The 115,343-nt window shown below is 44.9% G+C and carries 103 protein-coding genes, 1 pseudogene, 1 riboswitch and 2 other annotated features (2 of these 107 running past the window's edge); of the genes and pseudogenes, 24 read left to right on the top strand and 80 right to left on the bottom strand.

All coding sequences use genetic code 11. The annotated features are described in order from the left end of the window. Both NSQ50_RS04960 and NSQ50_RS04955 read right to left on the bottom strand, forming a co-directional pair. Nucleotides 1–538: the start of an MFS transporter gene (locus NSQ50_RS04960; protein WP_036676501.1), read on the bottom strand. 671 nt of this gene lie to the left of the window's left edge; 538 of the gene's 1,209 nt are visible here — the first part of the coding sequence; it begins with the start codon at nt 536–538; its stop codon lies off the left edge, out of view. A 141-nt stretch (nt 539–679) separates the two neighbouring features. Beyond that, on the bottom strand, nt 680–2,908 hold the full coding sequence (locus NSQ50_RS04955) for an S-layer homology domain-containing protein (RefSeq protein ID WP_051490922.1): 2,229 nt from the start codon (nt 2,906–2,908) through the stop codon (nt 680–682). A gap of 265 nt (nt 2,909–3,173) precedes the next feature. On the opposite strand from NSQ50_RS04955, the gene NSQ50_RS04950 reads away from it, so the two are divergent. Continuing rightward, complete coding sequence (locus tag NSQ50_RS04950; protein WP_036676503.1) at nt 3,174–4,151, top strand: tRNA dihydrouridine synthase; 978 nt, start codon at nt 3,174–3,176, stop codon at nt 4,149–4,151. Nucleotides 4,152–4,288: 137 nt separating this feature from the next. Here NSQ50_RS04950 and groL read toward each other — a convergent pair whose 3' ends face one another. The 7 genes from groL to NSQ50_RS04915 all read right to left on the bottom strand — a co-directional run bounded on the left by groL (nt 4,289) and on the right by NSQ50_RS04915 (nt 9,767). Continuing rightward, a complete protein-coding gene (groL, locus tag NSQ50_RS04945) occupies nt 4,289–5,920 on the bottom strand; it encodes a chaperonin GroEL (RefSeq protein ID WP_036676504.1) in 1,632 nt (543 codons plus the stop codon). A gap of 78 nt (nt 5,921–5,998) precedes the next feature. Beyond that, nucleotides 5,999–6,280 carry a co-chaperone GroES gene (groES, locus tag NSQ50_RS04940; RefSeq protein WP_036676506.1) on the bottom strand — a complete coding sequence of 94 codons (282 nt, stop codon included), beginning with the start codon at nt 6,278–6,280 and terminating at the stop codon, nt 5,999–6,001. Between the two features lie 513 nt (nt 6,281–6,793). Further along, the gene (gene tatC / locus NSQ50_RS04935) at nt 6,794–7,561 is read right to left on the bottom strand and encodes a twin-arginine translocase subunit TatC (RefSeq protein WP_076224391.1); all 768 of its coding nucleotides are present in this window, start codon (nt 7,559–7,561) and stop codon (nt 6,794–6,796) included. 143 nt (nt 7,562–7,704) lie between these two features. Then, nucleotides 7,705–7,947 (bottom strand): twin-arginine translocase TatA/TatE family subunit, encoded by a 243-nt coding sequence (locus tag NSQ50_RS04930; protein WP_036676510.1) that lies wholly within the window; start codon nt 7,945–7,947, stop codon nt 7,705–7,707. Between the two features lie 139 nt (nt 7,948–8,086). Then, entirely contained in the window at nt 8,087–8,572 is a 486-nt protein-coding gene (locus tag NSQ50_RS04925; RefSeq protein WP_036676512.1) for a MogA/MoaB family molybdenum cofactor biosynthesis protein, read from the bottom strand. Between the two features lie 85 nt (nt 8,573–8,657). After that, complete coding sequence (moaC, locus tag NSQ50_RS04920; protein WP_036676513.1) at nt 8,658–9,128, bottom strand: cyclic pyranopterin monophosphate synthase MoaC; 471 nt, start codon at nt 9,126–9,128, stop codon at nt 8,658–8,660. A gap of 3 nt (nt 9,129–9,131) precedes the next feature. Continuing rightward, nucleotides 9,132–9,767, bottom strand: coding sequence for a 5-formyltetrahydrofolate cyclo-ligase (locus NSQ50_RS04915; protein ID WP_076224389.1), 636 nt, complete (start codon nt 9,765–9,767; stop codon nt 9,132–9,134). Nucleotides 9,768–10,011: 244 nt separating this feature from the next. Here NSQ50_RS04915 and NSQ50_RS04910 point away from each other — a divergent pair, with 244 nt between their 5' ends. Then, complete coding sequence (locus tag NSQ50_RS04910) at nt 10,012–11,952, top strand: ABC-F family ATP-binding cassette domain-containing protein (RefSeq protein WP_036676516.1); 1,941 nt, start codon at nt 10,012–10,014, stop codon at nt 11,950–11,952. Between the two features lie 406 nt (nt 11,953–12,358). Here NSQ50_RS04910 and NSQ50_RS04905 read toward each other — a convergent pair whose 3' ends face one another. Then, complete coding sequence (locus NSQ50_RS04905) at nt 12,359–13,894, bottom strand: 2-isopropylmalate synthase (RefSeq protein WP_036676518.1); 1,536 nt, start codon at nt 13,892–13,894, stop codon at nt 12,359–12,361. 53 nt (nt 13,895–13,947) lie between these two features. Here NSQ50_RS04905 and NSQ50_RS04900 point away from each other — a divergent pair, with 53 nt between their 5' ends. Beyond that, nucleotides 13,948–14,073 (top strand): hypothetical protein, encoded by a 126-nt coding sequence (locus NSQ50_RS04900; RefSeq protein WP_256716582.1) that lies wholly within the window; start codon nt 13,948–13,950, stop codon nt 14,071–14,073. A 57-nt stretch (nt 14,074–14,130) separates the two neighbouring features. Continuing rightward, nucleotides 14,131–14,411: a binding site (T-box leader), on the bottom strand. Between the two features lie 52 nt (nt 14,412–14,463). After that, nucleotides 14,464–14,758 (bottom strand) — a binding site (T-box leader). Nucleotides 14,759–14,800: 42 nt separating this feature from the next. On the opposite strand, the gene tsaD is transcribed toward NSQ50_RS04900, so the two are convergent. The 7 genes and pseudogenes from tsaD to NSQ50_RS04865 all read right to left on the bottom strand — a co-directional run bounded on the left by tsaD (nt 14,801) and on the right by NSQ50_RS04865 (nt 18,522). Continuing rightward, entirely contained in the window at nt 14,801–15,850 is a 1,050-nt protein-coding gene (gene tsaD / locus NSQ50_RS04895; protein WP_036676520.1) for a tRNA (adenosine(37)-N6)-threonylcarbamoyltransferase complex transferase subunit TsaD, read from the bottom strand. Continuing rightward, a complete protein-coding gene (gene rimI / locus NSQ50_RS04890; RefSeq protein WP_036676521.1) occupies nt 15,847–16,371 on the bottom strand; it encodes a ribosomal protein S18-alanine N-acetyltransferase in 525 nt (174 codons plus the stop codon). The genes tsaD and rimI overlap by 4 nt, the downstream gene beginning before the upstream one ends. Continuing rightward, a complete protein-coding gene (tsaB, locus tag NSQ50_RS04885; RefSeq protein WP_036676654.1) occupies nt 16,368–17,198 on the bottom strand; it encodes a tRNA (adenosine(37)-N6)-threonylcarbamoyltransferase complex dimerization subunit type 1 TsaB in 831 nt (276 codons plus the stop codon). Before tsaB ends, rimI begins: the two co-directional genes overlap by 4 nt. 5 nt (nt 17,199–17,203) lie before the next feature. Beyond that, complete coding sequence (gene tsaE / locus NSQ50_RS04880) at nt 17,204–17,686, bottom strand: tRNA (adenosine(37)-N6)-threonylcarbamoyltransferase complex ATPase subunit type 1 TsaE (protein ID WP_036676523.1); 483 nt, start codon at nt 17,684–17,686, stop codon at nt 17,204–17,206. Between the two features lie 160 nt (nt 17,687–17,846). Next, a pseudogene (locus NSQ50_RS04875) lies at nt 17,847–17,987 on the bottom strand (multidrug resistance efflux transporter family protein); the annotation flags it as partial. A 147-nt stretch (nt 17,988–18,134) separates the two neighbouring features. Further along, nucleotides 18,135–18,320, bottom strand: a complete 186-nt coding sequence (locus NSQ50_RS04870) for an H-type small acid-soluble spore protein (RefSeq protein ID WP_036676525.1) — start codon at nt 18,318–18,320, stop codon at nt 18,135–18,137. A 31-nt stretch (nt 18,321–18,351) separates the two neighbouring features. Continuing rightward, nucleotides 18,352–18,522: a hypothetical protein gene (locus tag NSQ50_RS04865; RefSeq protein WP_155288087.1), complete on the bottom strand. Its 171-nt coding sequence runs from the start codon at nt 18,520–18,522 to the stop codon at nt 18,352–18,354. Nucleotides 18,523–18,661: 139 nt separating this feature from the next. On the opposite strand from NSQ50_RS04865, the gene ku reads away from it, so the two are divergent. Further along, on the top strand, nt 18,662–19,633 hold the full coding sequence (ku, locus tag NSQ50_RS04860) for a non-homologous end joining protein Ku (RefSeq protein ID WP_076185058.1): 972 nt from the start codon (nt 18,662–18,664) through the stop codon (nt 19,631–19,633). 12 nt (nt 19,634–19,645) lie between these two features. Then, complete coding sequence (locus NSQ50_RS04855; RefSeq protein ID WP_076129231.1) at nt 19,646–20,593, top strand: ATP-dependent DNA ligase; 948 nt, start codon at nt 19,646–19,648, stop codon at nt 20,591–20,593. Nucleotides 20,594–20,630: 37 nt separating this feature from the next. Here NSQ50_RS04855 and NSQ50_RS04850 read toward each other — a convergent pair whose 3' ends face one another. From NSQ50_RS04850 to NSQ50_RS04835, 4 genes are all read right to left on the bottom strand, one after another. Next, nucleotides 20,631–21,437: a hypothetical protein gene (locus NSQ50_RS04850; protein ID WP_076185056.1), complete on the bottom strand. Its 807-nt coding sequence runs from the start codon at nt 21,435–21,437 to the stop codon at nt 20,631–20,633. Nucleotides 21,438–21,463: 26 nt separating this feature from the next. Further along, nucleotides 21,464–22,279, bottom strand: a complete 816-nt coding sequence (locus NSQ50_RS04845; RefSeq protein ID WP_076224387.1) for a hypothetical protein — start codon at nt 22,277–22,279, stop codon at nt 21,464–21,466. Nucleotides 22,280–22,984: 705 nt separating this feature from the next. Then, a complete protein-coding gene (locus NSQ50_RS04840) occupies nt 22,985–24,169 on the bottom strand; it encodes a hypothetical protein (protein ID WP_076224386.1) in 1,185 nt (394 codons plus the stop codon). Then, nucleotides 24,133–24,735, bottom strand: a complete 603-nt coding sequence (locus NSQ50_RS04835) for an RNA polymerase sigma factor (protein ID WP_254847714.1) — start codon at nt 24,733–24,735, stop codon at nt 24,133–24,135. The genes NSQ50_RS04840 and NSQ50_RS04835 overlap by 37 nt, the downstream gene beginning before the upstream one ends. A gap of 123 nt (nt 24,736–24,858) precedes the next feature. Here NSQ50_RS04835 and ligD point away from each other — a divergent pair, with 123 nt between their 5' ends. Next, nucleotides 24,859–25,743: a non-homologous end-joining DNA ligase gene (gene ligD, locus NSQ50_RS04830; protein WP_036676536.1), complete on the top strand. Its 885-nt coding sequence runs from the start codon at nt 24,859–24,861 to the stop codon at nt 25,741–25,743. Nucleotides 25,744–25,947: 204 nt separating this feature from the next. Here ligD and NSQ50_RS04825 read toward each other — a convergent pair whose 3' ends face one another. After that, nucleotides 25,948–26,787 (bottom strand): YitT family protein, encoded by an 840-nt coding sequence (locus NSQ50_RS04825; protein WP_248547977.1) that lies wholly within the window; start codon nt 26,785–26,787, stop codon nt 25,948–25,950. Nucleotides 26,788–27,027: 240 nt separating this feature from the next. Next, the gene (cls, locus tag NSQ50_RS04820) at nt 27,028–28,458 is read right to left on the bottom strand and encodes a cardiolipin synthase (protein ID WP_076129238.1); all 1,431 of its coding nucleotides are present in this window, start codon (nt 28,456–28,458) and stop codon (nt 27,028–27,030) included. A 161-nt stretch (nt 28,459–28,619) separates the two neighbouring features. Here cls and NSQ50_RS04815 point away from each other — a divergent pair, with 161 nt between their 5' ends. Both NSQ50_RS04815 and NSQ50_RS04810 read left to right on the top strand, forming a co-directional pair. Then, nucleotides 28,620–29,900, top strand: coding sequence for a M23 family metallopeptidase (locus NSQ50_RS04815; RefSeq protein WP_076185051.1), 1,281 nt, complete (start codon nt 28,620–28,622; stop codon nt 29,898–29,900). A gap of 38 nt (nt 29,901–29,938) precedes the next feature. Then, the gene (locus NSQ50_RS04810; RefSeq protein ID WP_036676543.1) at nt 29,939–30,388 is read left to right on the top strand and encodes a bactofilin family protein; all 450 of its coding nucleotides are present in this window, start codon (nt 29,939–29,941) and stop codon (nt 30,386–30,388) included. Nucleotides 30,389–30,396: 8 nt separating this feature from the next. Here the strand turns inward: NSQ50_RS04810 and NSQ50_RS04805 are convergent, their stop codons facing one another. From NSQ50_RS04805 to NSQ50_RS04785, 5 genes are all read right to left on the bottom strand, one after another. After that, nucleotides 30,397–31,185 (bottom strand): ABC transporter permease, encoded by a 789-nt coding sequence (locus NSQ50_RS04805; protein ID WP_036676545.1) that lies wholly within the window; start codon nt 31,183–31,185, stop codon nt 30,397–30,399. Continuing rightward, nucleotides 31,178–32,104, bottom strand: a complete 927-nt coding sequence (locus tag NSQ50_RS04800) for an ABC transporter ATP-binding protein (RefSeq protein WP_235219382.1) — start codon at nt 32,102–32,104, stop codon at nt 31,178–31,180. Before NSQ50_RS04800 ends, NSQ50_RS04805 begins: the two co-directional genes overlap by 8 nt. Before the next feature lie 171 nt (nt 32,105–32,275). Continuing rightward, a complete protein-coding gene (gltB, locus tag NSQ50_RS04795) occupies nt 32,276–36,871 on the bottom strand; it encodes a glutamate synthase large subunit (RefSeq protein WP_038568924.1) in 4,596 nt (1,531 codons plus the stop codon). A gap of 376 nt (nt 36,872–37,247) precedes the next feature. Then, nucleotides 37,248–39,602: a YhgE/Pip domain-containing protein gene (locus tag NSQ50_RS04790; protein ID WP_038568922.1), complete on the bottom strand. Its 2,355-nt coding sequence runs from the start codon at nt 39,600–39,602 to the stop codon at nt 37,248–37,250. Nucleotides 39,603–39,815: 213 nt separating this feature from the next. Next, nucleotides 39,816–40,391 carry a TetR/AcrR family transcriptional regulator gene (locus NSQ50_RS04785; protein ID WP_036676550.1) on the bottom strand — a complete coding sequence of 192 codons (576 nt, stop codon included), beginning with the start codon at nt 40,389–40,391 and terminating at the stop codon, nt 39,816–39,818. 266 nt (nt 40,392–40,657) lie between these two features. On the opposite strand from NSQ50_RS04785, the gene NSQ50_RS04780 reads away from it, so the two are divergent. Then, nucleotides 40,658–41,845, top strand: coding sequence for a UDP-N-acetylglucosamine--LPS N-acetylglucosamine transferase (locus tag NSQ50_RS04780; protein WP_038568920.1), 1,188 nt, complete (start codon nt 40,658–40,660; stop codon nt 41,843–41,845). 67 nt (nt 41,846–41,912) lie between these two features. Here NSQ50_RS04780 and NSQ50_RS04775 read toward each other — a convergent pair whose 3' ends face one another. The 3 genes from NSQ50_RS04775 to thpR all read right to left on the bottom strand — a co-directional run bounded on the left by NSQ50_RS04775 (nt 41,913) and on the right by thpR (nt 44,276). Further along, nucleotides 41,913–42,596, bottom strand: coding sequence for a metal-dependent hydrolase (locus tag NSQ50_RS04775; RefSeq protein WP_036676555.1), 684 nt, complete (start codon nt 42,594–42,596; stop codon nt 41,913–41,915). Between the two features lie 73 nt (nt 42,597–42,669). Then, nucleotides 42,670–43,596, bottom strand: a complete 927-nt coding sequence (locus tag NSQ50_RS04770; RefSeq protein ID WP_076141781.1) for a cell wall hydrolase — start codon at nt 43,594–43,596, stop codon at nt 42,670–42,672. A 77-nt stretch (nt 43,597–43,673) separates the two neighbouring features. Beyond that, nucleotides 43,674–44,276 carry an RNA 2',3'-cyclic phosphodiesterase gene (gene thpR / locus NSQ50_RS04765; RefSeq protein ID WP_076224383.1) on the bottom strand — a complete coding sequence of 201 codons (603 nt, stop codon included), beginning with the start codon at nt 44,274–44,276 and terminating at the stop codon, nt 43,674–43,676. An 89-nt stretch (nt 44,277–44,365) separates the two neighbouring features. On the opposite strand from thpR, the gene NSQ50_RS04760 reads away from it, so the two are divergent. Both NSQ50_RS04760 and NSQ50_RS04755 read left to right on the top strand, forming a co-directional pair. Further along, nucleotides 44,366–45,322, top strand: a complete 957-nt coding sequence (locus tag NSQ50_RS04760) for a D-2-hydroxyacid dehydrogenase (protein ID WP_036676562.1) — start codon at nt 44,366–44,368, stop codon at nt 45,320–45,322. 78 nt (nt 45,323–45,400) lie between these two features. Further along, complete coding sequence (locus tag NSQ50_RS04755; RefSeq protein WP_036676563.1) at nt 45,401–45,916, top strand: GrpB family protein; 516 nt, start codon at nt 45,401–45,403, stop codon at nt 45,914–45,916. Between the two features lie 75 nt (nt 45,917–45,991). Here the strand turns inward: NSQ50_RS04755 and NSQ50_RS04750 are convergent, their stop codons facing one another. Further along, the gene (locus NSQ50_RS04750; protein WP_036676565.1) at nt 45,992–47,401 is read right to left on the bottom strand and encodes a deoxyguanosinetriphosphate triphosphohydrolase family protein; all 1,410 of its coding nucleotides are present in this window, start codon (nt 47,399–47,401) and stop codon (nt 45,992–45,994) included. Between the two features lie 394 nt (nt 47,402–47,795). Here NSQ50_RS04750 and NSQ50_RS04745 point away from each other — a divergent pair, with 394 nt between their 5' ends. Together NSQ50_RS04745 and NSQ50_RS04740 are read left to right on the top strand one after the other, a co-directional pair. Next, complete coding sequence (locus NSQ50_RS04745; protein ID WP_305953520.1) at nt 47,796–48,431, top strand: polysaccharide deacetylase family protein; 636 nt, start codon at nt 47,796–47,798, stop codon at nt 48,429–48,431. A 66-nt stretch (nt 48,432–48,497) separates the two neighbouring features. Then, on the top strand, nt 48,498–49,493 hold the full coding sequence (locus NSQ50_RS04740) for a substrate-binding domain-containing protein (protein ID WP_076224381.1): 996 nt from the start codon (nt 48,498–48,500) through the stop codon (nt 49,491–49,493). 378 nt (nt 49,494–49,871) lie between these two features. Here NSQ50_RS04740 and modB read toward each other — a convergent pair whose 3' ends face one another. The 6 genes from modB to NSQ50_RS04710 all read right to left on the bottom strand — a co-directional run bounded on the left by modB (nt 49,872) and on the right by NSQ50_RS04710 (nt 54,650). Further along, a complete protein-coding gene (gene modB, locus NSQ50_RS04735; RefSeq protein ID WP_172628881.1) occupies nt 49,872–50,528 on the bottom strand; it encodes a molybdate ABC transporter permease subunit in 657 nt (218 codons plus the stop codon). A gap of 40 nt (nt 50,529–50,568) precedes the next feature. After that, nucleotides 50,569–51,363, bottom strand: coding sequence for a molybdate ABC transporter substrate-binding protein (gene modA, locus NSQ50_RS04730; RefSeq protein WP_169744738.1), 795 nt, complete (start codon nt 51,361–51,363; stop codon nt 50,569–50,571). Between the two features lie 218 nt (nt 51,364–51,581). After that, on the bottom strand, nt 51,582–51,704 hold the full coding sequence (locus NSQ50_RS04725; RefSeq protein WP_340939361.1) for a hypothetical protein: 123 nt from the start codon (nt 51,702–51,704) through the stop codon (nt 51,582–51,584). Nucleotides 51,705–51,920: 216 nt separating this feature from the next. Further along, a complete protein-coding gene (locus tag NSQ50_RS04720) occupies nt 51,921–52,886 on the bottom strand; it encodes a helix-turn-helix transcriptional regulator (protein ID WP_036676573.1) in 966 nt (321 codons plus the stop codon). Between the two features lie 199 nt (nt 52,887–53,085). Beyond that, on the bottom strand, nt 53,086–53,772 hold the full coding sequence (locus NSQ50_RS04715; protein WP_038568908.1) for a hypothetical protein: 687 nt from the start codon (nt 53,770–53,772) through the stop codon (nt 53,086–53,088). A gap of 191 nt (nt 53,773–53,963) precedes the next feature. Continuing rightward, complete coding sequence (locus NSQ50_RS04710) at nt 53,964–54,650, bottom strand: M50 family metallopeptidase (RefSeq protein ID WP_036676576.1); 687 nt, start codon at nt 54,648–54,650, stop codon at nt 53,964–53,966. 225 nt (nt 54,651–54,875) lie between these two features. Here NSQ50_RS04710 and NSQ50_RS04705 point away from each other — a divergent pair, with 225 nt between their 5' ends. Beyond that, nucleotides 54,876–55,343 (top strand): hypothetical protein, encoded by a 468-nt coding sequence (locus NSQ50_RS04705; RefSeq protein WP_036676577.1) that lies wholly within the window; start codon nt 54,876–54,878, stop codon nt 55,341–55,343. 49 nt (nt 55,344–55,392) lie between these two features. Continuing rightward, nucleotides 55,393–56,097, top strand: a complete 705-nt coding sequence (locus NSQ50_RS04700) for an AIM24 family protein (RefSeq protein ID WP_036676578.1) — start codon at nt 55,393–55,395, stop codon at nt 56,095–56,097. A gap of 94 nt (nt 56,098–56,191) precedes the next feature. On the opposite strand, the gene NSQ50_RS04695 is transcribed toward NSQ50_RS04700, so the two are convergent. Next, on the bottom strand, nt 56,192–56,647 hold the full coding sequence (locus tag NSQ50_RS04695; protein ID WP_036676579.1) for a Dps family protein: 456 nt from the start codon (nt 56,645–56,647) through the stop codon (nt 56,192–56,194). 187 nt (nt 56,648–56,834) lie between these two features. Beyond that, nucleotides 56,835–58,313 (bottom strand): potassium/proton antiporter, encoded by a 1,479-nt coding sequence (locus tag NSQ50_RS04690; RefSeq protein ID WP_036676580.1) that lies wholly within the window; start codon nt 58,311–58,313, stop codon nt 56,835–56,837. A 194-nt stretch (nt 58,314–58,507) separates the two neighbouring features. Here NSQ50_RS04690 and NSQ50_RS04685 point away from each other — a divergent pair, with 194 nt between their 5' ends. Continuing rightward, nucleotides 58,508–59,572, top strand: a complete 1,065-nt coding sequence (locus tag NSQ50_RS04685; RefSeq protein WP_076224379.1) for a GNAT family N-acetyltransferase — start codon at nt 58,508–58,510, stop codon at nt 59,570–59,572. 87 nt (nt 59,573–59,659) lie between these two features. Here the strand turns inward: NSQ50_RS04685 and NSQ50_RS04680 are convergent, their stop codons facing one another. The 22 genes from NSQ50_RS04680 to NSQ50_RS04575 all read right to left on the bottom strand — a co-directional run bounded on the left by NSQ50_RS04680 (nt 59,660) and on the right by NSQ50_RS04575 (nt 86,336). Next, nucleotides 59,660–62,365, bottom strand: coding sequence for a discoidin domain-containing protein (locus tag NSQ50_RS04680; RefSeq protein WP_081386946.1), 2,706 nt, complete (start codon nt 62,363–62,365; stop codon nt 59,660–59,662). Between the two features lie 51 nt (nt 62,366–62,416). Then, the gene (locus NSQ50_RS04675) at nt 62,417–63,937 is read right to left on the bottom strand and encodes a glycosyl hydrolase (RefSeq protein WP_256717069.1); all 1,521 of its coding nucleotides are present in this window, start codon (nt 63,935–63,937) and stop codon (nt 62,417–62,419) included. 153 nt (nt 63,938–64,090) lie between these two features. Continuing rightward, nucleotides 64,091–65,641: a glycosyl hydrolase gene (locus tag NSQ50_RS04670; protein WP_081386945.1), complete on the bottom strand. Its 1,551-nt coding sequence runs from the start codon at nt 65,639–65,641 to the stop codon at nt 64,091–64,093. Between the two features lie 12 nt (nt 65,642–65,653). Continuing rightward, nucleotides 65,654–65,733, bottom strand: a riboswitch (cyclic di-GMP riboswitch). Between the two features lie 136 nt (nt 65,734–65,869). Continuing rightward, entirely contained in the window at nt 65,870–67,243 is a 1,374-nt protein-coding gene (locus NSQ50_RS04665; protein WP_076104223.1) for a sugar phosphate nucleotidyltransferase, read from the bottom strand. Nucleotides 67,244–67,718: 475 nt separating this feature from the next. Further along, a complete protein-coding gene (locus NSQ50_RS04660) occupies nt 67,719–67,892 on the bottom strand; it encodes a hypothetical protein (RefSeq protein ID WP_340949297.1) in 174 nt (57 codons plus the stop codon). Nucleotides 67,893–67,915: 23 nt separating this feature from the next. After that, on the bottom strand, nt 67,916–69,256 hold the full coding sequence (locus NSQ50_RS04655) for a UDP-glucose dehydrogenase family protein (RefSeq protein ID WP_076099412.1): 1,341 nt from the start codon (nt 69,254–69,256) through the stop codon (nt 67,916–67,918). Nucleotides 69,257–69,260: 4 nt separating this feature from the next. Then, nucleotides 69,261–70,361, bottom strand: coding sequence for a glycosyltransferase (locus tag NSQ50_RS04650; RefSeq protein WP_036676592.1), 1,101 nt, complete (start codon nt 70,359–70,361; stop codon nt 69,261–69,263). Between the two features lie 61 nt (nt 70,362–70,422). Then, nucleotides 70,423–71,562, bottom strand: a complete 1,140-nt coding sequence (locus NSQ50_RS04645) for a glycosyltransferase family 4 protein (protein WP_036676593.1) — start codon at nt 71,560–71,562, stop codon at nt 70,423–70,425. Further along, on the bottom strand, nt 71,562–72,749 hold the full coding sequence (locus NSQ50_RS04640; protein ID WP_036676596.1) for a glycosyltransferase family 4 protein: 1,188 nt from the start codon (nt 72,747–72,749) through the stop codon (nt 71,562–71,564). The genes NSQ50_RS04645 and NSQ50_RS04640 overlap by 1 nt, the downstream gene beginning before the upstream one ends. After that, complete coding sequence (locus NSQ50_RS04635) at nt 72,736–73,593, bottom strand: glycosyltransferase family 2 protein (RefSeq protein ID WP_038568901.1); 858 nt, start codon at nt 73,591–73,593, stop codon at nt 72,736–72,738. Before NSQ50_RS04635 ends, NSQ50_RS04640 begins: the two co-directional genes overlap by 14 nt. A 26-nt stretch (nt 73,594–73,619) precedes the next feature. Beyond that, on the bottom strand, nt 73,620–75,005 hold the full coding sequence (locus NSQ50_RS04630; RefSeq protein ID WP_036676601.1) for an oligosaccharide flippase family protein: 1,386 nt from the start codon (nt 75,003–75,005) through the stop codon (nt 73,620–73,622). Beyond that, complete coding sequence (locus tag NSQ50_RS04625; RefSeq protein ID WP_076129265.1) at nt 74,971–76,449, bottom strand: O-antigen ligase family protein; 1,479 nt, start codon at nt 76,447–76,449, stop codon at nt 74,971–74,973. Before NSQ50_RS04625 ends, NSQ50_RS04630 begins: the two co-directional genes overlap by 35 nt. After that, nucleotides 76,446–77,219, bottom strand: coding sequence for a WecB/TagA/CpsF family glycosyltransferase (locus tag NSQ50_RS04620; protein ID WP_036676606.1), 774 nt, complete (start codon nt 77,217–77,219; stop codon nt 76,446–76,448). Before NSQ50_RS04620 ends, NSQ50_RS04625 begins: the two co-directional genes overlap by 4 nt. Continuing rightward, complete coding sequence (locus tag NSQ50_RS04615; protein ID WP_036676609.1) at nt 77,216–78,562, bottom strand: O-antigen ligase family protein; 1,347 nt, start codon at nt 78,560–78,562, stop codon at nt 77,216–77,218. Before NSQ50_RS04615 ends, NSQ50_RS04620 begins: the two co-directional genes overlap by 4 nt. Before the next feature lie 9 nt (nt 78,563–78,571). Beyond that, nucleotides 78,572–79,507, bottom strand: a complete 936-nt coding sequence (locus NSQ50_RS04610) for a glycosyltransferase (protein ID WP_036676610.1) — start codon at nt 79,505–79,507, stop codon at nt 78,572–78,574. A 25-nt stretch (nt 79,508–79,532) separates the two neighbouring features. Then, a complete protein-coding gene (locus NSQ50_RS04605; RefSeq protein ID WP_076129267.1) occupies nt 79,533–80,225 on the bottom strand; it encodes a sugar transferase in 693 nt (230 codons plus the stop codon). 30 nt (nt 80,226–80,255) lie between these two features. Beyond that, complete coding sequence (galU, locus tag NSQ50_RS04600) at nt 80,256–81,146, bottom strand: UTP--glucose-1-phosphate uridylyltransferase GalU (protein ID WP_042185171.1); 891 nt, start codon at nt 81,144–81,146, stop codon at nt 80,256–80,258. 83 nt (nt 81,147–81,229) lie between these two features. Further along, nucleotides 81,230–81,871, bottom strand: coding sequence for a CpsD/CapB family tyrosine-protein kinase (locus NSQ50_RS04595; RefSeq protein ID WP_076218270.1), 642 nt, complete (start codon nt 81,869–81,871; stop codon nt 81,230–81,232). Beyond that, nucleotides 81,855–82,592, bottom strand: coding sequence for a YveK family protein (locus NSQ50_RS04590; protein WP_076185032.1), 738 nt, complete (start codon nt 82,590–82,592; stop codon nt 81,855–81,857). Before NSQ50_RS04590 ends, NSQ50_RS04595 begins: the two co-directional genes overlap by 17 nt. Before the next feature lie 265 nt (nt 82,593–82,857). After that, nucleotides 82,858–83,493: a response regulator gene (locus tag NSQ50_RS04585; RefSeq protein ID WP_036676623.1), complete on the bottom strand. Its 636-nt coding sequence runs from the start codon at nt 83,491–83,493 to the stop codon at nt 82,858–82,860. A 23-nt stretch (nt 83,494–83,516) separates the two neighbouring features. Beyond that, nucleotides 83,517–85,163 carry a sensor histidine kinase gene (locus NSQ50_RS04580; protein ID WP_036676625.1) on the bottom strand — a complete coding sequence of 549 codons (1,647 nt, stop codon included), beginning with the start codon at nt 85,161–85,163 and terminating at the stop codon, nt 83,517–83,519. Nucleotides 85,164–85,481: 318 nt separating this feature from the next. After that, nucleotides 85,482–86,336, bottom strand: coding sequence for a helix-turn-helix transcriptional regulator (locus tag NSQ50_RS04575; protein ID WP_038568894.1), 855 nt, complete (start codon nt 86,334–86,336; stop codon nt 85,482–85,484). An 84-nt stretch (nt 86,337–86,420) separates the two neighbouring features. Here NSQ50_RS04575 and NSQ50_RS04570 point away from each other — a divergent pair, with 84 nt between their 5' ends. Continuing rightward, nucleotides 86,421–88,352 (top strand): glycoside hydrolase family 20 zincin-like fold domain-containing protein, encoded by a 1,932-nt coding sequence (locus tag NSQ50_RS04570; protein WP_076147135.1) that lies wholly within the window; start codon nt 86,421–86,423, stop codon nt 88,350–88,352. Nucleotides 88,353–88,405: 53 nt separating this feature from the next. Here NSQ50_RS04570 and NSQ50_RS04565 read toward each other — a convergent pair whose 3' ends face one another. Beyond that, on the bottom strand, nt 88,406–88,699 hold the full coding sequence (locus tag NSQ50_RS04565; RefSeq protein ID WP_076129272.1) for a hypothetical protein: 294 nt from the start codon (nt 88,697–88,699) through the stop codon (nt 88,406–88,408). 101 nt (nt 88,700–88,800) lie between these two features. Between NSQ50_RS04565 and NSQ50_RS04560 the strand changes: the two genes are divergently transcribed. Together NSQ50_RS04560 and NSQ50_RS04555 are read left to right on the top strand one after the other, a co-directional pair. Then, a complete protein-coding gene (locus tag NSQ50_RS04560; RefSeq protein WP_076147137.1) occupies nt 88,801–89,736 on the top strand; it encodes a hypothetical protein in 936 nt (311 codons plus the stop codon). Nucleotides 89,737–89,830: 94 nt separating this feature from the next. After that, nucleotides 89,831–90,070, top strand: a complete 240-nt coding sequence (locus NSQ50_RS04555) for an NHLP leader peptide family RiPP precursor (protein WP_170914256.1) — start codon at nt 89,831–89,833, stop codon at nt 90,068–90,070. A gap of 10 nt (nt 90,071–90,080) precedes the next feature. Here the strand turns inward: NSQ50_RS04555 and NSQ50_RS04550 are convergent, their stop codons facing one another. Then, on the bottom strand, nt 90,081–91,997 hold the full coding sequence (locus tag NSQ50_RS04550) for a sensor histidine kinase (RefSeq protein WP_256717070.1): 1,917 nt from the start codon (nt 91,995–91,997) through the stop codon (nt 90,081–90,083). A 113-nt stretch (nt 91,998–92,110) separates the two neighbouring features. Beyond that, the gene (locus tag NSQ50_RS04545; protein WP_076147144.1) at nt 92,111–94,009 is read right to left on the bottom strand and encodes a sensor histidine kinase; all 1,899 of its coding nucleotides are present in this window, start codon (nt 94,007–94,009) and stop codon (nt 92,111–92,113) included. A gap of 257 nt (nt 94,010–94,266) precedes the next feature. Between NSQ50_RS04545 and NSQ50_RS04540 the strand changes: the two genes are divergently transcribed. Next, complete coding sequence (locus tag NSQ50_RS04540) at nt 94,267–94,671, top strand: hypothetical protein (RefSeq protein WP_051490926.1); 405 nt, start codon at nt 94,267–94,269, stop codon at nt 94,669–94,671. A gap of 86 nt (nt 94,672–94,757) precedes the next feature. Here NSQ50_RS04540 and NSQ50_RS04535 read toward each other — a convergent pair whose 3' ends face one another. Continuing rightward, nucleotides 94,758–95,984 (bottom strand): MFS transporter, encoded by a 1,227-nt coding sequence (locus tag NSQ50_RS04535; protein WP_076137142.1) that lies wholly within the window; start codon nt 95,982–95,984, stop codon nt 94,758–94,760. A 210-nt stretch (nt 95,985–96,194) separates the two neighbouring features. Here NSQ50_RS04535 and NSQ50_RS04530 point away from each other — a divergent pair, with 210 nt between their 5' ends. Continuing rightward, nucleotides 96,195–96,854 (top strand): peptidylprolyl isomerase, encoded by a 660-nt coding sequence (locus NSQ50_RS04530; protein WP_051491160.1) that lies wholly within the window; start codon nt 96,195–96,197, stop codon nt 96,852–96,854. Nucleotides 96,855–96,987: 133 nt separating this feature from the next. On the opposite strand, the gene NSQ50_RS04525 is transcribed toward NSQ50_RS04530, so the two are convergent. The 3 genes from NSQ50_RS04525 to NSQ50_RS04515 all read right to left on the bottom strand — a co-directional run bounded on the left by NSQ50_RS04525 (nt 96,988) and on the right by NSQ50_RS04515 (nt 100,164). Then, nucleotides 96,988–98,094: a Glu/Leu/Phe/Val family dehydrogenase gene (locus NSQ50_RS04525; RefSeq protein ID WP_076147147.1), complete on the bottom strand. Its 1,107-nt coding sequence runs from the start codon at nt 98,092–98,094 to the stop codon at nt 96,988–96,990. Nucleotides 98,095–98,325: 231 nt separating this feature from the next. After that, entirely contained in the window at nt 98,326–99,258 is a 933-nt protein-coding gene (locus NSQ50_RS04520) for a manganese-dependent inorganic pyrophosphatase (protein ID WP_076129278.1), read from the bottom strand. 99 nt (nt 99,259–99,357) lie between these two features. After that, on the bottom strand, nt 99,358–100,164 hold the full coding sequence (locus NSQ50_RS04515; protein ID WP_076147149.1) for an AAC(3) family N-acetyltransferase: 807 nt from the start codon (nt 100,162–100,164) through the stop codon (nt 99,358–99,360). A 179-nt stretch (nt 100,165–100,343) separates the two neighbouring features. Between NSQ50_RS04515 and NSQ50_RS04510 the strand changes: the two genes are divergently transcribed. Then, nucleotides 100,344–101,321, top strand: a complete 978-nt coding sequence (locus NSQ50_RS04510; protein WP_076147152.1) for a ring-cleaving dioxygenase — start codon at nt 100,344–100,346, stop codon at nt 101,319–101,321. Nucleotides 101,322–101,380: 59 nt separating this feature from the next. Here NSQ50_RS04510 and NSQ50_RS04505 read toward each other — a convergent pair whose 3' ends face one another. Then, complete coding sequence (locus tag NSQ50_RS04505) at nt 101,381–102,082, bottom strand: YjjG family noncanonical pyrimidine nucleotidase (RefSeq protein ID WP_076147154.1); 702 nt, start codon at nt 102,080–102,082, stop codon at nt 101,381–101,383. A 168-nt stretch (nt 102,083–102,250) separates the two neighbouring features. Here NSQ50_RS04505 and NSQ50_RS04500 point away from each other — a divergent pair, with 168 nt between their 5' ends. Continuing rightward, a complete protein-coding gene (locus NSQ50_RS04500) occupies nt 102,251–103,186 on the top strand; it encodes an MraY family glycosyltransferase (RefSeq protein ID WP_076129282.1) in 936 nt (311 codons plus the stop codon). 515 nt (nt 103,187–103,701) lie between these two features. Here NSQ50_RS04500 and NSQ50_RS04495 read toward each other — a convergent pair. From NSQ50_RS04495 to qoxA, 10 genes are all read right to left on the bottom strand, one after another. Continuing rightward, entirely contained in the window at nt 103,702–103,848 is a 147-nt protein-coding gene (locus NSQ50_RS04495) for a hypothetical protein (protein ID WP_340949294.1), read from the bottom strand. A gap of 531 nt (nt 103,849–104,379) precedes the next feature. Next, the gene (locus NSQ50_RS04490; RefSeq protein ID WP_076129577.1) at nt 104,380–104,901 is read right to left on the bottom strand and encodes a mismatch-specific DNA-glycosylase; all 522 of its coding nucleotides are present in this window, start codon (nt 104,899–104,901) and stop codon (nt 104,380–104,382) included. Between the two features lie 34 nt (nt 104,902–104,935). Beyond that, nucleotides 104,936–105,493, bottom strand: coding sequence for an RNA 2'-phosphotransferase (locus tag NSQ50_RS04485; protein WP_076147319.1), 558 nt, complete (start codon nt 105,491–105,493; stop codon nt 104,936–104,938). A 355-nt stretch (nt 105,494–105,848) separates the two neighbouring features. Then, nucleotides 105,849–107,879: a hypothetical protein gene (locus NSQ50_RS04480; RefSeq protein ID WP_143760551.1), complete on the bottom strand. Its 2,031-nt coding sequence runs from the start codon at nt 107,877–107,879 to the stop codon at nt 105,849–105,851. Further along, on the bottom strand, nt 107,845–108,747 hold the full coding sequence (locus NSQ50_RS04475) for an ABC transporter ATP-binding protein (RefSeq protein WP_036680830.1): 903 nt from the start codon (nt 108,745–108,747) through the stop codon (nt 107,845–107,847). Before NSQ50_RS04475 ends, NSQ50_RS04480 begins: the two co-directional genes overlap by 35 nt. Then, nucleotides 108,740–109,129, bottom strand: a complete 390-nt coding sequence (locus tag NSQ50_RS04470) for a GntR family transcriptional regulator (protein WP_036680827.1) — start codon at nt 109,127–109,129, stop codon at nt 108,740–108,742. The genes NSQ50_RS04475 and NSQ50_RS04470 overlap by 8 nt, the downstream gene beginning before the upstream one ends. 1,389 nt (nt 109,130–110,518) lie before the next feature. Next, complete coding sequence (gene qoxD, locus NSQ50_RS04465) at nt 110,519–110,809, bottom strand: cytochrome aa3 quinol oxidase subunit IV (RefSeq protein ID WP_036680878.1); 291 nt, start codon at nt 110,807–110,809, stop codon at nt 110,519–110,521. Nucleotides 110,810–110,813: 4 nt separating this feature from the next. Further along, the gene (qoxC, locus tag NSQ50_RS04460) at nt 110,814–111,410 is read right to left on the bottom strand and encodes a cytochrome aa3 quinol oxidase subunit III (protein ID WP_042124373.1); all 597 of its coding nucleotides are present in this window, start codon (nt 111,408–111,410) and stop codon (nt 110,814–110,816) included. Beyond that, nucleotides 111,407–113,350, bottom strand: a complete 1,944-nt coding sequence (gene qoxB / locus NSQ50_RS04455; RefSeq protein WP_076129582.1) for a cytochrome aa3 quinol oxidase subunit I — start codon at nt 113,348–113,350, stop codon at nt 111,407–111,409. Before qoxB ends, qoxC begins: the two co-directional genes overlap by 4 nt. 38 nt (nt 113,351–113,388) lie before the next feature. After that, nucleotides 113,389–114,408, bottom strand: a complete 1,020-nt coding sequence (gene qoxA / locus NSQ50_RS04450) for a cytochrome aa3 quinol oxidase subunit II (protein ID WP_076224973.1) — start codon at nt 114,406–114,408, stop codon at nt 113,389–113,391. A 487-nt stretch (nt 114,409–114,895) separates the two neighbouring features. On the opposite strand from qoxA, the gene NSQ50_RS04445 reads away from it, so the two are divergent. Next, on the top strand, nt 114,896–115,343 hold the 5' end (the start) of the coding sequence (locus tag NSQ50_RS04445) for a polysaccharide deacetylase (RefSeq protein ID WP_076224972.1). 689 nt of this gene lie beyond the right edge of the window; only the first 448 of its 1,137 coding nucleotides appear in the window; it begins with the start codon at nt 114,896–114,898; its stop codon lies beyond the right edge, outside the window.

The following is a 115,343-nucleotide window of genomic DNA, read 5'->3' as shown; positions in this document are numbered from 1 at the left end:
AATTTAGGACTATGGCAACTCCAGCTAATATCCCATTCAGAACAAACGCTGCTGGCCAATTAAAAAACTGCCCGACGAAAGTACCGATCGGCACACCAAAAACATTCGCAATAGCAAAACCACTCAAAATTGTAGCAATCGCTTTGCCTCTCTTCTCCTGATCAACCGCTTCATTCGCTACCGTAATGGCTACAGAAAGAACAAAGCCACATAGTATGGCAGTAACTATTCTAGTCACCAGCAGCATACTGTAAGTTCCAGTTACAGCACTCCACAAATTTAGCAGTAAAATCAATACAAGTGATACAAGAATCGTAATCCGTTTCGGAACACGGCTGCACAAGGACATCATAATTGGTGTGCCAATGGCATAAGAAATCGCGAAGCCAGATACCAATCCCCCGGCTGTCGCAAGCGTAACTCCGAGGCTTGAGGATATTTCAGAGAGTAAACCAACAATAATATACTCCGTCGTACCCAGAATAAAAGCCATAAAAGTAAACGAGAAAATCAATGCGTTCTGACGTGTTGTTTTCATGGTGCTCTCCATCCTGTTTATCTCTATTTTTATATGAACATACCTTACTCATAATACTCATTTAGACTATATTGAGCAATCCTATTTTTCATAAAAAAGAAGCTTCCCACAAGTTCAAAGAACTCATGAGAAGCTTCTAGTTTAAGCCGGTGGCAAAATAATTAAGGTAATGACTTGTTCCTCGGAATAAGATCTGGCTGTTCCAGGTCCATCCGCATCGGCTTTGAACTTAATGAGATAGGTCCCGGGTGCCGGCATCACTTTATTATGAAGTTCAAAAGCGATATCCGAAACACCTATGTTACTTCCTGTGAAAGTTAACGTATGCCCATTATTGCTAATTTGATCACTCGTCGGATGTGTCCATCCACTAATGGTATAATAGTCGTTTGTGGTAAAGATCATGCCTTCCAACGTTACCTGAATTTCAGCATTCGTAAAGCTTTCTCCCGAGAAAAAGTCGAAGCGAATGCGCGATTGTGTAGAACCCGTTATCAGTTGTTTTGTTTTTGAACCGCCGCCTCCGTCAAAGCCATATATAGAGCTAGTAACCGTAGGTGTGGTCAGAACACCATTAACAAGCTCAATCGTAACCGCATGGGCAGCGTTCTTCGCTGATTCATTATTGGATGAATCCTTAGCGGTAATCACGAAACGATACGTTCCTGCGTTCAGATCCCCAATATCGGCCGCACTCACAGCTCCGTCTGCTGCACTGGTGCCTAATGCGATGGCGGTTCCTAATTCGTCGGCATCTACTTCACCGTTCTCATTCGCATCCGTCCACAGGTAGGCTTGTACCGCTGCTCCTTGCTCGCCAATAGCTCCCGCTAACCCGCCAAGCTGATCTTGTGTCCCGTTGTAGTTGTCGATCGCTTCGAACTTAGTTGCGTCCACTACCGGTGCAGTCGTATCCGGAACATCGTTTTTGCTTAAGGTCACCGTAACCGCATGTGCAGCTTTCTTCGCTAATTCATTATTGGATGAATCCTTAGCGGTAATCACGAAAGTATACGTTCCTGCGTTCAGATCTCCAATATTGGCCGCACTCACAGATCCGTCTGCTTCACTGGTGCCTAAAGCGATGGCTGTTCCTAATTCGTCGGCATCTACTTCACCATTCTCATTCGCATCCGTCCACAGGTAGGCTTGTACCTCTGCTCCTTGCTCCCCGATGGCTCCCGCTAACCCGCGAAGCTGATCTTGTGTCCCGTTGTAGTTGTCGATCGCCTCGAACTTGGCTGCGTCCACTACTGGTGCAGTCGTATCCGGAACTTCGTTTTTGCTTAAGGTCACCGTAACCGCATGTACAGCTTTCTTCGCTGATTCATTATTGGATGAATCCTTAGCGGTAATCACGAAACGATACGTTCCTGCGTTCAGATCACCAATATTGGCCGCACTTACAGATCCGTCTGATGCACTAGTGCCTAATGCGATGGCTGTTCCTAACTCATCGGCATCTACTTCACCATTCTCATTCGCATCCGTCCACAGGTAGGCTTGTACTGCTGCTCCTTGCTCGCCAATAGCTCCCGCTAACCCGCGAAGCTGATCTTGTGTCCCGTTGTAGTTGTCGATCGCCTCGAACTTGGTACTTTCAACCACAGGTGCATTTGTATCTGAATTACTGCTATGCTCACTTTGCGAAGACGAAGACCCTCCAACAACAGGAGTAGGCACTGTTACCGGTTCTTTGCTCGGTTGAGCAGTTGGGGTGGAAGCGGGCTGCTCAGTGTTTCCGTTCTCCTTAAACTTCAGAAACTTAGAAGCTACTAGAGCTACGGCCTGACGATCTACTTTGGTATCAGGATTAAAAAAATTATTATATCCTGTAATCAATCCATATTCCACAGCGGCAGCTATAAAATCCTTAGAATAATCAGCAATTTGGCTACTATCAGCAAATTGCAAAGTTCCAGCTTTACCCGTAGGATTGACTCCCAATGCTCTCACGAACATGACGACCATATCCTGACGTGATAAATTTTGCCCCGTACCGAAAAGATTACTGCCTGTACCCTTAATCAATCCGGCTTTGACAGCTGCCTCCACATAGCTGTATGCGTAGTTGCTTGTGGGAACGTCCAGAAAGGTTGGCAGTGCAGGAGGGTTCGAAACATCCAGCTTTAATGTCTTTGCTAAAATAATTGCAAAATCCTGCCTTGTAATATTCGACGTAGGATAGAACTTACTCTCTCCAACACCGGTCACTATCCCCTGATCGAATAGCTCAACAATCGCTTTCTTTGCATATGAGCCATCAATATCAATAAAGGAAGCAGCTGCCGATCCTTTGGTCGGCATAATGATAGGGCTTGATAATACAGCAGCAGCCAATATAGAGCTTATCCATTGCTTTTTGTTCACTTGCTTATCCCCCTGTTCTTTGGTTGCGTTATGTCGTTTGTCTATAATCGATTCGTTAACACGATTCGACTTTATATTACAAACTTTTCATCTACAGGATTATAACAAGTATCAATAAACAGATTATAAACAAATAGCCATGGACGAACATTCTCACATTATTGATTCTGTGCATCAAACGAAAAAAAATGATACTATGTATGATGGGTAAAAGACTTTGCTATAGCCTATATCGTTTTTATATATTACAACAAGAGGAGATATTATGAGTAACGAACAAAACTTTTGGCTGGATTTACCGAAGCCGTTTTTTATATTAGCACCCATGGAAGATGTCACAGATGTTGTATTTCGTCACGTCGTTAGTGAAGCTGCAAAACCCGACGTATTTTTCACAGAATTCACAAATACAGAAAGCTATTGTCACCCTGTAGGAAAAGACAGCGTACGTGGTCGATTAACGTTCACAGAAGATGAGCAACCGATTGTCGCTCATATTTGGGGTGATAAACCCGTATTTTTTGAACAGATGAGCATTGATATGAAAAAACTTGGTTTTCGTGGTATCGATTTAAACATGGGATGCCCAGCACAAAACGTAGCATCGAATGGAAAAGGTGCTGGATTAATAAAACATCCTGAAGTAGCAGCAGAAATTATTCAAGCAGCAAAAGCAGGCGGATTGCCGGTTAGTGTTAAAACAAGATTGGGTTACTCTGATGTTGACGAGTGGCGCGATTGGCTGGGACATATATTGAAACAAGATATTGCCAATCTTTCCATCCACCTTCGTACAAAAAAAGAGATGAGTAAAGTAGAGGCACACTGGGAACTAATCCCTGAAATAAAAAAATTACGCGATGAAATTGCTCCAAATACGTTGTTAACTATTAATGGAGATATTCCTGACCGCGCAACAGGATTAAAATTAGTAGAACAATACGGCGTTGATGGAGTCATGATTGGCCGCGGTATTTTCACCAATCCATTTGCCTTTGAAAAAGAACCTAAAGAACACAGCGCGAAGGATTTTCTCAATTTACTTCTTTTACAGTTGGATCTTCACGATAAATATTCAAATGAACTTGAGCCACGTTTATTTAAACCACTTCTTCGCTTTTTCAAAATCTATGTTCGTGGATTTAGAGGCGCAGGTGAACTAAGAAACCAATTAATGGATACAAGATCAACTGATGAAGTACGTCGGTTAGTAAAAACTGTTTTAGAGCAAGAATTAGATTAAATTATACCCACAAAAAAATGAGAGACCTCTCAAAAGTTCAATGAACTTATGAAAGGTCTCTCATTTTTGTACTATGTGGTCAAATGGTGTTTCCTCTCAAGGAAACTCATCATCGAATTGCTTCGATAATGATTTCCTTACATCATGCCACCCATTCCACCCATGCCGCCCATATCTGGCATGCCGCCGCCTTTTTCAGGCTCAGGCTTGTCAGCGATAACAGCTTCAGTAGTCAAGAACATAGCAGCTACGGATGCAGCATTTTGCAGCGCGGAACGAGTTACTTTAGCAGGGTCAACGATACCCGCTTCGAACATGTTCACCCATTCACCAGTAGCAGCGTTGTAGCCGATACCTACTGCTTCTTTTTTCAAGCGGTCCACGATTACGGAACCTTCTTGACCAGCGTTAGCTGCGATGGTGCGAATTGGCTCTTCCAACGCGCGAAGCACGATGTTAACGCCTGTTTTCTCGTCGCCAGTTACGTCTACAGCAGCAACAGCGTTATATACGTTCACAAGAGCTGTACCCCCACCGGATACGATACCTTCTTCAACCGCTGCGCGAGTTGCGTTCAGGGCATCTTCGATGCGAAGTTTGCGCTCTTTAAGTTCAGTTTCAGTTGCAGCGCCAACTTTGACAACGGCTACGCCGCCAGCCAATTTAGCCAGACGCTCTTGCAATTTCTCTTTGTCGAACTCGGAAGTTGTTTCTTCCAGTTGAGCACGGATTTGGCTTACGCGTGCATTGATGTCCGCTTTGTCGCCGCTTCCGTCTACGATTGTTGTGTTTTCTTTAGTTACGCGTACTTGACGTGCGTTACCCAGTTGTTCAATGGAAGTGCTCTTCAGATCAAGACCGAGCTTCTCAGTGATCACTTGGCCACCAGTCAGGGCAGCGATATCTTGCAGCATAGCTTCACGACGGTCGCCAAAGCCAGGAGCTTTAACAGCAACAGCGTTGAATGTTCCACGCAGTTTGTTCACGATCAGCATAGCTTGTGCTTCGCCTTCGATATCTTCAGCGATAATAACAAGCGGTCTAGCTTGTTGAACGATTTTTTCAAGCAATGGAAGGATTTCTTGAGTGCTGCTGATTTTTTTATCAGTGATCAAGATGTATGGATTCTCCAAAACAGCTTCCATTTTGTCTGTATCAGTAATCATGTATGGGGAAATGTAACCACGGTCGAATTGCATACCTTCTACTACTTCAAGCTCAGTAGCGAATCCACGGGATTCTTCAACAGTGATAACACCGTCTTTACCTACTTTTTCCATAGCTTCAGCGATCAATTGACCTACTTCATCGTCAGCAGCAGAGATAGCAGCTACTTGAGCGATAGCTTGGGAATCTTCGATAGGCTTAGCGATTTTTTGCAATTCTTCAACAGCTGCACGAACCGCTTTGTCGATACCTTTGCGGATAACCATTGGGTTAGCACCAGCAGTTACGTTCTTCAGACCTTCGCGGATCATAGCTTGAGCCAGAACCGTTGCAGTTGTAGTACCGTCACCGGCTACATCATTAGTCTTAGTAGCAACTTCTTTAACCAATTGAGCACCCATGTTCTCGAATGCATCTTCAAGTTCGATTTCTTTAGCGATCGTTACACCATCGTTAGTGATGAGTGGGCTACCAAATTTCTTCTCAAGCACCACGTTGCGGCCTTTTGGTCCAAGTGTAACTTTTACCGCGTTTGCCAGAGCATCTACACCACGAAGCATAGAGCGGCGAGCTTCTTCACTGAATTTAATTTCTTTAGCCATTGTGTAATTACCTCCTAGAATTTTTTGTATATCCTATTACTTTAAGTAGTTTAGATTTAGCTTATGATCGACTCTTGCTTAGTCAAGAATCGCGTGAATGTCGCTTTCTTTCATAATCAAATATTCTTTACCTTCATATTTGATTTCTGTTCCTGCATATTTAGAGAAAAGAACACGGTCGCCTTCTTTAACTTCAAGCGCTACACGTACTCCATCTTTCAAAGCTCCGCTACCTACTGCGATAATCGTTCCTTCTTGTGGCTTTTCTTTCGAGGAGTCCGGAAGCACAATCCCGAATGAAGTTGTTTCCTCCTGCTCGCTCGGTAGCACCAATACGCGTTCACCTAATGGTTTGATCATGAAAAAATAGCCTCCTTTAAAATTATGTTATTTTGCTTCAAAACATAGTTTAGAACTTACGGGCCAAACTTAGAATTCTGTGATGTTCTTGAAAAATATCAATGGAACCCTGCTAATCTCCAGCCCATCTCCTATTTTTCAAGAGCGTTAGCACTCAACAGCGTGCAGTGCTAACAACAATTTTTATGATACTCAACTTGAGCCCGGATTTCAAGTCTTTTTACACAAATTCGTATTAGTTTTCGCAAAAAAATACGTTTCAATGCTTGTCCAAGCACACACTCTATTACATTGTATCCACGGGTTTTGAAAATATGCGTAGGATTCCAGCGCTTTCCTCTCACCCCTTATCGATATGAACGTTGCTAGAATGGTTAGACCTTTGCATCTAATGATCCTGATCGGCCGATAACAATTACTTATTAAGTGTATTCAATCCAACTAATGAAATCAACTTATAGCAAAAAAGCTGCCACATTCGTAGAAAATCTACTTAGCGGCAGCCTTTTTTCCTCACTCCTTCTTCTGAACATACCGTTCATCCCGTGCCGCGTCCGCAGCAAGTTGCTTGCGATAGACAAATGCAGATAAAAATACACTGAACTCATACAGGATGAGCAGTGGAATCGTCACCAGGAAGTCTGAGATAAAATCCGGGGGTGTGATAACCACGGCGATAAATACAAGCGTGAAATAGGCATACCGACGCATTTTACGCAAGCGTAGCGGGTTGAGAACTCTTAGTTTGGTCAGAAACATCACCAGCAATGGAAGTTCAAACAGCAATGCCAGCGGCAATACCAGGCTGAACATGAAGTTAAAATACTGTGCAATCCCGTAGGTCTCTTCCAGTCCCATACTCCGGGTAATTGAGATTGTGAACGAAAGTGCCATTGGAAAAACAATATAATAAGCAAAAGAAAGACCGATAAGGAAAAGAACAAACACATAAGGAACATAACGCAGTGTCGCACTTCGCTCCTCCGGCCGAAGGCCTGGACTGATAAATGCCCACAATTGGTAGGCAATAAACGGGACAGAAATCAATAGCGAAACGGCCATCGCGATCTTCATGTACATCCCAATGCCATCCCAGAATGAGAATGCATGCAGAACAAAACCTTGCGCCAGGTCCGTGCTAATCAAATAATCGTAAATGGGCTTTGCACAAAATAAACCGCCTATTAATCCAAGGACAAATACGATTAACACATAAATAATCCGTTTGCGCAGCTCGGTGAGATGATCTACCACCGACATTTCTTCCGATTTCAGAGACATCCAGACACCATCCCATGACAAGAGTAAAAAAGATAACACTAACTTTCTTCAAAGCAGTGTCCGTTGCTGCGGAAAGCAAAGAAAAAGGGGCGTCTCCTCAAGTCTAGTAGACTCCTGAGATTGCCCCATTGAAAGATCTTCTATTATTCCGGCAGGCGTTTGTCCTGAGGAATATCTGCAGCGACCGTTTGCGGGGCCGTCGGCACAGGAGCTTCGCTCTTCTTCACCGGTTCATTATCCCCGATGATTTCACGCGCGCCTTCCTTAAATTCACGGAAGGTTCGTCCAACTGCACGGCCTAGCTCTGGCAGTTTATTTGGGCCAAAGAGCAGAAGTGCCAGTATGACCAACAAAATAATACCAGGAGTTCCAATTCCACTAAACATTATTATTCCTCCTTGTCCACCTGTCCGTTCATGGTATCGTTTACTTTAATTTAATAATACCATAACTTATGTCACAGTTACATCCACTTTCTTCTATAAATAGATTATCGTTGTGACGTGACAAGAAGATGACAAAGGGTTATTGGCGGTATTGGCCAGTTACCATGAGCAGCGCTTCCGGCAATTGATCCATAATAGCTGCCAAATTCTCATGAACACCCTTCGGCGTTCCAGGTAAATTGACAATCAACGTGCGTCCACGAATGCCGCATATCCCACGGAAAAGCATAGCTGCACGGTTTTTTTGCATCACTGTGCTGCGCATAGCTTCTGAGAGCCCAGGCACTTCCCGTTCTACCACTCGCCGAGTAGCGTCCGGGGTCACATCACGAATTGCCAGATCTGTGCCTCCGGTGGTCAGTACCAAATCTGCCTGAAAATAGTCCGTCAGTTCAATCAATGCTGCGATAATCTCATCTTGTTCATCGGGAACGATTCGATATTCAATGATCTCGCCACCTAGTTCCTCTTCCACCAGCTCCCGAATAACCTGGGCGCTCGTGTCTTCCCGTTCGCCCCTGGCCCCTTTATCACTGGCCGTTAGGATTGCTGTCTTCCACGCCATAGGTTTGTCCTTCCTCTCTATATGTATAGTTGGCTGTACAGTTCAGCCTGCTCGCATCAGCGCTTCGAACATAAGCAACTGATACTTATTCGAGCGTATAATCTCCGTTCTTGCCCCCGCTCTTAGATACCAGTAGCGTCGGTCCGATAATCATATCCTTCTGAATAGCCTTACACATGTCGTACACCGTTAATGCTGAGGCAGAAACAGCGGTTAAAGCCTCCATCTCTACTCCGGTTTTTCCTGTAGTATGGACTGTTGCTTCTATATAAAGTTCATCTTCGCTGTTATCGGAGAAGCTGATATCAATACCGGTAAGTGGCAGCGGGTGGCACATCGGAATCCAGTCTGACGTCTTCTTAGCCGCCATAATTCCGGCAATCTGTGCAACAGCAAGGACATCACCTTTGCTGATCTTGCCACTCTTAATGGCGCTCAGCGTTCCAGCAGCCATCTTGATCATACTCCGCGCAACAGCTGTCCGCTTCGTGATCTCCTTCTCACTCACATCCACCATACGAGCTCTTCCCTGCTCGTTGAAATGGGTCAATTCCATGGCTCACTCTCCTTTTCGGCAGTGCACTATACCATTTTCAGTAATCAGCATGTCCATTAAAGCGTCATGCTCATCCATCGGCACTCTTGGAACCAACTGCATGCTGTAAGCTAACCCGATCCATATCGGAGGCTGTGCGCTAACGTACCCGGCGTTCTCCCAAGACGCACGTAGCCGGTCATAGTATCCTCGACCGTAGCCAAGCCTGCCGCCTTGAAGATCAAATGCTAGCCCTGGTACGAAAACAACAGCAGGTAGCTTAATCTCTTCAACCTCTAATAAATCTCTGCTGGAGACGATAGGTTCATGGATACCATAAGTCCCCGGCTCTAAATCGCTCCATGCATTCACCACGTGGACACTCATTTCACCGCTTGCTGGAATTACACGCGGCAACAGCACCTTACGCTGATCCTTCCACGCCTGTGTGATAAGTGGGCGGGTTTCAAGCTCTGAACGAAAAGACACATAGGCCATTAGTGAAGTTATATCCTTCGTGTCCAGCCACTCCAATGCATAGTGGCAGACTTGAAATGATAGTTTACTTCTCTGGTCCGAAGACAGCTCGTTTCGGGCGATGGTCTTCTCCGCTCGTAGTTGTTGCTTTACTTTGGAGATCTCCGACTCCTTGCTGGACATTGTCGGCTTCCCCCTCTTATTCATCCCTAGCTTATCCTTGTTTGTAAATCCAGTTTACCACTCTTCTCCCCGGTTCGCCAAGGTGGATAGAACTGTGTTATCGGACTAGGTCGTTATTCCCTCCTTACATTAGATCGAACCCTCGCTTGGGAAACGCTTTTCATGTAAACTATAGAATAAGTTGTTCATACGGCTGAGGGATAAATACCAAGGCGAAATATGCAAGGGTGGAGGTTTCATCGTTATGCTTCTTCAAGCGACAGGAATTACTAAATCATATGGTATACAGAACGTACTGGATGGCATAAGCCTACAGGTAAATGAAAAGGAACGTGTCGGGCTAGTGGGTGTGAATGGTGCCGGCAAATCAACTTTTCTACAAATTCTGGCCGGTGAGATGTCTTATGACAGCGGTCAAATTCATAAATCAAAAGAAACAACAATCGGATATTTAGCTCAGAATAGCGGACTGCAATCTGACAAAACCATTCATGAAGAAATGATGGCGGTCTTCGCTCCGCTAATCGAAGCCGAAACTGAGCTGAGAGAGTTAGAAGTAAGTATTGCTGATCCTAAGCTCGCGGAAGATCCCAAGCGGTACGAAGAACTGCTTGAACGATATGCGCGGCGTTCGGATTGGTTCAAGGACCACGGCGGCTATGAAATGAATACACGGATTCGCAGTGTCCTACACGGCATGGGCTTCAGTGATTTTCCACCGGATACACCCATTTCTACCCTTAGTGGAGGCCAAAAGACCCGGCTCGCGCTGGCCCGTATTTTGCTTCAGGCTCCGGATCTTCTGATGCTGGATGAGCCTACTAACCATCTGGATATCGAAACGTTAACGTGGCTGGAGGATTACCTCCGCAGCTATGCTGGCGGGATTCTGGTTGTATCCCATGACCGTTATTTCCTAGACCGGCTCGTGACTACTATTGTAGAGATCGAGCGGCACCAGTCCCGGCGTTATACAGGTAACTACAGTCGGTATGTAGATTTGAAGGCTGCCGAATATGAAGCACGGATGAAGCAATATGAGAAGCAACAGGATGAAATTTCGCGGATGGAGGATTTCGTTCAGAAAAATATTGTCCGGGCATCCACCACAAAACGTGCACAGAGCAGACGCAAAGCGCTTGAAAAGATGGATCGTCTAGATCGCCCAATGGGCGATCTGAAGAAAGCTAGCTTCTCCTTTGAGCCAGACTTCATGTCTGGAAAAGAGGTGCTTCAAGTGCGCAATGTTGCGGTTGCCTTTAATGAAGGTTCACCTTTATTCAAGGACGCCTCTTTTGAGCTTCGTCGCGGGGAGACTGCTGCCCTGATTGGTCCCAATGGTATCGGTAAATCCACGCTGCTGCAGTGTATGACCGGAACCCGTGAGCCTTCTGCCGGAACGGTGAATTGGGGCACTAAAGTAAAAATTGCTTATTATGATCAGGAACAAACCCGACTTAATCCACAAAATACGGTTATGGAAGAACTGTGGAGTGAATATCCAATGATCGAGGAAGCCAGAATTCGTACGATCCTTGGCAATTTTCTTTTTAGCGGAGAGGATGTTCTTAAGAAAATTTCCGCACTCAGCGGCGGCGAAAAAGCTCGGGTTTCGTTATCTAAACTAATGCTCCGCGGTGCAAATATGCTAATTCTCGATGAACCTACCAACCATTTGGATCTGGTCAGCCGTGAGGTTCTGGAATCTGCTTTAATTGATTTCGAAGGTACCCTGCTGTTCATCTCCCATGACCGTTATTTTTTGAACAAAATGGCTGAACGCGTACTGGAGCTGCATCCCGAAGGGATCGACCAATACCTCGGCAACTACGATGACTATGTCGAGAAGAAACGAGAATTAGAAGAGATTGCAAAAGATGCCGCTGAACTAGCTACTAAAAACGTCAATAAGGACACTGCTGTACCTGAAAAAAGCGCTGTAACCTCTTTTGAAGCAGACAAGCAGGCTAAGCGTGAAGAGCGTAACCGCAAACGGCGTATCGCAGAGCTTGAGGAGAACATCGCCACACTCGAAGAATCGATCGTATTTATAGAGCATGAAATGACTAAACCTGAAGTTTATCAGGATTATTTAGCACTTCAAGGTTATGAAGAGGACCTAAAGAACAAAAAATCTCAGCTGGCAGATTTCTTTAGCGAATGGGAAATCCTTGCTGACGAATAATGTAAATCCTCCTTATAAATATTTTTTCATCGTTCTAGATTTGTTCATAAATAGTTATCCACAGCTCTATACACAGGTTTCGTGTATAACTCCCTACTTTAAAAGACCCTTCGGGGTCTTTTTTATGCGTTAAATCGGTATTTTCAAGGAAAAGGAATTATTATCCACGGATCTATCCACATTATCCACAATTCTCACAGTGTTTCATTGCCAACAAAATTGTTTATTAGAGCATTTTGAAAAAAGCCGTTATTGCTGATTTTACGCACTTTTTACACAACTCAGGCAGAATATGTGGATAACGTTGTCCACAACTTGACAAAAGACGTAACCCCATTTTACAAGACCGAATTTATGCTAAAAAAGAACCCGCTATCTCCTAAACTGACAGCGGGCACGTCGTATTTTAGACAATCTGTGTAGAGAGCAGGGCAGCATTACAGGCTGCGATATAAGCGATGCCAGCCGCCATAATTATATCTTGGTGAGTGGCCGTGCCTCTGAATTTTAGGCCCTCCCACTCCACCATCACCGCTGCTTCTGCTTGCGCATTCTCTCCGCTTCCAAGCGAATGAAGCTCGAGTCCTGCAAAGTCTATCTCCTCAGCAATCCCTTGCCCAATAGCGGCGATAATCGCTTCAAGCGGGCCTTCGCCAGTGCTGGTATGTGACGTTTCCCGGCCAGTCTGCAGATGGCGTACCGTAACTGCGGCTACACGGCGCTGGGCACTGCCCGCCAATACCTGAACCTCACCCAGCTCATAGACCTGAGCTTGTTGTCCAGTTGTACTGCTTACCATTTGCAGCAGCTGGTCATCACTTACGACCTTTTGACGGTCAGCGGTCTCTTTAAAGGACTCATAAAGTGCATCCAGCTCCGCAGGCTCCAGCGTTATTCCATACTTCGCAGCCCGATCCTTCAGCGCATGTCTGCCAGAATGTTTGCCCAGAATGATCATGCTGCGGGGGATGCCCAGCCGTTCGGGATCCATAATCTCATAGGTACTACGATCCTTGAGCAGGCCATCCTGATGAATCCCGGATTCATGCTGGAAGGCATTTCTTCCGACGACCGGCTTGTTATAGGCGATTGGAAAATGCATCGCTCCACTAATCAGCCGTGAAGTATCATACAGTTTATCGAGCACGATGCCTGTTTCTGCACCGATTGCATCGCCGCGGGTTTCGAGCGCCATAACAAGCTCTTCCAGTGCGCAGTTCCCTGTGCGCTCGCCTACACCATTCACGGTGACTTCTATCTGAGTCGCCCCTCCATCAATCGCTGCCAGACTGTTAGCTACAGCCAGCCCCAAGTCATTATGACAGTGGGCACTATAGCTGACCTTGCCGCCACCTCTTGCTCCCTGCCGCACTCTCCGGAACATCTCGCCATATTCATGTGGCAATGCGTATCCTACTGTATCCGGCAGGTTAATAATGGAGGCCCCTTCCTCTATAACTGCCTCAACCATTTCAATCAGATCATCAATCCCTGTCCGTGCAGCGTCCATGGCCGTGAATTCAACTACATCACAGAATTGTCGCGCATAAGCCGTCATCTCGCGCGCTTTAGCTACGACTTCAGCTCTGCTCATACGCAGTTGATGCTGCAAATGAATATCAGAAGAAGAAATAAACAAGTGAATCCGCCGACGTTCAGCGTCTTGAGTGGCCCGGACTGCAGCATCGATGTCTCCTTTTACAGCCCGCGCGAAACCACAAATCTCCACGTTGCGCACCTTGCGCGAAATCGTCTGCACCGCTGCAAAATCTCCAGGACTCGATACCGGGAACCCCGGCTCCATTACATCAACACCCAGATCAGCAAGCTTATAGGCCAGCAATATTTTTTGTTCAGGAGTCAGACTCGCCCCAGGGGCTTGCTCACCATCGCGCAGAGTCGTATCGAAAATTTGTATACGTTTCTTAACTGGAATAATCATCTGAATTCCTCCTAGTTTTGTTTTCATGTAATTGGATGCTTTATCTCTATCCTATGCTTCAGCGCAGAACCACACGTCGACTTGCGGTTCTGCTCATTTCCCACCCACTGCTGCCGGCAGCTGAAACAAATGAATCTCTGCACAATGTGCAGAGTGTTCACTTTTGGCGTCTTATGTAGCGATGAGTCCATAACTCGGACTTCTTCTACAAGAACGCAAAAACCCGCCGTCTCTAATAAAGAGACGGCGGGTTACCCCTCCGCGGTACCACTCTTTTTGACGCATCGGCTGTCTTAATAACAAGCCTTAAAGCTGCGTCCAGCTCTTCTTCCCGATTTAAGCTGGAGTGCCAGCTTAAATCCGGAAAGGTCCGATAACGAGGACAATCGTAGGCAGCGTACTCTAGTTCCGCCGCTCCGCTCCCGGGCGAGCTTCAAGAAATCCGGTGACTGCGTCGCACCAACCCGCAGCTCTCTGTTCACCGTCAAACTCTACTACTCCCGTTCTTAGCGTGTGTAATATAAATTATTCACCACTCTAAATCCATACAAAAAAGCCTGCCATCTCATTCAAGAGACGACAGGCTGTTAACCTTCGCGGTACCACTCTTGTTGATGCTCTGTATCGGCTAAGTTACTGTCGATTCCAATTGAACATCCACTCTACGGTCCAGTATGTTAGGTACTAGACCACCCTATCACGGAGGTTACCCGTAAACGGTGTACAAACGTTCCGGCGACAATTGCCAGTAATGCTTCCACCGCTCCGCTCCCAGACGAGTTCAGGACTCCTTCGACTGCGTTGCACCCACCCGCAGTTCTCTTATCCCAGAGTATCCTTACTACTTCCGCTCATCGCGTTTGCTTGTTTAATTGAACTGATTATACTCGTTAGCTCCAAATGATGTCAATAGGCAGATACAGACCATTGTTCCAGTGAGAATCCAGGGTCAGCAACCATATCCAGCGGTATTCCACCGTCATGCTGCCACTTCACGTATGCAGCTGCTCCAATCATCGCCGCATTATCAGTGCAATATACCGGGGGCGGAATAATAAGTTCAATGCCCTCCGTTTCACAGCGCGAGATTAATGCCGAGCGGAGTCCACCATTAGCAGCGACACCCCCACAGAGCAATAACTGTTTGGAGTTAGTGGCTTTAACGGCGCGTACCGCCTTTTCCACCAGCACTTCTACTACCGATTCTTGGAACCCCCGGGCGATGCCTGCGACATTGGGTTCAAGACCTTTCATTTTGCTCTGATTCACCACATTCAGCACCGCCGATTTTAGACCGCTGAAGCTGAAATCATAAGAGTTCGGCTCCAGCCATACCCGCGGCAATGCAACAACTTCCGTCGCTTCGCGTGCCAGGCGGTCTACATGGGGGCCACCGGGATAAGGGAACCCAAGCGCCCGAGCCACTTTATCATATGCTTCACCTACAGCATCATCACGCGTGCGGCCGATAATTCGAAACTCACCCTCACGCTCCATATGAACCAGTTCAGTATGTCCACCTGACACCACTAGTGTCATGCAAGGATACTGCAACTCTGCAACCAGGCGGTTAGCATAGATGTGGCCTGCAATATGATGCGTGCCAATTAACGGCTTGCCCCATGCAAGGGCAAGGCTTTTAGCTGCTACTACACCGACCAGTAAAGCGCCCACCAACCCCGGGCCTTGAGTCACCGCTACCGCAGTCAATTGTTCGGGTGTAACGCCTGCCTTGGCGAGCGCTTCCTCGATTACGAGCGTAATTACCTCCACATGTTTACGGGAAGCCACTTCTGGCACCACGCCCCCAAAAGCGCGATGTGTCTCTATTTGACTCGAGATAATGTTGGATAACACTTCTGATCCGTTTTTGACCACGGCCACCGAGGTTTCATCACAACTAGTCTCTATAGCAAGTATTAGTACAGGTTGAGCTGCGCCTGTTTCTGTCTTCATTTCAAGTCCACGCTTCCTTCCAAATAGCCATGCTCCTTATACTCCGGTAGATCCGCCCACATAATGAGTGCATCCTCGCGATTATCGGAATAATATCCTTTGCGCGTGCCGGCAGAACGAAAGCCTTTTTTACGATATAAATTCTGAGCTACCTCGTTGGATACCCGCACCTCAAGTGTAATGGACTTCATGCCTACGTAAGAGGCAGTATTCATTAACTCTTCCAACAGGCGCTCCCCCCATTTACGTCCACGATAAGCTTCGAGTAAGGCAATATTCGTCACATGCGCCTCATCCACGATAGCCCACATTCCAGCATAGCCAATGATATGACCCGCCAGCTCCATGACCATGTATTTAGCAAAATGATTATGCGTCAGCTCATTCCGGAAAGCTTCCTCTGTCCACGGCATGGTAAAGGCTTCGCGCTCAATAATAAGAATGTCCGGAATATCCTCCAGCTTCATCAGGCGAAAAACAAGATCAGCCTCTTGTGCTCTCAATGATTCCACTTCCGTCATCGTTTTAAGCCTCCTTTACTACTTAACCGCAGATTGGCCTCCGCTTCCGAAATCTGAGTATAGTTAGGGATTAAGCTATGAATATCATCATTCTCTACTTGCAGCCGGGCTTCACCAAGGAAGCCTGTCCAACGCCCCTCCAGCTCATAAGGAACAGCTACAGAAGTGCCGAGTTCCGCCAGCGGATGTAGTGATTCTTCGCTGCCATGCACAGCGGTTTCTCCAACAAACCATAGAATAGCTGGTTTAGTTCCTTCGGCTGAAGCCTGTTGTAAACGTTCTGCCAAGTACTCCACCCAGTCGGCCATCAACCGGATGGCATCTGGTTCAAGGCGGCTGAGAGCACTATTCCCATCCGCTGCGAATAACCCTGTGTAGACCTGTCCTCGGCGCGCATCCATCAGTGGAATGATCCAGTCTGGACCGTAGCCACTGTTCGCACTGGCTTGTCCTGACTCTGCTGTCGTCTTATTCTTAAGGGCAGTTTCATACCCACCCCATGCCACAGCATGCAGGCTCGAAACACCAACTACTGGGACATTCCATGCCCAAGCCAGCGTTTTGGCAGCCGTAACCGCGATCCGTGTTCCCGTATAAGATCCCGGACCCACACCAACTGCAATCCCGCCCAGATTAGCAACGGTTGTTCCCGAAGCTTGCAGCGCCTGCTCTATAATCGGCAGCAAATGCACCGAATGATTCCGTTCACCGGAAGCATTAATTTCATGCAATAATTCTCCATTTTCGGTCACTGCAACCCCCAATACAGCAGTTGATGTATCCAGCGCTAAAAGCCGCTTGCGCGGCTCTGTATTCTCGTTCGTCATTTTTATTAACCCCACTTCTGGATCAGCTCCCGGCAAAGCTCACCATAAGGTGCCCCGATTCCGGTCACCGTAATGATTCGTTCCTCCGGTCCAACTGTTTCCATGTATATATGCATATGCCGCGGCGGCATTAACTCCGTAATAATACTGCTCCATTCTACCAAACAAACACCCTGACCATAGAAATACTCATCCAATCCAAGCTCATCTGCTTCCTGAAGTGAAATTCGATATACATCCATGTGATATAACGGCAGACGACCTTCGTACTCTTTAATAATAGTAAAAGTAGGACTGTTTACGATCCCTTTCACTCCAAGATGGCGAGCGTAACCTTGCGAGAAGGCCGTTTTTCCTGCGCCTAGATCACCGTCCAAACCGATAACCATGCCTGCCGTTGAAGCAGCAGCTATTGCACTTGCCAGTTGCTCCGTATCCTGCAGATTGTAAGAACGGTAAGTGAACACCGTTTCGACTGTTTTGTCCAACTATAACTACCACCTTTTAAAATATCCCTGTCGAAAACCATTACATTCAATTATATCGGTATGGTCCATCCACCGCAACAACTGTCCCTGCCCATTGTTTAAGCCGAAGGAGGTACAGCCCTCTTCTTCGCTTGCGTGGTTAAGCTGGATTTCGATAATGAACACTGCGAGATTGAGTGGCTTCGACTACCGCTAATCCGCTCATACTGCTCCTTACCATATCCGTAGCTTGAAAAAATAATACTGTCGCAATAACTCCTGAACTCAGCGCAACAATAATGGACTTTCCTGCCTGACCCAATATATTGGTTTAAATCTTACACCGTCAACCTTGATGTCAGTTATGCTCCAAATCAAAAAAGAGACCTTTACGCAAACTTAAGCATAAAAAGTCTCTTTTTTTAAAAACTATAATTCAGCTTTAACGTACGCTCTAAGTAGACCTTTGTTAGTGCTCTTGCTCTTCGAGTCGTTCAACACCCACAGTGTGCGTATTGGTTGGTCGAGAGCCAACTTGTACCGTAGCCATTCCGTTCTCTTCATCCACATGTTCAATCCAGACAGGCTCCCCATCCAAATGTACACTTACAGTCTCTTTAGAAGCATAAATATCCTGTGCCCGTTTGACGTCCACAACTGTTCTCCTCCTTTATCTTTCCTAAAGTTTACGATTCTAAGGGTGACGTATCTTCGAGGGTTCGTTCTGCATCCAGCTTTTCCGAATCGGATACCTGACTGGCCTCCGTGGGCGCAATAATGCTCTCCCAATCCACAACTGTGGCCGGAATATCCTGCTCGCTCAGCGCATCGCTCCATTCGTTATCTCTTGGTTCCATACCTTAGATTCTCCTCCTCAACTTCACAGGTCCGAATTTATTTTTTCCCAAGCTTCTCAAAAAATGCACCCGGCTAGAAAAGCCTTTCCTGCCTCATACTAACCCAAAGCAAATCAACTTAGATCAGGAGGTGTTTCTCATGCATACCGTTTGGAAAGGAGCCATCAGCTTCGGGCTTGTGCATGTTCCGGTTAAAATGTTCTCCGCTACGGAAGACAAGGACATTTCTCTGCGTTATATCCATAAGGAATGTGGCAGCCCACTGTCGTATGTACGCAAATGCCCGGTATGTGACAAAGAGGTAGCTTGGGAAGAGATCGGTAAAGGATATGAGTATGAAAAAGGGAAGTTTGTGCTCTTCGACAAAGAGGAATTGGATCAACTATCCGACGAGACCAGTAAAAGCATCTCCATTCTCGACTTTGTAGACCTGACGGAGATCGATCCGATTTATTTTCAAAAAACCTATTATTTATCCCCGGATCAGGCAGGATCAAATGCTTATCGACTTCTTATGGAGGCCATGAAGCAGACAGGTAAAATTGGCATCGCCAAAATTTCAATCCGCTCAAAAAGCAGTCTGGCAGCGATCCGTGTGCTTGAGGATTGCCTTGCGATTGAGACCATTTTTTATCCCGATGAGGTGCGGCCGATCTCGCAAGTGCCTGGTCTGCCCGAAGCAGGGACAGTGAACGATAAAGAGCTGGAAATGGCTAAGCTGCTGATCTCACAGCTATCCACTCCTTTTGATCCGGCAAAATATACCGATGATTATCGCCAGCGTATGCTTGATCTGATCTCACATAAAATTGCAGGCGAGGAATTTCATATCGCTCCTGCTAAACAGGAAAGCAATGTGATTGATCTAATGGCTGCCTTGCAGGCTAGTATTCAAGCTGTGCAGCATATTCCTTCAGACCCTGGTCCTTCATTAACAGGCAACACAAAAACCAAAACTAAAGCGGCTCCTGCTGCCAAAAGAAAAACAGCCAAGACCAAAACAACCGCCGCGGAACCTGCGGAGCAGCAAAACGAGGTCTCCGGGCCGACTCCAGTCATCACGCCAAAACCGAAACGCCGCAGCACGAAAAGCAAAACAACCGTATCTTAGGAGGCTCTGCGGATGAAGCTTCAGCCCATTATTCCTTTTGAACCTATACTGGCTGGGCAGCTTCCAGCAGGTGACCAGTGGATCGCACAAATTAAATGGGACGGCGTACGGATGTTGTCCTATTACGATGGAAGCACTACTCAGCTTATTAACAGACGTGGCAATTACCGTACCACGCAATATCCAGAACTTATTGATGTATCTGCTTACTGCAAGGCTGACTCCGTGATTCTTGATGGTGAGATTATCGCACTCAAGGACGGCAAACCCTCATTTCATGAGGTGATGCGGAGGGACAGTTTGAAAAACGGTTCCACAATTTCCGTCGTTAGGCATCAGGTTCCTGTCATTTATATGATTTTTGATATTCTGTTTTATAATGGCCAATCTACGATGGATCAACCATTATTCTTGCGGCAGCAGCTGTTAAGTGACATTCTGCTGCCGCATCCCCATGTTCAAGCTGTGCCAAGTTATACCGATCCTACAGAACTGTTCGCCGCCACTCAGAACCAGGGCTTGGAAGGAATCGTCTGCAAGGACATTAACAGTACTTATGCTCCGGGCGGAAAAGATAAACGTTGGCAGAAACGCAAAATCAGTTCTGATATTACAGCTGTAGCCGGGGGTGTGACGTTCCGTGACGGTATCGTCAACGCACTGCTTCTTGGTCTTTATGATGATAAAGGAAATTTGCATTATATCGGACATACCGGTCCGGGAAAATTGACTGTACAGGATAAACGCGACTTAACTGCGGAGGCACACCGCCTTAAGCTGGATCGGATGCCCTTTGCAGATGTTCCACAACGAGGTAAGGGTGCTTTTTGGATAAAGCCGGAGCTCGTCTTCAAAGTTCATTTTCTGGAATGGAACACCTCGGGCACTCTGCGTCAGCCTGTTACTCAAGCTAAAGTGGATCTTCCCCCGGAGGCATGCACAATGGAGCAAAAAGGATAAAAGAACGTCCTCCCAATCTGAAATGGGAGGACGTTTCTTATTGTGCTGTAAAACTTGTTACAAGGGCCTCAAGCTCTGCCTTTGTCTGCGCAGTATTTTTTGTACTCGTAAGTGTATAATCGACACTTCCATCAGCACTGGACCATACCAGCTGGACTTTAAGATCACCGTGATGAGGCCCAAAAACTGTGTAAATCGCCTCAACCCCGTTGATGGTCAAGCTCTCATCCTGATCCCCAGGCAGCTGGGCCAAAGTCACCCCTTCCGGTAGCGTGTATGCAGGTGCAGATCTTAAATTCAACCTCTCTCCATTTCGTAGATAGGTGATAGAGGTTTCTGTATTGCTCCACTTCAAGCTTTGCGAAATCACCTTTTTACCACCAGCTTGGGCTTTAGCTTTTAACTGATCCCTAAGGGTTTTATACTCTGAGCTAAAAAACATTGGAATCACTGGATTTAAAACGACATCCTGTAACTTATAATCCTCTGGTAGAGAAGTAGGTATCAGGAGTGACTTCCCGCTTAATGAAAGTAACTTCTGCGCCGCTTCGTTTATAGAACTGAATCTATATGGCATATAGCTTATACTCAAGGTTTCATGTGGATTAGATTTCTTATCATTTACATACAGGATCTTAAGTTCGCCTGCTTGTAAGGGAACTGTATTTTCTTTGGCAATCAAAGCTTCAATCGTTGAAGATATGGGCGTATTCTGCTCAACGGGTGCGGTAGCTTTACTTTTATTATTACTCCCCGCAGGCACTGCGCCTGCTGTTCCACTCACCGCACTTATCAATACTAATAAGCTTAAGGCTGTAATCGCCGCGCTTTTCTTAATCATCATTATAATATCCTCCTTTAGCCCCTTGGTTATTTGATCATGGTTTTAGCTACCGCCAGCATTTCATTTGTCGTCAGCGTACTGGCCCGATTGTCTGAAAGGGTATATTGTATCGTGCCTGAGTTATCCAGCCATACTAGCTTTGTGTTAAAGCTTGCGTCTTTAGCGGAATCAGTTGTAAGTACTACTTTTCTGCCGTTGACCGTTAATTCTTTCTTAGATTCCGAAGCTCTTACAAAAGGTACCGCTCCTTCCGGAAGTTTGGATGACGGCGACCCAGTTACAATGCTAAAATTGGCTTTTCCTTTCGCATACAGCTGCATAGACAAATTCGTCTGGTTCCAGCTGATGATTTTACTAAACAACTGTTTATTAGAATTACCAGCAACCGCTGCTGCCTTCAATTCCTGCTCTAGTTGCAAATACAGCTCTGAATCATTAGCTACAGCCGGTGGATAGATGATGGCTCTCTCCAGAGTGAAGCCTTTAGGAAGATTTCCGGGCTGCGGAATAGACGGACCCCTTAGCGCTTTAAACTTCGCAGCAAAGGATTTATAGTCCTTAAAAACAAACCCTTTGCCAGAGAAGCTGATCGCATCCTGTGGATTGGAGACTTTATCCCGTACGTAGTAGGCCAAAAGCGTACCTTCCTTCACTCCAGCTACGAGTGCCTGCAATTCCTTTTGGGTCTTCTGATCGGTTTGTGATGCAACCTGCGCTCCTGATGCCGCCGCAATTGTAAGAGACAAGCCGGGTACATCCACACCCCCCGCCACTCCTGTTCCCAGCAAGATTGCTGCAGAGAACGTGATAACTGTTTTTTTGAAATCAGAATGGAGCTTCAATTTCTAACATCCTCTCCTTCAATAAGGTAAATGTATTTTCACCCCTGTTTTTTAACTACACTTCTATAACAATCCAACATTAGAAAAAGGGACATTTTCTCACAAAAAAAGAGGCTGTCCCAAAAGCCATGAAATAGTTGCTTGGGACAGCCTCTTTTTTGTTCTTAACATTACAAGTGACGCATCAAGTGACGCTCCTAATGATGCAATAAGTGAAGTACTTATAGAACAATTGAGGAATTTCTCCCTAAACCTCAGATATTTCTGTTCATTGGACCTATAATTAGGGAAAACTTCCCTGAAATTCAGCCAATTCGGCAACGAATAAAGCAATTCTCCTGATTATTAGGGAGGAATTCCCTGATTTCGTTCATTTAGAGCAAATAGCGGCTATTTTCAGGGAGTTTTTCCCTAATTAGTTTAAAGCATTCTATACATTGCACAAACACAGAACGTATCGCCCATAGTCCACCGTCACATATACCACTAATTCCACAAATCATCTACTGCAAGCCGCACGAAAATCATACATAGCACATCGCACATCGCCCACCGTCCCAACCATTAGCATAGAACTCTACGCGTGGCATATCGTCACATGGCACAGTAAAATCCATTATTCCCCTATTCCATAAAAAAGCTGCCTCCCAAGTAGAATTCACTACTTTTGAGACAGCTTCTCCTAATGTACAGTTAGAACAGTAGCTAGTGAATAAAACTGGTGGCAATCTTTTGCCATTGCTCACGAGTCAGTTTACTCTCCTGCTTGTCGCTTAGAGAAAAAACCATCTGGGTGACTTCATCATACCAATACAATCGATTCTGAGAAGACCAGGCATTCTTCCCTTTTCCAGTACCCGCCGCGATAAATATTGCCTCTTTACCTGTACCTGTCACAGACCATTTTTCAGCAGTCTGGCCTTCCAAGATAGACACTTGCATGGTATAACCCTTAAAAACACTCTGCCTTAAGGATAGTGTAATTCCTTGATCTCCCTTGTGGTAGGTAACCTCAGCATTATCTATGGAATTTGCAGCTATCTTCTCCATAAACAAGTTTTGTCCAGTTTTATCGGTTGTAGCCTTTTTTTGAAATTGTTCAAGGATTTCTTCATATTCTGTGTCTAGCGACCTGTATAGGGGAGCTGCATTAAAAGTTCCTTGCTCGAATTCATAACCATCAGCTAACGAGGAAGGCAACCCTGGCCAGAAATCGCCAACAGTTTTTAATTCTTTTACGTAGTCTTGATATTTCGAATACACCGGCGAAATAAAAGCAAACTGCAATTGATTTCCATAGCCTAACCCTAACTCCAGCTTATTTAATTCAGCATCCTTCACATAATAAGCAGCCATTTCCCCAGTGTTTAAACGAGCAAGCACTTGCTCTTTATAAGTCATAGATAATCTCTGATACTTCTCTATCGCAGGCGAGGTTGTCGGATCAGGCGTATTATTATGCACCGTCTTCACAACAGCCTTCCCTCCGCTGTTCACTAGTGTAATAATACCACCTTGGGGTTTTGTGATATCAATTGTAAACTGGCTACCTTGTTCCGATAACTTTCCATGTTCAGACAGCTGCAGAGCACCCAACCCGATAATCCCCAGCAATACAGCCGCGGAGACTCCTGTGAGCACTCTTTTTCTAAACCTAGACGGGTGTTGGGGCATCTCCTTTTGCTTCTGCATAATAGGATCTTCCGGTTCTGGGAACGGCTTCAGCTCGATAACGATGCTCGTCCTTTCACCGCCAACCCTATTCTGTTGTTCATGAATTGCTCTTACCCGCTTCATAACAGCTGCTTTTACATCCAGCTCATCGCAGCTCCCTACCGCATCCATTTTCTTGATCATTTTCTCTTCAACAAAGCTTCGTTGCCGCACCATTCCGTTCCCCCTTTCTGAGCATTCAGCATTTTACCAAGCTTCGTAATCGTTCGCCTGTATTTCTTCTTCACAGCATCAGTATTCTTATCCAGAATCTCCGCAATCTCCGGGAAGCTCTGTTCCTCAAAGATTCTAAGTACTAACAGGTTTCGCTCCTCTGTCTTCAGCTTCGCGAGGGCAAAAGTCAGATGTTCGTTAAATATGTAACGGTCCATCAACTGTTCCGGGCTTTCTGCAGGCGGATCTGGTTGAAAAAGCGCCATAAACTTTATTTGGCTTTGACGTTTGCGGATCAGACTGAGGCAATGATGGTAGGCAATTTTATATAGCCATGAAGAGAAGCTCGCGATAGGGCGGTATGTGCCTATATGCTGATATGCCTTTACCAGAATTTCCTGTACTGCATCCTCCGCTTCAGTACGGCTCCCAAGCAGCCGACAGCAATAGCGGTAAATCGGCTTTTGAAAAGCCTCGACGATCAAGGCATAGGAATCTACCTCGCCTGACTGTACCCGAACAACAGTGTGCTCGATCCCGTCCAAAATCAGCAAACTCCCCTTTCTCATTAACGTATATCCTTATAAGTCTTATGATCATCCAAAAGGGACACTTTGGGAATATTTTTTTCATGAAAAGGAGCAGACTGACACATAATACCTTCATTCCTATCACAGAAAGGAGTTTCCCCGATGCCGGCAGCGATCAAAGGTACAATTACCATCGACGGAGAAGAAATCATCATCACTAACCCAGAGAAGCTGCTGTGGCCTGAATGTGGCATTACCAAACGGATTTATCTGCAAAAGCTCGCTGCACTCTCTCCCTATCTGCTGCGTTATTGCCGAGACCGGCTGCTTACCGTCATTCGTTATCCGCACGGCATCTCTGGAATGTCCTTTTATCAGAAAAATGCGCCTGATCCTCTTCCGGCCTTTGTCCAAACCGCTGTGCACGAGAATATTAACTATATCAAGCTGCAAGGTTTACCTGAGCTGATCTGGCTGGGGAATCTGGCTGCTTTGGAATTCCACCCTTCCCTGCATTATGTAGGCAGCGAGCTGCCCTGTGAGTGGATGATTGATCTTGATCCGTCACTTGAGATCGAACCTCGCATCATGGAAGCAACTGCGATCGTTGGGGCGGTCTTAACCTCTCTTGGCCTCTCCTCTGTACCCAAAACCTCCGGTGCTACCGGGGTGCAAATCATCGTCCCTATCGAGACTGGCGTTACTTTTGATGGATTGCGGAAAATCGGGCATTTTGTGGGTCGTTATGTCACCGAAAAGCATCCCAACCTGTTCACCCTGGAACGTCTAAAAAAGAATCGCGGAGATAAAATCTATTTTGACTACCTCCAGCATTATAGCGGCAAAACATTAGCTGCACCTTACACACCACGTGCAAGACCACTTGCTACAGTTTCTACACCCTTGCTATGGGAGGAGGTTCAGCAAAATGTATCTCCCTCTAATTTTCATCTGCTTAATATCGAGGAACGCCTTCAGCGTATGGGAGATCTTTTAGAGAAAGTGCCCCCACAGCCCGTTGAACAGCTCATTGCTAAGCTCCCATAAAGGAGCAATCCCATAGAAAAAAGACCCTAAAAACAGCAATAAGCCCGCAGCATCAACTACATGCTACGAGCTTATTTGGCGTCCCACTCAAGGACAGAAGGTATACTATATAAGAATACGGCAGGCCGAGCTTTGTTCACCGTATTTATTGCTTTTTTATCCGTAAAAATACCTTCTTTCAGTTAATGATACTTAAGAGCTACGCTAGTGGATGGATTTCTTCTTGAAGCGGCCACCTTTAACATCATGGATGTTACCTATTGCGATGAATGCATCAGAATCCCAATCTTCAACAATGGTTTTAAGCTTAGCTTCTTCCAGACGGGTGATAACTACAAAGATCACTTTCTTGTTCTCACCGGAAAATCCGCCTTCTCCATCTAAATAAGTAACACCACGTCCAAGACGCTCTGTCAGAGCTTCCCCGATATCGCGGAATTTATCACTGATAATCCATACTGATTTCGATTGATCCAGACCCTCAAGGGTGATGTCAATAACCTTAAATGCAATATAATAAGCAATCAGGGAGAACATCGCGTTATTCCAACCGAACACAAATCCAGCTCCGGACAAGATGAACAGGTTGAAGAACATAACTACTTCACCTACAGAGAAGGGAAGCTTCTTGGCTACCAAAATCGCAACAATTTCTGTACCGTCTAGAGATCCCCCGAAACGTACAACCAATCCAACACCTACACCTAGAATGATACCGCCAAACACGGCAGCAAGCATCGGTTCAACTGTAAAGGCCTCTACATGATGCAGCATTGAAGTGCCGATAGACATAAGTAAAATCGCATATAAGGTAGATAAGGCAAATGTCTTACCGATTTGCTTATAACCGATTAACAGGAACGGAAGGTTGAGCAGTGTCAATAATATACCCAGAGGAATGTCAAATAAATGTGATAAAATAATGGAGATACCGGTAATCCCGCCATCAATCATTTGATTAGGTACTAGGAATATCTCAAGTGCAACAGCCATCATGGCGGCCCCTACGGATAACATGATCATACGCTGCGCGAACTTAGCCATTTTATGGGCACCGGTCTTCTGCAGTTTGTTCTGCTCCTCTTTGGTAAACATTTGTGGACTCACATTCATAGAACTCCCCCTACAATTTAACAGTATAGTTTTGAAACATTCGGAAGTATAACTACAATCTATACTTTCTTACATTTCTTCTTATACAATTATTATATCACAAAATATGCTCTAATAATGAATGGAACACGTACTATCCTTCGAAAAATTCAGATTTAGTCCTCTTTCCGGTCATAACAGCGGTGATAACAACTGACATAGCCCTTCACCGAGTTTGACAATTCTCCCTCTCTCCTTAAATTTTACAGGATCAATGAATTCACTGTTCTTTTGATCCTTTTCAAACCCCGCGACTAGCTCTGCTATCGTCTCAGGATGCAGCAAAACCGCTGTCATTTCGAAATTAGAATAGAAGCTGCGCATATCCAGATTCGCACTTCCCACCGTACCCAGCAGATCATCCACAATCATGACTTTGGCATGCATAAATCCTTTGGTGTAGCGATAGAACTTCACGCCTGCATCTTGTAAATTCTCCAGATAAGACAAAGAAGCATGATAAACAAGCTTATTATCAGGCTTTGCCGGAATGATGATTCTAACATCCACTCCACGAAGGACTGCACTCTTCAAAGCACGACAAATCGCAGGGTCCGGAATAAAATACGGTGAAGTAATCCAGATCCGTTCCCTAGCAGAGCAAAAAGCGGCAAAATACATCTCCTGAGAAGCATCGATCGCAGCATCCGGTCCACTTCCTACAATCTGCACGGCCTCTTGCTCCTTGCAAGAGTGCTCAGGGAACAAACGAGGATGACTCATACCTTCACCAGAGGCCAGTCTCCAATCCTTCAGGAAGACATACTGAATATAATAAACAGAATCTCCTTCTAAACGCAGATGGGTATCGCGCCAGTAACCCATCTTGGCGTCCTTTCCTAAGTAATCATCACCGATATTCATTCCCCCCGTAAAACCAATCAATCCGTCCACCACTAGGATCTTCCGATGATTGCGGAAATTAAACCGACGATCCAGTAAAGAACTAATCGGAGGTAAAAAAAAGTGGAACTCCACCCCGGCATTTCTCAGGGTTCGAATAAACCTACGGCTTAATCGATGACTGCCCAGTCCATCACAAAGCAAACGCACCTTTACTCCCTGCCGCGCCTTTCGAATCATAACGTCCTGAAACTGTTCTCCGATCTCATCATCACGATAAATATAAAATTGCATGTGGATATGTTCTTTTGCCTCTTCCATGGCTTCCAGCATAGCGTCGTAAGCTTCTCTTGCAGTTGACAGCACTCTGCTTTTGTTATGGCCTGTAATAGGCCCTTCCGAGAGCTTTGCAAGCAAAACCAATAAACCCTCGTTATTCTCAAACTGAGCGTTTCCAGTATCCGACGCTTGTTTTACTACCTTAATCTTACCAGTGACATACGAACGGATTTCCCGGAAGAGTGAAGTACATCTTTTGTTCAATTTTCTATTCTGTCTGTAGTCACGACCTAGAAAATAATAGAATGCCAGACCGAGCGGTGGACAACAGAAGGAAATAAACAACCATGCTATAGCCCTTTGCGGGCGTCGGTACTCCAGAAATACAATCAATGCAATCTGTATGATAAAAAGAATTAGAATTATCGCGAAAATCTTCAATTCTCTACCCCCTCAATTAATAAAAACAGATGCAATAGACTCTCTGCGATGACTCTAGTACAGGTTTTGCCGTAACTCTCCTTCTTTATTCAAACAAACCGTTGTCATGTTCCTGAAAGATATGGAATACATAGAGTAGTAGGACAATTCGGATGAGCCTAATGGAAGAAAAGTCGTTAGCCTCAGGTATCGCAAGCGGCTGCCATAAGCCGCAGAAAGGAGAAGCCATGAAGAGTCAGCCAGATCATAAACGGATTACGCTGCTTGTCGTAAGGGATGCCGGACGTCCAGTCAAACAGCTCCACATCTCCAAACCGCTAGCGTTCGCCTTACCGGCAGCAGCAGCCCTGTCTATCTCCAGTCTGGTCACCTCTATGCATTTCCATGCCTCTCAGTCCATCTCACAGCTAGAAGCCGAGGCAGCCGCACTATCGCTAACCAATCTCCGCATGGAAATGAAGGTCGCCGACAAGGATAAAGATTTAACACAGCTTCGTAGCCAGGTCAGCGAACTTTCGGAAGAGGCAGATAACATTAAAGACAAGCTGAAGAGTGTAAATGCACTGGAACAGGAGCTGCAAGCATTGATTAACAAAAGCAAAGGTGCTGCTGCCGCTACAGACACGAATGAATCTCAACCGGAGAAATCCGCAACAGAAAAATCAAAAGCTGGATCGGCCACTTCAAATTCAACATTAGGTTTATCGAACCGTCTTTCTTCTCCTGTTCCTAAAGAGACTTCCTTTAAGCAGAGTACAGAAGAGAACTCATCTTCCACTTCTCTATCCGCCATAAGTTTCCGCTTTGGGGCCATCACCGCAGCCCTTCCAAAAACACTCACCCCGCAGGTTGGTGGAGAATACATCGCGGTGTATCAGAACGACGCTACGAGCTTGGTGGAAGAAACTAAGGATGACTTTGAGGAGATTCACGGGATGCTTGATGAAATGGTGGAAAGTATCACACAGACGATCACACAGGCAGAGCATGAAAATAACGTACAGGCAAATCTGCAAGCTCAAAAGGCCCGTGCAGAAAAGGCTAAACTTAACGCTGTACCGCTCTGGCCTACCGAGTCCAAAGTCATTTCTTCAAGCTTCGGCTACCGCTCAGATCCATTCAAAGGTTTGTCTGCGTTCCATTCCGGTGTCGATATTGCTGGGAACATCGGTGATCCTGTATATGCTGCCTTAGATGGCGAGGTTATTACTGCGGAACAAATGGGCGCACGCGGAAAATACATCGTGATTAAGCATTCAAATGGATTGGAAACCTGGTACATGCATTTGAACGGAATGATCGTATCTGCGGGAGACAAGGTTAGCAAAGGGCAGAAAATCGGCTTGCTTGGAAGCACTGGCCGAAGCACAGGTCCTCATCTTCATTTTCAGGTTGTGAAGCAGAATAAAACAGTCAACCCTTTGGCGTATGTCAAACCCTAAAGGGTTGCATTTAATTTCAAAATAGGAGGAATTTATAAATGTGGAACAAACGGCAGCAGCGTGTCCCCTTTAAATCTACCGATTCCCTAATTGGGCATGGAGGAACACTGGAGGGTAAGGTGCAATGTGATACAAACCTGCGGATTGAGGGTACCTTTAGCGGTGAGATTATTTGCAGTGGTGTCGTGACTGTAGGAGAAGAAGGAACAGTGCGCTCCAGTATTAAAGCGGAAGAAATCGTGATTGCCGGCAAAGTATACGGGGATGTTACCGCAGACCGCAGACTCATTATGACCGGAACCGGGGAGTTACATGGCAATATTTCAGCAGGAGCACTTAGCATTATGGAAGGCAGCCTCCTGAATGGCTCCATTGCCATGCAAGAACAGCCCACCTCTGAAAAAGCAGGTGAGCCCAAAAGTAATATAAAAAAGGACAAGGCAGCCAAGCGCTCCTCCAAAGCACAAGGAACACTCGAAGCCGGCTAGACTTATTTCTATGAGGCAACGTCCCTTTTACGGAAGACAATCCAGGAAATGGCCAGGAATAGGATATAGTACACCGTTAGTACAGCTATGGAGAAGCCAAGTGTAGAGCCCCCCGGACCCGTATCCGACAATAGGTAGCCTCTTAGATCCATATGTGTGAAGATCAAGTATTGGGCCCATTCAAACCGTTCTGGACTAAAAATAACCGTAAAAATACTCTTGGCAAACATAATAAATAAGGATAATCCAATAGCCAGTCCACTTGCGCGGAATACGCTAGATACCATGAAAGCCAGAGCAGCGGTCAGGAAAAGCTCAATGTAACGACATAGGAGATCTAGGAAGGAATATTCCGCTGGGCTCCAAGCCGTAATGGATGACATCGTATCTCCCGAAGATGAGGAGAAGATTAACGAAGCAGCAAAGCCAAAAGCAATCAATACTGCGGTGCTAAGCAAACTGAATAACACCATGGAAATATATTTCGAGAGCAGGATCTTGGAGCGACTCCACGGGCGAATCAGCAGCAGCTTGATGGTTCCCCAGGTAAATTCGCCCGCTACGGAGTCAGAAGCCACTACAACGGTAAATATTGTATTCAAGAAGAACGCAATACTCACCGTCATCTGAAAGTTGTCCCAAAGCCCCATAAGCGATGAATCGCCTTCGCTTGTGAAATAAATAAGCGCAGGAAGCAGCACGCTCATCACTGCAAGAATAAGCAGCATAATCCATGTGCGGACACGGCTGTATATTTTGATATTCTCATTATGTATGAGAGCTGTAAATTCACCCAATTCCTTCACCTCCTGTAACCTCTAAGAATTGATCCTCCAGCGTACGGGCAAGGGCTCTGATGCTATACACCTTAATCCCACCTGCCACTAGCTTGGCATTTAATTCTGCGATCTCCTCACGCTCTGCCTCAAGCACAAGTCCCCCACTCTTAAATACTCCACGTCCAATGAGGGCTAGCGCAGCTTCAGCATTATCAACCTCGAACAAGGTTTCTCCCAGAGGCATTGCAGTATTGCCTACCCCTTTCAGCTGCTTCACATCCACCAGTCGTCCATTTTGGATAATCGCCACGCTGTCACACATGAGCTCCATCTCGGAAAGTAAATGACTGGAGACGAATACAGTTGTTCCTTCTTCCTGACATAAACGTCGTAAATAGTCTCTAAGCTCGCGTATCCCTTGTGGATCCAGGCCGTTGGTTGGCTCATCTAGAATCAGCAGCTTGGGTCTGTGCAGCAGTGCCTGAGCCACTCCCAGCCTCTGACGCATTCCCAGTGAATAGGTCTTAACTTTGTCATGAATTCTTTGACCTAGTCCAACTAGCTCGACGACCTCGTCTATCCGTTGCTTCGTTACCCCTGGCACCATCCGTGCATATTGGCGCAGATTCTGATAACCGGATAGGAACTTGTACATCTCAGGATTTTCTACAATGGCCCCTATATTTGCGATAGCCTCTTCAAAATGGTTTTTAATACTACGGCCACAGATCAAGATGTCTCCACGACTAATGGAAATCAACCCCACCATCATCCGTATTGTAGTAGTCTTACCTGCTCCGTTGGGCCCCAAAAAACCGAAGATTTGTCCAGGCGGGATGTCCAGCGTTAAATCGCTCACCAGCGTTTTCGAGCCGATTTTTTTGGTGACTCCCTGCAGGCGGGCAACAGGCTCCATCAATATTTCTGTATTCGACATAGTCTCACTTCCTTTCATCTATAACCTAGTTTACCACATATACCCTTTTTCCCGAAAATCACTAGAGGATACGAGTCTGCCATCTAAAAAAAAGGAACCTGACTTCTCCGGCATTAGGAAGAGTCAGGTTCCCTTATTCATTTAATTCCTATTTCATTCAGGTACAGCAGTTTAGCCGCCAACACGGGCAAGCTCGCGCATATTCGCTTCAAATGCAGCCATCAACGCAGCTTCTCCGGTCAATCCGGTTTGTTCTACCTTGCGAATTTGCTCCATCATCCGTTTGTAATCCTTCGGAATGACACGAACGAAGTTCGGCAAGCTATCTGCCCACTGATCCAGTACCCGTGCGCCAGCCGCACTACCTGTAAGCTCGGTATGGCGGATAATCAGCTCACGCAGCTCTTCGATCTCCTCAGACTCTTCCACTCTCTCGAGCAGTACCATTTCGAGATTGCAGCGGCCGATGAAGGTTCTATCCGGGTCGTAGACATAAGCGATACCGCCTGACATCCCTGCCGCAAAGTTACGGCCAGTTTCACCAAGGACAACCACTCGGCCTCCAGTCATGTATTCACAGCCGTGGTCACCCACGCCTTCTACAACAACCTTCGCTCCGGAGTTACGGACGGCAAAACGTTCACCAGCGATACCGTTGATATAAGCTTCTCCACCTGTTGCACCGTAGAATGCAGTATTTCCGATAATGATATTGTCCTCAGCAGCAAAGGTAGCTTTCGGAGATGGCTTGATAATAATCTTACCACCTGACAATCCTTTACCTACATAGTCATTGGAATCTCCTTCCACCGTAAGTGTGATCCCCTTAGGCACGAATGCACCCAAGCTTTGACCAGCAGAACCGGTGAAATGAAACCGAATCGTATCATCTGGCAAACCTGCTGCCCCATACTTGCGGGTCAGCTCGCTGCCAAGGATAGTTCCGACGGCACGATTTACGTTCGTGATCGGCAGAGATGCCTCAACAGCCGTACCCGATTCCAATGCAGGTGCTGCCAGGTCGAGCAGCTGCGAGACATCCAGTGTCTCTTCCAGACCATGATTCTGGTATTTACTGCGGAAGCGTGTGCTTCCTTCCGGTAATTCCGGTGTATGCAGCAGGCTGCTCAAATCTATGCCTTTCTTCTTCCAATGCTTCGACGCCTGAGTTGCGTCTAGGCAATCGGTACGGCCTACCATCTCTTCAATTGTACGGAAGCCGAGACTTGCCATAATTTCACGTAGATCCTGTGCCACGAAGGTCATAAAGTTAACTACATGCTGCGGATCCCCAGTAAAGTTCTTACGAAGATCCGGATTCTGGGTAGCTACACCAACCGGACAAGTATCCATTTGGCAGACACGCATCATAATACAGCCAACAGATACTAGCGGAGCAGTAGCAAATCCATACTCTTCAGCCCCAAGCAATACAGCTACAGCCAGATCGCGGCCGCTTAACATTTTACCATCTGTTTCTAGAACAACACGGTCACGCAGATTGTTGAGCATCAATGTCTGATGGGTTTCAGCCAAGCCAAGCTCCCACGGAAGACCCGCATGACGAATAGAGTTCATCGGTGATGCCCCTGTACCTCCATCATAGCCACTAACCAAGATAATATCAGCGCGCCCTTTGGCTACACCAGCAGCAATCGTACCCACTCCAACTTCCGATACGAGCTTAACATTAATGTTTGCACGTGGATTTGCATTCTTCAGATCATAGATCAGCTCTGCCAAATCCTCGATTGAGTAAATATCATGATGCGGTGGAGGTGAGATCAGACCGACACCTGCTGTTGAGCCACGTACTTCAGCGACCCAAGGATAAACTTTACGTCCTGGAAGCTGTCCACCTTCCCCTGGTTTAGCGCCCTGAGCCATTTTAATCTGGATCTCATCAGCGTTAACTAGGTAGTTCGAGGTAACACCAAAACGTCCGGAAGCTACTTGTTTAATCGCACTGCGGCGTGAATCACCATTGCTATCCGGAATATAGCGAGCTGGATCTTCGCCGCCTTCCCCCGTATTACTCTTGCCACCGATACGATTCATCGCAATGGCCAGTGTCTCATGTGCTTCCTTACTAATGGAACCAAAGGACATTGCACCCGTCTTAAACCGTTTCATAATAGACGATGCCGGTTCTACTTCTTCCAGTGGAATCGGTTCATAGGCTGACTTGAATTGCAACAAGGAACGAAGCGTCAATTGCTTCTCGCTTTCTCCTTGAACAAGGGCAGCATATTTCTTGTACATATCATAATTCCCACTACGCACAGAGTGCTGAAGCAGATGAATGGTCTGTGGATTGAAAAGATGCTCTTCCCCATCATTACGCCATTGATAATCGCCACCGGAATCAAGCACCTTATCATTTCCGTCTTTTTCTGTAAAAGCACGGTTATGATGGATAAGTGCCTCAGTTGCCACTTCCTCCAGGCCAATACCGCCAATCCGGGAAGGTGTCCAAGTAAAGTAGCGATCCACGAACTCAGAGTTCAGACCCACAGCTTCAAAAATCTGCGCACCGCGGTAAGATTGAATCGTCGAAATTCCCATTTTGGAAAGAATCTTAACTACGCTCTTAGTCGCAGCTTTAATATAGTTCTTCACTGCTTTTTCATGCGAGATTCCCCGCAATAAGCCTTGGCCGATCATATCATCCAAGCTTTCAAAAGCCAGATAAGGATTTACTGCGCTCACCCCATAACCGAGCAGCAGCGCATAATGATGGACTTCACGTGGTTCACCGGATTCCAGCAAAATACTTACTTTCGTCCGTGTTCCTTGGCGGATCAAATGGTGATGCAGACTCGATACCGCAAGCAGCGCTGGAATCGCAGCATTCTCACTGTCCACACCGCGGTCAGTCAGAATCAGAATGTTATGCCCTTTAGCCATAACACGGTCAGCAGCCTCGTTCATGCGCTCAAGCGCGATGCGTAATCCTTCTGCCCCAAGCTCAGCTGGGAAAAGAATTGGAATAGACATCGATTTGAAGCCTGCACGGCGAACATGGCGAATCTTAGCAAAATCTTCGTTCGAAAGAATTGGCGTTTGCAGCGAGATCTGGCGGCAGCTTTCCGGTTCCGGTTTAAGCAAATTACGCTCTGGTCCAATCGTAGTCGTTGTGGATGTAACCAGCTCTTCACGAATGGCATCGATGGGTGGATTCGTTACCTGAGCAAACATTTGTTTGAAATAGTTATAGAGACGTTGCGGGCGGTCCGAAAATACAGCGAGTGGAGCATCATAACCCATGGAACCGACAGCTTCAGCACCAGTAGATGCCATTGGCTCAAGCACCTTGCGCAAGTCTTCAAAAGTATAGCCGAAAGCCTGCTGTAGCTGTTGTACATTGTCATGCTTAGGATTTGGCAGTTCAGGCGCATCCGGAAGCTCATCAAGACTGATCAAATGCTCATCCAGCCACTGGCGATAAGGCTTCTCAGAGGCGATAGCCGATTTAACTTCCTCATCCGAGATAATGCGGCCTTCCTTCGTATCCACGAGCAGCATGCGTCCAGGTTTCAGGCGGTCTTTATATAAGATGTCCTCTGCTGGAATGTCCAGTACACCGGCTTCTGAGGATAAAATAATCATATCGTCTTTCGTTACATAATAACGAGCAGGACGCAGACCGTTACGGTCCAGAATAGCGCCGATTTGTATCCCATCGGTAAAGCCCATTGCAGCAGGCCCGTCCCATGGCTCCATTAGAGTACTGTGATATTCATAAAATGCTTTTTTATCAGCATCCATACTATCATGATTGCTCCATGGTTCAGGAACCATCATCATGGCTACCTGTGGCAGGGAGCGTCCGCTCAAATAGAGAAACTCAAAGGTGTTATCGAACATTGCAGTGTCCGATCCATCCGGGTTAATAACAGGCTTGATCTTGTTCAGATCTTCACCAAACACTTCGCTCTTGAACAATGACTGGCGTGCATGCATCCAGTTCACATTACCACGCAAGGTGTTGATCTCACCGTTGTGGATCATAAAACGGTAGGGATGCGCACGTTCCCAGCTTGGGAAGGTGTTCGTGCTGAAACGGGAGTGAACTAACGCGATCGCTGATTCCAGCTCTTCGTTCTGCAAATCCAGGTAGAATTGTCCGACTTGTTCTGTAGTCAGCATGCCCTTGTATACAATCTTACGGCACGACAAGCTTGGTATATAGAAGGATTCAGCCTCTTCTACACCACCGTAACGAATGGCAAGCTCCGCACGTTTGCGGATAACATAAAGCTTACGTTCAAAAGACAATTCATTCGTGACCGAAGCCGAGCGGCCGATAAACACTTGACGCACAAAAGGCTTAGCAGCTTTCGCTGTCTTGCCAAGCATTTCATCATAGGTAGGCACATCACGATAGCCGAGTACTATTTGACCTTCTTCAGCAATAATATTGCTTAAGAGGGCTTCATGCTGCGCCCGAACTTCTTCGTTATGAGATAAAAAGATCATGCCCACGCCATAATGGCCTTGTTCCGGCAAAGTAAAGCCTAGCTTCTGAGCTTCACTTGCAAAGAAACGGTGCGGAATTTGAAGCATGATACCTGCTCCGTCACCAGAGTTGGGTTCGCTACCTTGGCCTCCCCGATGCTCCATATTAAAGAGCATTGTCAAAGCATTACTTACGATATTGTGAGACGGTGTGCCTTTAATATGAGCTACAAATCCCATGCCGCAAGCATCTTTTTCGAACTGGGGATCATACAGGCCCTGTTTTACGGGCAGTTCAGTGTGTTTCATCGAACGCAACCTTTCTATTATAAAGTATGCAATGTCTTAGGAAAATTTTTCACATGAAAATCTTAATAATTATTCAATCCAGATTAGTGCTATTATTTTATCACCGAGGTAACATCAGCGCAATTTAAACTTTTTTATGATGCTGATTAACATTTGTTTTTGCATCACAGCTTTAGCGAGTAAAAGTTTAAAAAAACTTCACAATGCATAATTATACATGAATAACGCATAAGTGCATATGCAATGAAAGCGTTACAAGATTTTTCATCCCTTCTAATATGTTTGCAAGAAAAAGGGTTTTTATGATTTTAAATCAAAAAAAGCGTCTCCCGGAGGAGACGCTTTTTTATACTTTTTTTTCAAAAAATCTATCAGTTTATACAGTCAAAACTTGTTCACTTTTCACTCCAACTTCATTCTCACGGCTACGAGTCATGAAGTAAGCGAAGGTAAGAGCAAGGAATCCAAGACCAAAGATTGCCAGGATACCTACATCTCCCCACATTGCACTGAAGTCACCTGTAGAAATTACTGCTTTAAGACCACTAACTGTGTAAGTCATTGGAAGCAGTGGATTAAAGAATTTCATCCAGTCAGGGATCAATTCAAGTGGGAATGTTCCGGCACTAGTTGTTAATTGGAAAATAAGAATAACGATAACAACGAAACGTCCCGGTTGATCCATCCAAGTAACAATCGCTTGAACTACCCATGTGTAAACTAAACTTGTTAAGAATGTAAATACGAAGAATAGCGGTTTACTTTGTACTTCCAATCCAAGTCCATACAATACAACCACAGCAGCCAGCATAGACTGGATAAAGCTCATGATTGTGAAAGTAAGCGTACGGCTAATGAAACGGTTCATACGGCTAGCACCAAGGACAGCCGAATCACGCATTGGAATAACAATTGTTGAAATCAAAGCACCTACAAACAATCCAAGGGATAGGAAGTAAGGAGCAAAACCTGTACCATAGTTCGGAACATGATTCACAACTTGATCCTCAACCACCACTGGTTGTGCGAACATTTCCATCATTGCATCTGTTTTGTTCACACTGCCTGTTTTTTCAGCAGCATCGCCAAGCTTAGTTGCCAGTTCTGTTGATCCAGATTTCAGATCATCCATACCATCTTTCAGCTCGCCTGCGCCATCAGCCAGTTTTTTCGAACCATCTGCTACAGCACTGATACCGGAACCTAGTTCGCCTACACCGCTTAACAGTTTTGTAGTACCATCGCCAAGCGCTTTACCGCCTTCAGCCAGCTTGCTGCCTCCAGCTGCAGCTTCTTTAAGCTTCGCACCAAATTGTTGCATCCCTGCATTCAGCTTATCTCCACCGGTTACAAGTGCAGATGCGCCTTGTGCCAGTTTTTGTTGTCCTGTCAAAAGCTGTGTGCTACCAGCATTTAATTGCTGTGCTCCATCATGCAACTGAGTTACACCAGCAGCTAACTGCTGTGAACCCGAGTGCAATTGAGTTGCACCTTGTGCCAGCTGCTCTTGCCCACTGTGGAGTGCAGTAGCACCCTGTGCCAGCTGCTCTTGACTTTGTTGCAGTTGCTCACTGCCTTGTGCCACAGCTGCACTGGCTGCCAGCAGCTTCTGTACCGCTGGATTTTGTGCCAGCTCAGGACTAGCCTGTGCCAATTGCTCCAATCCTTGAGCTACCGCTTTAGCACCCTCAGTTACCTTCGTGCTGCCTGCGGCGGAAGCTTGCAAACCTGCTTCCAGTTTCGCGCTGCCATCTACGGAAGAAGTTAAGCCTGCTTCCAGCTTCGCGCTGCCATCAACTAAAGATTGTGTTCCTGCTTGTAGTTTAGAAGTACCATCCACAGCAGACTGCGTTCCCGCCTGAAGCTGTGTTGCCCCTGTTACAGCTTGTTTCAAGCCGTCACTAAGTTGTTTACTGCCGGCAGCACTCTGTGCAACACCGTCTTGAAGCTGCGTATGTGCAGTAGACAGTTGTTGCAATCCGCTTGCCAACGTGGTTGATCCTGTTTTAAGCGCCGTAGCACCTGCATTCAAATCAGTCACGCCTTGTGTAAGGGGTTCTACACCATTTTGAAGTTTACCTGTACCATCTGTCAGTACAAGTAGATTATCTTTCAGCTTCAAGGCTCCGTCATCTAGCTTACCAGCGCCATCAGCGATCTTGGAGGCTCCATCTCCTGCTTCGCCCAATCCATCAGATACTTCTGTAATCTGATTGAATACAGACTCTACATAAGCTTCAGTTACTTTAGCAGATACTTTATTTTTAATTTCTGCTACAGCCGTACCACCGATTTGACCAGCCAAGAAGTTGTAACCTTCATTTGGCTCATAAATAATTTTTGCAGGCTGTGGTTCATCATCCATAAGAGTAGTAGCTTTAGCAGAAAAGTCTTCCGGAACAATGATCGACATATAATAAGTATTGTCTTTCATTCCTGCTTCCGCTTCTTCAAGGGAAACGAAGTTCCACTGGAAGCCGTCGGTTACCTTCAACTCTTCTATAAGATCATTACCGGCTTGTAGTTGCTTGCCTTCATAATTAGCGCCGACATCCTGGTTGACCACAGCAACCGGAAGCTCATTCATCTTGCCATACGGATCCCAGAATGCCTTCAGGAAGAATCCGCTGTACATCACCGGAATAAATAGGATAGCAATCATTGGAATTAGCACCTTCGGATTTCTAAGGGCTGCGCCAAGATCCTTGGTAAATACGGATAATGATTTCATTCTGGTTCTCTCCTTATGAGCTTATGCTCTCTTTAAAATGCTTTGTTTGCGAAATATTACGTAACACTAAGTGACTGTTTTCCCCATTCGGTCAATTCAGGGTATAAAAAAATGCCTCGCGGCTCTTTTTCAATGCCTAATCCATCTTGAGAATTGTTAAGGGAAAGCGAATCGAGTGAAGCTGAGAACGCCATCCCTGTCCTGAATCAACCCTTACTGTGCCAATCCTTCGGCGAGAAACAAATGAAAATACATCTTGATCTGTTCCTTGTCCAAGGGAGTATGTGTTTTATTCAGTTCAGCAGTCAATACAATATATAATCTGAACATGACTACCGAGACGATTTTGGGATCGCAAGGTTTGATTTCTCCCTGTTGGAGCGCTTGTTGCACCTCCCGTTCTAAATATTCTAAAACTACGTTCTCGATCTTCTCAAGTCCTTCTCCAGCCTGCGGCGTACCGAATTCGCGATTCTCCTGGGAAAGTTTTATGAATAGCTCCTGCTCACTTCGAAACTCAAGCAGAGCATCCAGCACACGATGCAAGTTGTCAAAGAAAGGTCTGTCTCGCCTGATCTCCCGCTCAGCAATCGTCTTCATTTCCATCATCATATCGTGCAGGATCTCGTCAAACAATTGCTCTTTGTTTGTAAAAAAGGTGTAGATGGTCCCCTTACCGACATTTGCAATCTTAGCAACCTGATCCATTGTAGTTGCCTTATAGCCAAATAATGAAAAAGATTTTGCTGCGGCCTGAAGCACCTGCTGTCTTCGATCCACCACTGCCACCTGTGCACACTTCCTTTCTCCAGAAAATATCGTCCCCGCTGACTTCTGACCATTTTACTAATCCGGTCAATTGGTCATTCACTACTTTATCATGTTGTTTTCTAGTTTGCAATACTTTGGGCGAACCTTTTATTTTTTTTATTTATTGCAGGGTTTTAACTTTCTATTTACGTCTTACTTGTATAATGTGAGTATAGTATAGATTTCCTAGTATAATTAGAAGAAGAAACGCATTTCTATAGAAAAGGAAAGTAGCAGGTGAACTTATGCGAAAGAAAAGAGTACTGCTGTTTTCGGAAGGCTTCGGTACGGGCCACACAGGAGCAGCCTATGCTCTGGCCGAAGGAATAAAGCTGCTGAATCCGGATGTCCAATGCCGAGTCATCGAGCTGGGGAAATTTCTTAACCCGACGGTCGCCCCTTGGATTCTTTCCGCTTACCGCAAAACAGTTAGCAGCCAGCCTAAGCTGGTCGGCATGATGTATAAGACACAATATCATAAATCATTGAACCCGTTGACTAAAATGGCGCTTCACCGGATTTTTTATACACATGCTTCACAGGTCATTGAGCAGCTAAAGCCTGATTTAATTATCTGCACTCATCCCATTCCGGCTGCGGTCATCTCCAGACTGAAACGTCGTGGACTACATGTGCCTCTGTATACATTAATTACTGATTATGATGCACATGGGAGTTGGGTAAATTCCGAGGTCAATCGTTATCTCGTATCTACCCCACGCGTCAAGTCCATTCTGACAGGCCGTGGGATCGCTCCAGAGCTAGTAACCGTCACTGGCATCCCAGTGCATCCAAAGTTCTGGGAACGCTCCAACAAGACGCTGCTACGCAAGGAGCTGGGATTGGCTGATATTCCAACCGTACTCATTATGGGCGGAGGATGGGGGCTGATGTTCGGCAAAGAGATTATGCATTCCCTCACCGCCAGAATGGATGATATTCAGCTCGTCTTCTGTATGGGCAGCAATGAGAAGCTAATCGCCAAAATGAAGTCCAATCCACTGCTCAATCATCCCAATGTTAAAATTCTGGGATATAGCAGTGAAATCAATAAATTGATGGATGCCTCAGACCTGCTGATTACGAAGCCTGGAGGCATGACCTGTACGGAAGGTCAGGCCAAAGGAATTCCAATGCTTTTCTATAAAGCTATTCCAGGTCAGGAAGAGAAAAACTGCCAATATTTCGTAGAGCTTGGGCTGGCAGAGGTGCTCGACTCGGAAGTAGTGAACAAATGGTTCACTATGATGCTTCGTGAATATTCAGTTCTGGAAGAGCAACGCAGACGACGTCTCGCTCCAGATAAACATCAACCGCAAAGCTGTGCGACTACTGTTCTGAAGATGTTAGGTAACCCCGTAAGCGAGGCAACTGAAATCAGAGGCACAAGAGCGCAAGCACGTAATGAAGAACCTGTGTGTATTACACCTTAAAGAATAAGCAGGCAGTCAGGGAATTTCCCCCGGCTACCTGCTTTTTTTATAATATAAATCGGATTGGTTAAATTTCTACGCTCTCACCAGCTTTAAGCGGAAAACCTTCTACACCCTCTTGATGCAGGCGATCGCAGAAATCAGCACCATCCTGAGCAATATCCGGAAATGTATTGTAATGTAGCGGGATCACTTTATCCGCCCGTAGCCAGCGTGCGGCCAGCAAGGCGTCATCCGGTCCCATGGTTAGCATATCGCCTATAGGAAGAGCTGCCAGGGCAATCGCATTCCTTTCTCCAATGAGGCGCAGATCGCTGAATAGTGCGGTATCCCCCGCATGGAAAATCGTCTTGCCCTCAATCGTCAACAAAATCCCCGCGGGTTGTCCAGCATAAATCCAAGAATCGCCCTCCTGAATGGATGAGGAATGAAACGCCTGCGTAAATTTCACAGTCATCCCTGCATAGGTATGACTACCACCTATATTCATGTGCTTAACCTGTGCACCCTTCATCCGGCAATATTCGGCAAGCTCAAACACCGCAAAGATCGGACAATCATTCTGCTTGGCAATTTCGACAGCATCTCCTAAATGATCAGAGTGGCCGTGAGTAAGCAGAACGGCATCAACGGAAATATCGGCAGGTGAAATACCGGAGTTCGGATTACCTGACAAAAAAGGGTCAATAATAACCTTCACGTTCCCCGTCTCTACCAGCAGAGCTGAATGTCCATAATAAGTGATTTTCATGGTTATCTTCCACCTCCAGATTCATATAGTTTAGTTTACCCTATATAGCGCTGAGGTTCACAGATCCACCAAATTATTTATAAAAAGTATGATTGCCAATAGTTTTAACATAAGTCTGTGAATGATGTACGGTCAGATCCTGTGCAAGTTTTAGCGACAAGAAAAAATAAGTATTATCGGGAACTTCCTTTACTCCGGAGAGTGCAGCATTCACCGCTTTAATACTATCATCGTTAGGCTTCACACGGTTAAGACGCCCGTTAGCTACAGGGCTGAACTGGCTCTTCTGATAAATAACTTTATATATCGTGTCGGGGAAATTGGCTGACCGCAGCCTATTCAGAACAACGTTGGCAACTGCCACCTTGCCCTTGTACGGTTCACCTTCCGCCTCTGCCATTACAATTTTTTGTAGCAGAAGCAGTTCTTCTTCGGATACAGCGTAGCGCCGGGTTGCTTTACTTTGCTGCTCCTGGCTTAATAGCTCTGTCCGAGAGAAGTACAATGTTGTGAGGGGATGTTTCTGAGAAGCCGAGGCTATCTTCGCTGTCGCCTGACTACTCTTTGTTGCTGTTTCCGCCAATTGCGACGCTTTTTGCGCAGCTGGCTTGGATTGTACTACATCAGCCTTCACCCGAATAATGGAAACGTTCGATGTGTTTTTTGTGTTTTTTTGTTTTATTTTTTTTACACTAAGCCATTCCACACCCTTCGCCGGTTTCCAAGCGGAACTTAAAAGACTGAATGTGTTATTAAGCTTATTGGCTTGTGTAACTTCAGTAATGCCCCTCGTAATGCTACTCGTTATACTAGACTTCGATTCATCTTGCAAAAGAGAAAGTACGGATGCACGGCTGGTGGATTGCAACTTATCCATCTGCACCCTGTCCATCTTCCCTTCCGCAACTTGTTCGGGTTGCAATAAGCTTATGGCAGAGAAACACACTAGTATAACGCCAACGAGCAACGCAATATAGCGGTTTTGTTTAAAAATTAACATGATATTCCTCCTATTTCACGGCACATTCCTATTGTATGTAACCGAAAACGGAAGCTTTGAAAACTTTATTATCGATTTTAAACTGTAAACTTTTCAATAATTTCATACATAGGAATGGCATACATTCTGGTAGCATACAACACAAAACTATCAATCGTCCAGTCTCTCTGATAGTTTTTTAGGTTCCAATCACCATCCAATTTCAGTAAGTTTTCCAGCAATTTATCATCATATGAATTTTTTCCCCGGTACTTTCGAGCCACGGTAAGATGCGGTTTATAGGCCCTGGATTCGCCTGAAAAACCTAATGGAAACGTCGCAGAATGCACTCTCGCAGCTAATTGATTTAATGCCTCTATTTCGCCAGAAGCCCCTATCCACAGGACTCTTGGGGAAGCTGGAAGACCAAATGTGTCCCATTTGTCCAAAGAGAGATTGAAGGGGCTGCCTTGACCCGCGATCTGCCTTAATGATTTTACTAAATCTGGAATTACGGTCTTGGGGGTATCTCCTAAAAATTGCAGGGTAATATGATAATCTTGCGGATTTGTCCATTTAGCAAATTCAAAATTTCCAGCTAGCTTTGAACATGCCTGCGCCACTATTTCTTGCAGCTCAGAAGGTAATTTCACAGCTAGAAAAAGCCGTTCTGATTCGTTCTCTGATACTTTAGTATTCATGGTCAATTTCACCTTCTCCAATAGATTTGGTATTCTTAACCTATAACATGATCCATATCCATTAAACCACAAAGTAGGAGGAACACATCATGACTAAGTCTATAGTATGTCTACAACCACTTACATCTCAGCAGCAGGAAAGGATCAAAGCGGCTGCCCCAGGCTATACATTCACACAAGGAGACGCCAAAAATCCAGATTTGCAGCTGCTTGCAGACGCAGAAATCGTAATCGGCTGGGCTAAAGGTATTTCGGATACACTCCTTCGCCCCGAGTCCTCCCTTCGCTGGGTTCAGTCCTGGTCTGCTGGTATTGAGAAGCTTCCTCTCGATCGTCTTAAGGAACAAGGAGTCCTGCTCACCAGTGGGAGCGGAGTTCATGCCGAGCCTATTTCTGCGGTAATCTTCGGGTTCATGCTTCTCTTCACACGTAATTTGCATACGGCTGTACGCAATCAGCAGAACCATATTTGGAAATCTGATGGCAGTGAAAGCGAGCTGTCCGGCAAAACAGCCGTTATAGCTGGAACTGGAGCGATCGGCAGTGAAACCGCCAGAATTGCTAAAGCCTTCCGGATGAAGACTATCGGTGTCAGCCGTTCCGGTAAGCCAGTCGCAGACTTTGATCAAATCTATACAACAGATCGTTTATCCGAAGCTGTAAGCCAAGGCGATTTCATCATCAATACCCTTCCTATTACCGATGAGACCAAGCATTTATTTAATGCCACCAGCTTCTCCGCGTTTAAAGAAGGCTCCTATTACATTAACATTGGCCGTGGCGCAACTACCGATACTGAGGCTCTGATCGATGCATTGAATCGCGGACAACTCCGTGGCGCTGGGTTGGATGTTTTTGAGACCGAACCCCTTCCGCAGGATCATCCGCTTTGGTCTATGGAGCAAGTAATCATCACTCCACACTCCGCTGGAATTACAGATCAATACGCTGACCGGATCGTTAATATTTTTACCGAAAATGTGAAGTCTTACTTATCATCAGGCACACCTTCTCTAAATCTTGTTGATTACGACCGGCAATATTAATAATATGCTTTACAAAACAAGAACATCTGTTCTATAATAAGAAAATCCAAAGTTATCCATAAAGAGAGGGTTAGTGAAATGAAGGTCACGGTCACAGAATTTAACGAGCAATGGAGTCTAATGTTCATTGAAGAAGCTCAGAAGATTAAAGACATCTTTGCTGATGCCCTCGTTGATATTCACCATATTGGCAGCACTTCTGTTTCCGGACTAAAAGCTAAACCAATCATAGATATAATGCCTGTAGTACGAAATATCGAAGCTGTAGATGAGTTCAACCAGCAAATGACAGCACTTGGTTATGAATGTATGGGTGAGTTCGGTATCAGTGGCAGAAGATATTTCAGAAAAGGCGGAAATAGCAGAACCCATCATGTTCATGTCTTCCAAATGGATAATAAGATAGATATCGACCGTCATCTGGCTGTAAGAGACTACCTTCGATCACATCCGGAGACGGTTAAACAGTACGGAGATTTGAAGGATACTCTTGCCAAACAATTCCCAGAGGACATTGCAGCTTATATAGACGGGAAAGAAGAATTTGTGGTTAATCTTGAAAGAACTGCATATGAGTGGTATTTAAATCAATAATCCTTATAAAAATAGCCCCTGCTGTTCATTTAGATCATCCTAAATGAACAGCAGGGACTACTTGTCTAAGAGCCTCTAATCCAAATCATAAATCGAGCCGACTTTCAGTCCGTACAGCTCATTATATATTTTCTCTGCAAAAGCATCAGTCATCCCTGCGATATAATCAATCACCATATGCTCCCAAGTCCAAATCGGTTTTGCCTGCTTCTGATCTTTCTCAAATCGCTGCAGCCAATCCGATGGAATAATGGCTTTAGAGGTCTGTGGATCCAAAAATGCTCCCCATAGACGGCGCAAAATCCACTCACTACGTTTCTGCAGCCGCTGCACACGCAAATCACGGATCATAGTAACCCACGCGAAGCTTTTCAGCACACTTACGGTCCGCAGCATATCTTCGTCTTCTTTTCCTTCCTTTATAAAGGTGACCTTCTTCCAGTCTCCATCTTGGATCACTCCCAAGCTGGCGACAAAGGTACTTACCCAATAAGCCTTAACTTCACGTCGAGTGCGGGAATAGTCATTTTCGCAGGTTGGCATTTTTTCCTTCCAAACCCGAAGAAATGAACTGAGCACTTCCTCGACCTTCGCGCGAATGCCTTCCTCTTCCCAGCCCTTCCAGAAGAAATCCTCGAGCGTGGTGATTTTCTCTACGATTAACCGCTGGATATAAGAATCATGCATAAAGTGTTCATGCACTTCAATCTTTCCGGCTTTAATCCCATCCTCCAGATCATGTGCAGAATAAGCGATATCGTCACAAAGGTCCATAAGCTGAGCCTCTAACGTTTTCTTACCTGCCGGTATTCCCCACTCTTTGCGGATCTCCGAAATATATCCCCATTCGTGAAGGTACATCCCCTTCTTCAGCGAGGTGCCGGGAAAAGGATACTTATTTATGCCTAGCAGCACAGCATCTGACAGATTTAGCCCATCAATATTCTCACGCTTCTCCAGAAACATAATCAGCCTATAATTGTGGGCATTGCCTTCGAAATGCTCATAACGTTGCTTCATCTGCTCATGGATCAGCAGGCGATCCACACCCGTTGCAACTGATTGCAGCGCAGCTTCGTTAGTTTTCTTTTCAATAAGCTGTTCCAAAATATTATCCAGCACTTCTTCCCCTTTATGTCCAAAGGGAGGATGGCCAAAATCATGAGCGATAGCTGCGCATTCCACTACCTCTGGATCTATAACAAGACCCGGATTCTCCGCCTTGGTGGTTTCCACTTCTGGATACGATCGCAGCAGACTTTTCGCCGCCTCACGAGCAATCTGTGCAACTTCAAGTGAATGAGTCAGACGCGTGCGGTAATAATCACCCGTCCCAGCCCCGAATACTTGTGATTTACCTTGCAGCCTCCGAAAAGTAGGCGAATGAATCAGGCGTGAATAATCACGCTCATAAGCAGCTCTCGACGTTTCTAGGCGGGTAATCTCCGGATACTGCCGGTGTTCTCTTTTTTCAATAAGTGTCATGTTCCCACCACCCTAACCAAATGTCTGTATATAGTACTTCATTATAAGGCATTTTCATAACAATTTTCACATCAAAATACAAAGGCTAATTTAATTATAGACGGTCACGTGGATAACTATGTAATCGTCAGAAGCCAAAATGAATCTCATAACCTGTACATGAAGATATAGTAGAAAGAAGAATGAGCACGAAAAAAGACTGGTTGCCTATACAAAACTGAAACTATGAATATACCGACCCCCAAAAAGAGCACTCTAAAATAAAAAAACAGGTGAAATGATGAAAACTTGCAGCAAAATTATGTTGATCACCCTTGCATTCTTTTTATGCTTCACGAACTCTGCTCTAGGTAGTCCAAGCAAAAACCGCGACTACTACGAAAAAAGAGGAGACATGATTTGGGAAGTACATACTAACCAAAAAGTGATTGCATTGACGTTCGACGACGGTCCTGACCCTTCTGAAACCGATCAAATCTTAAAGGTATTGAATCAATATCATGCGAAATGCACCTTTTTTGCGATAGGAAAAAGAATTGCAGCCTATCCAGAGGTAGCGAAACGAGTTATTGCTGAGGGGCATGAATTAGCTAACCATACCTACAATCACGTTTATTTTAAAAAACCTATTAATGAAGCACAATTTGAGCAGGAGCTAAGATTGACCGAAGAAGAGATTATAAAAGTCTCCGGTAAACATAGTTCACTGTTCAGACCACCAGGCGGCATGTATGACGAGACCTTAGTTGATCTGTCTAACAATATGGGCTTGAAGCCAATATTATGGTCCTGGCATCAAGATACTCGTGACTGGAATCGCCCAGGCGTGTACAGTATTTCGAACAAGGTCATTCGAAATGCACGTAATGGGGACATCGTTCTATTTCATGATCATGTGCACGGGCAGTCACAAACTAGAGAAGCTCTTAAAATTATTTTGCCGGAATTAGAAAAGAAAGGCTTTCGATTTGTCACTGTCTCTGAGTTGATCAAATTATCCAGTACACAGCAGGCGGGTAAACAACAATAGGCTAATTGCACAGGACTTCAAAATAGGGTAGTCTTGTCCTAATATGAAGTTCTGGAGGCTTTTGTCATGTCCGATAATACATCCTATACGACAGAGGAAATTGCCCGCTTATTAAAAATATCAAAATTAAAAGTATATGATCTAATTAAAAAAGGGGAGCTCCCCTCCTACCGTGTAGGAAAACAAATGCGCGTGGATCAATCCGATTTGGAAACCTACAAACAAAATACACGGAGTGGGGCGTCCACCGCTAATCCTACTACTATAATGGCCCAGACTCCACCAGCAATACCCTTGGCCTTTTCCGGTACAAATCCAGCTCAAATGCCAGCACAATCTCCCCACCTTAAAACTGTAGGACACAGCTTGGTGATTACAGGTCAGGATATGTCACTGGATATTCTAGCTACCTATTTGGAACGGGCTCTGCCTGAACGCCCTCTTCGTTCTTATGCCGGAAGTCTTGATAGCCTGATAGCCATGTATAAAGGGGAGTCGGACATTGTCAGCACACATCTGCTCGACGGGGATACTGGAGAATACAACCTACCCTATATCCGAAAAATACTCGTAGGATGCTCTTATGTTGTAGTTCGCCTACTTACCCGAAGTGCAGGATTTTATGTACAAAAAGGGAATCCCAGGGGTATTCATGAATGGTCTCACTTAGAGCAGAACGGACTCACGCTGATCAATAGAGAACGAGGTTCAGGTGCACGCGTATTATTGGATGAACAGCTTCGATTGCATGGCATTCCAGCAGCCAGCCTATCAGGCTATGAGAACGAGGAGAACAGCCATTTGGCAGTTGCCGGTAAAGTGGCCCGGGGAGAAGCAGATGTAGCCATCGGCACCGAGAAAGCCGCTAAGATTGTCGACGGTGTTGATTTCGTTCCTATGATTCAGGAGTGCTACGATCTGGTGATGATTAAAAAACCGGATCATGAGCAATGGATTGCTGCCGTGATTGATATTTTGCGTTCACCAGCCTTCCAGAGTGAGCTTGGGTCCATTCACGGATATGATCTCACGGAAACAGGGACGATAATTTATGAGACTTAATGGGTCACAGCAGAAGACGGGAGCATTATGCAGAAGCGTTTAACTGTATTTCGTACAACTATATTACTTCGAATAACTCGCAAATTAGATATAACTGTATTTGGTACACCTATTTCTCTTGATTTACTACCCCATAGGCGACTTTTCTAGTTTTAGTTGTATAGAATACAATTAAAGTTAGAACGATTCCTTATGCAGACGGAATAACTGTATAGAATGCAGTTAACTCACAGACTCCATCAAAATCCGACGGCGCTAGAAGCTGACATCAAAGTTGCCGGGTTCACTTGCCCAGCATCTGCTCAAACCACCCGCTTCAAACCAAAAACACCAGGCAGCAACTCTCCAATAACCGGAGAATCGCTGTCTGGTGTTTTTTTAAGAACGCCGATTCACAAACATCAGCATAGCGGCTGAAATAACAATAATTGAACATACCCACATCCATGCGAGGGTCATATTGCCTCCATCTACCGCAACATAGATCGCTGTGGGTAAGGTTTGCGTGCGGCCCGGAATATTGCCAGCTACCATGATGGTAGCGCCAAACTCCCCAAGACCGCGGGCAAAACCAAGAACATAACCGGCTGCCAGCGACCGGCCCGCAAGCGGCAGCGTGACATAACGCAGTACCTGCAGTTCACTTGCCCCTTGTGCCCGCGCCGCATCTTCAAGATCTGCTTCTATCCCTTCGAAACCCGCCTTCACTGTGCGATATACGAGTGGAAAAGCTACGACTACAGCGGCGATAACAGCTGCCCCCCATGTGAACAGGATCGTCTGCTCCGTCATCTGTTCATACCATCTGCCGATCCAGCTTCGTCGGCCTAAAATAACTAAAAGCACAAATCCTACGACCGTCGGCGGCAATACGAGCGGAAGCAGCATTATAGTCTCTACCAAGCTGTGACCGGGAAACTTCCGGCCCGCCATAGCCTTCGCAGCAGCTGTTGCCAAAATGAATACAATAATGCTTGTAATCACAGATATTTTTACGGAAAGCCATACCGGGGCGAAGAAATCAGTCCAATTTATTTCCAACCTTATTCCACCCGCTTCTACTCGTAATTTCTATTTAAGGAAGCAGGAAGCCATAACTTACAAAGATATCATTAGCTTCCTTGCTTTGAAGGTAACTATACAACTCCTTAGCTGCCTTTTGATTCTTCGAGCTCTTCACGATGCCTGCCGGATAATTAATAGCTTTGTGTACATGTGGACCGACCGTCAAAGCGATTTTAGTTTTCTTTGAAGTAAGCGCATCTGTCTTATAGACAAAACCGGCATCGGCATTTCCTGTTTCTACATAAGAGAGAACCTGACGCACATCCTTGGCAAATACGAGTTTGCTTTGCAGCGGATCCCAGACCTTTTTCGCTGTCAATGATTGCTGAGCATACTGACCCGCTGGTACAGATTCAGGCTGTCCCACTGCCACCTTCTTAAAAGCTTTATCCGTAAGCTGAGTAATCGTTGTTAATTTAACCTTTGAATCTGAGGGTACGACTACAACCAATTGATTCTTAAGCAGAACCTTATGATCGGAGATAAGTCCACCTTCCACCAGTGCATTCATCTGTTTATCACCTGCAGAGAAGAACAGGTCCGCCGGAGCCCCTTGCTCAATCTGCTTTTGCAGAGTACCGGATGCTGCATAATTAAAAACCAAATCAATATCGGGATGTTTCTTTTCATAAAGGAGGGCAATCTTATCCAGGCTATCCTGCAAACTAGCCGCAGCGGAAACAATAATTTCAGTCTTCTTGGTGGCTGCTTGCACCTCTCTCCCTGGACCTGCAGATAAATTCACAACCAGAACGATTGCCAATATCCCCATCACGGAGAGTGTCCATTTCTTAAACATTTCCATTCCTCCCAATTTCGTATGTATATATTTAGATGCTATTCTAGCATACACTTTTTCGTTTTTCTATAACTACAGATATGTTTAGATATGTTTAGATATGTTTAGTTATATATTGTTATAATTAGACAATATATAATGATGATTTTGGTTTTTTGCACACAAAAAAGATGCCTCTGACTCCCCTAAATAGGGCTGCAAAGACACCTATTTCACGAATGATATTAATTCTTCATCTGTGGGCCAAGCACATCATGTTGACCGTCACCCACCAGGTTAAAGCCAAGTACATTCAACATAATGGATATCCACTCCCCCAAGAAGCTCACCCGGATTAATATATTCATTTTTAAGAATCAAATGGATCTAGAGAATAGCCCTCTTCTGTATAAAATTGAACAAAGGTCAAATTCGAGGATAAAAATAAACCTCTAAATTGCAATTATGTTATTAAATGTATGTGGTATTATAAAAAGACTCACCAAACAAGAGAAATATTCTATAATTTTTGATTTGTAACAATATATGTAAACGAATATTTCATTTGAAGGTGAGAATCCATCTTATTTATATTGCGATATCCATTTCTCCAACTGCTGCCTGAGCACTTCACGATAATAAAACGGCTCTATGATTTCCGCATCCTCTTCAAATCGCTTAATCCAGCGGACAAATGCAATATCTTGTTCCAATGCGACTTTAAAATAACAACACCGAGCTTGACGGTCTACTTTATTCGGCTTATAGGGCAAATCCTCTTTCTTTAGCCCTTCCATGATTCGCTCCGAAAATTTCACTTTAAACTCTACCTGCAAACTATCGCGGTCAAGTGACCATTTTTGCTTCATAAAAGCTTGCAAATCAAATGATTCCTTTGAGAAGCAGCGGTTTAATGGCTTTACGTTTGAAAAATCGTTGATATGATATGTACGAATAACACCCTGATGATGGCAAAATCCAATGAGATGAAAACGATTTTCCAGTGGGACTAAACAATAAGGATCGATGGTTATTTCCTTCTCCTCCACCGCATTCTCGCAATAATTCGCTTGAATACTCCTCTGCTTTAATAAAGACTCCAAAATAGGTGTCAAAAAAGATTGATGCTCCATCTGTGCACCGCTTCTTTCCAACCAGCTTGTACCTGCTTCTCTTCTTGCACGTTCTATCGTTTCTTCCCGCTCTGCCTTTCGCTTGTATTCAGCTGCGACTACTTTTTCATAAGCGCCTTCAAAATCGATAGGCAGAACGGGTTTAATATCTTCCATAATATAGCGTAATTGCGAAAACGCAGCCGCCTCTTCTTCCGACCAATCCAAAGGATAAAGTGCAAAATTGCCAATAAAAGCATAGCCTTTTCCATGTCCAAGGTGGGTTATAGGAATATGCATGGCGCTAAGCGCGTCCATATCCCGGTATATCGTTCTCTCGCTGTTGCCGCAGCGTTCCGCCAATTCACGGGCTAATATCCCTGGCTTGGCTTGAACAAGTGTAATAATGCGCATCAGTCGGATTAATCGGTCTGTCATATTCAGTTCCCCTTGATTTATGGTTAAATAGACCCATTATTTTATGAAAAAAAGTAATAGTGTGATAGAACTTTTTTACTATGTTACCACATTTTATATTACAATTCTTCTGATTATTTTCCGCCGAACCCGCTGACAAAACAAATTTATGTATAGGTCTTTTTTCGTCAATATGCATCTTCTAGTTGTATGTCCTATATCAATTTCCAGTAGCAGTTTTACCCCGCTTCTGATACTCGAATCCAATCTGTTTATACAACATTTCGGCCTCTTTAAGTAGTAAAGGATCTCCAGAACGTACGGCTAGTAATAGTAATTTATCTGCGTGACGGCAGAGCATTTCATGAGCTTGACTATGTTGTCCTTCATTTTGCAAAGTGGTTGCCTCCTCAATCGTTTCAGCTGTTTTTAACAATTCCAGATGTTTCTCTACATGAAAGCAGCAGGTTTCATTCAGAACCTGAGTATGATGAGTGTATTCTAGCTCAAGAACCTTTACTGGAAGCTCTTGAACACGCTCTACGGTTGGCTTTTTATATTTCCACTGTAAGGAAAGAGCTTCATATCTACCTGCAATAGTAGTAGAGATATTGAATTCTAGTGCAATAAACTTTCGTTGCCCCGTTTTTATTTTGCCAAGCTTAAGAAGTAGCGAACTGCCTTCACCGACTTCAAACTCACACCCATACGAGCGCTTAAAAGTTACATGGGGTTCAAGCCAAACCCGCAGTTCGATTTCACGTGCAACCACTTTATAACTGCTGGGTCGGCTGTGCTCTGAAGGCATATTCCCTTTCCATTCGACAAGCAAGATAACATTACGATTGCCGCCTGCAAAAATACGATTTTGACTCCATGTGAATACGGGATGAATACTTTCTATCATTATTTCCACCTCTTTCTTTTTTTGGGTCTTCTATTAATGTACCAATAATGGCGGACAACTCCATGTCATGGAATGTATGTTCGGTTCTATATTATCGACAAAAAAAGAGTCATTCTACATGCTTAGTAGACTGACTCTTGTAAAAACAACCCCTTTTGTCTTTTTATGACGAAAATTTTATGTTTTTTTTCTCATCGACTCCCTAATTTAGTCTGCACTCGCTCTCGCTTGAAAAATAGTCCCAGTGCCCATTTGGCACACAACAGAGAAAATATAAAAAACAGTGTGGCCCAAAATATAGCCGGTACGGGAGTCATTCTTGCCAGATTGCTGGCATCTCCTGCACGGGACGGTGATACAGCAGCCGCGTATACCAGAAATAAACTTCCCATTACAGACTCCTCCAAGGTTAAAAAGGCCAATAACAAATAATAATATTTGCTGGCCTTCTTCCAAACCACCAGCATTAGAATATTTAACGCAATAAATCCGCCCAACCACATCATGCCAAAGCTTCCTCGTACGTATAGCAGGAGCATAATCAACGCCACACCCGTAGCTAAGATAAGGCCCCAATCATGGCGTCCCTTACTATATAAATAGAAGAGCAGAAGTGCAAATAAGGAGGCTAGCAAATAACCCGAGAGGGAAACTAATATTGCCTTGCCCCCTTCTTGAATGGCTGAATAGGTTACACCGCTATGATCTGCGTATAATTCAATCCTCAGCACACTACCCGACAGTAGTAAGGTCATCAGAGCATGACCAAATTCATGAATCATCGTGTCTAAATTCCGAAACAAAGATGAAAATGGGATCAATCTAGTCAAAAAAGCAGATCCGATCAGAAGCAATATTGTTTTAAGCCATTTGTTCAATCGACAGCAGCCCCTTTCGTCCAAAGTATACGATAAATAGTACCTCTTCTCAATCGAGATAATCACGGACTGATCGTGTTTAATAATGAGTAAACGAAAACCTTAAGGAGGTAAAAATTACTTTCATTATAAGCATTGCCAGTCCCATGGCGTACGCTGTCAGAAGCTGTCAAGCTGTGTTAAAATAAAAGAACTACAAGCCTAAATTGGGTGGTGATTATATAGATGAAGCAACATAAATCCCGAGCATATCTACAGCTGTTATATTCGCTCCTGTTCTTGCTGATGCTTACTGTATGCCTGCCAGCTCCTGTAGCAAAAGCTAATATATTCAGTGATATCTATAATGGAGTTAAAAATTTCTCCGAGCTGCCAAACGAAGTGAATGAATTAAAGGAAGGTTTTCAGCAAACTGCTGAAGAGCTTCAGCAGGCAAAGGATAAGCTCGCGAATACCACGCAGGAGATGGAAGCTTACCGGATACAGAACGAAAGCCTACAAGAGCAGAATCGCCAACTGACGCAGATGGTTGATGAATTAAAAAATGACCGGACGGCACGCGAAGAATATTATCATAAAATCAAAGTGACTATTTTTACAGGGATTGGACTAATCCTAGGTTATTTTATACTGATCCGTTTTATTCGTTTCAGCATGCTTTACCGTTCTCGAAAAGGCGATCGTCTGCGTTAGTCTTACGTATTCATTGAAGATCACAGTCACAGCATGAGGGAGATGAACTATGAACATCGATATCCAAGATGAAAGCGACAGTGGAAGCGGACAAGCCGTAGCCTTCTCCCTTCAGGAGAAGGAAGAGGTTCATGTACTCCATCCACAACAAATTATCGCTTATCAAGGTCCTTCCTCAGGACGAGCGGACAGATTTATGGATGTAAAGGGCATATACCGCAAGCGAAAGTTGATTCGTTCCGATATGGCAGGTCCTTGCCATTTCGTTGCCGCCCTTCCGCCAGGCTATCGCATAAAAATCCTGCAGCTCGATGGTAAAAGCGATCTGCTATACGACTTTAAGCATCTCTTCTTCTACAGTATAGGTATTTCGCTGGAGACCCGGGTGCTAAGCATGAAAAATGTGCTCGTTACACGGGATATTGTAAAGGTGAAATTTTCGGGCAATGGCATGATTGGCATACTGACGGAGGGTACGGTCTGTGAAGCTGTACTGCATCCGACCAACCCCCTTTATGTCGATGCAGGCAGCATTATTGCCTACCCTGAGAATGCCAAGCTGGAGCTCACCGTTTACGGCAACCATTTGGCTAGCCAGCATATGAGCTATCACTGGAAGATGACAGGTCACGGGCCTGTGCTGTTTCAGGCAGGACGTCAGAACCGCCGATTCGAAAGAGATAATAACGATGATGGAATTGTTAAACGATTTCTACGCGAGGTAGTCCCCTTCGGGGGTGTGTTTATTAAATAGTTGTGTTCAGCAGTAAAACAACAAAACAAAGAGCGCCATGCGTATCCTATACGCAGGCGCTCTTTGTGGTTCTATCCTTTATAAGACTGTTGTCTTAGGCGATAAAAGCATTCAACATCCATGCATGTTTCTCAATGCTGCTTCTAATACCAATCAGCAGATCCGCAGTAGGTTGATCAGCCAGTTCTTCTGCAGTAGCAATCGCAGCTTGCAGTTCTTTAGAGACAGTCGTAAAGTCTCTAACCAGCTCCATTACCATACCCTTGGCATCTTCGCCACCACGAGCTTCCTGTAAATCGGAAAGCTCCAAATATTGTTTCATAGAGGAGGCAGGTTGTCCACCAATAGCAAGCAGGCGCTCAGCCAAATCATCTGCATAACCAGCAGCTTCATTGTAGAGTTCTTCAAACTTCTCATGCAGCGTGAAGAATTGGGATCCGCTAACATACCAGTGATAATGATGAAGCTTTACCCCAAGCAGGAACCAGTTCGCGGTCTGGCGGTTCAAAGCAGCGTGCAGTTCAGTTTGGCTCTTTAGTTGTGTACTCATTAATAAAACCTCCTATGGTTAATTTATTATATTGTATTTAGACTCGTTCTAAATCTATATACAATTTAACACATCTTTTTGCTTTTTGCAACCACTTTGAAGATTTACATGTTGCCGATTCTAGCATAACTTTTGTTATACCGCCTATTATCTCTGTCACACTCTGGATAACAGCCTCTTTCTAAACTTAAATCAAAGATATATTTTCCTCCGCCGTCTTCCCTTTCTGACTCCGGAAAAAAGCCCTCATCTCATCGCGTTTGCTCTTTGGACTTAAGACATATACAGTATCCCCTGGCTCAATGACGGTACTGCCATGGGGGGTGACAATGCTTTTATTCCGGATAATAGCAGTAAATAAGATATCATCTGGCAGTCCAATATCGGAGATTTTCTGCCCGGCAATGGGCATGTAAGGTTCAATTCCTATGTGGTTGAACTCGGAATCTGTCTTGCCAAGGGCGACCAGCTCCATCAGTGATGGCTGTGCTGAATCCTCTTGCCCCACCAGCTTCAACCGGGAAGCCAGCGGTGAAATGCTTGTTCCTTGAATCACTGCTGAGGTCAGCACGACGAAGAACACCACATTGAAGAACAGTCGTCCGTGGGGAAGATTGGCTAGCAGCGGATAGGTTGCCAGTACAATTGGAACGGCTCCGCGCAGGCCTGCCCAGGAAATCAGTGTTTTTTCACGAATAGAGAATTTGGAAAAGAGCAAGCTTATAAACACACCAATGGGCCTTGCCACAACCATCAGAATGACGGACAGCAATATACCTTGCCAAGCCACCTCCGCCAGCTCCTGTGGAAATACCAGTAGACCCAGCAATATAAACATAAATATTTGCATCATCCAAGCGAAGCCATGACTAAAATTCATAATTGTTCGATGATACATTAGCTCAGAATTGCCAAGGGTAAGACCCATTACATAGACAGCCAGCAAGCCGCTGCTATGAACGAGTGCAGATAACCCGTAGGTTAGGACAGCAAATCCAATCGCCAATACCGGGTAAAGCCCCGTGGAATCCAGGTTAATTCGATTGATAAGATATACTGCGATTTTGCCAAGTACAATCCCTATCACCAAACCAACTGCCATCTCCCATATAAAGGACAGCACAAGTCCCCATATCGCCATATCCGGATGCTGAATCCATTCGATCAGCGATACTGTCAAAAACACCGCCATAGGATCGTTGCTGCCTGATTCCGCTTCGAGTGTCGAGGTCAGTCGTTTGTCAATATTCTTACCGCCTAATACCGAAAAGACCGCAGCCGCATCAGTCGAACCCACGATAGCTCCGAACAGAAAACTTTCCGCCCATGACACCTCAAGAATCAGCTTAGCGAACACCCCAACGATAGCTGTCGTTAACAATACGCCTACCGTAGATAAGGATAATGCCGGCCGAATAATAGGCTTGATATCCTTAATACTGGTCTGCATCCCACCTTCGAACAGGATAACAACCAGCGCAAAAATCCCGGCCATTTGTGTTAAGGAAGCATTGTTAAAAAAGATAAATTGACTCAGTACCATCCCCGCAGCAAGGAAAAGCACTAGCGCTGGCATTCCAAATTTAGTGGAGAATTTGGTGGAAAACACACCTACAAGTAAGAGAGCTGCCAGCAATAATATGATATTATCTGCAAGTTGGGTCACCGTTTATTCACTTCCCTTTCTCTTCTAGCTTAAAATATAAGCTTCCTTATTTATGTACGTTATTACCCTTATCCACATCCTTTTGAGACATTGAATAATATAAGCAGGATTGAAGATTTCATCCGCTGGGGCTTATACTTAAAATAATTCCTTCCTACCCTGCTCGTATTTACATATAAGGAGGCTGACTGTAAATGCAATTGAGATTAATTAAACCTGCGGAGCTGGATCAAGCCGCTCTTCTAGCCCATTCCATCTTTCGCAAAGCCGGCGACACTTCTATGAAAGAGCTGTTTCCGCTGATTTTCAGCCCTGGTTACACTCACTCTTATGCAGCCGTTGCCGAGGACGGTAACATCGCTGCTTTTATGGGATTAGTGCCCTCCACGATCCGCACTGGAGAAGCACTCCTGAACGTATTCTCCATCGGTGCAGTTTGCACAGACCCTGCTTATCGCGGCCAGGGACTAGCCGGTCAGCTTCTACAGCTATGCCAGACCCATGCTGCGAATGCCGGCGCATCGCTTATCTTTGTCTCGGGTGACCGCTCGCTGTATACCCGAGCGGGATGCGTACCGTTCGGCGGTACGCAATTTGCCGAGCTGAACGCAAGCTCGGCTCACGCACTTGCTGCCGCAGCAGGGGAAGAATGGACGCTGCGGCCAATGCAGCCGGGCGACTTCTTCGCCGTCAACCGGCTGCTGAATGAACGCGAAGCCGGACAGATGTACAGTCCGGGTGAGCTGGCGCTGCTGCTGGGTGCCGAGGCTTACGCGGGTGTGCTGGGCTTGTCCCAGCGCACACTCGTAGCCGTGCGGGACGGCAGCATCGAGGGGTTCGCCGCGATGGCTGTGCCCGCGGCGGATGTGCCGGCGCCGAGCCCAGCGACGGCGGTGGATTGGGCCGGCCAGCCGCAAGCGGTAGCGGCGTTGCTGGCCAAGGCGGCTCTGTGCAACGGCGTTGGCACGCTGCAAGTGCCTGTGCCGTGGCAGGAGCGCAGCCTGCTCGCGCTTCTGCGGGATGCCGGCGCCTCCTTAAGCGCCGGCGCGAACAGCGGGACGGTCTGCATAGCAGACCGGGGATCGCTTTTGCGGCAGACGGAAGTATGCCGCAAGCGTAGCCTCGACTTGTCGTCCGTGGACGACAAGGAGCTGATCTCGCTGCTGTTTGATCCAGCGAGCCCGCTTCGCACCTCAGATTCCTCAGGGGAATCTGAGGCAATTCCATTACCTTATATGTCTGGTCTCCATTTTATTTAAAGCACAAAAATAACCTCAGCGGGAGAATGATCCCGCTGAGGTTATTTAGTATGCTCTATTAACAGTTATATAAATTCAAATAATTGCTTATTCTCTGGAGTACACCTGTAGCTCTTGAATAGACCAATAATTCCCGCCCGCTCCGGTCTGTACAATTTTGATATACCGTGTCTTTACCTTAGAAAAGGTTATCTTCGTAAGCTCTTTCGTGCCTTTTCCAGAGGTGAGTTTGTTCCAGTTTTGAGCATCGTCAGAAATATAAACTACATAGTCTCTTGGATAATCAAATGGTGATAACGTGCTGTCCAAATCTATTCTTTCAATTTCATGTGCTTCACCCAGATCAATCTGAAAATACTCTCCAGAAACCTGATGTTTCCCCGTATCCCAGCGCGTGCGCCGATCCCCATCGATGGCCAGACTTGGAGCTGATGCCACCGTATTCACATTTGAGGTTACCTTCCACTTTGTCCGATCCAGAGGAACCAGGCCGGTGGCTGTAATCTGAATTTTGTCGGAAAGTAGATTTGAACCTGATACCCTTACCGCGTAGGTATATAACGTCCCTTCACGTAAATTATGATCCGTGTATTCTGTAAGCTTCACATCGGTGGCTACCACCTTCATTCCCCCCCCGCTACCTTCAGCACGAAGCAGCTCGTAGCTTGCTCCCGGTGCCTCCAACCAATTTAATTTTACAGCTAAACCTTTTGTTGCTGCGGCTTTGAATCCTTTAGGGGCAGACGGCTTTACTTCAGAGGAAGGCTGCAAAATATACTGCACAGCCTCTCCTGGAGCAAGTGTCTCCGTAAAAGTTAACGTGGGAGTAGCCTTTTTACCTGTTACATAACTTCTTGCTTTTTCATACGTATCCCCGTTTCCAAAACGTTCCCCTTCATACACCCCGTTTTTCGGCATAGTCACATTTACACTCACAGTTTGTGGAGTAGACTCAAAGTTAACGAAATTAACCAGCACCTTATTTGAGGTCGCTCCGCTTCCCGCAAGAGGCTTCAATGTAGAAGTATCCACGGCCCGAACATATACCAGCTTGTCGGCTAACACATCTTTGTTGGCAACTTGATAAGTTAATGGAGCTCCATGCGTAGCATAGGCAAGACTGAGCCTTCTCATGATGCTGACACGTGAATCCTCATTTTCTTTTGTATAATAAATCTCTGTGGTCGCCGGATCATGCTCTTCTAAATTAAACCCGTATTTGAATAAACTGAAATCCTTAAAAAAAGCAGCATGCTGCACAAACATATCCGCATAACCAATATGCGCACGCATGATCCGGTCGAATACAGCCGCTGTCCGCTCCGTTGCCCCGTATTGATAGGCATCCACATGACTGTCCGAAGTACCAAATTCAGTGGTCAGCATTTTTTTGCCGAGTCCATTGTCTGCGCCAGTGAAGGTCTTCAAATTCTCAGTAAAGCTTCCTCCATTACTAAAAATATAAGAGTCCCCGTAGGAATGTCCATTGGTCAAATCCGTAACCTTCTCCAGCTCCATACGTTGCTCTGGATCACGTTCCCAGCCATCCGGATCTCCACATTCCTTCCCAGTTCCCTTCTGATTACCGCAGGAATCCTCACTGTAACTCGGCCAATACGCCCAGCCCGGAGCAACAGTTTGTAAATGGGGCGCGATTTGCTTGCCCTTTTTATTTAGCCAGTCCGCAATCGCCAAGTTAACTGCCTTAGAACGATTGAATAATCCTGGCTCATTATCTACCTCATAATATTGAAAATAGGGGCTATATTGCTCAAAATAATCCGTCAGCTTTTTCTCTGCATCAGCGGGCAACGATCCGTCTGCCTTAAGCTTAATATCACCAGTATGCAAATACAGAGCAACCGCCTGCATGTTGTAATCCTGCAACACCTTGTAATATTCCATCATATCCGAGCAGGACCGCCCAACATCGCTGGCACAGCTGGTTCGCATCACATTGCCGCTATAAGCCATACCTAGCCATTTGATAACATAAGGCAAGTGCGTAACTGCACCTTCATCGAAATAAAATTGCTTATTATTCACTACTGTTCCGGTCAATGTGTAGCTGCCATGGATAGGCTCAGAAATTGGAGCGTTAAGAGACTCTAAACGGAGATTATCCCAAGTCCACCAGGAATATTCGTCTTCTTTGTCACTGCAATATAAACAGCGAACCGTTTGCAGCTTCAATTCGTTCGTTCCTATCTTCAATTGCTCCTTGGGAATATATAATTCATAGGTCTTTTGAAAGCTATATTCACTTTCTGTGCCAGCAACGCCTGCAATTTGAATGATCCCCGACAATTGATGATTGGAGAACACACTCATTTGCGGCACGGATTTAAACGCATCCAGAATACCTACGCTAAATAAGACCCCATTCTCCGGGATCTTATTTAGCTGATATGTGATCGTTAATTCCGGCTGGGTCTTTCCATTCAAGCCTGCAGGCAAGCTCTGCAGAGCCGATGATTTGAGCACCGAAGAAGTAACATTAAAGTCCTTCTTGCTGCCAGAAGTGCCACTCGCAGCGAATTCAGCTGCTGAGCCATCATGTTGTCCCAGATTCCAGATCACAGTACCATCCGGTATTTCTGCTGCAGCATCAGTTCCTGCAGATAGTCTCGGTATATTGGCACCTACCTTATAATCGTTTGTCCTATTCGTTCCGAAGACAGAGACAGACAACAGAAACAAGACGGTTAATGCGGCGAATTTTAGTAATAACAGTAATGGTTTGTTTGCAGATATCTTATTTTTTCTATTAGATATTCTCCTCGTTATTCCCATCCATAGGTCCTCTCTTTCTTCCGGAATGTCTTACCCTATCATTTCATTAGATTAAGGAAGGAACAATGCCCCTTGTGGAATTACCTGCTGCTTCTGGCTGGAACTCTCCCATAGCAAACGAAGATTGGCATCTCCTTCATTCTCATAATATTCAATTTGGATATCATAAAGCGTTCCAGCTCTGAGCGGGATACTTCCTTTATGAAGGGTTGCACTTTGATTTTTCCAATTGTCGATGATCAGCTTTCCGTCAATCCAGACACGGACTCCATCATCAGAGGATGCTGAAATTGTATATTTTTCACTGAATTTGGGTTTGAGCTTCCCTTTCCAGCGTACAGAAAAGTGATCTTCATTTATCCCTGAGGCAGGTGACGCACCATGCCAATTAAAATCAATCTTACGGTCATCGCGGATAAGTACCGCTTCTCCCTCTAAATCAGTATTGTTATAGTATTCTCCAGTTAAACCCGTTAGGGTTACCGGAGTTACGGGTGCTATCGAAGGACCTCCTGTTGTGAGAACATAGTCCTCTCTCGATACTATAAACGAGTCTTTCATAAAGCTTTTAATTGACTGTAGCGTATTATTTTCTGTCAGTAATTTTCCCCAGGTCATCATATAGACCCATTTATTTTGTTTCTCAGTTAATACATCCGGGTTCGGCAGCTGTCCGCTCTCACCGATTCCGATAGGTTTACCCTCGGCCAATGCGAGCAGATCCTCATAGTAGGACTGCTTATAATCGTTATTGTAGATATCCGCAGCCAGAACATCGAGTTTATCCCCACCGGGATAATATGCAGCATAAGGATCTGACCATTCATTCGGCGCATTCGGATTCCATACCCACAGTAGATTATTTAGCTTGTGTGTGTTTACAAAACGATCATAGACAATACTCCAAAGCTCTGAAAAATTGTCCTTTTTCCCCCACCAAAACCAACCGCCATTCATTTCATGGTAAGGTCGCCATAAGACTGGAACTCCGGCATCACGCAATTGTCCCAAATATCCAGCAACCTCGTCTAGATCTGAGATTAGCCTCTTATACTGAGCTGTCCCAGGTGTAACATAAGCATTAAATTTCTCTTGACTGAGACTTCTGTTTACATTGGACCATTCTGGAGATGTTCCCGGCAAACTCTGATGGAATGTCATGGCTACAATGCCACCCTCGTGATGCCATTCAATTGCACTGTCTATCACTGCTTGCCGCTGTTCTGCGATCGTCCCTTCGGATTGATTATTAATCGCCCCTAATTCATAACCATGTAGAACGGCATTTTGTCCCGAAGTATTCTTCAGCTTATGAACCAGTTCATCTGGGCTTTCTAGATAATCATGCTGGCCGGACAAAATCCCTTTGCCACGTAGATTCACCAAATTACTCAGCAGTTGCTTAGCCTCTTCAGAAGCCGATGGATTACTGGGTATAACCGGAGGTAAAGAGGAAGAAACACTCATAGCCTTCGGAAGACTCTTAACCTCTCCCCAAGGCAGCAAGGAAAAAATAATAAACACCGGTAACATAGTAAACAACAATCTGTTTTTCTTATAATATTTACGCAAATAAATCCTCCTTTCGGTAGCTGTACTGCCTCTACAGGTGCTAAATAAACATACCTGTTATCGGACAATCGTCTTCTGACCTAATGAGGACTATAGCTTAGTAGCTCTGCAATAACGCAGAGCCACTAAGGATCGACCTTTAATTTTCATCAATCAGGAGACATCCGGAAGAAAAAGTGCACTTGCTGGAACTGTCTCTTTAGCTTGACTAGCACTTTCCCACATCAAGCGGACTCTCGCATCGCCTTCATTCTCGTAATACTCCACCTTGATATCGTATAGCCGGCCAGCCTTCAGCGTTATAGTGCCCTTACGCTCAGTACCACTTTGCTTAGTCCAACTATCAATCACGGATTCCCCATTCACCCAGACACGGATGCCATCATCTGAGGTAGTGTAAAATGTATATTGCTCATCATATAATGGCTTAATTTTACCGCTCCAACGTATGGAGAAACGATCAATCCCGAGGGCGGCATCCGGCGATCCTTGCCGCCAATTGAAATCGATTATTGCATCAGTTCTGTTAAGAGTTGCCGCTCCCGACAACAACATGTTGTTGTAATACTCTCCTGCAAGCCCCTTCGCGAGAGGAATTGCTGCCTCCCCCTCTTCTTCGGAAGGTGCCGGCGCTGGTGCGGCGCTAGGTGTCGGTGCCAGACCAGTATTTAATTTATCTCTGGTCAGGGTGTAGTTGCTATTCATAAATGTTTTGATTGTGTCTGCACTGTTATTTTCGTAAAGCATTTTTCCCCAGCTCATCATATACGTCCATTTACTTTGCGATTGCTGAAGCTTCTCCAGATTAGGCATTTCACCATTCTCCCCGATCGCAATCGGTTTGCCTGCGGCTAGACTCAACAAGCTGTCATAGTATTTTTGCTGGTAATCATTTTCGTATATATCTGCTGCCAGAATATCTACTTTATCAGCACCTGGATAAGTTAGCGCATAAGGATCTGACCAAACATTGGGAGCATTCGGACTCCATACCCATAACAGATTATTTAATTTATGAACGTTAACAAAACGGTCATACATTATATTCCATAGTTTAGAAAAGTTATTTTTCTTCCCCCACCAGAACCAGTTCCCGTTCATTTCATGATAGGGTCTCCAAAGCACCGGAACATTGGCATCACGCAAGCTTTTTAAAGAGACTGCCACCTTATCAAGCTCAGCGATCAGATTATTATATTGCTTAGTACCCGGTGTAACGTAACTATCGAACTCACTCTGGCTAAGTGTTTTTTTCACATTATCCCAGTCATAAGAGGTGCCCGGCAGGTTAGCATGAAAAGTCATAGCTACGATCCCGCCCGCTTTATTCCAGTTGATGGCGCTGTTCACCACATTTTGACGTTGCCAAGCCATCGTTGCTTCGGACTGACCACTGATCGCACCCATTTCATAACCGTGAAGAGCCGCATATTGTCCGCTGGTTCCCTTCAGCATATTGTTAATTTCATCTGGACTTTCTAAATAGTCATGTTGACCAGCAATAATGCCTTTTCCTGAGATCGAGTAAAAATAGTTAAGCAGCTTTACGGCTTCAGGTGAGGCACCTGGGGTAACTGGCGTTCCAGAATTTGAAGCAGCTATGACAATAGACGGCGAAATTCCAACAGCAAGCGGAAGTGCAGTCAGAAACAGGACGAGTGACAGAAATGCACCAAACAATCGATACGTACGGTAAGCTTTCAAAATAATCTCCCTTTCGGTAGCCAGGCTGCCACTCTTTCGAAGGCCCTATAGCTTTGCGTCCCTACCTTTCGATAGGTTTGCCTTTTCAATTTAAGAGAAATAATCTCTCTTACCGTAAGTATCGACGACAATTAATGATATATTTAGTGTTTTTATGACTTTTTTTGATAATTGAGTCAATTTACCTGTTTCAAGAAATTTTGAATTGGTTAAATAGATAGGTTAGACCTATGAAATGAATTGTTGTAGTTCTATATCATTCCAGTCTAAAGTAATACGTATGTTATCTTCTTCTACTAATTCAGACCCCGTCTGTACCTCTATAAACTCAACATCCGTCAAAGCAAGGATCGCGTGCTTCGTTCCTTCCGGTATACGTACCACGTCCCCAGCCTTCACATTATGTTTTTTCTCATTCAGCACAATACTTGCTTCGCCGCTGACGATTGTCCAAATTTCACTACGCTTGCGATGTAATTGATAGCTGATATTATTCCCCTCGGATATAAAAATCCGTTTGGTCAGCACTTCATTGCCTTCATCATATTTCACATAATCAATAACTTTGTAATGGCCCCAGCGGCGTTCCTCGTACATCGGTCTTTGTTCAAAGGTCTTCAGCACTTCTTTAATCCGTGGGCTCTCAGCTTTATGGGTAACTAGAATTCCATCCGGGCTAGCCGCAATGATCAGATCCTTCGCACCAATTACCGTAATCGGAATGTCCAGCTCATTAATCAAGCAAGTCCCCTCAGAATCCGCCGTCACAAAACCTTTTCCTACATGCTTGCTGCTCATTTCCTCTGTCAGCGTATTCCACGTTCCAAGATCCTTCCAGAATCCATCATACGGCTGCACCACAATATGTTCTTCTTTCTCCACCACTTCATAATCAAAGCTGATGGAAGACAATAGCTTATACTGCTTCTGCAATTCTTCATATCCTAAAGGCAACCCTTTACGCTGCAAAATATCTAACAAGTACCCTAAACGGAAGGCAAACACTCCGCAATTCCACAATGCATTTTGCTCGATGAGCTGTTCTGCTTGTATGCGGTCTGGTTTCTCTTGAAAGTGACTCACCTTCATAAAACCATTCCCCCCCGCCTCTTCAGCGGTAGGAATAATATATCCGTATTTCTCTGAGGCATGTTCAGGAACAACACCCATTAGTGCCAGATTTGCTCCACTTTCCAGCATGGTCCCCTCAAGCATAGCTATGGTATCGAAAAAGGATGCTTCTACATAAGGGTCAACAGGCAATATTGCTACCGTCTCCGCTGGAGAAACACCTGCCACTGAATAAAGATAGGTAGCTGTTAAGGCGATAGCCGGAAAAGTATCCCGACGCTCCGGTTCAACGATAATCGGCACATGACTTCCCAGTTGGCTTTGTATCATTTCTACTTGGCCGCGGCCGGTGGCCAGATAAGATGATTCTGCCATCCCTGCTTCCTCCAGCTGTCTCCAGACACGTTGTACCATGGATTCTGGTTCACCTTGAGGGCTTTCAAGTACCTTTAGAAATTGCTTTGAACGTGAGTCGTTAGACAACGGCCATAACCGTTTACCTGAACCGCCTGATAGAAGTACCATTTTCATAGAATGAACCTCCTTGAATGGAATGTATTAAAAGCTATGTCTTTGTTAGGTAGAATCCACTCCAAGGGATTTTGGACTTCCGATCGCTGTTATCCTCAGATTTCCTGATTGGACCGCTTCTCGCGGTAGAAATCCGAGGATAGCATATGCTTTCGAAGCTAGCTTTCCTACGGAAATCTTTCGGGCGAACACTCCGTTTCTACAGTTCCAAATTCCCTTTCCGTTCTTAACCTAACCAACTACTTTTTAACAATGATCCATGCGCACCGGGCTGTACCAGCCGGAAGCGAGCACGTTTTTCTAAAGATTTGCTTCTGCTCCGGGGGAGGCAGCTGCAACTGCAAGAACAACTGCAACTACAAGAGCAAGACTAGTTGCCACCACAGAAACAGAGACAATGACAACTACAAATGCTACTGCTACTGCGGTATATAATCAGAGTACCTAACTTTATAAATTGCTTAGAAACTTAAGATTAAGGGAATGGAGTGGCGGAAGAGAATTTTGGAACTGGAGGAGCGATAGCATCCGCCTTTGTCTGCGGATTTCTACCGCTATCAGCGGTTAAAATCAGGAAATCTGCAGACAACAGCGGCTGGAAGTCCAAACATTCTCTGGAGTCACGGCTCATCCCTAATAGAAAAATCACAAGTTCAATCAATATAACTTAGATTAAACCGCTCCAGCCACACTAGCAGAATAACCGCTCAATCCGCCCATCTGCGGGCGGCCGACAGAATGATAAACGAGGCCGGTACCCTCAATTTGCTCCTTGGAATACACATTGCGTCCATCGATCAATACCCCATTACGCATGCTTTTCGCCAGCTGATGCAGATCAATCTCCTTGAGCAGGCTCCAATCGGTCAAGAGGCAGACGGCATCGCTGCCCTCAGCCGCTTCCTCTGGCAGATGGCACCAGCGAAGCTGCGGATGATCGTATTGCTGCCTGAAATTTGTAGCTGCGATTGGATCATATAGTTTGACTGTTGCCCCCTCAGCCACCAGTGCCTCAACAATCTCTCTGGCTGGAGCTTCGCGGACATCATCAGTATTAGGCTTAAAGGCAAGCCCCCATATCCCAATCGTCGAACCGCGCAGGCTGCCAAGTGATTCATGCAGCTTGGAGATGATCATAAACCGTTGTCCCTTATTCACTTCGACTACAGATTTCAATAATTTGAATTCGTAATCGACGTTGCCCGCAATTTGAATGAGCGCATTAGTGTCTTTCGGGAAACAGGAGCCTCCATAACCGATGCCAGCCTGCAGGAAGGATGACCCGATTCTTTGGTCCATACCCATTCCTTGTGCTACCTCAGTTACATCAGCTCCCACTTTTTCACAAATATTGGCGATCTCATTAATAAAGGAAATCTTCGTGGCCAAAAATGCATTCGAAGCATATTTGATCATTTCAGCACTGCGTATATCTGTTACAAATACATTTTCTGTGAAACCCTTATGAAGCTCGCGCATAGTTGGTTCCAGCTCTGGATTATCAAGACCAATGACAATTCTGTCGGGATGGAGGGTATCGCGAATCGCTGAGCCTTCACGTAAAAACTCAGGTGCAGACACGATATCAAAAGGATGATGGGTATGGCTAGAGATCATTTTGGAGATTTTCTCATTTGTCCCTACTGGAACTGTAGATTTAGTCATTATAATTTTGTGCCCTTCCATCGCTTTAGCGATTTCAGCGGCTGCACCCTCAATATAGGTTAAGTCTGCTTCACCATTAGGCAGTGATGGCGTACCTACAGCAAGGATTATAATATCTGAACGGCGCACCGACTCTTGAAGATCTGCAGAAAAAGATAACCGTTCCTCACGAAGATTCAGTTCAATCAGTTCCTCGATTCCCGGCTCATAGATGGGCGATTCCATCTGTTTCAGCTTCTTAATCTTTTCCTCGTCCTTATCCACACAGATGACATGATGTCCGCCCAGTGCAAAGCACACGCCAGATACAAGACCCACATACCCAGTACCGATTACTGTCAGCTTCATATAATCATCCTCCTTTTAGAAAATTGACGTACGCCTGCTCAACATACTGCTTGAACTTAACCATAAACGCCTGCTCATCGAATTTACGTGCATGCTCCATAATTTGATCGATATCCCAAGCGTAGGACTCTACCTCATAAATAGCCTTAAGTAGATCCTCCACTTCTTGATGCTGAAAGAACACACCATTTACATAAGGAATAATAGTATCTAGTGCGCCACCTGCTTGATAAGCAATTACCGGTCTTCCTGCAGCGTTCGCTTCCAGCGGTGTAATTCCAAAGTCCTCTTCTCCTGGAAAAATAAATGCTCGACACTGTGCCATCATTCCAGTCACTTGCTCATCTTCTAGCCGGCCCAGAAACGATACATTATCCTTAGCCATGCCTTCGAGGCGCTTGCGATCCGGTCCATCCCCTACGATATAAAGCTTAAGACCGTTACGATTGAAAGCCTCTACCGCCAGATCAATCCGCTTGTAGGAAACAAGCCGGGAGACAATTAAATAATAGTCACCAATGGTAGAAGAGCTTGTAAACCGGGCTGTATTAATCGGTGGAAATATGACATCTGCATCCCGGTGATAATAATTCTGAATCCTCGTCTTCACTACTGAAGAATTGGCTACGAACTGATTCACATTTTTGGAAGTCCGTTGGTCCCACGTTTTAAGCTGCTGCATGTATACCTTAAGCATTTTCTTGAACAGCCCGGAATTCGACTGACGTTCCATATAGGTGTCATAGTCCCATGCGAAGCGCATAGGCGTATGGCAGTAACAAAGATGAAACGTATGTTTAGGAACCTGAATACTTTTCATAAAAGCACTGCTGGAACTCAGGACGATATCGAAACCGCGAAAGTCCAAATCACGGATGGCCATTGGATAAAGTGGCAGCACCCCTTTAAAATTGGTCTTTACTCCCGGAATCTTTTGCAGCCAGGAGGCACGGATATCCGCATCTTTGAGATTGTCAGTAAGGCGGCTTCCGTTAAAAACCGTTGTGTAGATTGGAGCCTCGGGATACATGTGATGAAAGACTTCCACCACTCTTTCCGCGCCGCCCATTTGGATTAAGTAATCGTGCGCTATCGCAATTTTCATGTGAATCATCCTCAAAGTTTTATGGAGCATCATCTTCAGAATTACCGCGTCATATCATCTGTCAGGTGCCCGCCAACAAACCTTTATAGTAGTCAACGATGTCCTTGACCGTATTCTCGATAACAAAATGCTCTTTCACTCGTTTCATCCCATTGTCCGCCATCCGCCGTCTTTCCTCTGGGTGATCCAGCATCCATTTAATGGAGTCTGCCAGTATCGCCGCGTCACCAGGCTCTATCAGTAATCCTGTCTCACCTTGAACTACAATTTCTACCGGCCCACCTTCATTGGAGGCGATCACCGGTAATCCCGCTGCCATTCCTTCAACGATAACTTGGCCAAAAGGCTCAGGAGTTACCGAAGTGTGAATCAGTAAATCAGCAGTATTCATAAGGCCTTGAATATCATCCACATGCCCTAGCATGCTTACATTAGTAAGCTCGTCGTTTTTTATCTTTTGCAGCAATTCCTGCTTATAAGCCTCTTCTCCAAACAGAGCGTCTCCGGCCAGCCAGAACTTCACACGAGGTTCGTTCTTAAAGCTTTTTGCGGCTTCCAGCACAATATGCTGACCTTTCCAATGCGCCAATCGACCAACTAGCAGTACGTTAAAATCCTTCTGGTCCCGCATGCCGATCCCATTACCAATCGCTTTAGCGAAAGCGGAGTATACGACCAGCGTTTTTTTGGAACGCGGCAGCTCCAAAGCATTCAGCGTAGAATGTGAATTCGCGATGACTCCATTTGGGAGCAGTCGCGACAGCAAACGAATTCCTTTGGCAACGATAGGCTTTAAATAAGGGGCTCCAATATGATCCCGGATATGCCAGATCAATGGAACGCCTGCTATTTTTGCAGCGATGGCTCCGTATAATGCAGATTTCAGGGAATTGGTGTGCACGCAATCTACCTTCTCCGCTTTTAAGAGCGGCGCAAGCTTGCGGCCATAAGCCAACAGCTTGAAGGCTGCAGCAGGTGCTCCCAAGTTGACTGCATTTCTACCACGACTTCTGATGCTCTCATCCAGCGGAATAATACGGACATCCATCCCTTTTTCACGTAGCCGTTCAGCCAGGGCACCATCCTCAGCCAGGATTACCAGTGGATCGATCTGTTCTCCAATATGGGTAAGGATGTTAAACAGGGCAACTTCTCCACCACTCCATTTAGCAGTGTGATCTATATAGGCCACTCTAAGCATTACGTGGTCACCTCCTCTCCTAAGGCTTGTAGGAACACGGATTCTACTTGATCCGTAACATGCTCCCAAGTATATCTCTCTAGTACATGCTCTCTACATTCATCACGGCTCGGAAGCAGCTTTCGATTGCTAAGCATATGGATCATGCCTTCGGCCATGTGGTCGCTACTTGAACTCTTAAATAGCAATTCCGGCCGGAAGCCTTGCAAAATCTCCTTATTGCCGCCAATCGGTGTAGCCATCACTGGCAATCCTGAAGATAAGGCTTCAACGGTAATCAATCCAAAGCCCTCCAATGCCTGTGAGGGAACCACGAACATGTCCGCTGCCTGATAATAAGAGGCTAGTTCATGATCAGGAATGTAGCCTAGCAGCCTTACCTTGTTGCTTAAGCCATAGTCGGCGATCTTTTCTTCCAGTTCCCCCCGCAACGGCCCTTTACCACCAATCAGCAGAATTGCATTTGGGAATCGCTCCGCAACTTGCTTCCAGGCTTCAAGCAGCTGGAGTAGTCCCATCCGATTGACCAAACGCCGGACAGTCAGCACGGTTGTTGCTCCCTCAGGTAAATTCAAGGTCCGGCGAATCGCCAATCGATTCGTAGCGGGGATAAAACGTTCCACATTAGCTGCGCCTGGAATCACAATAATTTTGTGTAGTGGCACTCCGTGCAGCTTATGGAGAATATCGCGGAACGTCTCACTAAGCACGATGAACTTATCTGCTAGCTTATAGGCTCTATGTTCAATGGATTTGGCGATGGTTGTTTTAACCCGGTGCTTAATGCCTTGACCTTCGATTTTCATTTCTTCATTCCATGGGCCATGAAAAGTCATCACTACAGGAATCCCACGTTTCTTTGCTTCCAAGGCTGGACCAATACCATAAGGAGCAAAGTGAGTGTATAAAATATCTATACGGCCACTGCCCTCTCCCATCAGATCGGCCGCCTTACGCTGGAAAGCATCCTTACGTTTCCAGATCCCATCTTTTGGATCTCCGGCATTGTGAATAATCAATTCCTCAGGGGTAGCAGGCGTCTCTTGACTGCAAATCAGCGCATGCACCCGATTACGTGAGGAGAGTTGCTCGCAAACGGATTTGAAATACGTGTTAAGCCCACCCGGCTGTAGCGACGGCCAGCTAAGGCCTGTCGTCATAATGTTCAATCCGTCACTGTACGGCATAGCTTCTCTCTCCTTTATTCTCCTTCTCGGTCTGACTCGTCTTCGCATTGTGCTGAGTCAGCTTTCCCGATCTAATTAATTCGTAATGCTTGAAGCCGACCATGAATTCATACATGACCCAGAATACGGATACACCGAAGCCTGACATTCCCTTCTTGAACAACCCATGTAAGAAATACTTTTGCAGGAAACGGGCTGGTGGTCTTAACAGCAGATGACTGACCCGAAATCGTTTGCCCTTGGCATACGCACTTTCAGCTTCCAAGTCAGTATACTTATTGAAACGTGCCACATGATCGTTAATACTGCGGTAACCATAATGCCAGAGGGTTCCTGTCAAACGTATGGTTCGCTCTTCTGAGACCTCGGGCATCTCGTGCACCAAGCTATTTCGAATTCCATATGCTTTGCGGTTGTATAGGCGCACTAGATATTCGCCACGATCCAGCCATCTGCCCATAAAATCACCGATCCGGTAGATAGAATAGGCAACCGATTGATCCATAAGCCCCGGTTTCAGTTCAAGAATACTTGCGGCCAACTCGTCGCTGACCACTTCGTCAGTATCAATAAGGAAGACCCAATCATGAACCGCGCGTTCTACTCCGAACTCCCTCTGTTTCGCATATCCGGGCCAAGGGTTGACGTATACTCGACAATTCAAGCTTTCAGAAAGCTGTACTGTCCCGTCTTTGCTGCCTCCGTCAATCACAACCACCTCGTCGGCGAATAACCTGCAGGATTGTATGGCCTTAGATATTCGAACTTCGTCATCCTGAGCGATGATGACAGCCGATATTGGATAATTGCCTTGGCCGCCTACCACGCTTTTTACTGAATCCATGAAGGTTTCCTCCTTTATCTTTCGCATTATCCATTCATATCCATAGGTTTCTTGCGAATGTAAGAATTCATCGTCGTCTTCATCCACTGAATGTCCTCCCGGGTAATAAGCAGCCGCGGAAGTTTAACTTTTAAGGTGTACTTTATATTGAGAACAATGAAGAAAAATCGCAGGATTGCTGATGACAACATCGCTATCCCTGCTCCGAGTAAGCCAAATTTAGGGATGAGCAGGAACAACATTGGGATAACCAAGAGTAAGCCAAAACCTTGAAGCATCGAAACAATTTTCGGCTTGCCTAGCGCCATAAAGGCCTGCGCCAGAATGATCGTCCCCCCGCTAATAGTCACTTCAAGGAGCAACAAACGAAACACGGTTAATGCCGCATTGAAGTCTTTGCCGTACATCAACGGAATTACTAAAGGGGCTAAGAGCATCAGAACTACTCCGCCAAGCATGGTGAAGGTCGTACTTATTCGAAAGGCTTTGAATGTTAACTCAACTGCCTGTTCTTTTGACAGCTCAGAAGCCTTAGGAAACAAGACGATCGTAATCGAACTTGAGAAAAAATTAACCATCCGCGATAGACTCACAGCCACTACATACAGCCCCAAATCAGCAGGTCTTAACAAACCGGCAATTACAATCTGATCGATATAGGTAGAGAAATTGCCAAGCAAGTCATTGCCGTAGGAACCCAGCCCGTAAGTGAACAATCTTTTTAAATTCTGATAGGCCCCTCTCATCTTCACCTTATAGGTGCGAAGCAAGGAAATCGTCATTCCGATAAACAGCGGCGCCCCCGGAAGGAGATAGGCAACTGCAGTTGTAAAAGGATTCATCTGATCCAGCGCGATCAATATCCCGATCATCGTCAGTGTAAGCAATGGCACTAGATAGCGAATCCAATTAAATCTCTTGTATTCTCCTCTGAATTGAAAAGCTGCATTGTTAATTTGAGAGATCGCTATAATCGGACACAGAATCATAGACCACTGAGCAAAGGTCACGACCTCCGGACTGAAGGATTTCAGCCAATAAGGCAAGACCACGATACCTATAATCATCGCTATGACTCCAAAAATGGTACCGAGCAGCAATGCCATACGATAAAGCACTCCGGCATCCTCCGGATTTTTCTTAGCGTTATAGATGAGAGCTGAAGGAATGCCAAAGCTCATGCTAAACGCCAGAAACTGTGACCAGTTAATCATTGCCGTCTGTTCCCCACGACCTGTCGGTCCAAGATAACGTGCGGTCAGTACACCAGTTAACATGTTAATCAATAGGATCATGACACTGACAAACATAGTTTTTACGGCTGCCGAGCTGTTGTCCTTGCTCTTGGCGAACAGTCTAAAAGATGACCAGATTGTTCTAGCGGGGAGAGATTTTGCATTCAACTGCTGCATACGGTGTTCCCTTCCTTCTACTTTGAGTAATCTCCCTTGCGCTGAGGCCAAGACCGATCAGCATCCAGATTAAGTATCCCTTGAGTCCGGGAAACCCATTATCTGAAACTAGACTGACAATCGCACCGGTCCAAGTAGCTAACGCAAGTCGGGCGTAGGGCTGCAATTGGTCCCTGCTGATTACTCTAGCGAATATCTGTTTGACAACTGCGCCTAAAGCTCCGAAGAAGAAAACAGCACCCAGAACACCAAAGGTAAGCAGTAAAGCGATAACTCCGTTATCCATAATTCCGTACTCTCCAAGCTCGCCGTCATTACCAAGCTTAGTCCCTTGGCCTACACTACCAATTCCCTGACCTACTGGATTGGCGGCAACCATCGGCAGCATGTTTTGCCATAAGCTTAGCCGTTCATTATAAGAGTGATCTTCCTGAACAGAAGAAAGTGTCTCTACCCGAGCAACCAGTCCTTCGGCACCAGGCAATTTCGGCACAACCCAGAACAACGCAGCAGCCACAAAAACTAATTGGATCAAGGTTTTCCACTTTCCCTTAGAAGGAGAGGTTCCAATATACATGAGCAGCATCACCAGGAGTATCAGCCATGCCGCACGTACCAAAGTAGTCAGCAGGCAGATTACAACTAGCAGAACGCCGATCCAGCGCAATGTTCCCCGCCATTTTTTCTCCAGTATCATCGGAACTAAAGCAAACGCTAAGAAGGTTGCAGCCGGTCCGGGCGAATTCAGCGTAGAGAACACTCGGATTTCCAATGGATATGGATTTCCGATGGACATCATATCCGCATGTTTCATCCAGAACACATCCCAAGGTGGCACCGTCAAATACTGAACAATCCCGTAAATGGCAACTAGGACTGCAATATTGGCAAAAGCGGTAAGCAGTCGATCGATATCCTTCGGCTTGAACTTCGTGACGGCAAAGTACGGCAATAACAGCAGTGGCACAATATAATTCGCTAAGTCATAAACTGAGCCCATGCCATTCTTAGCCAAACCGATTAAAGCACCATAACCCAGCGCAACTGCGAACATTAACATGATCCGCGTGGAGGCTTTTTGAATATTATGAATCTCCTTCAGCAGCGGAATGATCAAGGTTACACCGGTTAACAAGGGCGCTAAGCTCAGCAAGGATACAGAGTGATACACTCCTTCTGACCAGTCAGCAATGCGGCGCAGCTCTGGAGCTACGGCCCAGATTAGCAAGGTATAAGCAACCAGCATTTTCGGTCTAAGTATGGCTAACAAGAAAGCTGGGAATAGGATGGCTGAGAGAATGGCTCCCTGCAGACTGTTCGATGAACTCAGCATCGCACTGGAGAAGCCGATGATCAGCGGAAGAGAGACACCTACAGCAGCAGTCCCCCCTATTAATCCAACTGTCTTGATGAACCTAAGTGATGGGGGCGTAAATACACTCATTCCAAGCCTCCTTCCTTCACCTTATCCCGCTTACGCAGTTCCTTAAGTAATAAAAGTAGAAATTGTGCATCGTCCACAAGATATCTTTTCCAGAGCCGGCCCGGCTCCTGGCTAAGCCGCCAGAACCATTCGAACCCTGTTTTTTGCATGAAGCTAGGCGCTCGTTTCACTGAGCCTGACAGAAAATCAAAGGTCGCTCCCACTCCGATCGATATCGGAGCTTGATAAGAGGTATAGTGGCGGTAAATCCACTTTTCCTGCTTAGGTGCTCCTACACCAACAAACACGATATCTGGCTGGCACTCTGTCAGCATTTCTATAATGCGTTCATTCTCCTCCTCATTGTGCTCGAATCCATAGGATGGAGAATAACAGCCAACCACATTTATTCCGGGATGTGCTGTTTTCAAATTCATCGCTGCCCGTTCCGCCACGCCTTCAGCTGAGCCTAAGAAGAACAGCCGGTACTTCCTTTGCTCAAAGGCGTTGCCCAATCGATTAAATAGATCCGCGCCGGATACCTTCTGCTTAAGCGGCTTGCCTAGCATTTTGGATGCCCAGATCAGTGGCATTCCGTCAGCAACAACTGCGCCTGCCTTCGAATATACCGTTTGAAATTCTTTATCCTTACGAAGCTTGATCACATGATCTACATTGCAAGTGAGGATATAAGACTGATTCCTCTCCTGAATGGTTTTATCAATGTAATCAAGCAAATCCATGAAATCATAGTTATCAAAATTGACATCGAACATATTCACTTGACTCATCGTATCACTTCTTTTTGTGGGGAATCGGTTGGCTGTGAAGATCGATACAGGCAGTTCAGGTACCAACAGAACGGAATAATAAATTGGACCGTCGACAGCGTGTTATCGGAGAATGAGTAGATTAAAAACGCTGCAATAAATAACAGATAATAAGGTTTGATCGGCGGAGCCAATGCTCTGTACACCAGAATAAATACAGCCAATAAAGAGAACATCAACAGAATAGCGCCAATATATCCCCCATCGAAGTAAAAGCGGATATACTCGTTGTGCGGAACTACAAAACCCTTATACAATGTTCCATCATTTGCTACCGTCACTGCTCCAAGCCCTCTACCAGACCAAGGAGAGTCCGCAGCCTTGTTTAAGAAATACTCCCATGCCTCTGACCTTCCTGATAAATCAACAGCCGTATCTGTCTGTCTCTCAAAGGAACGTTTCTCAAAATTATCGAGCTGCCAGAAAACGGCGACCATAATCAGGAAAAATGCACCCATCAACGGAATTAGCAGATAGGTTCTGCCCTTCAAATATTGGCGGAGAATATCATAGAAGTAATAGAGAACGGTAAGTCCAAGTGCCAATATAGGCCCTCTTGTTCCTGTTCCAATCAAGATAAAGAAATTTAGAACTAACATGATATAGAAAAAGCGTGCTTGCTGCGGATTCCGCTTCACCTCTATAAATGGAATCGCTACTCCCATAAAGGCCAGCATCGCTAGATGCGCAGGAATATTAGCCCCCTGAATCCGTACAGCGCCTGTATACTCGATGTTGAGAAAATTATGAACATGCGCAAGCTGCAGCAACAAACCAACCACTACACTAACAAGGGGAAGCATACAGATAATTTTGATTTGCAGCTCGGCTACATTCTTTTTCCAGTTGATTAATAAAAATACGAATGGAATGGATAGACCGATAAAAGCTTTAACTGCAATGGATGAGGTCATTTCCGGCAGCCAGATCGAAGACCCAAAGGTAATCACCAGCAGCGCTACCATTGCCCACAAGGGGTGACTCAGACGAAACCGCAAGCCATTGACAAGAATACAAGGAACAAGCAGCATCACGATAACCAATTTATAAAGGGACAGTATCTCCATTCCGAACATGCTGCCATCATATAAAAAGTTAATCGATATTGCCGTTGTGATTAGAACGAAATAACTGATCAGTTCAGGCCGTGAAATCGAGATTCCCAGCAAAATAATCAGAAGCACGGCAGCTATCGCAATCATCGGCTGGTAGATGACCGCCGTTCCAAAGAACAGGGCCGACATGAGATAGAGCATCCCGTATGGCAAAACATTTAATTTGGAGCCCCACTCAAAATTTGTCATGTTAATCCCTCACCCCGCTGCGGAATGCCTCTCCCGATTGAGAATCATATGAAGCGTTCCACGAATACTCTCCAGCCTGCATTTATTCAAAAGCCTTCTTCCTTTACTTCTTGAGAGGATAGAATCAGCCAGGATATACACGAGCTTAGCGGCTGTCTTTCCCACTAGAAGCAGCTTGCCTTTTAGTCCTTCGCTTTTCATAGCGTTAGAGATACCTTGGCTATAATAGCGCCTCATAATCCAGTCTTCCGTCAAACGGGCCGCCGGAACGAAATGGTCAACCGCCATTTCCGGATGGTAGAGGATGGAATGCCCTTCTTTTTGAATCTGTCCGAATAACCAGGTCTCTTCACCAGAGAGCAGAGAATCACCCTTTCTTCCGAGATCTAGGGGAAAAAGACTGATGTCGAATACGAGCTTCCGCATCGCCATATTGGCCCCACAAGGATGAAGTTGCTTGGGATATTCCTTAATCCGGCTACCTAAATCAACAATCGTGTACGGAAGCTCAAAGGGTTTAATCAACCAGTCCGGACGTTTACTTTCAAATATCGGAGCGATTTTGCCTCCCATAGCCATGACCTCCGGTTTACTCTCGAAAGTACTGACAATCGTTGTTATCCAACGCTGGCAAGGTATGGCATCATCATCGAGAAAGGCAATCAGCGGCGATTTGGAAGCCAGAATTCCTGTATTTCTAGCCGCTGAAAGCCCCTGCATCGGCTCCATCATGTAGCGGATATCCACATCAGCTCCATGCTTTCCTATAAACTTTTTGACGCAAGCTTCAGTATCATCCTTGGAACAATTATCCACAACAATGATCTCCGCCTGCTCTAAGTGATCCAGCTTTAAAAGTGACTGAAGCGTCTTGATCAATAAAGGTGCTCTGTTGTAGGTACAGATGATAATGGAAAGCTTAGGAACGTCTCCGTATTCACGCATCGGCATTCACCTAATTTCCACATTATTAATAAGCATCTTTTGAACCGAGTAACATCAGTCCGGTTTTAGCAATGATTTTTAGATCCAGCATGGTGCTCCGAATATGGATGTAGGTTAAGTCCAGCTGTACCATTTCGTCGAAGCCGACACTGTTTCGGGCATTTACTTGCCAATATCCGGTACAACCTGGAGTAACCGTCAAACGCTGTTTGTCATAATCCGTATACTGAGCCACCTCTTCTGGCAGCGGAGGACGAGGACCGACCAGACTCATTTGACCTATCAGCACATTCCACAGCTGAGGTAGCTCATCGATGCTCGTCTTGCGCAGGAATCTCCCTATTTGTGTGATCCGCGGATCGTTCTTAATCTTGAACATGGCACCGCTCACTTCGTTATAGGCCATCAGGTTTTCTTTTAACTCCTCAGCGTTACTGACCATGGATCTGAACTTATACATCGGGAATTGCTTTTCATTCTTCCCAACCCGGTTTTGCCGAAAGAACACCTTTCCTTTCGGATCCTCCAGCTTGATCAGAATCGCCACGACAACAAATAATGGCATTAACACGAGAAGACCAAGAGCGGAAAAAAAGATATCGATCATCCGTTTCATTATCAAATAGGACTCTGCTTCTTTCCTTCTCTCATCGGTATGCAGCATGTAAAGTTTCGGCAGGACCGCCTCGTAGTCTTCCGGCAGTTTTTGCATGCTCATCCTCCTCATCTAAAATTTTGCGAACTCAACTTAACTACTCAAGCTGGTTTGTCCCATTTTATTCAGCCATTCCGCCATTGCATCCATCACTGGATAGCGCAAATCTTCGCTTTGCAGTGCAAATTCAAGTGTTGTCAAAATATATCCAAGCCGCTCGCCGACATCATATCTTGTTCCGTCAAAATTATAGGCATATACCCGTTCGCTCTGATTCAGCTTCTGAATGGCATCTGTCAACTGGATCTCTCCGCCAGCGCCTTCTTCCATCAAATCGAGATACTTAAAGATCTTCGGCGTAAACACATACCGGCCCATGATCGCAAGATTGGAAGGTGCCGTACCTAGTGGCGGCTTCTCTACAAAATTGTTAACCCGATACAATTTACCGTCCTGCAAATCCGGTTCAATAATACCGTAACGATTCGTGAATTCATCAGGAATCTCTTGAACTCCGATAACCGAGTTTTGTGTTTCTTCATATTGATCGATCAGCTGCTTAAGGCAAGGTACGGCTCCTGTGACGATATCATCGCCTAACATGACACCAAATGGCTCATCTCCGATAAACCGTCTTGCACACCATACGGCATGCCCCAGACCCTTCGGTTCTTTCTGGCGGATATAGTGAATTTCTACCTTAGCTGAACGTTGAACCTCTTTAAGCAGATCCAGCTTTCCATCTTCCAGAAGCCTAGACTCCAGCTCAAACGCATTGTCAAAATGATCCTCAATGGCTCTTTTACCTTTACCAGTAACAATGATGATATCTTCAATACCGGAAGCAATAGCCTCCTCAACAATGTATTGAATGGTTGGTTTATTGATAATCGGAAGCATTTCTTTAGGCATGGCTTTCGTTGCAGGAAGAAAGCGCGTACCTAGTCCTGCCGCGGGTATGATTACTTTTTTTACCTTTTTCATCGCACTTTACCTCCTAAAAGTTTTGTGAGCATTAGCTTCAATGATTTGACTTCGAGCAAAACTTACTTCGAAAGCATAAACATTTACTTCGCCTGGTTCATGGCAATTCCGATTAGATTAGAGCCGGTCTGTTCAAGCAGCGTCTTCGCTTTGCGAATCGATTCCCGTTTGGACTTTCCGTATCTGGCCACCAGAATCACGCCGTCCGCTTGAGGTGCCAATATACGAGCATCACTGAAATCGACTGCCGAAGGAGAATCCAGCAGGATCAGATCGTAGTTTTCTTTTAGTTCCTCAAGCAAAGCGGTCATTTTGGAGTTCCCCAGCAAATCCGGCGGACTAACATGAGTTTTTCCCGCCGGGATGACTGACAGATTGGCTAAGTTTCCGAGGACTGCGATGTTATCTGCTTCCTCTTGCCCACTTAAATAAGCCGCAAGCCCGTCACTCCCCTCTACTTCAAACACGGTATGAAGACCGGGATGTCTCAGATTGCAGTCAACCACCGCTACCTTCTTGCCGTCCTGGACGAAAGAAACCGCGAGATTCGACAAGATTGTCGTCTTGCCTGCCCCAGCTTCTGCTGATGTAAAGAGCAGCACTTTTCCTCCGCCGCCCTGCGCTAGTTCAAGCTGACGTATATATGTGCGCAGTGATCGGAACGATTCGGAGATATGCGAGGATGGATTAACGTCTGTAACCAGACTCTTATTTAGCCGCAACATAAGCACCCTCCTTCACTCTGGTGTCGCCTACCGCCTTACCCAAATCACGTTTGCGAATGGTTGCGATCGAAGCAATTACCGGTAGACCAAGGTCATATTCCGCTTCCTTTTCAGACCTTAATGTGCCGTTAAGTGTTTCCATCAGCAAAATAATTCCTAGGGCAGCCATAAGGGATACAACAAAGCTAATGATGAGATTCATCGCAAACCCGCCGTTCGAGGGCCCTGGAACATCAGTCGGATCGGCCGGTGTCAGCAATGTAACATTGTCTACCCTCATCAGCGATGGCAATTCACGAATGAATGTCTGCGATACCGCATTTACGATCCCGGCAGCTTTGGTGTAGCTTTCATCCTGAACATTGAGGTTGATCACCTGACTCTTCTCTGAAGTTTTAATCTCAAGCTTCTGACTTAGTTCATCGGCCGTGAGACCAAACTCCGGGTGATTTTCTATTACGCTTTTCATGATGGTTGGTGATTTCATAATTTCCTTGTAACTCTCAATTAAATTCAGGCTAAAGCTCAAATCGTTAAGATTGTTGCTCTCGGGAGCTTTGGCAATGTTGTTGACAAGCAGCTGTCCGGAAGCGGAATAGACGGGTTCAACGAAGTTTTTGCTAACATAGTAAGTCGTAGCACAGGAGATCAAAACGAACACCATGATGAGCCAAAACCTTTTTTTAATCAGGTTAATGTAATCCAGAATCGTCTTTTCCACAGTAACCCTCCTTCCGCTAAAATTACATTCTGAAAGCATTCATGAAAGTTTCAGTTGTTGCTTTAATTCTATCAATCCACACCATTCGCCACATGGCTCATACCATCACTTTCCTCTTCACTTTGGAGTAAGACGTTATACCTCTTAAGAGGGGGATTAGGTATACTTTAGTGCCATATATAGGGCTGATTTAAGTTTTAACGCACAAAAAAACACGGACAACCTGTCCGTGTTCATGTACAATGCTTACGAATTATTTCAATTTTCACTCGTATGACATTTCATATTTGGTTAATCCGACAGCATTTGCATAAAGCGCTGCCTGTGTACGATCAGCCACCTGTAATTTTGCTAAAATCTGACTGACATGCTTTTTCACCGTAAATTCGCTAATGAAAAGACGTGAAGCAATTTCTCTGTTGCATGCGCCCTGCCCCAGCTCGATCAGGACTTCCTTTTCTTTGGGTGTCAATTCATCCGTTGGGCTGCTTCCACTCATGCGCATTTTATCTTCCATCAGACCAGGATCGTAATACTTTCTTCCCTTGTGCACCAATTGGATAGCAAATAGTAACTCCTCAGGCAACGCCTCTTTCAGTACATATCCATCTACCAGTACTTCTTCAGCCTTCAGGAAATCCTCTCTGCTCGCAGATGACGTCAACAAAATGAACTTACTAACGATACCACGAGCACGTGCTGTCTTAATGACATCCAATCCCGATTCATCTGCTAGCTTAAGATCAATCAATACGAGATCAGGCTGCGTCTCCTCAATCACAAGAAGCGCTTCTTGGCCATTCGTTGCCTCACCTGCAAACTGCACATTCGGCTGCATTGAAATGACAGATGCCAGTCCTCTTCTAACTAAAGGATGATCATCAACAATGACGATTTTCACAGAAACGACCTCCCGCCTAAAGTTTATGCATTCTTTAATTCAGCTACACCGACAGGAATCGAAATCATAATTCTTGTTCCTGTGCTCTCATTACTGGACAACTGAAAGTCGCCACCGAGCGACTGGGTCAAATATTGCATATTCTTCATGCCAAGTCCGCTTACACTATCTTCAGATTCAATCCATAACAAATCAGTATCAAAACCAACACCATTATCACAAATCAATAATCGAATCCAAGTCGGCTTCAGAGACAGTTCTACATCCACTCGACTGGCAGCACCATGCCTGATGGCATTACCCGTGGCTTCGGAGATAATCCGAAAAAGCGCCTTGTGGTAAGGATAAGGGAGACTGAAATCATCGCCCGTTATTTTTAAATCAATATCAACATCATTTAATCTGGATAAGCTCTTCAAATGTGATCTTACCATGCCCAACCAAGTAGGACCGCCACTCTTCTTGGAGCTAAGACTGTAGATCGTGATCCGCAGTTCTTTGGCAACCTTTGTTGCAGAGTCATGAATAAGCTCAATTTGTTCTTCTAGCTCATGATCAGACATTCTCTTCCACGATTCCTTCAGCGAATGCGTCGCATACACAATACCAAAAAGGCTCTGCGACACACTGTCGTGCATTTCATCCGCAATCCGGTTCTGTTCGTTCGTGATGATCAACCGGTTCTCGATCACACCAAGCTCATGTCTTTCAAGAATATTCGCACTTAGCTCAGATAAGAATATCAATTGTTGAATATACCATCTGCGGCCTTCCAGCCCCTCTGTAGACTCCAGCTTGAGTCCAATCATCCCTACAAAACGGGTGCTCATCCGTACAGGCATCAGCAGGAAATCGCCTAATCCCGGCAGATTTCTAAAAATAGGCTCTCGCTGCAATCTCCATTCATGCTCATGTTTTCCCAGTTCTGAGAATAGGAACTGTTCCTCTTCCTGCTGCCAGCCGGTCTGCCTGCTCTGCGGAGCTGGTTCTCCGCTTTTCTTGGCGAACCAAAACAAAGCCTTATCTAGCTTCGTTAGCTTAACAACATAATCGGTGATCACTTGACCGATATTCATGAAATCATGTTGGCTTGAGGTTTCCACGATATGGTACAGGGATTTGATATGCTCCATCGTCTCTTTCGTGCGAGCATTCGATTCTTCACGTTGCCGCTTCATCCGATTAACGATCTGCATTATTATAACCGTAAGTACCAGTGTTAGAAACAGATTCCCATTTATAAATACAATTTCTAAAAAATTTCTGTTCGCAGAATTGATAAAAAAATAACAGAGCACCGCAAAAATACTGATATAGCTTAAGAGCAACGACCATCCAAAATAAATGGACAATGAGCCTGCAGCAATCAATACAGGATTAAGCACATAGAGCCTAAAAGAGCTTTCGTACCCACCCGTAAACAAGGTCAATGCGATAATTCCCACCATCTCTATACTAACAGCCAGGACGAGAGTCTTTGGTCTGCTGCGTAGCCTTCGATAACAAAATGAGAACGTTTGTGCAAACACAACAAGTATAGCAATAATAAGTGATTTATAAATTATGGAAGGTCCCGTCTTATCTAGAAGATACATGAGTGATGTGAGGGACAATGAAAAATACCTGTAATACGCAATCAGTTTGTCTTCTGCAGTTGGTTTGATTTTCATCCCACCACCCTATTCTCCAGTTTTTTTGGAAAATGCGAGATTGTACTGTGCTCGATAAAAGCATCATACATGAGAAAAATCACAATAACAAGTTGACATTTCCCATGTTTGCGCTTCCATTTGAAAAATAGTTACAAAAAATTTATTATTTTTTTAGTAGGTTTTATCACTAAAATTTGGAATTTTATCCACTATAGTTAATAAGAACTAACGTATTTATGTAGTATTAATCCATAATTTTCAACATATCTTATAAAACGACAACAATTATACAAATTATAACAATTACTGTTGGGACTCTAGTAGGATGATGTCGATTTAAATGTTATTCCGGCAAAGCTGGGGTGCGATCCCCATATATTTTTTAAATAAACGAGAAAAATAGAACGGATCATTATAATGAAGCATACTAGAAATTTCCTTAATTTGTAATGAGGTGTTGAAAAGCAACTTTTTGGCTTCCGCCATTTTTAGGCGGTGAATATATTCATGAAGCGGGTATCCACTGCTGCGCCGAACAAGACGACGTAGTGTAGACATCGAAACATGATGTTTTGCCGCTATTTGTTCTAGGTCCATTTCACCATAAATGCATAAGTTCAGGTCTTCCCGAATCTGACGCATATAATCAGCCTGAGAATTCCAACTTTTTTCTTCTATTATAAAAGAACACTCCAGCAGCATTCTTTCGAGCAATAATGCTGCCCGATCCGCATCTACAGGTTCTCCGCTCTCCATCCGTTCCAGCACTTCTTCAAATAAGGTAGTAAGACCTACTATAGATTGGGCTTGAAAAACATTTCCCCCGGCTATGAGGCCCGATTCTAGCCATTCGGATACACGCGTGCCATTAAAGTTAATATAATACTCATCCCAGCTGCCTCCCGGTGGTGGACCAAAGTTATAACTGTAACCTGGGCGAAAAAAGTATAAGCTGCCTTCACGCACCTGCTGCTCTTTTCCCCCAATCTCCATGTAGGAGCCACTACCTGACACTATGTAAACAATGGCCCAGTGCTCAAAAACTACACCTGAACGGAATAACGTTCTTCCTGGCAGATGACCTGCCTGTCCCACCCTTATATTCTTGAGCTTCAGCTTGGAGGATTCAACCTTCGGATCAATAATTCTTATTGGATATGGACTGATCATATAATCCATGTGCTTGGACATTATAGGCATTCCTCCCCTTGTTTAGTAGTGATAAGGTTATTGTAAAGATGATCATATTCTACATGAATAAGAGGTGTCCACGCTATGCTTAATCATTCTACACTACTGCTTTTCCCTAATCCGCGTGAAATCACATTGTCACAAGGCTCCTTCCATTTCCCAACAAGCGGAAGCATCGTGCTTCCTAATATGGAAGAACAATCTGCCATGCCAGCTGCACGAAAACTACAGGAAGTGATTGCACAAGCATTGAATCTGCAGCTGACTTTATCCATTGGCTTACGTCCAACCGTTGTATCTGTCTGTAACTTTAACTATGTGCCATTATTGTCTGCACAGGCCTATGAGATTGTTGTCGATCAGAAGGGTATCGTTGTCTCCTATAGCTCTCCTGTAGGTGCCTTCTACGCAGCAGCAACCTTGAAACAAATCATAGAACAAAGTGGAAAATCTATACCTCAGCTGCATATTCGCGATGAACCTGATTTTGGAGCCAGAGGCCTGCTCATAGATATCAGCCGCAATAAAATCCCGAAGCAAGAAACCTTGTACCGGATCATTGATCTTATGGCTGATTTGAAGATGAATGAACTTCAGCTATATATAGAAGGTGCTCCATTCGCTTATGAATCCTTCCCTCAAGTCTGGGAGCTTGAAACCCCAATTACCGGAGAGGAAATCTTGCTTCTGGATGCCTATTGCAAAGCACGTTATATAGAGCTTGTTCCCAATCAGAATAGCTTTGGGCATATGGAGGGCTGGCTTTCTCGTCCAGAATTCAACGCTTTAGCTGAAATTCCCGAAGGCTTTATGCTTCCGAAGAATTTGTATGCGCAGGACGTTTATCCAGAAGGCTTATTTATGCACCCTGGTACTTTTGATACCGAAGATCCTGCTGTACTACCTCTGCTAGACAAAATGTTTGACGATCTGCTGCCCTACTTTAGCTCCAATCAGTTTAATGTAGGCTGCGATGAGACCTATGAACTCGGCCTTGGTAAAAATAAAGCTCTGGCAGAAACTCAAGGCAAAGGTCAACTCTATTTATCATTCCTCCAAAAAATTTATGAGTTGGTTACAAAACGTGGCAAAACGATGCAATTCTGGGGCGATATCATTATCCAGCATCCCGAACTGATTCCTCAGCTTCCTAAGGATATTATTGCTATGGAATGGGGTTATAGCGCGGAGCATCCCTTCGAGTCCGATACGCTCAAATTCCGTGAAGCAGGTATTCCTTTTTATGTCTGCCCAGGCACCAGCTCATGGAACTCCATTACAGGACGCACGGACAATATGTTAGCCAATCTGCGCAGTGCAGCTATTCATGGCAAAAACAACGGCGCTATCGGTTATCTCATTACGGATTGGGGAGATTTTGGACACTGGCAGCATCTGCCGGTCAGCTATGCCGGCTTCGCCTACGGCGCAGCCCTATCCTGGAGTGTAGATCATAATCTGGAAGCAGATACTGCACAGTATTTAAATAGATTTATTTTTGCAGATCGTTCTGAGGGAATTGGCCAACTGCTCCTGGATCTCGGCAATTACTATCAGCTTGAATCCAGTATCAACCGTTCAAATGATGCAGAAATGTCCCTGCTGCTGCGTACCCATCTGGACAATTTCCTAATCATAGAGAAGCTTACTGAGGAACACTTCAATCATATCGAAGAATATCTACTCTCCATTGAGGCGCGGCTATCGGGGCTAGATCTTCAATGCGAGGATGCTGCTCTTGTGTTGAAAGAACTGAGTAATGGCATCCATTTCGTGAAGCATGCTGTGCAGCTTGGCAGAATCAAGCTACAGTTGACATCAGCACCAGATTCGCTTGATCCTGCGCTGATTACAAAGCAAATCAATGATCTTGATGTACTCCTTCACCAATATCGTCTCTTGTGGACGGAACGCAACCGGCTCGGCGGCTTGGAGCAAAGTATCTCGAAACTTCAACGCCTGCGGAGTCAATATGAAGCATTAAAATCAGAGCTCTCCGCATCCGTAAGTTCCTAATCCCTCTTATTAAGATTCACTATATAGCTGCTGTTGGGTAATCGAACGTTGAACTAACGTTTTCGGTTCGCCCAACGCAGCTCTTCATATTGATTCTCAAGCATCTCCCGCTCACGTTGCTCGTGTTGTTCCCTGCCAATTCCCTCCTGCTGGCTTTCCTGATCCTCATAGATTCGCCATAGGTCAGAGAACAGATAGTCTTTAATTTCTACCACTTTTCCCTGCAGGATTCCGTTTATCCAAAAAAGTCCTGTGGAGGTACGCATAACCATGCGGCCATCCGGTGTTTCCGCCTTTTGGCCCATTCGAATAGCCATAAGCATTTGGCCGAAAGTATACCATTCCATATTTGCTAATACCTCCTAAATTTTAGTTGTAATGGAATAAAGAGAAAGCTATAATCAGGGCAAAAGAACCATTTTCGTAAAAATTTTATAGGAGGATTGTTATGGATTGGCTAAATGACTACGAAGATGAACTGCGCTTGGTATTCCAAGAAAGCAGACGGATTATTTCCGAATTTCCAGAACCTCTAAATCAACAAGGCATGTCCTATCTTGAGCATTTTAACGTATTTAACGCTGAAAGCCACAAAAACTACATATGTTATCTTTTACCCTTTTGGCTGCAGAAGGGATGCGGAATCTCTGCAGAGGTTACTCGCCAGATGTCGATGGGCAACGTCTTTTTTATGTTGTATTTCTTCATACAGGATGACCTGATGGACAGCCAAGAATCCTCCGCATACGAAAAATTGCCCTTGGCAAATTTGCTTTATGTCGAATTTTTAAATATCTACCGGATACTATTTCCGGAGCCATCCGCTTTCTGGATCTTATTTAATCGTTATATCATGGAGTGGGCAGATAGTGTTAGCAACGAAAATACCAGTGACTATTTTCTTAATGATCGGGTCAAAATCTCCTATAAAGCCAGTCCGCTCAAGCTATCCAGCACTGCTGCCCTTCTGATGTCTGGAAAGAGTGATTTAGTGCCGCAAGCTGAAGAACTTATCCATTCGGTTTTGCTTACACTGCAAATGCTGGATGACTATGAGGACTGGAAAGAAGATTTATCCGCGGGCAACTATAATTGTCTTCTCTCCCTAACTCGCAAACATCTGCCAAACAGCAGTGCAGCTAAACTCACTACGCAAGAGGTCGAATTTTATCTATTCACTGCAAATGGTCTACATACCTATACGCAATTAGCACACGACACACATAACAAAGTTACAGCTTCCGACCTTGATGCCCCTCATCTTATTGCGTTCCATTCCATGCTAGTAAGTAACTTACAGCAGATCTCTGATTCCATCGAAGCGGACAAGCAGCTCTTGCTAAACGGAGGATTATATCATTGGTTGTCAAAAAATGTACATTAATTCTATTATTTTGTAATAAAAAGAATAGTATTAGTAGTTTTGCTATGTTATATTATTAAAGGTAAATATATACAATTTGGGAAGGGTGATTATTATGTCAGAAGCAATTCTTAGAAATCAAGTCATTCAAAAGGCATGGGAAGATCCAAGTTTCAAGAAAAGACTACTCTCAGACCCAAAAGCGGCTCTCCAAGAAGCATTAGGCGTAATCATTCCCGACAGCGTTACCTTGAAAGCCGTTGAAGAAGGCTCCAACGAATTCTATCTTGTAATTCCACCAAGTCCTACTTCCGATGTATTGAAGGCAACCGCAGCACCACGCGGTTCGTGGTAAGACAACAAGATTAACCCCCTAAGGAGTGAGAATCATCCGGAGCTTCTGCCAATGGCAGTATGGTGATGGATTCGGTTCCCACTCCTTTTTTGCTTGTAAATTTCACTTTACCTTGCATAGCTTCGATGATACGGAAAGTGACCATTAATCCAAGACCTGTCCCTTTATTCTTTTTAGTGAAATAAGGCTCTCCCAATCGGTGCAGGACATCCGCGTCCATCCCTTCCCCGTTGTCTTTGATATGAATGATTACGTTCTCCTCTTCCGCATACACCGACATATAGATAAACCCTTCGTCACGGAAAGATTCAATGCTATTTTTGATAATGTTGATGAAGGCTTGCTTAAACTTTGAGGAATTCCCCTTCACCCATAATTCGCCCGATACATCGAGAATCATTTTCCCTCCATTTAAATGACAAAGTGGCTGCATAATACTCTCAATATGCTTAAATTCATTATACAAATTCAGACTGGAAATCGTCTCAAATTCCGGTTTTGCGAAGGTTAAGAAATCCGTAATGATCCCGGAAGCACGATCCAGCTCACTAAGGGCCATCGACATAAATATTTCCTCTTCCCCAACGGATTTCTCGCTAAGCAGCTGAAGGAACCCCCTAGTTACCTGGAGTGGATTCCGCACTTCATGAGCAACAGATGCAGCAAGCTCGCTAATAATTTCCATTTTTTCTGAACGCTGCAATTCGTTGTTAAAACGCTCTAATTCTTTAGAATAGTTAACAACCTGTTGATGGCTATAGGCTAGTCTTCGCTCCAGAATTACGATCAAGGAGATTATGAAGGCAACAATGCCCCACTTCCACAAGAATAAATCATAGTTCCCCTTATGAATGTAATACCACAGTAACTCTGACACTACAGTAAATGCAGCCGTTCCAAAGCCAATGGCAAAAATGATAGCGTCCCTATTCCCTTTAAGCGAAAATATAATCACACATACGATCAGCAAGATGAACTGAAGGATGAGGATGAACCCGATAATAGTGGTGGATACAAAATAATAAAACTCAATATAGCTATTATTCGATAGAAAATTGATCAAAAGACATAGCAAACAAAATGAGGAGTAAATGACTTGAAATTGACGAAAACGACGGACGATCGCATATTTTCCACTGCCAAATATTTTTTCAAATAAAAGAGTAAGCGCCGGTAAAAGTGAGAATAAAGCCAAATCAAGAAATACATTACTAATCGCGCCTAAATCGCTGTAAAAGGTATAAATAAAAGGAGAATAGGTTATCGAGAGAATTCCGGTTGAACCTATTACAACGGCTAGTGAAGCCACACTGGAAAAATAGTCCCTATTAATGTAGAGAGAGCTTATAAATAGAACGATAGCCACAAGAAAAAAAGCACAGCCCAAAATCACATCGCTGAGTCCATTTTTAATATAATCATTGATTAACAGGTTGTGTTCACCGATCACTACTTCATTTTTAATTCCGATTCTATCCTGCAGCGTTTCAGTCCAAATGTATAATGTTTTCCCACTATCGCTTTGACTCAAAGGCAACAACAAAGAATAGTTATCCTTAATATAATTACGATCTTCCTCGAAGATCAAACGGTCGTTCACATACACCTTCACATGAAGAGCATATAAAGTATCAATGTAGATTGAAGGGGAGATATAACTAAAGTTAGGTATGGAAATACGAGTCCAAGAAGTGGATACGCCTGATGGCAGATGTGGGATTTCCTTCGTAGCATTCACATTTATCCAATACTGCTGGTCATTATTCTGTGGAACCTCTATGCCGCTGTTTTCGGTTCCATCGCCCCATCTCATCTGCCAACTGGTAATTTCTTGGGATGGATATGGGGTCGCTGCTGATACAACAATTGAACTATATCCTATCAGAAGGAGAGTAAGAGCTATTGCTATATGTAGGACTTTAATCATCAAGCGCATATATGCACCTCAGAAGTAAGTATCAGAAACAATATTCTGTCTGTACTACTTCGCTCAGCCCCTCACTCTTTCCTTCTAAAAAACGGAATTATCATAAATTACTTCTAAATTCTTCTAAGTTCTGGTATTTTTACTATAATTTCAGTCCCTTCCCCTTTCTCACTGCGAAACTCAGTGCATCCCTCCATCGCCTCAATAATCCGAAAGGTTACCATCAGTCCAAGCCCCGTTCCTTTGGTCTTATTGGAGTAATATGGTTCCCCTAACCGAGCCAGCTCATTCCGGTTCATCCCTTCCCCATTATCATGAACACTGATTATTATATGTTTTCCAGACTTCCAGGCTGTGACTTTAATCAGCCCATTGTCCTTTAAAGCTTCAATACTATTTTTGAGTATGTTGATAAACGCTTGCTTGAACTTGGCAGATGATCCAGTAACGTAAAGTCCTGGCTGCAGATTAAGTTCAATGACGCCCCCTTGCAGATTCGCTAACGGAGAAAGAATACCCGTCACATGCCTCAACTCTTCGGACACATCAAGCTGCTCTACGGTTTCAAGTCCTGGTTTAGCGAAGGTTAGGAAGTCTGTAATAATGAGCGTAGCTCGATCCAGTTCTGTCACTGCCATTTGCAGATATTCCCGCTCCTTTTGATCTGAACGCTCCCCAAGAATCTGCAGAAACCCCCGGGTAACCTGCAATGGATTCCGTACTTCATGGGCAACCGAAGCTGCCAGCTCACTAATAATCTCCATCTTCTCCGAGCGCTGCAAATCATTATTGAACTTCTCAAGCTGATGGGAATATTCAATAAGCTGTTCATGGTTTCGAGTAAACCTTCTTCCCAGAATGACGATTAAGGCAATTACGAAAATCACCATTCCCCATTTCCACCAATATAATTGATAGGATTGCCCCGATGCATAGAACATGACCAGTTCACTAAGAGACATGAAAGCAAATATTGAGAACCCTGAAGTAAAAATAACAGCATCTACATTGCCACGGTTCGCGTGTATAAACGCTAAGCTGATCAAAAGTATAATTTGTACAATCATAAGAATACCTAGCACACTCGTAGTCATCAATCGATAAAAGTCATCCAACTGATAGGACAGAAGAATATTAATAACCATTAGGGAAAAACAAAATACAGAATAGACAATTTGAAACTTACGGAATCGTGTAACGATTCTCTTTTTCCCTGGACCAAATATTTTCTCAAAATAAAATGTAAAGGATGGCAAAAGCGTATATAAAGCTACATCAAAGAAAACAAGTACGATCTCTCCATAATCGCCGAGGATTGTCGGCAGGAATGATGAATACGTTACCACTAAGACGCCAATGGATAAAATAATCAGCACCAATAGAAATCCGCCTGAAAAATAGCCTTTTCTCATGAATAGCGAGCAGATCAGCAGTACAATCGCAATAAAAATAAGCGTCGTTCCAATGATCAGATCCATTAAGCCCTGCTTTACATAAACAGATAACAGCTCATCGTATTGGCCTACTCTTATTTCGCCGTGGATCCCTAAGTCTTTGCTGCCACCATGGGTCCATAAATATAGCTGTTGTCCTCCAACACTTTTGGACAGAGGAATGAAAACCTTACTGCCATTGAAATTAAAATCTTTTCCGGAATCATATATTAATTCGTTATTTAAATAAGCCTTAACATTATTTCCATATACTTTATCTATGAATAACGCAGATTTATCACTAATTTGTGGTAAAGTAAACCGCAGCCAGGCTGAGGTTGCTCCACTTGGAGTCTCTGGGCTTTTCCCATGAGGCATAACACGAGTCCATTCTTCATCAAGAGCTGCCACAGCTTCTTCAATATGATCTATTTCTATACGTTCAAATTTAATCTCCCAATTGGGCAGCGTAGAGTCTGATGATTCAGCACTCACTATCGCCGTACCAAAAGGAACCATAGCGGTCAGCAGTAGAATTAATAAAAAAGCAGCCGCTATATTGGGCTTTGGCAACTTCATCGTAGCACCTCAGTAATTCATTAGTTGTTTAAACGTTCATATATGCTTCTTAATTTCGACAAGCTTCGCACTATCCCTGCCTATTCTTGTAAATTTTCTCGAAAAAGAACGTTTTTCATCGGCTTTTGCTTTCACCCATTTTTTACTAATCTAATATAGACATACCCATTTATTGGATCAGCGATTCGATCATGGTCAAACGGGTAAAGATAAACATAGGAAGTTCAAATTTTATCATAAAAAAGGAGTGAACGGCTATGGATAGTTCACCAAATAAAACTGAGGCTGACTTTGAATATGAACGTTATATACAAGCTGATATGGATGAAGAGGATATTGTTGATGATGACGCAGATCCTGTCTTGGTTGGCGATAAATACTTGGCAGCAGATATTGGTTTAAACTCACCTAAGGATGTAATCGAAAGAGATGAGTTAGTGGAATCCGATGCGTATCTAGCCGCTGAAACCGCAGGATTAACCCTAGATGATACGGATTATACTAAGGATGAGGAACTCTTGGAGATGGAAGAAGAAGATCAGCCGCTGGAGGATGTTCCAGATGCAGACGATGTATATCCAAATTCCATTATTGACCCTGCCTCCCCGCCAGTGGATGTTATGCCGGGAACAGACGTTTTGAACGGTTCGCAGGGAGAATAGCAGCTTAATATGAATAAAGCCGCCGGGCTATGAGCCCGGCGGCTTTATGTTGTTTCTAAATAACGACATGCTCATTGAGTTAGCAGTTAACCCTGCATCGTTGTTGGCTGTTCTGCGGGACGAGCAGCGGCGATTTGTGCTTCCAGCTTGCGGGTCTTAACCAATATCGCTGCTACCAGCAGCATCACTCCATTGATTACAAACACCCAGCGAATTGGAATCACCGCGCCTAATAAGCCGCCGATAATCGGTCCAGCCATCGTTGCAAGCTGAGATGCCGCCTGATTCAGGCCAAAGGCCCGTCCACGGAATCCCGGCTCAATTACTTGTACAATCATGGCATTCACTGACGGCAGCACACCTGCATAGAACAGGCCGTAAGCAAAGCGAAGGATAGCGAACTCTACATAGCCCGAAACAAAAAACTGCAGAATATTACCGATGCCGCCCCCGATCAGTCCAATAAATAAGATCATCCCAAAGCCTTTTCGGCTGCCGAGTCTGCCCCACTGCGGAGCCATCAGCACCGTAGCAATCCCCACAGCGGAGAATACGATTCCCGAGCTTAGCGAGGCACTATTTTTGGAGATCCCCATGTCCAGTAGATAAATTGGGATTAACGGTTCCAGAATCATAACGGAGAAGGTACTGATTCCCGCCAGCGAGAGCAAAGTAATAAAAGCTCGGTTACTTCTCGCTTCCCTGATATCATCACTTACATGTGACCTTGGAGCCGAACGGTCGAAGTTCTCCTCTTTTGCAAAAAAAGTAGCAATGAGCGCTGAGATAAGTACAATACCCGCTGAGAATAAAAAAGCAATCCGGTTGCTGGTATAATAGCTCACTACACCGCCAATTAATGGTCCAATAATACTACCTGTCGCTCCGGCTGTAGACATAATACTTAAAGCGTACCCCGTCTTATGCTCAGGTGTATTGGTGGCTACCATTGCAATAGCTGCTGGAACAAAACCGGCAAGCAGTCCTTGCAGCACACGCACAATCAAAAAAACATAAGGATCATGTACAAAATAATTAATAAGGTATAAAGCTGCCAGACTAAAACCCGAGCGAATAAGCATCGGTTTCCGACCATACTTGTCGGCTAGCGAACCCCAATAGGGAGAGATTAAAGCGCTGGCAAGAAAGGTTATTCCAAAACTAACCCCTGACCAAATCTCCAAATGATTTGAAACCCCAAGTTCGTCGCTCAAAAAAATGGAAAGGAAGGGAATCGAGATCGAATAAGCTGTACTACAAAAGAAAACCCCTATCCAAAGCACGATCAAATTCCGCTTCCACGAAAAGAGCATCCTATGCACATCCTTTCTCGATGTTCTCTTTGGAAACATCCTACCATTGTAAACTTCTTTTTAAGATGTGCCAATCCCAGAAGTCATAACTGACCTTTGCATGTAATAGGACAAAGGAGGTATTATGGGAAGTACCTACGAGATTATTCAATAAAAAGGAGAGATTATTTAGTGAAGTCTACACGAACAAAATCCGCTATTCTTCTGATCATGTTATGCCTGGTCATGGTTATTGCGGCAGGTTGCGGTAACAAACCAAACAATAACAATGCAAGCAGTAATAATGGAAGCAGCGGATCAGCACCTGGGGAAGGTGCAGCCCCAACTGAAGGCGTTCCTTCAGCTACGGCAAGTCATCCCTTAGTAACCATTGAAATGGAAGACGGGGATATCATCCAAGCTGAGCTATACCCTGAGGTTGCCCCTAACACCGTAAACAATTTCATCTCACTTATTCAAAAAGGATTTTATGATAACACTATATTCCATAGAGTAATTCCTGACTTCATGATTCAAGGCGGCGACCCTGATGGCACAGGTATGGGAGGCCCGGGTTACAGTATCGCCGGAGAATTCTCTGGCAACGGGTTCACCAATAACCTTCTGCATACAGAAGGTGTTCTATCCATGGCAAGATCACAGGCTCCTGACTCTGCCGGTTCCCAGTTCTTTATTATGGATGCAGCTTACCCTAGTCTAGATGGAAGCTACGCCGCTTTTGGTAAAGTAACTGAAGGTATCGAAGCTGTAAAAAGAATTGTGAGCCTGCCTCGTGACGGTTCTGATCGTCCAGATGAGCCACCAGTCATGAAAAAGGTGACGGTCGACACCTTCGGCGTCACTTACCCAGAACCGCAAAAGGTTCAGTAATTAGGAATAAACAGAAACGACATTACCGTCTCGAAAGAGGATAAACGTTTCTTGTAAAAATAAAAGAACATAAAAAACTCGGCAGTCCCTCCGAAGTTGTAATCGGATGGAGCTTGCCGAGTTTTTTTACAGCTTATCCCCGCAGCGATCTTCTGCTAAGTGCATGTTGACCATTACGCAGGAAGGTGCTGCGGCTATTTCTTAATAGCGCTATCCGGTCCTCTGCAAGCTGGTTCGCAGCGGCATAAGTAGGTATTCCGTTCAAACGGGAAATTTCCATTACGCGGGTAATATTATCGTAAATCTTCGCCACCTGCTTAAAGGCACGTTCCTTATTATAGCCGTTCAACTCGTCCGCAATATTAATGACGCCACCTGCATTAATCACGTAATCTGGAGCATATACAATCCCCATCTCATGAAGTGCATCACCATCCGAGGAATCCTTCAGCTGATTATTAGCAGCTCCTGCAATCACTTTCGCCTTGATTACCCGTAAGGATTCATCGTTAATTGTCGCTCCAAGAGCGCAAGGAGCATAAATATCACAATCTACACTGATGATATCGCCTGGATCTACAGCCTTGGCGCCATAGGCCTCTACTGCACGTTGAACGGCTGGTTTATGGATGTCCGTTACGATAAGCTGTGCTCCTTCTTCATGAAGATGTTTGCACAGTGTAAAGGCCACGTTCCCCACGCCTTGAACAGCTACTGTCTTCCCTTCAAGCGAATCACTGCCAAAGGCGGCTTTAGCGGCTGCCTTCATTCCTTGGTAAACACCGTAAGCCGTTGCTGGTGACGGATTGCCCGAAGAACCGTACGTAGGTGAGGTGCCAGTAACATAATCTGTCTCTTGATAAATAATGTTCATGTCCTCTTCCGTAGTCCCTACATCTTCAGCAGTTATGTACCGTCCATTTAAACCTTGTATGTATCTTCCGAAAGCACGGAACATGGCTTCATTTTTATCCTTCTTGGGATCTCCAATGATTACTGTTTTCCCACCACCCAAATTCAGGCCGGATACTGCATTTTTATAGGTCATCCCTTTTGCTAATCGAAGCGCATCAACAATAGCTTCCTCTTCCGTAGCGTAGGTCCACATCCGTGTTCCACCCAGTGCTGGTCCCAGTGTCGTGTCATGAATCGCGATGATCGCCTTTAATCCCGATGCCTTATCCTGACAAAATAATAATTCCTCGTAGTCGTCCCGTTCCAATGCTGCAAACAATTCCATTTCCAATATCCCCTATCCCTTTGTCATATTCCTCATGCTGGTTCAAAGTTCATGCAATTAGAAGAGGATCTGTTGGATCCCCTCCCAAAATATTGTAGCAGAATACGCCGTAAAACAAAAAGAACTCATGTCACCATCTTAACTACTGATGGGGCATGAGCTCTTTTTATCCAATCTACTCTCAAGACATAATTTCTATTGTACAAAATACAACGCAACTGTCAAAATGCTTTACAGTTTAGCAATTGTCTCTGTAAGTACCGGTACGATTTGCGATTTACGGGATACTACACCCTTAAGAAGTGCTTTATTGTCATCAAGCTTCACGTTGTACGCCTGTTCTACTGCACCTGCAACACGGCCCAGAGCCAGACCCACCGAATCGTTGTTGAGGATATCAGTAACTACGAACAGGAACAGATCCAATTCTTTTTCAGCAATAATGGAAGTCAGTGCAGTTTCCAGTTCAGCCTGCTTGGAGAGTACATCATTAACGTCGACCGCGTTCACTTGGGCGATTTCTACTTTGTATTCACCCATTTTGAATTCCTTAGCATCCAAGGAGATCAGTTGAGCGATACTCTTGTCGCTAAGATCAGCACCAGCCTTCAGCATATCAAGGCCGTAGCTTTCTGCATTTACACCAGCGATTTCAGCCAATTCGCGTGCTGCAGCTACATCTTCAGCGGTGCAGGTTGGAGATTTAAACAGCAAGGAATCAGAAATGATTGCAGACAACATCAATCCGGCGATGTCTTTAGGGATAGCTACACCGTTTTCTTTATACATTTTGTTAAGAATAGTAGCAGTACAGCCTACTGGCTCAGCACGGTAGTATAACGGATGTGCAGTCTCAAAATTAGCGATCCGGTGATGGTCGATAACTTCAATTACACGCACTCGATCAATGTCATTCGCACTTTGTTGGCGTTCATTATGGTCAACAAGAATAACCTGATTAGCTTCTCCAGCTACGTTCTCTACCAGACGAGGAGCCTCTACTCCGAAATGATCAAGCGCAAATTGCGTTTCACCACTAACGTCTCCCAGACGAACTGGCTCAGCATCCCAGCCTAATTCTTTTTTGAGTGCTGCATAAGCAATTGCCGAACAAATAGTATCCGTGTCCGGATTTTTGTGTCCAAAGACCAATGTTTTTTCCATTTCCAATCTCCTTACTATGTTTTAGTGAGATTAATATACCATACATTGATAGCGGCTTCCAGATTGTGCGTGCTGAAAAAATGGTTTAGCCTCTCCCACCTACGGTTGTTCACGTCTGGTCTTTGGAAGCGGATCTGGTTTGGACTCACCATGTAGCGGTTCATTATCGGAGAAAAGATCAGGATTCTCTTTTAGCATCTGGCTTAAAATATCCGTCGTTTCTACTGTTCCACACACTCTAACTAGCGCATCCCCGAAATTCCCCTTACGCATGGCACCGCCTTCCTCAAGCTCGCGTTCCACTTTCCAAAAATGCTCCGACCAAGAGAGACCACAATGTCTGCGAGAAGGCACCATGATTTCATCGCCAGCCGGCGTCACCGTATATAATTCCTCATGACTATCCGTCATTCTGCCCGGAATATCCACCCACTCTTCAATACCGTGAATGAACGTATTCCGCCGCAGATCGACACCCAGCAGTACAATTTCCGCCTTCCGATCAAGCAGCTTGCCCCACACTGAACCACGGGCGCATGGCGTATCCCAACGTTCATCCCCTGCAGTAAATGCCTCAGCATCAACACCCAAAGCCGCTACAGAGTGAGTCGGATGCCAAGAGCGAACAACACCTGGACGTTTTCTGAACAGCTCCGGTAATATCCCTACACAAGATGGGGAATCTTGAACAGAGAAGCGCGGATTATCCGCATTAATATAAGCCCATGTATGCGTTGGCAAAACAAGCAGCCCATCCTTCATATATTCACTGAGTGCATCCAGCACCGTGTTCGCGCCTCCTTCTACTTCGCCAACACTTTTTAACGAGGAATGAACTAGAATGGTCCCCCGTGGATCAATCCCTAACTCCTGTAATTGTTTCATCAAGCTTGTTGTTGTGTGCACTATACTCTCTCCTTATGTATGAATTAAATTTCATGAAACATTAATATCCACTTGCAAAAGTTTCTTATTACTTTTAAAATTATAGTAACTTAATAATATTCACCAAAGATTCTATCGATATATTAAAAATAAATTAAAATAATCCACAAACCCAAAGCATTTACAAGGAGGTAACTACCATGAGTTTAACGTTAAAAGGACTTCACCATGTCTCAGCTATTACAGGCAAAGCACAGGAGAACTTTAAGTTCTATACAGAGGTACTCGGACTGCGTCTCATTAAAAAAACAGTAAATCAGGATGATATTTCAGTGTACCATTTATTCTATGGAGATGAGAAGGGGAATCCCGGAACCGAATTAACCTTTTTCGAGCTTCCGATGGCAGGTCGCAACCGAGAGGGCAATAACAGCATCTCCGCGCTCTCCCTTCGAGTGCCAAGCGATGCCGCACTTGCCTACTGGGAGCAACGCTTCACAGAGCTTAACGTGGAGCATGGGACGATACAGGAACTTGGTGGACGCCAGACTTTATCCTTCCGCGATCACGAGAGCCAACGTTTCATTCTCGTATCCGACGAAAATGATAACGGTGTTGCCGGCGGTACTCCTTGGGCTAAAAGCCCAGTACCTGCCCAATATGGCATCGTAGGCTTAGGACCCGCACATCTCACAGTAGAAAGTGCAGAACATACAGCGGTAGTGCTAGAGCAGTTGCTTGGCTTCCGCCGTATAGGAACCTACCCTTCAACAGTTGACGGCCAGCCAGATGTGCTCGTATTTGAGACTGGTGAAGGCGGTTCAGGTGCCGAGGTTCATCTGGAGGAACGCAATGATCTGGAGCAAGAGCATTTGGGACGTGGCGGGGTACATCACGTCGCATTCCGCGTAGATAATGAAGACGAATTGAAGCAATGGATCGAACACATCCGCCAGGCACAGCTTCCTAATTCCGGTTTCGTCGACCGCTTCTACTTCCGTTCCCTCTATTTCCGCGAGCCTAACGGCATCCTTTTTGAGTTAGCTACAGACGGACCAGGCTTTGCTACAGATGAGCCTATGGAAAGTTTAGGTGAATCCCTTGCGCTGCCGCCATTTCTGGAATCGAAACGCCAGCAAATCGAGGCTTATCTGAAGCCGCTGGATACTCGGCAATAAACCTCTTCAGGTTACTAAATAAAAGGTGTGAGCCGCTTATGCGCTCACACCTTATTTTTTTATTGAAGGTTAGTAGCTTTCCCTACAATATCTAGTAGCTCCGACAGGTTTCGGATTTCGTATTTTGGCTGAACGCCGGACTCATTAATCTTCCCTAGCGGGTTAAACCAGCAGGTATCAATCCCATAATTAATTCCGCCTTGAATATCAGAGGTTAAGGAGTCACCCACAATCAATACTTTTTCCTTATCCTCAATCCCCAATTTGGCAAAAGCATAATCAAAAATCCCCGTCTCTGGCTTCTGACATCCTGCCTCCTCTGAGATAATGATCTGCTCAAATGTATCACTCAGCAGTGAGCCTTGGATTCTGGAAGTTTGCACATCCTTGATTCCATTCGTGATAATCGCCAGGCGGCAATCTGCAAGCTCTCCGCATAGCTCCATTGCTCCCTGCATCAGAAAGGTTCCTTCGCCTAAGAAACGTAGATAGGCCTCACTGAATGTTTCAGGATCAAGCTCAAGCGCATGTGCAGCAAACAACCGATTAAACCGCTCTACCCGCAGCGCCGCAGATGAAATCCTTCCTTGTTCTAAATCCCTCCACAATGCGTGGTTAATCTCTTGATAACTGGCAGCATAATCTGCTGCACCTGTGGGCATCCCAAAGTGTAGAAAGGCATTAGACAACGCGTGACTTTCTGCCATTCCATAATCAAACAACGTATCGTCGGCATCAAATAAAATAACATCGTATTTCATAAATATCCCCCAAAGGCTTTTCTCAACAAGGTACTACAGCGTTGCTGGCAAGTCAACTTAACACCCCTCACGACAAATTTTTACTTTTTTAAGGTAGATTTAATCGATCTGTGGTATTTTAAAAAGAAAACGGTGGTGAGCGTCATTTTATACGTTTTATCATTTCTAATGTCATTTCTTATCGTCTACTTTCTAATTCCGCCGCTCGGCAAGCTTGCTTTTCGGCTTGATTTTGTGGACAAGCCTCGGCAGGACGTTGAGCGTAAAATTCATAGAGAGCCCATTCCGCTAACGGCCAGCTACGCCATATTCATCGGATTTTTTATCACTTATCTGGTGTTCGCGCGTGATTTCTCCATGGAGACTGTCGCATTATTTGTAGGTGGCGTACTGTTGCTGACCATAGGCACGGTGGATGATTGGTACAAAACGAAAGGCAAAGATTTCCCAGCTCTGCCCAAGTTAATTGTACAAGTTAGCGCAGCGATCCTGGTTTATGTTTCTGGCAATGCCTTTACCGGATTCTACAATCCATTCTCAGGCGATTATATCGTTTTGCCTGTCATTCTATCGTTTCTGCTGACGATTATCTGGATCTTCGGTGTAACCACAGTTATTAATTTCTCGGATGGCATGGACGGTCTGGCTGGTGCCTTGACGGCCATTTCGGCGATTACGTTATTTGTTGTCGCACTGGCAAAGGGGCAATCCTCATCTGCCATTATGGCAATTTCACTGATTGGCGTTACGCTTGCTTATCTGCGCTACAATAAGCCGCCCGCCAAAATCTTTATGGGCGACGCCGGGGCAACCTTTCTCGGCTTCATCCTAGCGGTAATTGCACTCGACGGAGCGTTCAAGCAAGCCACCGTCCTGTCGCTGTTCATTCCGATTCTGGCGCTGGGCGTACCGATCTTCGACAACATTTTTGTCGTAGTCAAACGTTTCATCCAAGGCAAGTCCATTTATCAAGCCGATGCCACCCAGGCTCATTACCGCCTGCTTCGGGCAGGCCTGAACCAGAAGCAGGTCGTTGCCGTGCTTTGCCTGATTAGTGTTTGCCTATCCTTATCCTCTATCATTCTGCTGCTGATTGAGACCTAATGTATTAGGGACTAAGGGCATGTCTCATATACTGAGACTGCCCTTTGAAGTTATAAAAGGAGCCAGATTCCGATATGGAATCTGGCTCCTTTTATGTTTGAGGGTATTCTAGAGTAGCGAGAGATAGCTAAGATGCGAGAGTTTGCCAGAGCTTGCGGGATCTGCGGGATCTGCGGGATCTACAGAGATCCACAGAGATCTACAGAGATCTACAGCGAACTCTCCAGCCTTTATCCTTACGGACTCAGGCGCCGTTATTCGTGGATTTGCGGCCATTTAGTGGTGTTTTCGGACTCCAAAGACGCTATCTACCCAAAATGGACTCATAATCAGTCAATTTCCACCCAATAGCTGCATTGGAGTCCGATAGCACACAAATTAGAGTGACTTGTTACTTTTAGCGACTCCTGTGTCCTTTAGCTCCATTTGCAGCGTTACTGCTCAGTCTTTCTAACCTACACTCTGCTGCTGGTTGGAAGAGTTACGATCTACGGGATCTGCGGGTTCTGCGGGATCTAAAGCGATCCACAGCGATCCACAGCGATCCACAGCGATCCACAGCGATCCACAGCGATCCACAGCGATCCACAGTGATTCACAGCGAACTCTCCAGCCTTTATCCTTACGGACTCAGGCGCCGTTATTCGTGGATTTTCGGCCATTTAGTGGTGTTTTCGGACTCCAGAGACGCTATCTACCCAAAATGGACTCATATTCAGTCTATTTCCACCCAATAGCTGCATTGGAGTCCGATAGCTGCATTGGAGTCCGATAGCTCGCAGATTAGTGTGATTTGTTACTTTTAGCGACTCCTGTGTCCTTTAGCTCCATTTGCGCATTACTGCTCAGTCTTTCTAACCTACACTCTGCTGCTGGTTGGAACAGTTGCGATCTACGGAGATCTGCGGGATCTGCAGGATCTGCGGGATCTACAGAGATCCACAGCGATCCACAGTGATTCACAGCGAACTCTCCAGCCTTTATCCTTACGGACTCAGGCGCCGTTATTCGTGGATTTGCGTCTATTTAGTGGTGTTTTCGGACTCCAAAGACGCTATCTACCCAAAATGGACTCATAATCAGTCAATTTCCACCCAATAGCTGCATTGGAGTCCGATAGCACACAAATTAGAGTGACTTGTTACTTTTAGCGACTCCTGTGTCCTTTAACACCCTACCTCCGAATACATCAATCACCCATCGTTCTCTTGCGTAAACTCGGCTAATCTGCGATAAATCCCAACTATCTCTTCCATCGGCATTCTAACTAATCCGCTAGAAGAGGGTGCAACAAATTCACGGACACCATCTACCTTTGGAGGCACGTCCCCTTGAAATCCCCAGTTAGCTTTTGTTCTGCGGCTAAACTCTGTATACACACCCTTACCTACAAAACAGGCGACTTGAGGCCGATATTTCTCCAGCTTGGAGCGAAGCATTTCCCGACCCTCCTGGTATTCTTCACGAGTAATATCGTCGATTCCCCGTGTGGGACGGGCAACAATATTTGTAAACCCATAGCCCAGCTTAAGCAAGTCCCCATCCTCAGACGCATCATACAACCGGGGAGTAAGTCCAGACTGATGTAATATTCTCCAGAAATTATTCCGCGGATTCGCGTAATGATGTCCTACCTCGCCAGAACGGATACTAGGATTGAATCCAATAAATACAATCTGTAATCCGTGATCTAAGTGATCTGGAATTTCATCCATGTTATTATGCCTCCTGACCAAACGTCGATCTAGTTCAACTTACGGGGTACACCTTAAGACAGGAAGGCGGTATATGACCTGCCAACCATACCTTATTACCCGCCTTATAAAAGGTTACACCCATTTGACCCGCTCTAATCGTATCAACGGTTAACAATATCAATTTCCCTCTGCGACTTCCGGCTAAACTGGCAAAATGAGTCCCCTCAGACAAATGAACATACTGCCGTCCCATCGATTGGAGCCCCTCCTCCAAAATCACAGAAAGCACACCAGAATGAGTTCCGTGAAAAAGTATAGCAGGCGGAGTCCCCGGCCCATAAGTGATTTTTGTATGGCTATGCCCGTACCGGGCTTTGATCCGGTCATCAACGATTTCCAATCGTTGCTTGTCGCAACCTGCGACCACTTGCCGAATATCTCCCACAGTCACCTCTGACCATCTAGGAGTGCTTACAATAACAAACAGTAAATCATCCAACCTACAGGAACCATCCTCTGCATCCAAAATAAGACCATATTGCTCCGGGGTATGCCGAAGCAGCTTAGTCATAAATTTACTTAACGACACTTCCGCTGTATTGCTTAACATTATATTTTCACCTCAATTTTTCCTATTTATATTATTCTACAGTAAAGGATCTCTTCGAAGCAGATTCCAGAGGCATTACAGCAATCACACATCCATGTATTACCTCTTACTATGCAAAAAAGACCATGGACTCTATCGTCCATGGTCGGACTTCACCTAAATACAAAACTCCTTACCAGTTAATACAGCGATGTTATTTTACCGGAAATGAATATACTGGTTCAGAGGCTGACCTGAAAGTTCCATTTCATCCTTATCGTATCTCCAAAAGCATAATCCAACTATCCAGTTTATGTAAACCAGTAGTCTTTTATCTGTAATCTTTTACTTACCTTATTCTAAACTTATTCTTAACTTATTTCAGCAATGCTTTCAATTCAGGCGTCATATCCGATTCTTTTAACATTACGAAATCGCTATAACCCTCTTTGTACATCAACTTCACAATGTAGTTGCCATTCTCAACACCATAATGGAAATGATGGTCCAAAATATCTGTTAATAATGTCTTATCCTTCGTAACAGCCGTACGATTCTTTTCGCGTGCAAGCGCTACTCTTTGTTCAGGACTAGTAGGGTTCTTAGGTGTTTGCTCGTCCATATAATCATCTTTTATAATCTCTGCCGATTGGATATCTTCAGCTGTTATTCGTATTTTATCGGCATAACCTTTTTCATTCATCCACTTTTCAAGCTCATGGAAAGAAGATTTCCATGGATAATTATAACCATAACTTGAAGAAACTTGATTGCTGTCCTCTTTTGCCTTTACCTCTGTTTGGATATTAGCCACATCAGGTATTCCATCCTTATCTATCTGTACTTCGTAGGACATATTCAAAATTTCGCGTTTGATAATCTCCTTTAGCTCTAAAATTTCCCCGGGATCAGAGATGGCAACTCTTTTATTCCTATTAGTAATCCACATGATATCCATTTCTTTCTCTAAGAGAGCTAAATTATACTTTTCATACTTGTAAGCTTCGGTATCCTTAACCGCCTTGAGCTCTGATTCAAACCCCTTATTAGGGATCCAGTATTCCCTCACTAATTTGTGACCATTCTCCAATTGATAAGCCAGAGTAAAATATCCATAAACATATTGTTCTGACGTATGATCTGGACGTACCGCAACTACCGCTTGATGAAGTTTACGGACAGCCTCTATATAATCTTCATCACTGGAAAAAGGGTCCTGACCCATAAAGGGGGTAGTGTACAAATCATCTATTCGTGTATACATCTGGTAGTTAGTTCCCATATAAACACTGCTAATCTTATCACCGGAAGGCACTCTGGCTTCATACCCCGTAACACTTGATACCGGGATATACAGAAGTAACCCTATCATTACCGCATAAACTGCAAACTCAGCTACCATTTTACGCGTCATAATCTGCCATGTTTTCCGAATAATCATCTCTGCGGCAACATAACCAATAATAGCTCCGATGGCATATCCACTAATCACCCAGCCCATTTGCTGTTGCTTCATTTGCGCAAAATAATTACCAGCAATAAGCATGGCACATAACATAACCCCTGCTTTAAACAGTGGATTGAAATATCCAAAAGCAATAGCCTGACCCGCTTTTTCCGTATTACGTTTACGGTATAACAGATAGGACAACCCAATAAATAGAAGTGCCAATACCCCATAAATCCATAATTCTGTATTAGTGAAGGGTTTGCCGGTAAAATAATACACGATATGAACAAACGGAGACCACATCTGCAAACTAGAATCACGGAAGTTTACATTTGCATTTGCATAACCATAAAGATACATGGCGAAATGGCTATTGATTAATGAGATCAGTACAACAGGAAGAATAAGCAAAATATAAATGATAATTCCCTGAAGAATAGATTGGCCTGTACATATTCCCACAAAAACACTAAAACAGAAGAGGAACAAAGTCAGAATACTAACTGTGATACACCATTGCCAAATATCTGCGCCTTGAAAAATATAAAAATTCCCACTCCATGGCTTTACAACAGCAACCACCCCAGCAGTTAACCAAACAGGCAGCAACAGTAAAATAAGTCCACTTGTCAGATGAGCTGTAAATATATGCTCTCTGCGTAAAGGCAGGCTATGCCAAAGATCTGCGGGTGATTTTGCCTGAAGGTATCGGAATAAGAATAGTCCTGCGGCAACTGGGATCGTAATGATAAACAAGGCTTGCACACTACCAGCTATGCGAAATAAATGATCAATTTCCTGCGGTTTTGCATCCGGATTGTTGCTCATGAAGAGCTGCAATGGAAGTGCGAATAATAAGCCGAGTGCATATATAATCCCTATCCAGCCATGCTGGCGGAAGTTCTGGCGAAAAATACTGCTATTAAAGTAGTAATGGCTGCGCGTCATATCCGACATCCCCCATTTCATAAATAAAGATCTCTTCTAACGTTAATGGAAGCAAATCGAATACGTATGGCTCGTACACCTGAAAAGCCGCTTTGATCCGTTCACGATCCCCTTTTACAATATATAGGTTCACACTTCCCCGGCGCTCTTGATGCAGAACTTGTAGCTTGGCAGCTAACGGAATCTCATGCCGTTCATCCCGAAACGCCACTTGAATCTTATGTGTATCCGCCTTAAGATCATCCAGATCCTTCTCAATCAACATCTTCCCACCATGCATAATCCCGACATGATCGCACAGATCTTCAATCTCACGAAGGTTATGGGAAGAAATGATTACCGTCAACTCGCGTTCAGCAACCTCCTGAAATAGCAGGTTTTTGATCTGACGCCGCATCACCGGATCTAATCCGTCAATCGGTTCATCCATAATCAGCACATCCGGCATACAGCTTAAACATAACCAAAATGACGCTTGCCGCTGCATCCCTTTGGAGAAACGACTGAGTTTGCGTTTTTTATCGAGCTGAAATACGGTTCCCAAATCTTCAAAACGCTTCTGATTCCAGCTCGGATAAATCGAGCGATAGAAGGCCGCCATTTGCAGCATGGTGGATTGTGGGAAAAAGTAAGGAGCATCCGGCATAAAAATAACCCGTTGCTTAGTCGTCGGGTGTTCGAATACCGCTTCACCATCCACCCGCACGGTCCCCTTATCTGGAGAGTAGATGCCCGCCAATGTTTTGAGCAGCGTTGTTTTGCCCGCGCCATTAGAGCCGAGCAGCCCATAAATTGTTCCCTTATGTACCGTTAAAGAGATATCGTCGACTGCCTTCTCGCCTTGAAATAACTTGCTGACTCCCCGAATCTCAATCATCACTCTTCCCTCCTTCTCTTTGCTTCTCCACTTGTTGGTACAAAGAACTAATCTCAGCTGCGGTGAACCCAAGGTATACCGCCTCCGCCATCAGCCTCAGCAACTCGTTCCGGACTTCCGCTTTTTTGATCGCATTTTGTTCTTTTTTCATCGGGGCTACAAAACTTCCTTTCCCCTGTAATGAATAGATATACCCCTCACGTTCCAATTCACGGTAAGCCTTCTGAATGGTATTGGGATTCACGGTTAGCTGCTGGGATAACGTCCTTACAGAAGGTAGCTGTTCATCCGTCTGCAAAATACCATGCAGAATCATCTCCTTAACCTTATCGGTCAGCTGCTCATAAATCGGCTTCCGACTACGAACGTCCAGTTCGAACATAACCTTCCTCCTTCCACTATCTTGCATTAAATCCATTATGATGTGTACTAACTGTACTACTATTATTAATACAGTTTGATTTATATGTCAACAAAAAAATCCCCAAGATTTTCCTTCGGGATTTATCTATTCCTTGCTATTAATCAAAATTACGTCCGATCGCGCCGAGCCAATCTCGTCCACAGTAGTTTTAGGACCCTGATGACGCTGTTTCCCGCTTTTAAGCTCCCCTGAGTCCGATCGCGCCGCCCCCCTTATCTCCCCCGTAGCTTTCGGACCCTGATGACGCTATTCGCACATTTTCCGCCTTTTGAGCGAAGTTTCGGAGTCCCATGCAGCTATTGCCTAGAAAGGTGCTCATTTTGGGCGTTTTTCACACCAATAGCGACTTTGGGGTCCGTTACAACTCCAAATGACGCTGTTTCCCGCTTTTAAGCTCAACTGAGTCCGATCGCGCCAAGCCCCCTTATCCCCCGCGGCTTTCGGACCCAGATGCCGCTATTCGCACATTTTCCGCCTTTTGAGCGAAGTTTCGGACTCCAGTGCAACTATTGCCTAGAAAGGTGCTCATTTCGGGCGTTTTACACACCAATAGCGGCTTTGGGGTCCGTTACAACTCCAAAAGACGCTAATTCATGCTTTTAAGCTCATCTGAGTCCGATCGCGCCGAGCCAATCTCGTCCACAGTAGTTTTAGGACCCTGATGACGCTGTTTCCCGCTTTTAAGCTCCCCTGAGTCCGATCGCGCCGCCCCCCCTTATCTCCCCCGTAGCTTTCGGACCAGATGACGCTATCCGCATATTTTCCGCCTTTTGAGCGAAGTTTCGGACTCCACTGCAGCTATTGCCTAGAAAGGCGCTCATTTTGGGCGTTTTTCACACCAATAGCGGCTTTGGGGTCCGCTACAACTCCAAAAGCCGCTGATTTCCGCTTATAAGGTCATCTGAGTCCGATCGCGCCGAGCCTCCTTATCCCCGCTAGCTTTCGGACCCAGATGACGCTATTCGCACATTTTTCGCCTATTGAGCGAAGTTCCGGACTCCAGTGCAGCTATTGCCTAGAAAGGCGCTCATTTTGGGCGTTTTTCACACCAATAGCGACTTTGGGGTCCGTTACAACTCCAAACGCCGCTGTTTCCCGCTTTTAAGCTCCTCTGAGTCCGATCGCACCGAGCCAACCTCATCCCCCGTAGCTTTCGGACTCAAATGACGCTATTCGCACATTTTCCGCCTATTGAGCGAAGTTTCGGAGTCCCGTGCAGCTATTGCCTAAAAAGATGCTCATTTCCGGGCATCCGCTACAACTAACCTCCGAAATAAACGCAAAAAAAGAGACGTCCCTAAGCCATTTTGGCTTTAGAGACGTCCCTTTGAGTATTAGTGTCTGTAATTAAGCATACCAGCCCCATACGAAGATGAAGAGCGTACCGAATATCGTAACTAGACCAACGAATAAGGCATAGGCGATATTGATGTAAAGTTCTTTCTTGGTATCTGCTGATTCACCAATATGCATGAACAGGAAGAGCTGCAAGGAAGCCTGAATGAGGGCTGTAACAAGCAGGATAGCCATGTTCGCAGTGTTGGATAGATCAAGGTAGATTACAGCAAGTGCAGCCACAGAAAGGACAAGAGAGGCTAAGAAACCCATCACATGGCGAATTGGAAACAATTGCTTCATCATGCTACATCAGTCCTTTCAGATAGACGAAGCTGAAAATAAAGATCCAGACAACGTCCAAGAAATGCCAGTACAGCGAGAAGATAAAGGATTTATTGGCCGTAGCCGGATTAATACCTTGACGCTTCAACTGGATTAGAATAGCCGCACCCCACAGGAACCCGAACGATACGTGAGCTCCGTGTGTTCCCAGCAGTACAAAAAGACTGGATAGGAAACCACTGGTTTGAAGTGTAGCCCCTTCGTGAACATAAGTGACAAACTCCGTGATTTCAATACCAAGGAAGCCGAGACCCATTAGAAGGGTTAGTCCGAAAAAGACCATCATGGCTTTTTGGTAACCATGCCGCATGGCATGAACTGCAAGACCAATCGTGAACGAACTTGTCAGCAGCAGCAATGTTTCGATCATTACTGGACCAATTTCGAAAAGATCCGGCCCGCTAGGGCCGCTGGCAAAACGGTCTACCATTACAAAATAAACAGTGAACAACGTAGCGAACAGTGCAATCTCCGCTCCTAGAAAAACCCAGAAGCCAAAGATTTTATTACTATTCTCTTCTGTTGAGTATTCAAGCGGCTTAGACGCATCTATTTTCATACTGTCTCACCCCGCAATTTCTTTTCAGTAGCAATAACTTCTTCTGCTGGGATGTAGAATCCGTGATCCCGATCAAAGGACATAGCAGCTAGAACAATGAGGATACCTACTCCAGAGAGGATCGCTGGAATCCAAAGACTGAAGACCAGAGAGAACCCTGCAATGAAGAAGATAACACCCAGAACAAATGGTTTTCCTGTGTTGCTAGGCATATGAATCTTAGTAATCTTATCTTCAAAAAGCGGTACTTTATCTTGTTTAGCAGACCAGTAAGCATCGCGTGTTTTTACATTTGGAACCACTGCGAAGTTGTAAGCTGGAATCGGGCTTTTCGTTGCCCATTCCAAAGTACGTGCATCCCACGGATCTCCATCAGTATCTCTTGGTTCGTAACGAGTACTCCAGTAAATGTTATAAACCAGGATTACAAATCCAATAGCGAGACCGATCGCACCTACGAATGAGACCATACTCAGCGGGCCAAATCCGGTATCCGCAGAATAGGTGTATTGTCGGCGGGTCATACCCTTAAGTCCGAGAATAAACAGCGGGAAGAACGATACGTTAAAGGAAATGATAATCCACCAGAAGGCATGCTTGCCAAGACGTTCATTCAGACGGAAACCGAATACTTTAGGGAACCAGTAATGGAACCCTGCGATAACGGCGAAGACCGCACCTGGAATAAGAACGTAGTGGAAATGGGCAACCAGGAACATCGTATTATGGTACTGGTAATCGGCACTGGCCATAGCCAGCATGACACCTGTTACCCCACCAATCGTAAAGATCGGAATAAAGGCCAGGGTGTATAGCATAGGTGTCGTAAAGGTTATTCGCCCTTTTCGTAAGGTAAATAGCCAGTTAAATATTTTCACACCTGTTGGTACGGCAATGGCCATGGTTGTAATCGAGAAGAAGCTGTTAACCATAGCACCTTGACCCATTGTATAGAAATGGTGAGCCCATACTAGGAAGGACAAGAGGGAAATGATCAACATACTGAATACCATGGATGTATATCCATACAGGTTCTTTTTAGAGAAGGTGGCGATAATTTCACTATAAATACCGAATGCCGGTAAGACAACGATATATACTTCAGGGTGACCCCATACCCAGAACAGGTTGGCCCATAACATATCCATACCGCCATTGGCCATCGTAAAGAATTGAGAGCCGAACAACCGGTCGAACATCATCAACGCGAGTGCAACCGTAAGCACAGGGAATGCGAATACGATAATTACGTTGGTGATCAATACGGACCAAGTAAACATCGGCATTTTCATCAACTTCATGCCTGGTGCACGCATTTTCAGAATCGTTACAATAAAGTTAACGCCTGTGAGGAGCGTACCAATACCTGAAATTTGTAGTGCGAGCGAGTAATAGTTATTACCCACCGTTGGACTGAACTCTAGACTTGCTAGCGGGAAATATGCGGACCAACCAGCATCTGGCGATCCCCCGATAACAAACGAAATGTTAAGCAGCATAGCTCCAAAGAAGAAGAGCCAGAAGCTGACAGCATTCAGACGCGGGAAGGCAACGTCTCTAGCACCGATTTGCAGCGGAACGATAACATTCATCAGACCGATAATAAACGGCATGGCCATAAAAAGGATCATAATCAAGCCGTGTGTTGTAAATACCTCGTTGTAATGCTGTGCGTCAAGAAATTTCATGTCCGGGGCTGCTGTTTGCAGCTTCATCATAATAGCGTCAACGCCGCCGCGGAAAAGCATAAGCAATGCAGCGAGGATATACATAATCCCAATACGTTTGTGGTCAACAGTAGTCAACCATTCGCGCCATAAATATCCCCATTTTTTAAAATAGGTCAGGCCGACGATAATCCCGATTGTAGCCAGAACAATACTTGCCATAGCTCCGTATATCAGGGGTTCGCCGTGGACCTTAAATTTATCCCAATCCATTAGGAATCGCTCCTTTCAAGTTGTTCAATTAACATTGACTAGTGTCCGTCATGTGTTGTGCTCTCTTCTAATGGAGAACTAGGTATCGGCTCATCCAGTTCTGGATTAGGCTCGGTGTTGAATTCCGTCTCGCTGGATGGTGCTGGAGTCGGGTGAATTTCTTTATTATCCTGATGCTCCATACTTCCGTTATCCGTATCCATTTCAGTGCCACCATTACTCATATGGTCACCATGGCTTCCCGGAGGCGGGCTAAAGGATAAGTGAGTATTCGTATACGTTTTACGTCCGACATGTTCCATTTCCAAAAGACCTTTAAATTCATCTTCCGTCAGTGGACCCGCCGTTTCTTTAACGTCTTTCACCCATTCCTGATAGTCCTTATCTGTCATCGCAAGTGTTTCAAACTCCATGTGGGCAAAACCCTTACCATTAAAGTTCGCATTTCTTCCGACATAAGAACCTACAGTATCAGCTGAAAGATGCAAGGTTGTGATCATGTCGCTCATCGCGTATTTTTGTCCTCCCAATTGTGGGATCCAAAGACTTGAGATCGTACCGAAAGAATACAGTCTGAACTCTACAGCGCGGTGAACTGGAATGTTAACGTAGTTTACTGTTTCGATACCTTCTTCTGGGTAGCTGAAATGCCATTTCCAGTTAGAGGAGGAAGCATAAATTACAAGCGGTTTCTGATCTTTATAATCCGCTGCAACATTTTCTACATCTACTGTTGTTTTGACGGTGACTACGGAGAGGAATGCCACGATAATAATCGGAATGGTAATCCAGATAGCCTCCAGCCATTTGTTTCCTTCCTCGTGAGGAGGAATATAATCTTCGTTGCTTTTTTTAGCACGGTATTTCAAAAGCACGAAGACATATAAGATGTAGACAACTGCCAGAACGCCGAGCATCATAACAATGGAGAGAATGATCGTGTCAGATAAAGTTCTTGCAGCCGGCCCCTTCGGATTCAGAACAGCAATTGAACTGCATCCTGGCAAGAGTAAAATTAGGCTGAGAAATAAAGCGTATAACGGTCCCTTTTTGTTCATGCTTAAGCTCCTTCCTTCAATACTTCTTTTATTAACCCTCAACATTAACCTTTATATATAGTAAGAATTTATGGGGAAGAAAGCAAAAGACTTATTTTTCCATTTAGCCTAAAAAAGACCTTAATAATGGCGAACAAGTTAAATATGTGTGATCAATTTGTTACAAGTTTCTAATAGTATGATAAAGATCACTGTAACGGCGCTGTTTATGGGTTGAAAAATTCCGTTCAAACTTTGTTCAATAGTTTACTAAAGTTGCTAATTTAGACACATCTATTCTGCGCAAAACGGGGTGATTTTAACCATTTTTTGTTGATGCGCCAGTATTTAGCTGGAGTCGCGTGCTTTTTATGATTGTGGTTGAAATCACAGTTAACTTCTAAAAGGTAACAAATTATTCTGCTGGGGGTTACAATCTCTCAAATTTCATTCTATCAATGTATGATAAGGTAATAGACAAATATACATAGATAGGAGATTTTTGACGATGTCTTTAAAGAAAGTATGGCTATTATTAATCGTATTATTCATAGGTTCCGGATCAATACGAGCGATAGATTCAGTGAATGCAGCAGGTGCAGGCTCCCTTAGGTTAGGTGTGAACGATAAGTTAACAACTATTGAAGCAGTTTCGGTAAAAGATACCTATTACGTTCCTCTACGTGATCTATCACAGGAACTTAAGTTAACGCTAACTGGAGTGAGCGATGGGATAAAAGTTACAGGTCAGAACAGATCAATCAAACTGCTGAATGATCATGCAACAGCTACTCTAGGCGATGGAAAGACCATATCCATGAGTACATTTTTAAAAAACGGAAAAACAATGGTTCCACTGAAATTGACCTCTTATCTTGGTTTTGGAATTTCCTTTAAAGCAGATCAATATTTATTGCGTGTAAAAGATGGCTCGGCTACATTAGATGATGCAACAT

It is taken from the genome of Paenibacillus sp. FSL R10-2788 (assembly GCF_038003885.1).
Lineage (GTDB): Bacteria > Bacillota > Bacilli > Paenibacillales > Paenibacillaceae > Paenibacillus_AQ > Paenibacillus_AQ odorifer.
Note: the sequence above shows the minus strand (reverse complement) of the source record. Positions and strands in the feature narration are given on the sequence as shown.

Bases quoted from the DNA above. Each gene is read 5' to 3' on its own strand.
- NSQ50_RS04950 (WP_036676503.1), top strand. From the start codon at position 3,174: ATGAGTAACGAACAAAACTTTTGGCTGGATTTACCGAAGCCGTTTTTT.
- groL (WP_036676504.1), bottom strand. From the start codon at position 5,920: ATGGCTAAAGAAATTAAATTCAGTGAAGAAGCTCGCCGCTCTATGCTT.
- groES (WP_036676506.1), bottom strand. From the start codon at position 6,280: ATGATCAAACCATTAGGTGAACGCGTATTGGTGCTACCGAGCGAGCAG.
- tatC (WP_076224391.1), bottom strand. From the start codon at position 7,561: ATGTCTCTGAAATCGGAAGAAATGTCGGTGGTAGATCATCTCACCGAG.
- NSQ50_RS04930 (WP_036676510.1), bottom strand. From the start codon at position 7,947: ATGTTTAGTGGAATTGGAACTCCTGGTATTATTTTGTTGGTCATACTG.
- NSQ50_RS04925 (WP_036676512.1), bottom strand. From the start codon at position 8,572: ATGGCGTGGAAGACAGCAATCCTAACGGCCAGTGATAAAGGGGCCAGG.
- moaC (WP_036676513.1), bottom strand. From the start codon at position 9,128: ATGGAATTGACCCATTTCAACGAGCAGGGAAGAGCTCGTATGGTGGAT.
- NSQ50_RS04915 (WP_076224389.1), bottom strand. From the start codon at position 9,767: ATGTCCAGCAAGGAGTCGGAGATCTCCAAAGTAAAGCAACAACTACGA.
- NSQ50_RS04910 (WP_036676516.1), top strand. From the start codon at position 10,012: ATGCTTCTTCAAGCGACAGGAATTACTAAATCATATGGTATACAGAAC.
- NSQ50_RS04905 (WP_036676518.1), bottom strand. From the start codon at position 13,894: ATGATTATTCCAGTTAAGAAACGTATACAAATTTTCGATACGACTCTG.
- NSQ50_RS04900 (WP_256716582.1), top strand. From the start codon at position 13,948: ATGCTTCAGCGCAGAACCACACGTCGACTTGCGGTTCTGCTCATTTCC.
- tsaD (WP_036676520.1), bottom strand. From the start codon at position 15,850: ATGAAGACAGAAACAGGCGCAGCTCAACCTGTACTAATACTTGCTATA.
- rimI (WP_036676521.1), bottom strand. From the start codon at position 16,371: ATGACGGAAGTGGAATCATTGAGAGCACAAGAGGCTGATCTTGTTTTT.
- tsaB (WP_036676654.1), bottom strand. From the start codon at position 17,198: ATGACGAACGAGAATACAGAGCCGCGCAAGCGGCTTTTAGCGCTGGAT.
- NSQ50_RS04865 (WP_155288087.1), bottom strand. From the start codon at position 18,522: ATGGAACCAAGAGATAACGAATGGAGCGATGCGCTGAGCGAGCAGGAT.
- ku (WP_076185058.1), top strand. From the start codon at position 18,662: ATGCATACCGTTTGGAAAGGAGCCATCAGCTTCGGGCTTGTGCATGTT.
- NSQ50_RS04855 (WP_076129231.1), top strand. From the start codon at position 19,646: ATGAAGCTTCAGCCCATTATTCCTTTTGAACCTATACTGGCTGGGCAG.
- NSQ50_RS04850 (WP_076185056.1), bottom strand. From the start codon at position 21,437: ATGATGATTAAGAAAAGCGCGGCGATTACAGCCTTAAGCTTATTAGTA.
- NSQ50_RS04840 (WP_076224386.1), bottom strand. From the start codon at position 24,169: ATGGTGCGGCAACGAAGCTTTGTTGAAGAGAAAATGATCAAGAAAATG.
- NSQ50_RS04835 (WP_254847714.1), bottom strand. From the start codon at position 24,735: ATGAGAAAGGGGAGTTTGCTGATTTTGGACGGGATCGAGCACACTGTT.
- ligD (WP_036676536.1), top strand. From the start codon at position 24,859: ATGCCGGCAGCGATCAAAGGTACAATTACCATCGACGGAGAAGAAATC.
- NSQ50_RS04825 (WP_248547977.1), bottom strand. From the start codon at position 26,787: ATGGCTAAGTTCGCGCAGCGTATGATCATGTTATCCGTAGGGGCCGCC.
- NSQ50_RS04815 (WP_076185051.1), top strand. From the start codon at position 28,620: ATGGAAGAAAAGTCGTTAGCCTCAGGTATCGCAAGCGGCTGCCATAAG.
- NSQ50_RS04810 (WP_036676543.1), top strand. From the start codon at position 29,939: ATGTGGAACAAACGGCAGCAGCGTGTCCCCTTTAAATCTACCGATTCC.
- NSQ50_RS04800 (WP_235219382.1), bottom strand. From the start codon at position 32,104: ATGTCGAATACAGAAATATTGATGGAGCCTGTTGCCCGCCTGCAGGGA.
- gltB (WP_038568924.1), bottom strand. From the start codon at position 36,871: ATGAAACACACTGAACTGCCCGTAAAACAGGGCCTGTATGATCCCCAG.
- NSQ50_RS04790 (WP_038568922.1), bottom strand. From the start codon at position 39,602: ATGAAATCATTATCCGTATTTACCAAGGATCTTGGCGCAGCCCTTAGA.
- NSQ50_RS04780 (WP_038568920.1), top strand. From the start codon at position 40,658: ATGCGAAAGAAAAGAGTACTGCTGTTTTCGGAAGGCTTCGGTACGGGC.
- NSQ50_RS04775 (WP_036676555.1), bottom strand. From the start codon at position 42,596: ATGAAAATCACTTATTATGGACATTCAGCTCTGCTGGTAGAGACGGGG.
- NSQ50_RS04770 (WP_076141781.1), bottom strand. From the start codon at position 43,596: ATGTTAATTTTTAAACAAAACCGCTATATTGCGTTGCTCGTTGGCGTT.
- thpR (WP_076224383.1), bottom strand. From the start codon at position 44,276: ATGAATACTAAAGTATCAGAGAACGAATCAGAACGGCTTTTTCTAGCT.
- NSQ50_RS04760 (WP_036676562.1), top strand. From the start codon at position 44,366: ATGACTAAGTCTATAGTATGTCTACAACCACTTACATCTCAGCAGCAG.
- NSQ50_RS04755 (WP_036676563.1), top strand. From the start codon at position 45,401: ATGAAGGTCACGGTCACAGAATTTAACGAGCAATGGAGTCTAATGTTC.
- NSQ50_RS04750 (WP_036676565.1), bottom strand. From the start codon at position 47,401: ATGACACTTATTGAAAAAAGAGAACACCGGCAGTATCCGGAGATTACC.
- NSQ50_RS04745 (WP_305953520.1), top strand. From the start codon at position 47,796: ATGATTTGGGAAGTACATACTAACCAAAAAGTGATTGCATTGACGTTC.
- NSQ50_RS04740 (WP_076224381.1), top strand. From the start codon at position 48,498: ATGTCCGATAATACATCCTATACGACAGAGGAAATTGCCCGCTTATTA.
- modA (WP_169744738.1), bottom strand. From the start codon at position 51,363: ATGGAAATGTTTAAGAAATGGACACTCTCCGTGATGGGGATATTGGCA.
- NSQ50_RS04725 (WP_340939361.1), bottom strand. From the start codon at position 51,704: ATGAATATATTAATCCGGGTGAGCTTCTTGGGGGAGTGGATATCCATT.
- NSQ50_RS04720 (WP_036676573.1), bottom strand. From the start codon at position 52,886: ATGACAGACCGATTAATCCGACTGATGCGCATTATTACACTTGTTCAA.
- NSQ50_RS04715 (WP_038568908.1), bottom strand. From the start codon at position 53,772: ATGATAGAAAGTATTCATCCCGTATTCACATGGAGTCAAAATCGTATT.
- NSQ50_RS04705 (WP_036676577.1), top strand. From the start codon at position 54,876: ATGAAGCAACATAAATCCCGAGCATATCTACAGCTGTTATATTCGCTC.
- NSQ50_RS04700 (WP_036676578.1), top strand. From the start codon at position 55,393: ATGAACATCGATATCCAAGATGAAAGCGACAGTGGAAGCGGACAAGCC.
- NSQ50_RS04695 (WP_036676579.1), bottom strand. From the start codon at position 56,647: ATGAGTACACAACTAAAGAGCCAAACTGAACTGCACGCTGCTTTGAAC.
- NSQ50_RS04685 (WP_076224379.1), top strand. From the start codon at position 58,508: ATGCAATTGAGATTAATTAAACCTGCGGAGCTGGATCAAGCCGCTCTT.
- NSQ50_RS04680 (WP_081386946.1), bottom strand. From the start codon at position 62,365: ATGGGAATAACGAGGAGAATATCTAATAGAAAAAATAAGATATCTGCA.
- NSQ50_RS04665 (WP_076104223.1), bottom strand. From the start codon at position 67,243: ATGAAAATGGTACTTCTATCAGGCGGTTCAGGTAAACGGTTATGGCCG.
- NSQ50_RS04655 (WP_076099412.1), bottom strand. From the start codon at position 69,256: ATGAAGCTGACAGTAATCGGTACTGGGTATGTGGGTCTTGTATCTGGC.
- NSQ50_RS04650 (WP_036676592.1), bottom strand. From the start codon at position 70,361: ATGAAAATTGCGATAGCGCACGATTACTTAATCCAAATGGGCGGCGCG.
- NSQ50_RS04645 (WP_036676593.1), bottom strand. From the start codon at position 71,562: ATGCTTAGAGTGGCCTATATAGATCACACTGCTAAATGGAGTGGTGGA.
- NSQ50_RS04640 (WP_036676596.1), bottom strand. From the start codon at position 72,749: ATGCCGTACAGTGACGGATTGAACATTATGACGACAGGCCTTAGCTGG.
- NSQ50_RS04635 (WP_038568901.1), bottom strand. From the start codon at position 73,593: ATGGATTCAGTAAAAAGCGTGGTAGGCGGCCAAGGCAATTATCCAATA.
- NSQ50_RS04630 (WP_036676601.1), bottom strand. From the start codon at position 75,005: ATGCAGCAGTTGAATGCAAAATCTCTCCCCGCTAGAACAATCTGGTCA.
- NSQ50_RS04625 (WP_076129265.1), bottom strand. From the start codon at position 76,449: ATGAGTGTATTTACGCCCCCATCACTTAGGTTCATCAAGACAGTTGGA.
- NSQ50_RS04620 (WP_036676606.1), bottom strand. From the start codon at position 77,219: ATGAGTCAAGTGAATATGTTCGATGTCAATTTTGATAACTATGATTTC.
- NSQ50_RS04615 (WP_036676609.1), bottom strand. From the start codon at position 78,562: ATGACAAATTTTGAGTGGGGCTCCAAATTAAATGTTTTGCCATACGGG.
- NSQ50_RS04610 (WP_036676610.1), bottom strand. From the start codon at position 79,507: ATGCGTGAATACGGAGACGTTCCTAAGCTTTCCATTATCATCTGTACC.
- NSQ50_RS04605 (WP_076129267.1), bottom strand. From the start codon at position 80,225: ATGAGCATGCAAAAACTGCCGGAAGACTACGAGGCGGTCCTGCCGAAA.
- galU (WP_042185171.1), bottom strand. From the start codon at position 81,146: ATGAAAAAGGTAAAAAAAGTAATCATACCCGCGGCAGGACTAGGTACG.
- NSQ50_RS04595 (WP_076218270.1), bottom strand. From the start codon at position 81,871: ATGTTGCGGCTAAATAAGAGTCTGGTTACAGACGTTAATCCATCCTCG.
- NSQ50_RS04580 (WP_036676625.1), bottom strand. From the start codon at position 85,163: ATGAAAATCAAACCAACTGCAGAAGACAAACTGATTGCGTATTACAGG.
- NSQ50_RS04575 (WP_038568894.1), bottom strand. From the start codon at position 86,336: ATGTCCAAGCACATGGATTATATGATCAGTCCATATCCAATAAGAATT.
- NSQ50_RS04570 (WP_076147135.1), top strand. From the start codon at position 86,421: ATGCTTAATCATTCTACACTACTGCTTTTCCCTAATCCGCGTGAAATC.
- NSQ50_RS04565 (WP_076129272.1), bottom strand. From the start codon at position 88,699: ATGGAATGGTATACTTTCGGCCAAATGCTTATGGCTATTCGAATGGGC.
- NSQ50_RS04560 (WP_076147137.1), top strand. From the start codon at position 88,801: ATGGATTGGCTAAATGACTACGAAGATGAACTGCGCTTGGTATTCCAA.
- NSQ50_RS04555 (WP_170914256.1), top strand. From the start codon at position 89,831: ATGTCAGAAGCAATTCTTAGAAATCAAGTCATTCAAAAGGCATGGGAA.
- NSQ50_RS04550 (WP_256717070.1), bottom strand. From the start codon at position 91,997: ATGATTAAAGTCCTACATATAGCAATAGCTCTTACTCTCCTTCTGATA.
- NSQ50_RS04545 (WP_076147144.1), bottom strand. From the start codon at position 94,009: ATGAAGTTGCCAAAGCCCAATATAGCGGCTGCTTTTTTATTAATTCTA.
- NSQ50_RS04540 (WP_051490926.1), top strand. From the start codon at position 94,267: ATGGATAGTTCACCAAATAAAACTGAGGCTGACTTTGAATATGAACGT.
- NSQ50_RS04535 (WP_076137142.1), bottom strand. From the start codon at position 95,984: ATGCTCTTTTCGTGGAAGCGGAATTTGATCGTGCTTTGGATAGGGGTT.
- NSQ50_RS04530 (WP_051491160.1), top strand. From the start codon at position 96,195: ATGTTATGCCTGGTCATGGTTATTGCGGCAGGTTGCGGTAACAAACCA.
- NSQ50_RS04525 (WP_076147147.1), bottom strand. From the start codon at position 98,094: ATGGAATTGTTTGCAGCATTGGAACGGGACGACTACGAGGAATTATTA.
- NSQ50_RS04520 (WP_076129278.1), bottom strand. From the start codon at position 99,258: ATGGAAAAAACATTGGTCTTTGGACACAAAAATCCGGACACGGATACT.
- NSQ50_RS04510 (WP_076147152.1), top strand. From the start codon at position 100,344: ATGAGTTTAACGTTAAAAGGACTTCACCATGTCTCAGCTATTACAGGC.
- NSQ50_RS04505 (WP_076147154.1), bottom strand. From the start codon at position 102,082: ATGAAATACGATGTTATTTTATTTGATGCCGACGATACGTTGTTTGAT.
- NSQ50_RS04500 (WP_076129282.1), top strand. From the start codon at position 102,251: ATGTCATTTCTTATCGTCTACTTTCTAATTCCGCCGCTCGGCAAGCTT.
- NSQ50_RS04495 (WP_340949294.1), bottom strand. From the start codon at position 103,848: ATGGCCGAAAATCCACGAATAACGGCGCCTGAGTCCGTAAGGATAAAG.
- NSQ50_RS04490 (WP_076129577.1), bottom strand. From the start codon at position 104,901: ATGGATGAAATTCCAGATCACTTAGATCACGGATTACAGATTGTATTT.
- NSQ50_RS04485 (WP_076147319.1), bottom strand. From the start codon at position 105,493: ATGTTAAGCAATACAGCGGAAGTGTCGTTAAGTAAATTTATGACTAAG.
- NSQ50_RS04480 (WP_143760551.1), bottom strand. From the start codon at position 107,879: ATGTCGGATATGACGCGCAGCCATTACTACTTTAATAGCAGTATTTTT.
- NSQ50_RS04475 (WP_036680830.1), bottom strand. From the start codon at position 108,747: ATGATTGAGATTCGGGGAGTCAGCAAGTTATTTCAAGGCGAGAAGGCA.
- NSQ50_RS04470 (WP_036680827.1), bottom strand. From the start codon at position 109,129: ATGTTCGAACTGGACGTTCGTAGTCGGAAGCCGATTTATGAGCAGCTG.
- qoxD (WP_036680878.1), bottom strand. From the start codon at position 110,809: ATGAAGCAATTGTTTCCAATTCGCCATGTGATGGGTTTCTTAGCCTCT.
- qoxC (WP_042124373.1), bottom strand. From the start codon at position 111,410: ATGAAAATAGATGCGTCTAAGCCGCTTGAATACTCAACAGAAGAGAAT.
- qoxB (WP_076129582.1), bottom strand. From the start codon at position 113,350: ATGGATTGGGATAAATTTAAGGTCCACGGCGAACCCCTGATATACGGA.
- qoxA (WP_076224973.1), bottom strand. From the start codon at position 114,408: ATGAACAAAAAGGGACCGTTATACGCTTTATTTCTCAGCCTAATTTTA.